Source organism: Ornithinibacillus liuyingii (genome assembly GCF_055550225.1).
Genome location: NZ_JBPWOS010000001.1, coordinates 172315 through 287657, shown reverse-complemented (window position 1 = coordinate 287657; position 115343 = coordinate 172315). Strand labels below are relative to the sequence as shown.

At 36.0% G+C, this 115343-nt stretch carries 115 protein-coding genes, 1 pseudogene and 1 riboswitch (1 of these 117 running past the window's edge); of the genes and pseudogenes, 47 read left to right on the top strand and 69 right to left on the bottom strand.

What is annotated here, in order from left to right; all coding sequences use genetic code 11:
* On the top strand, positions 1 to 355 hold the 3' portion of the coding sequence (locus ACSKT4_RS01470; RefSeq protein ID WP_343221434.1) for an N-acetyltransferase. It extends 125 nt beyond the left edge of the window; 355 of the gene's 480 nt are visible here — the last part of the coding sequence; the start codon falls outside the window, past its left edge; its stop codon occupies positions 353 to 355.
* A gap of 95 nt (positions 356 to 450) precedes the next feature.
* Here ACSKT4_RS01470 and ACSKT4_RS01465 read toward each other — a convergent pair whose 3' ends face one another.
* The 4 genes from ACSKT4_RS01465 to ACSKT4_RS01450 form a co-directional block, all read right to left on the bottom strand.
* Positions 451 to 927 carry an RsfA family transcriptional regulator gene (locus ACSKT4_RS01465; RefSeq protein WP_186868580.1) on the bottom strand — a complete coding sequence of 159 codons (477 nt, stop codon included), beginning with the start codon at positions 925 to 927 and terminating at the stop codon, positions 451 to 453.
* A gap of 93 nt (positions 928 to 1020) precedes the next feature.
* Positions 1021 to 1785, bottom strand: coding sequence for an enoyl-CoA hydratase/isomerase family protein (locus ACSKT4_RS01460; protein WP_211741531.1), 765 nt, complete (start codon positions 1783 to 1785; stop codon positions 1021 to 1023).
* A gap of 84 nt (positions 1786 to 1869) precedes the next feature.
* Entirely contained in the window at positions 1870 to 2043 is a 174-nt protein-coding gene (gene rpmF, locus ACSKT4_RS01455) for a 50S ribosomal protein L32 (RefSeq protein WP_186868578.1), read from the bottom strand.
* Between the two features lie 48 nt (positions 2044 to 2091).
* Complete coding sequence (locus ACSKT4_RS01450; protein ID WP_186868577.1) at positions 2092 to 2616, bottom strand: YceD family protein; 525 nt, start codon at positions 2614 to 2616, stop codon at positions 2092 to 2094.
* Between the two features lie 170 nt (positions 2617 to 2786).
* On the opposite strand from ACSKT4_RS01450, the gene ACSKT4_RS01445 reads away from it, so the two are divergent.
* Positions 2787 to 4004 (top strand): nucleotidyltransferase, encoded by a 1218-nt coding sequence (locus ACSKT4_RS01445; protein ID WP_186868576.1) that lies wholly within the window; start codon positions 2787 to 2789, stop codon positions 4002 to 4004.
* A 60-nt stretch (positions 4005 to 4064) separates the two neighbouring features.
* Here the strand turns inward: ACSKT4_RS01445 and ACSKT4_RS01440 are convergent, their stop codons facing one another.
* Complete coding sequence (locus ACSKT4_RS01440; protein ID WP_186868575.1) at positions 4065 to 5087, bottom strand: SepM family pheromone-processing serine protease; 1023 nt, start codon at positions 5085 to 5087, stop codon at positions 4065 to 4067.
* 232 nt (positions 5088 to 5319) lie between these two features.
* Between ACSKT4_RS01440 and ylbJ the strand changes: the two genes are divergently transcribed.
* Positions 5320 to 6528 carry a sporulation integral membrane protein YlbJ gene (gene ylbJ / locus ACSKT4_RS01435; protein WP_465822701.1) on the top strand — a complete coding sequence of 403 codons (1209 nt, stop codon included), beginning with the start codon at positions 5320 to 5322 and terminating at the stop codon, positions 6526 to 6528.
* Between the two features lie 494 nt (positions 6529 to 7022).
* Here ylbJ and coaD read toward each other — a convergent pair whose 3' ends face one another.
* The 8 genes from coaD to ACSKT4_RS01395 form a co-directional block, all read right to left on the bottom strand.
* On the bottom strand, positions 7023 to 7505 hold the full coding sequence (coaD, locus tag ACSKT4_RS01430) for a pantetheine-phosphate adenylyltransferase (protein ID WP_186868573.1): 483 nt from the start codon (positions 7503 to 7505) through the stop codon (positions 7023 to 7025).
* Positions 7506 to 7522: 17 nt separating this feature from the next.
* Positions 7523 to 8077, bottom strand: coding sequence for a 16S rRNA (guanine(966)-N(2))-methyltransferase RsmD (gene rsmD / locus ACSKT4_RS01425; RefSeq protein WP_186868572.1), 555 nt, complete (start codon positions 8075 to 8077; stop codon positions 7523 to 7525).
* Between the two features lie 106 nt (positions 8078 to 8183).
* Entirely contained in the window at positions 8184 to 8318 is a 135-nt protein-coding gene (locus ACSKT4_RS01420; RefSeq protein ID WP_255488070.1) for a hypothetical protein, read from the bottom strand.
* Positions 8319 to 8426: 108 nt separating this feature from the next.
* Entirely contained in the window at positions 8427 to 8702 is a 276-nt protein-coding gene (locus tag ACSKT4_RS01415; RefSeq protein WP_186868571.1) for a YlbG family protein, read from the bottom strand.
* Positions 8703 to 8776: 74 nt separating this feature from the next.
* The gene (locus ACSKT4_RS01410) at positions 8777 to 9217 is read right to left on the bottom strand and encodes a YlbF/YmcA family competence regulator (RefSeq protein ID WP_186868570.1); all 441 of its coding nucleotides are present in this window, start codon (positions 9215 to 9217) and stop codon (positions 8777 to 8779) included.
* Positions 9218 to 9273: 56 nt separating this feature from the next.
* Positions 9274 to 9507 carry a YlbE-like family protein gene (locus ACSKT4_RS01405; RefSeq protein ID WP_211741534.1) on the bottom strand — a complete coding sequence of 78 codons (234 nt, stop codon included), beginning with the start codon at positions 9505 to 9507 and terminating at the stop codon, positions 9274 to 9276.
* Between the two features lie 8 nt (positions 9508 to 9515).
* Positions 9516 to 9914: a YlbD family protein gene (gene ylbD / locus ACSKT4_RS01400; protein ID WP_186868568.1), complete on the bottom strand. Its 399-nt coding sequence runs from the start codon at positions 9912 to 9914 to the stop codon at positions 9516 to 9518.
* Between the two features lie 249 nt (positions 9915 to 10163).
* Positions 10164 to 11237, bottom strand: coding sequence for a CAP domain-containing protein (locus tag ACSKT4_RS01395; protein WP_186868567.1), 1074 nt, complete (start codon positions 11235 to 11237; stop codon positions 10164 to 10166).
* A 261-nt stretch (positions 11238 to 11498) separates the two neighbouring features.
* On the opposite strand from ACSKT4_RS01395, the gene ACSKT4_RS01390 reads away from it, so the two are divergent.
* The gene (locus ACSKT4_RS01390; protein WP_186868566.1) at positions 11499 to 11867 is read left to right on the top strand and encodes a YugN family protein; all 369 of its coding nucleotides are present in this window, start codon (positions 11499 to 11501) and stop codon (positions 11865 to 11867) included.
* A 152-nt stretch (positions 11868 to 12019) separates the two neighbouring features.
* A complete protein-coding gene (ytvI, locus tag ACSKT4_RS01385) occupies positions 12020 to 13063 on the top strand; it encodes a sporulation integral membrane protein YtvI (protein ID WP_186868565.1) in 1044 nt (347 codons plus the stop codon).
* Between the two features lie 72 nt (positions 13064 to 13135).
* On the opposite strand, the gene ACSKT4_RS01380 is transcribed toward ytvI, so the two are convergent.
* From ACSKT4_RS01380 to coxB, 6 genes are all read right to left on the bottom strand, one after another.
* Positions 13136 to 13591, bottom strand: coding sequence for a DUF420 domain-containing protein (locus ACSKT4_RS01380; protein WP_186868564.1), 456 nt, complete (start codon positions 13589 to 13591; stop codon positions 13136 to 13138).
* Positions 13592 to 13647: 56 nt separating this feature from the next.
* Positions 13648 to 14562, bottom strand: coding sequence for a cytochrome c oxidase assembly factor CtaG (ctaG, locus tag ACSKT4_RS01375; RefSeq protein WP_186868563.1), 915 nt, complete (start codon positions 14560 to 14562; stop codon positions 13648 to 13650).
* A gap of 198 nt (positions 14563 to 14760) precedes the next feature.
* The gene (gene ctaF, locus ACSKT4_RS01370) at positions 14761 to 15075 is read right to left on the bottom strand and encodes a cytochrome c oxidase subunit IVB (protein WP_186868562.1); all 315 of its coding nucleotides are present in this window, start codon (positions 15073 to 15075) and stop codon (positions 14761 to 14763) included.
* 3 nt (positions 15076 to 15078) lie between these two features.
* A complete protein-coding gene (locus ACSKT4_RS01365; RefSeq protein WP_186868561.1) occupies positions 15079 to 15702 on the bottom strand; it encodes a cytochrome (ubi)quinol oxidase subunit III in 624 nt (207 codons plus the stop codon).
* A gap of 1 nt (position 15703) precedes the next feature.
* Entirely contained in the window at positions 15704 to 17554 is a 1851-nt protein-coding gene (gene ctaD, locus ACSKT4_RS01360; RefSeq protein WP_186868560.1) for a cytochrome c oxidase subunit I, read from the bottom strand.
* A 44-nt stretch (positions 17555 to 17598) separates the two neighbouring features.
* A complete protein-coding gene (gene coxB / locus ACSKT4_RS01355) occupies positions 17599 to 18651 on the bottom strand; it encodes a cytochrome c oxidase subunit II (protein ID WP_186868559.1) in 1053 nt (350 codons plus the stop codon).
* Positions 18652 to 19485: 834 nt separating this feature from the next.
* On the opposite strand from coxB, the gene ACSKT4_RS01350 reads away from it, so the two are divergent.
* A complete protein-coding gene (locus ACSKT4_RS01350; protein WP_186868558.1) occupies positions 19486 to 20439 on the top strand; it encodes a COX15/CtaA family protein in 954 nt (317 codons plus the stop codon).
* 137 nt (positions 20440 to 20576) lie between these two features.
* Here the strand turns inward: ACSKT4_RS01350 and pyc are convergent, their stop codons facing one another.
* From pyc to ACSKT4_RS01335, 3 genes are all read right to left on the bottom strand, one after another.
* Entirely contained in the window at positions 20577 to 24017 is a 3441-nt protein-coding gene (gene pyc, locus ACSKT4_RS01345) for a pyruvate carboxylase (protein ID WP_186868557.1), read from the bottom strand.
* Positions 24005 to 25186 carry a putative lipid II flippase FtsW gene (ftsW, locus tag ACSKT4_RS01340; protein ID WP_211741541.1) on the bottom strand — a complete coding sequence of 394 codons (1182 nt, stop codon included), beginning with the start codon at positions 25184 to 25186 and terminating at the stop codon, positions 24005 to 24007. The genes pyc and ftsW overlap by 13 nt, the downstream gene beginning before the upstream one ends.
* 206 nt (positions 25187 to 25392) lie before the next feature.
* Entirely contained in the window at positions 25393 to 25674 is a 282-nt protein-coding gene (locus ACSKT4_RS01335; RefSeq protein WP_186868555.1) for an Fpa/YlaN family protein, read from the bottom strand.
* 233 nt (positions 25675 to 25907) lie between these two features.
* Between ACSKT4_RS01335 and ACSKT4_RS01330 the strand changes: the two genes are divergently transcribed.
* Entirely contained in the window at positions 25908 to 26390 is a 483-nt protein-coding gene (locus ACSKT4_RS01330) for a hypothetical protein (RefSeq protein WP_186868554.1), read from the top strand.
* 143 nt (positions 26391 to 26533) lie between these two features.
* On the top strand, positions 26534 to 27148 hold the full coding sequence (locus tag ACSKT4_RS01325) for a YhcN/YlaJ family sporulation lipoprotein (RefSeq protein WP_186868553.1): 615 nt from the start codon (positions 26534 to 26536) through the stop codon (positions 27146 to 27148).
* A gap of 34 nt (positions 27149 to 27182) precedes the next feature.
* Here the strand turns inward: ACSKT4_RS01325 and ACSKT4_RS01320 are convergent, their stop codons facing one another.
* Complete coding sequence (locus tag ACSKT4_RS01320) at positions 27183 to 27431, bottom strand: hypothetical protein (RefSeq protein WP_186868552.1); 249 nt, start codon at positions 27429 to 27431, stop codon at positions 27183 to 27185.
* Positions 27432 to 27543: 112 nt separating this feature from the next.
* Here ACSKT4_RS01320 and ACSKT4_RS01315 point away from each other — a divergent pair, with 112 nt between their 5' ends.
* Positions 27544 to 27747: a DUF2197 domain-containing protein gene (locus ACSKT4_RS01315; protein ID WP_186868551.1), complete on the top strand. Its 204-nt coding sequence runs from the start codon at positions 27544 to 27546 to the stop codon at positions 27745 to 27747.
* 189 nt (positions 27748 to 27936) lie between these two features.
* Here ACSKT4_RS01315 and ACSKT4_RS01310 read toward each other — a convergent pair whose 3' ends face one another.
* On the bottom strand, positions 27937 to 28248 hold the full coding sequence (locus ACSKT4_RS01310; protein ID WP_186868550.1) for a YlaH-like family protein: 312 nt from the start codon (positions 28246 to 28248) through the stop codon (positions 27937 to 27939).
* Between the two features lie 264 nt (positions 28249 to 28512).
* Here ACSKT4_RS01310 and ACSKT4_RS01305 point away from each other — a divergent pair, with 264 nt between their 5' ends.
* Positions 28513 to 28695 carry a DUF5325 family protein gene (locus tag ACSKT4_RS01305; protein ID WP_186868549.1) on the top strand — a complete coding sequence of 61 codons (183 nt, stop codon included), beginning with the start codon at positions 28513 to 28515 and terminating at the stop codon, positions 28693 to 28695.
* A 1-nt stretch (position 28696) separates the two neighbouring features.
* Here the strand turns inward: ACSKT4_RS01305 and ACSKT4_RS01300 are convergent, their stop codons facing one another.
* Positions 28697 to 29506, bottom strand: coding sequence for an inositol monophosphatase family protein (locus tag ACSKT4_RS01300; RefSeq protein ID WP_186868548.1), 810 nt, complete (start codon positions 29504 to 29506; stop codon positions 28697 to 28699).
* A 228-nt stretch (positions 29507 to 29734) separates the two neighbouring features.
* On the bottom strand, positions 29735 to 29926 hold the full coding sequence (locus tag ACSKT4_RS01295) for a hypothetical protein (protein ID WP_186868547.1): 192 nt from the start codon (positions 29924 to 29926) through the stop codon (positions 29735 to 29737).
* Positions 29927 to 30143: 217 nt separating this feature from the next.
* On the opposite strand from ACSKT4_RS01295, the gene ACSKT4_RS01290 reads away from it, so the two are divergent.
* Complete coding sequence (locus ACSKT4_RS01290) at positions 30144 to 30758, top strand: YktB family protein (protein ID WP_186868546.1); 615 nt, start codon at positions 30144 to 30146, stop codon at positions 30756 to 30758.
* Positions 30759 to 30802: 44 nt separating this feature from the next.
* On the opposite strand, the gene ACSKT4_RS01285 is transcribed toward ACSKT4_RS01290, so the two are convergent.
* From ACSKT4_RS01285 to ACSKT4_RS01270, 4 genes are all read right to left on the bottom strand, one after another.
* Complete coding sequence (locus ACSKT4_RS01285) at positions 30803 to 31072, bottom strand: UPF0223 family protein (RefSeq protein WP_186868545.1); 270 nt, start codon at positions 31070 to 31072, stop codon at positions 30803 to 30805.
* Positions 31073 to 31086: 14 nt separating this feature from the next.
* Entirely contained in the window at positions 31087 to 32046 is a 960-nt protein-coding gene (locus ACSKT4_RS01280; protein ID WP_465822693.1) for an NAD(P)H-dependent flavin oxidoreductase, read from the bottom strand.
* Between the two features lie 129 nt (positions 32047 to 32175).
* Positions 32176 to 32280, bottom strand: coding sequence for a GapA-binding peptide SR1P (locus ACSKT4_RS01275; RefSeq protein WP_211741546.1), 105 nt, complete (start codon positions 32278 to 32280; stop codon positions 32176 to 32178).
* 133 nt (positions 32281 to 32413) lie between these two features.
* Complete coding sequence (locus ACSKT4_RS01270; protein WP_465822690.1) at positions 32414 to 33313, bottom strand: polysaccharide deacetylase family protein; 900 nt, start codon at positions 33311 to 33313, stop codon at positions 32414 to 32416.
* 153 nt (positions 33314 to 33466) lie between these two features.
* On the opposite strand from ACSKT4_RS01270, the gene ACSKT4_RS01265 reads away from it, so the two are divergent.
* Complete coding sequence (locus tag ACSKT4_RS01265; protein ID WP_465822689.1) at positions 33467 to 34990, top strand: glycine betaine uptake BCCT transporter; 1524 nt, start codon at positions 33467 to 33469, stop codon at positions 34988 to 34990.
* A 142-nt stretch (positions 34991 to 35132) separates the two neighbouring features.
* On the opposite strand, the gene lpdA is transcribed toward ACSKT4_RS01265, so the two are convergent.
* The 5 genes from lpdA to ACSKT4_RS01240 form a co-directional block, all read right to left on the bottom strand.
* The gene (gene lpdA, locus ACSKT4_RS01260; RefSeq protein ID WP_186868540.1) at positions 35133 to 36539 is read right to left on the bottom strand and encodes a dihydrolipoyl dehydrogenase; all 1407 of its coding nucleotides are present in this window, start codon (positions 36537 to 36539) and stop codon (positions 35133 to 35135) included.
* A 5-nt stretch (positions 36540 to 36544) separates the two neighbouring features.
* The gene (locus tag ACSKT4_RS01255; protein WP_186868539.1) at positions 36545 to 37828 is read right to left on the bottom strand and encodes a dihydrolipoamide acetyltransferase family protein; all 1284 of its coding nucleotides are present in this window, start codon (positions 37826 to 37828) and stop codon (positions 36545 to 36547) included.
* A 21-nt stretch (positions 37829 to 37849) separates the two neighbouring features.
* Positions 37850 to 38827: an alpha-ketoacid dehydrogenase subunit beta gene (locus ACSKT4_RS01250; protein WP_186868538.1), complete on the bottom strand. Its 978-nt coding sequence runs from the start codon at positions 38825 to 38827 to the stop codon at positions 37850 to 37852.
* Positions 38828 to 38830: 3 nt separating this feature from the next.
* A complete protein-coding gene (gene pdhA, locus ACSKT4_RS01245; protein WP_186868815.1) occupies positions 38831 to 39874 on the bottom strand; it encodes a pyruvate dehydrogenase (acetyl-transferring) E1 component subunit alpha in 1044 nt (347 codons plus the stop codon).
* 414 nt (positions 39875 to 40288) lie between these two features.
* Positions 40289 to 40945 carry a YkyA family protein gene (locus ACSKT4_RS01240; protein ID WP_343221435.1) on the bottom strand — a complete coding sequence of 219 codons (657 nt, stop codon included), beginning with the start codon at positions 40943 to 40945 and terminating at the stop codon, positions 40289 to 40291.
* Between the two features lie 212 nt (positions 40946 to 41157).
* Between ACSKT4_RS01240 and def the strand changes: the two genes are divergently transcribed.
* The 3 genes from def (at position 41158) to rnjA (ending at position 44241) form a co-directional block, all read left to right on the top strand.
* Complete coding sequence (def, locus tag ACSKT4_RS01235; protein WP_186868537.1) at positions 41158 to 41709, top strand: peptide deformylase; 552 nt, start codon at positions 41158 to 41160, stop codon at positions 41707 to 41709.
* Between the two features lie 651 nt (positions 41710 to 42360).
* Positions 42361 to 42570: a DNA-dependent RNA polymerase subunit epsilon gene (locus ACSKT4_RS01230; RefSeq protein ID WP_186868536.1), complete on the top strand. Its 210-nt coding sequence runs from the start codon at positions 42361 to 42363 to the stop codon at positions 42568 to 42570.
* 3 nt (positions 42571 to 42573) lie between these two features.
* On the top strand, positions 42574 to 44241 hold the full coding sequence (gene rnjA, locus ACSKT4_RS01225) for a ribonuclease J1 (protein ID WP_186868535.1): 1668 nt from the start codon (positions 42574 to 42576) through the stop codon (positions 44239 to 44241).
* 83 nt (positions 44242 to 44324) lie between these two features.
* Here rnjA and ACSKT4_RS01220 read toward each other — a convergent pair whose 3' ends face one another.
* From ACSKT4_RS01220 to fadH, 8 genes are all read right to left on the bottom strand, one after another.
* On the bottom strand, positions 44325 to 44993 hold the full coding sequence (locus ACSKT4_RS01220) for a potassium channel family protein (protein WP_186868534.1): 669 nt from the start codon (positions 44991 to 44993) through the stop codon (positions 44325 to 44327).
* Positions 44994 to 45090: 97 nt separating this feature from the next.
* Positions 45091 to 46932 (bottom strand): ABC transporter ATP-binding protein, encoded by a 1842-nt coding sequence (locus ACSKT4_RS01215; RefSeq protein ID WP_211741548.1) that lies wholly within the window; start codon positions 46930 to 46932, stop codon positions 45091 to 45093.
* Positions 46933 to 46944: 12 nt separating this feature from the next.
* Complete coding sequence (locus ACSKT4_RS01210; RefSeq protein WP_186868532.1) at positions 46945 to 48693, bottom strand: ABC transporter ATP-binding protein; 1749 nt, start codon at positions 48691 to 48693, stop codon at positions 46945 to 46947.
* A gap of 165 nt (positions 48694 to 48858) precedes the next feature.
* Positions 48859 to 49101 (bottom strand): YkuS family protein, encoded by a 243-nt coding sequence (locus ACSKT4_RS01205; protein WP_211741550.1) that lies wholly within the window; start codon positions 49099 to 49101, stop codon positions 48859 to 48861.
* Between the two features lie 68 nt (positions 49102 to 49169).
* Complete coding sequence (locus ACSKT4_RS01200) at positions 49170 to 50300, bottom strand: N-acetyldiaminopimelate deacetylase (RefSeq protein WP_465822684.1); 1131 nt, start codon at positions 50298 to 50300, stop codon at positions 49170 to 49172.
* Positions 50301 to 50316: 16 nt separating this feature from the next.
* Positions 50317 to 51033, bottom strand: coding sequence for a 2,3,4,5-tetrahydropyridine-2,6-dicarboxylate N-acetyltransferase (gene dapD / locus ACSKT4_RS01195; protein ID WP_186868529.1), 717 nt, complete (start codon positions 51031 to 51033; stop codon positions 50317 to 50319).
* A 108-nt stretch (positions 51034 to 51141) separates the two neighbouring features.
* Entirely contained in the window at positions 51142 to 51597 is a 456-nt protein-coding gene (cbpB, locus tag ACSKT4_RS01190) for a cyclic-di-AMP-binding protein CbpB (RefSeq protein ID WP_186868528.1), read from the bottom strand.
* 468 nt (positions 51598 to 52065) lie between these two features.
* Positions 52066 to 52833: a 2,4-dienoyl-CoA reductase gene (fadH, locus tag ACSKT4_RS01185; RefSeq protein WP_186868527.1), complete on the bottom strand. Its 768-nt coding sequence runs from the start codon at positions 52831 to 52833 to the stop codon at positions 52066 to 52068.
* A gap of 151 nt (positions 52834 to 52984) precedes the next feature.
* On the opposite strand from fadH, the gene ACSKT4_RS01180 reads away from it, so the two are divergent.
* The 4 genes from ACSKT4_RS01180 to ACSKT4_RS01165 all read left to right on the top strand — a co-directional run bounded on the left by ACSKT4_RS01180 (position 52985) and on the right by ACSKT4_RS01165 (position 55556).
* Complete coding sequence (locus ACSKT4_RS01180) at positions 52985 to 53836, top strand: metallophosphoesterase (RefSeq protein ID WP_186868526.1); 852 nt, start codon at positions 52985 to 52987, stop codon at positions 53834 to 53836.
* Between the two features lie 67 nt (positions 53837 to 53903).
* Positions 53904 to 54122 (top strand): hypothetical protein, encoded by a 219-nt coding sequence (locus tag ACSKT4_RS01175; RefSeq protein ID WP_186868525.1) that lies wholly within the window; start codon positions 53904 to 53906, stop codon positions 54120 to 54122.
* Between the two features lie 278 nt (positions 54123 to 54400).
* Positions 54401 to 54985: an SCO family protein gene (locus tag ACSKT4_RS01170; protein ID WP_186868524.1), complete on the top strand. Its 585-nt coding sequence runs from the start codon at positions 54401 to 54403 to the stop codon at positions 54983 to 54985.
* A gap of 100 nt (positions 54986 to 55085) precedes the next feature.
* A complete protein-coding gene (locus ACSKT4_RS01165; RefSeq protein WP_186868523.1) occupies positions 55086 to 55556 on the top strand; it encodes a YkyB family protein in 471 nt (156 codons plus the stop codon).
* A 355-nt stretch (positions 55557 to 55911) separates the two neighbouring features.
* Here the strand turns inward: ACSKT4_RS01165 and ACSKT4_RS01160 are convergent, their stop codons facing one another.
* Positions 55912 to 56268, bottom strand: coding sequence for a hypothetical protein (locus tag ACSKT4_RS01160; protein ID WP_465822682.1), 357 nt, complete (start codon positions 56266 to 56268; stop codon positions 55912 to 55914).
* A 151-nt stretch (positions 56269 to 56419) separates the two neighbouring features.
* Between ACSKT4_RS01160 and ACSKT4_RS01155 the strand changes: the two genes are divergently transcribed.
* Positions 56420 to 57307: a DMT family transporter gene (locus ACSKT4_RS01155; protein ID WP_211741554.1), complete on the top strand. Its 888-nt coding sequence runs from the start codon at positions 56420 to 56422 to the stop codon at positions 57305 to 57307.
* A 29-nt stretch (positions 57308 to 57336) separates the two neighbouring features.
* Positions 57337 to 58500, top strand: coding sequence for an aminotransferase A (locus tag ACSKT4_RS01150; protein WP_186868520.1), 1164 nt, complete (start codon positions 57337 to 57339; stop codon positions 58498 to 58500).
* A 54-nt stretch (positions 58501 to 58554) separates the two neighbouring features.
* On the opposite strand, the gene ACSKT4_RS01145 is transcribed toward ACSKT4_RS01150, so the two are convergent.
* Complete coding sequence (locus tag ACSKT4_RS01145; RefSeq protein ID WP_186868519.1) at positions 58555 to 58728, bottom strand: aspartyl-phosphate phosphatase Spo0E family protein; 174 nt, start codon at positions 58726 to 58728, stop codon at positions 58555 to 58557.
* Between the two features lie 180 nt (positions 58729 to 58908).
* On the opposite strand from ACSKT4_RS01145, the gene lepB reads away from it, so the two are divergent.
* The 3 genes from lepB (at position 58909) to ACSKT4_RS01130 (ending at position 62085) form a co-directional block, all read left to right on the top strand.
* The gene (gene lepB, locus ACSKT4_RS01140; RefSeq protein ID WP_255488069.1) at positions 58909 to 59433 is read left to right on the top strand and encodes a signal peptidase I; all 525 of its coding nucleotides are present in this window, start codon (positions 58909 to 58911) and stop codon (positions 59431 to 59433) included.
* A gap of 327 nt (positions 59434 to 59760) precedes the next feature.
* Positions 59761 to 60918: a zinc ribbon domain-containing protein gene (locus tag ACSKT4_RS01135; protein WP_465822679.1), complete on the top strand. Its 1158-nt coding sequence runs from the start codon at positions 59761 to 59763 to the stop codon at positions 60916 to 60918.
* 21 nt (positions 60919 to 60939) lie between these two features.
* Positions 60940 to 62085 (top strand): S1C family serine protease, encoded by a 1146-nt coding sequence (locus ACSKT4_RS01130; protein WP_186868517.1) that lies wholly within the window; start codon positions 60940 to 60942, stop codon positions 62083 to 62085.
* Positions 62086 to 62236: 151 nt separating this feature from the next.
* Here the strand turns inward: ACSKT4_RS01130 and ACSKT4_RS01125 are convergent, their stop codons facing one another.
* Together ACSKT4_RS01125 and ACSKT4_RS01120 are read right to left on the bottom strand one after the other, a co-directional pair.
* Positions 62237 to 64183: a sensor domain-containing protein gene (locus ACSKT4_RS01125; RefSeq protein WP_186868516.1), complete on the bottom strand. Its 1947-nt coding sequence runs from the start codon at positions 64181 to 64183 to the stop codon at positions 62237 to 62239.
* 27 nt (positions 64184 to 64210) lie between these two features.
* On the bottom strand, positions 64211 to 65569 hold the full coding sequence (locus ACSKT4_RS01120) for a TrkH family potassium uptake protein (RefSeq protein WP_186868515.1): 1359 nt from the start codon (positions 65567 to 65569) through the stop codon (positions 64211 to 64213).
* A 191-nt stretch (positions 65570 to 65760) separates the two neighbouring features.
* Here ACSKT4_RS01120 and ACSKT4_RS01115 point away from each other — a divergent pair, with 191 nt between their 5' ends.
* From ACSKT4_RS01115 to ACSKT4_RS01105, 3 genes are all read left to right on the top strand, one after another.
* Positions 65761 to 66864, top strand: a complete 1104-nt coding sequence (locus ACSKT4_RS01115; protein ID WP_186868514.1) for a CdaR family transcriptional regulator — start codon at positions 65761 to 65763, stop codon at positions 66862 to 66864.
* Between the two features lie 91 nt (positions 66865 to 66955).
* The gene (glcD, locus tag ACSKT4_RS01110; protein WP_465822675.1) at positions 66956 to 68368 is read left to right on the top strand and encodes a glycolate oxidase subunit GlcD; all 1413 of its coding nucleotides are present in this window, start codon (positions 66956 to 66958) and stop codon (positions 68366 to 68368) included.
* Positions 68368 to 69702, top strand: a complete 1335-nt coding sequence (locus ACSKT4_RS01105) for a (Fe-S)-binding protein (protein WP_465822775.1) — start codon at positions 68368 to 68370, stop codon at positions 69700 to 69702. The genes glcD and ACSKT4_RS01105 overlap by 1 nt, the downstream gene beginning before the upstream one ends.
* Before the next feature lie 35 nt (positions 69703 to 69737).
* Here ACSKT4_RS01105 and ACSKT4_RS01100 read toward each other — a convergent pair whose 3' ends face one another.
* Positions 69738 to 70148 carry a YwpF family protein gene (locus ACSKT4_RS01100; RefSeq protein WP_186868511.1) on the bottom strand — a complete coding sequence of 137 codons (411 nt, stop codon included), beginning with the start codon at positions 70146 to 70148 and terminating at the stop codon, positions 69738 to 69740.
* Positions 70149 to 70560: 412 nt separating this feature from the next.
* On the opposite strand from ACSKT4_RS01100, the gene ACSKT4_RS01095 reads away from it, so the two are divergent.
* The 9 genes and pseudogenes from ACSKT4_RS01095 to ACSKT4_RS01055 all read left to right on the top strand — a co-directional run bounded on the left by ACSKT4_RS01095 (position 70561) and on the right by ACSKT4_RS01055 (position 78241).
* Positions 70561 to 70767 (top strand): DUF1657 domain-containing protein, encoded by a 207-nt coding sequence (locus ACSKT4_RS01095; protein ID WP_010096853.1) that lies wholly within the window; start codon positions 70561 to 70563, stop codon positions 70765 to 70767.
* 58 nt (positions 70768 to 70825) lie between these two features.
* Positions 70826 to 71290: a hypothetical protein gene (locus ACSKT4_RS01090; RefSeq protein ID WP_211741561.1), complete on the top strand. Its 465-nt coding sequence runs from the start codon at positions 70826 to 70828 to the stop codon at positions 71288 to 71290.
* 33 nt (positions 71291 to 71323) lie between these two features.
* Entirely contained in the window at positions 71324 to 71803 is a 480-nt protein-coding gene (gene spoVAC / locus ACSKT4_RS01085; protein ID WP_465822672.1) for a stage V sporulation protein AC, read from the top strand.
* Positions 71804 to 72820 (top strand): stage V sporulation protein AD, encoded by a 1017-nt coding sequence (gene spoVAD, locus ACSKT4_RS01080; RefSeq protein ID WP_465822670.1) that lies wholly within the window; start codon positions 71804 to 71806, stop codon positions 72818 to 72820.
* Positions 72817 to 73167, top strand: coding sequence for a stage V sporulation protein AE (gene spoVAE / locus ACSKT4_RS01075; protein ID WP_186868506.1), 351 nt, complete (start codon positions 72817 to 72819; stop codon positions 73165 to 73167). The genes spoVAD and spoVAE overlap by 4 nt, the downstream gene beginning before the upstream one ends.
* A 25-nt stretch (positions 73168 to 73192) precedes the next feature.
* Positions 73193 to 73396 carry a DUF1657 domain-containing protein gene (locus tag ACSKT4_RS01070; protein WP_186868505.1) on the top strand — a complete coding sequence of 68 codons (204 nt, stop codon included), beginning with the start codon at positions 73193 to 73195 and terminating at the stop codon, positions 73394 to 73396.
* Positions 73397 to 73411: 15 nt separating this feature from the next.
* Positions 73412 to 74269: a DUF421 domain-containing protein gene (locus ACSKT4_RS01065; protein ID WP_186868504.1), complete on the top strand. Its 858-nt coding sequence runs from the start codon at positions 73412 to 73414 to the stop codon at positions 74267 to 74269.
* Between the two features lie 96 nt (positions 74270 to 74365).
* A pseudogene (locus ACSKT4_RS01060) lies at positions 74366 to 75886 on the top strand (spore germination protein).
* Positions 75887 to 75898: 12 nt separating this feature from the next.
* Complete coding sequence (locus ACSKT4_RS01055) at positions 75899 to 78241, top strand: Ger(x)C family spore germination protein (RefSeq protein ID WP_465822667.1); 2343 nt, start codon at positions 75899 to 75901, stop codon at positions 78239 to 78241.
* A 200-nt stretch (positions 78242 to 78441) separates the two neighbouring features.
* Here ACSKT4_RS01055 and ACSKT4_RS01050 read toward each other — a convergent pair whose 3' ends face one another.
* The 7 genes from ACSKT4_RS01050 to ACSKT4_RS01020 all read right to left on the bottom strand — a co-directional run bounded on the left by ACSKT4_RS01050 (position 78442) and on the right by ACSKT4_RS01020 (position 86111).
* Entirely contained in the window at positions 78442 to 79821 is a 1380-nt protein-coding gene (locus ACSKT4_RS01050) for a Glu/Leu/Phe/Val family dehydrogenase (protein WP_465822665.1), read from the bottom strand.
* Between the two features lie 78 nt (positions 79822 to 79899).
* Complete coding sequence (locus ACSKT4_RS01045; RefSeq protein ID WP_186868499.1) at positions 79900 to 81315, bottom strand: hypothetical protein; 1416 nt, start codon at positions 81313 to 81315, stop codon at positions 79900 to 79902.
* A 107-nt stretch (positions 81316 to 81422) separates the two neighbouring features.
* A complete protein-coding gene (locus ACSKT4_RS01040; RefSeq protein ID WP_211741566.1) occupies positions 81423 to 81578 on the bottom strand; it encodes a hypothetical protein in 156 nt (51 codons plus the stop codon).
* Positions 81579 to 81717: 139 nt separating this feature from the next.
* The gene (thiT, locus tag ACSKT4_RS01035; RefSeq protein ID WP_186868497.1) at positions 81718 to 82281 is read right to left on the bottom strand and encodes an energy-coupled thiamine transporter ThiT; all 564 of its coding nucleotides are present in this window, start codon (positions 82279 to 82281) and stop codon (positions 81718 to 81720) included.
* 118 nt (positions 82282 to 82399) lie between these two features.
* Positions 82400 to 82501: riboswitch (TPP riboswitch) on the bottom strand.
* 66 nt (positions 82502 to 82567) lie between these two features.
* The gene (locus tag ACSKT4_RS01030; RefSeq protein ID WP_465822661.1) at positions 82568 to 84355 is read right to left on the bottom strand and encodes a M3 family oligoendopeptidase; all 1788 of its coding nucleotides are present in this window, start codon (positions 84353 to 84355) and stop codon (positions 82568 to 82570) included.
* Between the two features lie 320 nt (positions 84356 to 84675).
* On the bottom strand, positions 84676 to 85860 hold the full coding sequence (locus ACSKT4_RS01025; protein ID WP_246521365.1) for an N-acetylmuramoyl-L-alanine amidase family protein: 1185 nt from the start codon (positions 85858 to 85860) through the stop codon (positions 84676 to 84678).
* The gene (locus ACSKT4_RS01020; protein ID WP_186868495.1) at positions 85842 to 86111 is read right to left on the bottom strand and encodes a phage holin; all 270 of its coding nucleotides are present in this window, start codon (positions 86109 to 86111) and stop codon (positions 85842 to 85844) included. Before ACSKT4_RS01020 ends, ACSKT4_RS01025 begins: the two co-directional genes overlap by 19 nt.
* Positions 86112 to 86377: 266 nt before the next feature.
* On the opposite strand from ACSKT4_RS01020, the gene ACSKT4_RS01015 reads away from it, so the two are divergent.
* On the top strand, positions 86378 to 86911 hold the full coding sequence (locus tag ACSKT4_RS01015) for a YceI family protein (RefSeq protein WP_186868494.1): 534 nt from the start codon (positions 86378 to 86380) through the stop codon (positions 86909 to 86911).
* 44 nt (positions 86912 to 86955) lie between these two features.
* On the opposite strand, the gene ACSKT4_RS01010 is transcribed toward ACSKT4_RS01015, so the two are convergent.
* Both ACSKT4_RS01010 and ACSKT4_RS01005 read right to left on the bottom strand, forming a co-directional pair.
* Entirely contained in the window at positions 86956 to 87813 is an 858-nt protein-coding gene (locus ACSKT4_RS01010) for a VanW family protein (protein WP_343221437.1), read from the bottom strand.
* A 211-nt stretch (positions 87814 to 88024) separates the two neighbouring features.
* A complete protein-coding gene (locus tag ACSKT4_RS01005) occupies positions 88025 to 89236 on the bottom strand; it encodes an NAD(P)/FAD-dependent oxidoreductase (protein ID WP_186870152.1) in 1212 nt (403 codons plus the stop codon).
* A 160-nt stretch (positions 89237 to 89396) separates the two neighbouring features.
* On the opposite strand from ACSKT4_RS01005, the gene ACSKT4_RS01000 reads away from it, so the two are divergent.
* Complete coding sequence (locus ACSKT4_RS01000) at positions 89397 to 89840, top strand: DUF2663 family protein (RefSeq protein ID WP_186870151.1); 444 nt, start codon at positions 89397 to 89399, stop codon at positions 89838 to 89840.
* Between the two features lie 96 nt (positions 89841 to 89936).
* Here the strand turns inward: ACSKT4_RS01000 and ACSKT4_RS00995 are convergent, their stop codons facing one another.
* Positions 89937 to 91145 carry a SpoIID/LytB domain-containing protein gene (locus ACSKT4_RS00995; RefSeq protein ID WP_465822657.1) on the bottom strand — a complete coding sequence of 403 codons (1209 nt, stop codon included), beginning with the start codon at positions 91143 to 91145 and terminating at the stop codon, positions 89937 to 89939.
* Between the two features lie 361 nt (positions 91146 to 91506).
* On the opposite strand from ACSKT4_RS00995, the gene uraA reads away from it, so the two are divergent.
* Entirely contained in the window at positions 91507 to 92757 is a 1251-nt protein-coding gene (gene uraA, locus ACSKT4_RS00990; protein WP_186870149.1) for a uracil permease, read from the top strand.
* A gap of 143 nt (positions 92758 to 92900) precedes the next feature.
* Here the strand turns inward: uraA and ACSKT4_RS00985 are convergent, their stop codons facing one another.
* Complete coding sequence (locus ACSKT4_RS00985) at positions 92901 to 95057, bottom strand: type IA DNA topoisomerase (protein ID WP_465822655.1); 2157 nt, start codon at positions 95055 to 95057, stop codon at positions 92901 to 92903.
* Between the two features lie 194 nt (positions 95058 to 95251).
* Here ACSKT4_RS00985 and ACSKT4_RS00980 point away from each other — a divergent pair, with 194 nt between their 5' ends.
* The gene (locus ACSKT4_RS00980) at positions 95252 to 95737 is read left to right on the top strand and encodes an SRPBCC family protein (protein WP_465822654.1); all 486 of its coding nucleotides are present in this window, start codon (positions 95252 to 95254) and stop codon (positions 95735 to 95737) included.
* Between the two features lie 25 nt (positions 95738 to 95762).
* Here the strand turns inward: ACSKT4_RS00980 and dacB are convergent, their stop codons facing one another.
* On the bottom strand, positions 95763 to 97160 hold the full coding sequence (gene dacB, locus ACSKT4_RS00975; protein ID WP_465822653.1) for a D-alanyl-D-alanine carboxypeptidase/D-alanyl-D-alanine endopeptidase: 1398 nt from the start codon (positions 97158 to 97160) through the stop codon (positions 95763 to 95765).
* A gap of 213 nt (positions 97161 to 97373) precedes the next feature.
* Between dacB and ACSKT4_RS00970 the strand changes: the two genes are divergently transcribed.
* A complete protein-coding gene (locus tag ACSKT4_RS00970; protein WP_465822652.1) occupies positions 97374 to 98645 on the top strand; it encodes a helix-turn-helix domain-containing protein in 1272 nt (423 codons plus the stop codon).
* Between the two features lie 14 nt (positions 98646 to 98659).
* On the top strand, positions 98660 to 98809 hold the full coding sequence (locus tag ACSKT4_RS00965) for a hypothetical protein (RefSeq protein WP_465822651.1): 150 nt from the start codon (positions 98660 to 98662) through the stop codon (positions 98807 to 98809).
* A 63-nt stretch (positions 98810 to 98872) separates the two neighbouring features.
* On the opposite strand, the gene ACSKT4_RS00960 is transcribed toward ACSKT4_RS00965, so the two are convergent.
* The 5 genes from ACSKT4_RS00960 to ACSKT4_RS00940 all read right to left on the bottom strand — a co-directional run bounded on the left by ACSKT4_RS00960 (position 98873) and on the right by ACSKT4_RS00940 (position 105720).
* Positions 98873 to 100480 (bottom strand): YndJ family protein, encoded by a 1608-nt coding sequence (locus ACSKT4_RS00960; RefSeq protein WP_186870144.1) that lies wholly within the window; start codon positions 100478 to 100480, stop codon positions 98873 to 98875.
* On the bottom strand, positions 100467 to 101081 hold the full coding sequence (locus ACSKT4_RS00955; protein WP_186870143.1) for a DUF4166 domain-containing protein: 615 nt from the start codon (positions 101079 to 101081) through the stop codon (positions 100467 to 100469). The genes ACSKT4_RS00960 and ACSKT4_RS00955 overlap by 14 nt, the downstream gene beginning before the upstream one ends.
* 11 nt (positions 101082 to 101092) lie before the next feature.
* Positions 101093 to 102001 carry a DoxX-like family protein gene (locus ACSKT4_RS00950; RefSeq protein ID WP_186870142.1) on the bottom strand — a complete coding sequence of 303 codons (909 nt, stop codon included), beginning with the start codon at positions 101999 to 102001 and terminating at the stop codon, positions 101093 to 101095.
* 84 nt (positions 102002 to 102085) lie between these two features.
* Positions 102086 to 103651, bottom strand: a complete 1566-nt coding sequence (locus ACSKT4_RS00945) for a Vga family ABC-F type ribosomal protection protein (protein WP_186870141.1) — start codon at positions 103649 to 103651, stop codon at positions 102086 to 102088.
* Between the two features lie 344 nt (positions 103652 to 103995).
* Positions 103996 to 105720, bottom strand: a complete 1725-nt coding sequence (locus ACSKT4_RS00940; RefSeq protein WP_246521369.1) for a methyl-accepting chemotaxis protein — start codon at positions 105718 to 105720, stop codon at positions 103996 to 103998.
* Positions 105721 to 106003: 283 nt separating this feature from the next.
* Between ACSKT4_RS00940 and ACSKT4_RS00935 the strand changes: the two genes are divergently transcribed.
* Positions 106004 to 107599, top strand: coding sequence for an amidohydrolase (locus ACSKT4_RS00935; RefSeq protein ID WP_211741575.1), 1596 nt, complete (start codon positions 106004 to 106006; stop codon positions 107597 to 107599).
* A gap of 92 nt (positions 107600 to 107691) precedes the next feature.
* Here ACSKT4_RS00935 and ACSKT4_RS00930 read toward each other — a convergent pair whose 3' ends face one another.
* Complete coding sequence (locus tag ACSKT4_RS00930; protein WP_465822649.1) at positions 107692 to 108003, bottom strand: hypothetical protein; 312 nt, start codon at positions 108001 to 108003, stop codon at positions 107692 to 107694.
* Positions 108004 to 108012: 9 nt separating this feature from the next.
* Positions 108013 to 108378, bottom strand: a complete 366-nt coding sequence (locus tag ACSKT4_RS00925; RefSeq protein WP_186870137.1) for a YuzC family spore coat inner layer protein — start codon at positions 108376 to 108378, stop codon at positions 108013 to 108015.
* A gap of 163 nt (positions 108379 to 108541) precedes the next feature.
* Here ACSKT4_RS00925 and ACSKT4_RS00920 point away from each other — a divergent pair, with 163 nt between their 5' ends.
* The gene (locus ACSKT4_RS00920) at positions 108542 to 109792 is read left to right on the top strand and encodes a DNA polymerase IV (RefSeq protein ID WP_186870164.1); all 1251 of its coding nucleotides are present in this window, start codon (positions 108542 to 108544) and stop codon (positions 109790 to 109792) included.
* Between the two features lie 102 nt (positions 109793 to 109894).
* Here the strand turns inward: ACSKT4_RS00920 and coaW are convergent, their stop codons facing one another.
* Positions 109895 to 110698 (bottom strand): type II pantothenate kinase, encoded by an 804-nt coding sequence (gene coaW, locus ACSKT4_RS00915; RefSeq protein ID WP_465822774.1) that lies wholly within the window; start codon positions 110696 to 110698, stop codon positions 109895 to 109897.
* A 168-nt stretch (positions 110699 to 110866) separates the two neighbouring features.
* Between coaW and ACSKT4_RS00910 the strand changes: the two genes are divergently transcribed.
* Positions 110867 to 112450: a BCCT family transporter gene (locus ACSKT4_RS00910; protein WP_186870136.1), complete on the top strand. Its 1584-nt coding sequence runs from the start codon at positions 110867 to 110869 to the stop codon at positions 112448 to 112450.
* Between the two features lie 64 nt (positions 112451 to 112514).
* Here the strand turns inward: ACSKT4_RS00910 and ACSKT4_RS00905 are convergent, their stop codons facing one another.
* Entirely contained in the window at positions 112515 to 113717 is a 1203-nt protein-coding gene (locus tag ACSKT4_RS00905; RefSeq protein WP_186870135.1) for a S8 family peptidase, read from the bottom strand.
* 214 nt (positions 113718 to 113931) lie between these two features.
* On the opposite strand from ACSKT4_RS00905, the gene ACSKT4_RS00900 reads away from it, so the two are divergent.
* Together ACSKT4_RS00900 and ACSKT4_RS00895 are read left to right on the top strand one after the other, a co-directional pair.
* Positions 113932 to 114747, top strand: coding sequence for an alpha/beta fold hydrolase (locus ACSKT4_RS00900; RefSeq protein WP_186870134.1), 816 nt, complete (start codon positions 113932 to 113934; stop codon positions 114745 to 114747).
* 100 nt (positions 114748 to 114847) lie between these two features.
* Entirely contained in the window at positions 114848 to 115303 is a 456-nt protein-coding gene (locus ACSKT4_RS00895) for an Hsp20/alpha crystallin family protein (RefSeq protein WP_186870133.1), read from the top strand.
* Positions 115304 to 115343 lie beyond the last annotated feature (40 nt).

Genomic DNA, 115343 nt, shown 5'->3' with positions numbered 1-115343 from the left:
AAATAATAGTCAATCACCATTCTATGGAATTTATTTCGGTGATACATTAATAGCAAGGATGAGTTTATATCGAGTCGATAAAAAATATGATAAATACTTTGATCCAGCTCAAGATTATTTAGAGCTATGGAAATTAGAAGTTTTACCACATTACCGTGGTAAGGGCTATGGAAAGAAACTAGTAGAATACGCAAAAGGGTACAACTTACCCATAAAAACTAACCCACGCATCAACTCCCATGGTTTCTGGGAGAAGATGGGTTTTCAAAAGGCAAACTATGAAATGGAGCGAGATTTGGGGCAAAACCCATTACTATGGTTGCCTGAGAGGGTATTCGAACGAGTTGTCCAATAAAATGTAAACTCTTTCATTGTAAATAGAAGAGGCTTATCAATGGAGATAAGCCTCTTTTTCATGTAGGTTTATATATAATGGCGTAAGCGAAATTATTATTTGTCTTTAATCCATTTCCATAGGTTACCCATTTCCTCCCAGGCATTTTCATATCGCTGTAATTGTATTTTTAGTTTTTTATTTTCTTCTTCTAGTTTCTTTAGAAGTTTTTCCTGCTCTTTTTTAGCGATATCCTGATGTTCAGCGAAGTTAGACTTCATTTTTTCAAGTAGCATAATGGCTGACTCTATCGTATCTTTTTCTTGGTCTAGTTTTAAGCCATCTTCCGTCCAAAAGACTTTTCTTCCACCGAGCTTTCTTTCTTCTTTTGCACGTTGTATTTCTTCCTGATATTGTTTACGGATGGTTGCGTTCCATCTGAATCCACACGCAGCAGACGTTCTAGACAACTGCTTCGCCACTTCCTTAAATGCCTCAAGCTGCGTTTTCCCTTCACGAATATAGCGAAGCACTGTATCAGCTAATATAACATCTTCATCTTCAGTCCAGGCATCTTGCCTTGTCGCATTCATAACATCACTCCTTATCTCTTTGCTATCAATGTATGCACAAAATAGGAGTGATAGAATACTCTTTATCATAAATTTCTAAATTATTCTCACGTGCTAGCTTCGGTGCAAAAATGTAGACACAGCATCTTTATGCTCTTTTGACTCCCATAAAGAAGCACAGCGAGAAACTTCCCTCTCCATTCTCTCCTTCAACCCTAGTACACCTATTTCCTCTAGATATTGTTCCTTTAGAATTTTCATTTGTGCCAAGGATTTTGATAAATATGGGTTTAATAGATTGTCCCGATCCTTCCATTCATCATGATTCACCACTCTATGAATCCATCCTTTTTGGACTAAATCCTCTACGTTGTAAACCGTACCTTCGATTATCCACTGGTTGGCAAAACTAGTATGTACTCTTTTAGCCAACAAGACACCACCACCCCAACCAGGGATAATTCCTAACTTTGTTTGGACAAACCCAAACTTTGTTCCTGTTTTGCCAATCCGTATGTCACAGGCAGAAGCCAATTCACAGCCTCCACCTCGGGCTCCACCATTTAAAAGTGCAATGGTTGGCACCTTAAATACTGTCAAACTATATAATACTTCCATCATATTTAATAGACTCTTCTTTGCTTCTTCCGTTGCTAGTTCTCCATGTAAATCATTCAAGTCACCACCAGCACAAAATATCTGTTCACCTGCACCTGTTACGACTAAAAACTTAATTGGGTCTTTCTCAGCTTTTTTGATACAGCTCATAAAACGTTTCGCCATTGCAATCGAAATAGCATTTCGTTTCATCGCACGGTTAATGGTTATGATTCCATATCCTTTATCTGCTATGTATTGATATTGTACGAGTTCATCCATATCGCTTTCTCCTTTCATTGTAAAACTTGTTATCTATAAAAAAACAGACCACATGCAATGTGATCTGTTTTCTAATATCCTGTATTAGCTGTTAACAACTTCTTTTCCATTATAGTGCCCACAAGCTTTACATACACGGTGTGGTCTAGATAATTCTCCACAATTTGAACATTCTACCATGCCAGGCACGTGTAATTTGAAATGAGTACGACGTTGTCTCTTTACTTTTTTAGAAGTTCTTCTTTTAGGTACCGCCATGACTTACACCTCCTTCAAATACGAAAGCAAAAACAATCAATTAACTTCTTATTTTTCTTTCTCGGTATCTTTGAATAATGACTCCAGTTTTTTAAAACGTGGATCAATTTTCACTTCTTTTGGTATTTCGGAAAGTACTTCCCAATCATTTCCTTTTTGAAGTACATCCGCTGAATCTACTTCATCGGAGAATACACGAAAAGGAACCTCCAATAAAATATTTTCCTTTATATACGGCATTAAGTCAAGCACTTCTCCATGAATCGGATGAATTTCTGCGTCATCTTCCTCATTAGAATAAGGTGATGATGAAAAAATCTCTTCTGCTTCTATTTTGAATGGATACGAAACATCAACCAATGTACGAGCACAAGGTAAAATCATTTCACCAATTATCGTGAACTTAAAGAAAAATTGATCACCCTGTCTATTACACGTGCCGTCTACCTGAACAAAACCAATCTTTCGAATATCGTTGTTCATCGTTTCTAATTCCGAAACATCTACTTCACCAGAAAAATGGAAAGGCTTATTAAAAGCATCTTTCTTCAATTGTGCTAATGTAAATTTCATCTTTTTCACCTCAAGGCAACAAGAGTAATTTTAAAAGGAAAATCGACTTTTGTCAATATATTTTCTTTACAGTATAAAAAAATATTCGTATTTGTAGCATTCCCGCAGATGATTTTCTATAATCAACCATAACAGGAAAATATTAATTGTAAAGTTTTGGGGTGCTGAATATGAAAGCATGCGGGTTAATTGTTGAATATAACCCATTTCATAACGGACATAACTATCATCTAGAACAGGCAAAAGCAAAAACAAATGCAGACTGTATGGTAGCTGTTATGAGTGGGGCATTCCTTCAAAGAGGTGAACCAGCCATTATCGACAAATTCCACCGGGCAAAAGCTGCTCTTATGACAGGAATAGATATCGTTGTTGAACTACCATATGTGTACGCTGTACAGAGCAGTGACCTATTTGCAAAGGGTTCAGTGTTAACCTTACAAGCGTTAGGGGTAGATAGTATATGTTTTGGGAGTGAGTCAGGTAATATCGACGCATTCATCAAAGGATATAATGATTATAAAGATAACCAAGTAACCTATCAACGTGAACTAAAACATGGATTACATGCTGGTATGTCATTTCCTGAAGCTAGTAAAAGAGCATACGAATCAACTGGATTAACGCAAGACGGAATAGACTTATCGAAACCAAACAACATCTTAGGTTTTAGCTATGTAAAAACCATCCTTGAGCATAAACTACCGATTCAACCATTGACTATCAAACGGAAAAACAGTGGCTATCATGATACAGAGATAACAAGTTCCATTGCGAGTGCAACAAGCATAAGGAAACAATTGTTTAACCAACAGACACCACTATCCGAATTAAAACACACCATGCCTCCATCGACAATCAACGAACTCGAAAATTACCTAGGCCTGGCAACAACCTTACATAATTGGGAACCTTATTTTCCGTTCCTTCATTATAGAGTATTGACCATGTCAATGGAAGAACTAGCCTTAATTCACGGTATCGAAGAAGGGCTTGAACATCGAATTAAGCAAACCGCTAAGCATGTTACTTCATTTTATGACTGGGTAGCCGCAATTAAAACGAAGCGTTATACATGGACAAGGATACAGCGAATCTTCGTCCATCTTTTAACAAATACGACAAAGTCTGAAATCGATGAGTTAACCGCTCCTAACTTCATTAGCTATATTAGGCTAATCGGTATGACGAAAAAAGGACAGGAATACTTAAACAAACAAAAAAAACAAATGAATGTGCCAATTTATCCCAAATTATCACGGAATCTCCATCCGATGCTTCACATTGAGGAACGAGCTACCAATGCTTATTATAGTATCCTACCTGTTCAAAATAGATATACCTTATGGAAACAAGAACTAAGAGGACCTGTAATAATTCCATCATAAACCTCTAGTACGAAAAAGACAGTCCCAAATCAGTTAGGGGCTGTCTTTTTCGTACGATGTTTATTTTAATTCTTCCTTCAAGTACCTAAGGGCATCATCGAAGGTATCAACCGGAACTATCACCATATCGGTACCAATCTCTTCGGCTTTCTTCTTAGCCACTTCATAATTAGAGTCGCCTCCACGTCCACCTTCATTTGGAGCGAAAAATACATCAACTCCCTCGCGATCAGCAGCTACTACCTTCTTGTCTATTCCACCGATTCTGCCAACATTTCCTTCATAATCTATTTCTCCAGTTCCAGCAATCTGATGACCTTTAGTCAGATCTTCTTCAGTTAATTGGTTATAGATCTCAAGTGAAAACATTAACCCTGCACTTGGTCCACCAATATTACCACTAGAAAATGCAAGAGGAGGGTTAACTTGAACATCACGATCGGTAACTAAAGTGATACCAATCCCAACTTGTTTCGTTTCTTCATCAATTACACCTAACGTAATATCCTTGGATATCTCTTTATCATCACGAATTAATCGAACAGTAATTTGATCTCCAATCTTCTTCTTCTCTATGTAGGATATTAAATCATTGGACTCTTTTATTTCTAAATCATCAATCCCAATGATTCTGTCCCCCATTTGTAAAATACCATCTGCTGCCAATCCAGGAACAACACTTACTACATATACACCATTAAACTCAATCGTTATATCCTTTCCAGCTGCAGTATAAGCAACTACAGTGGAAGCTTCTTGAGAGCTCTCCATCATTTGTAATTGTGCTTGAAAATATTCTTCATCCGTTATTCCCTCAGGACGAACATCATTAATATCTAATATTTGATGGTGCGGGAGGATTTTAGCTAAAGCATATTGTATAGGAGTAGCTTGCCCCCCCCTTACCGTTACTAAATGAAAGTCTCCTTCACTCTCATTGGCATTCTCTACTTGAACAATAGGTTTTAATGCGTCAGCTCCACCAGGTTTTTGAATATAGTACGGTAACTTATATGTAGAAAGAAAAAATGCAACAATTACGGCTAAAATTAGAGAAACTATCTGTTTCTTTGAAAATTTCATTCTTAGACCCCTTTCAAAACCACTCAGGCCTTTATAATACCTTAACTTTGAAAATCTTTTCTTTCGAAAAAAGTGTATGGCATATTCAGGCAATGTACAAGCGTATATTGATATAGATATATGAAACTAACCCTTTTAAGTTTCATTATTCTACGTTTCATTTCAAACTAGTTTTATTTTACTACTATCAAAATAATAAGTACAGTTTAGCAAATTACTAGGAGGCAGTCTTTTGAAGCAATTAGTTAAAACATTTCTGTTTGCCGCTACAACTATTTTCTTTGCATTTACGTTAATTAAATATCCTAATGACGCTCTAGAGGCAAGTATTCGTGGACTTGATATGTGGTGGGAAGTTGTTTTCCCTTCCCTACTGCCTTTTTTTATTACTGCTGAATTATTATTAAGTTTCGGTGTTGTGAAGTTTCTGGGAGTAGTATTTGAACCAATTATGCGCCCATTATTCAATGTTCCGGGTGTTGGTAGTTTTGCCTGGATAATGGGCATGGTTAGTGGTTACCCAACCGGTGCAAAATTATCCGTCCGACTGAAAGAGCAAAAGCAAATTTCACAGATAGAAGCAGAACGTCTTGTTGCGTTCACTAACTCTTCTAGTCCATTATTTATTTTTGGAGCGATATCGATTGGCTTTTTTCATGATGCTAAATTAGGGGTACTATTAGCAGTTTGTCATTATGTGGGGAATGCCTTAACCGGCATCTGTATGCGTTTTTATGGTAGATCTAAAGAGACGTATCAAAAAAAGGAAAACCGTAAAATTTCTCTTAAACGAGCATTCTATGCAATGCATGAAACGAGAATAAAGGACAAGCGCCCAGTAGGTGAGATTATGGGAGATGCTGTAATTAATTCCATTAAGACACTCGTTATGGTTGGAGGATTCATCATCTTGTTTTCGGTGTTAAATAAGATGCTATTTTTGATAGGAATAACGCCATTTATTGCCATCTTCTTTCAATCCGTCCTGCAGTTCTTTTTCATACCTGTAGAATTAGCTCTACCATTTATATCTGGGCTTTTTGAAATAACATTAGGTGCAAACATGATCTCAAAAGAAAATGTTGATCCCTTTTTGGCTAGCGTTATTGTAGTAAGTTTTATATTAGGATTTAACGGCTTCTCTGTGCAAGCTCAGGTTGCAAGTATTATTTCGAAGAGTAATATTAGGTTTTATCCATATTTTTTCGCACGTATTTTACATGGCTTTATAGCTAGTATTCTTGCCATCTTACTTTATAAACCTTTCTATTTAGATAGTATCGAATCAAGTGTAAAAGAAATGCCTGTACTCAATCCAAGCATAGATAGTCAATGGGTACGTATATTAGATCTTCTCCAGGAAATCGGACCATTAATTACCATTGCTGCTTTTGGATTAGCTTTCATTATTATGTTTCGTCGTTTTAGATATTCAAAATAATGAATTGAAGTGTTAGCAAGAGTTCCTTACAAAACTTTTTACGATCATTTTCGCATTTTCACAAACATATATTACCCCAAAGAATACGATGGACTAGCGATTGTAAAAGATTAGAGAGGCTTTAGACAAAACTATTTCTAATATAGGATAAACTGAACTTGAAAGATAGCGCATCAAACCCGCCCTGGAAATATACTTGCGGTTGCTTCCAGTACAGGGGCGACATCTGCTCGAAAAAAACATCGCAGTGTCTACCTTGTACTTTATCACAGCATAAGTGCGACATCTGCTCGAAAAAACCTCGCAGTGTCTACTTTACCGTTGGGCGGCTGGTGAGCCTCCTCAGAGCTAACGCTCCCCTGCGGTCTCACCGATGCCTTTCCTCCCACAGGAGTCTCCGTATATTCCCGGGGCTAATGTAGTAATTGTTCGTTTTTTATTACCTTTGTTTTCATTTTGTCCCGGCCTCTTAACCATCGCTAGTCCTGATTTTCTTACCGCTTATATTTACTTTTAAGTGCTTCTGCTACAACTACTGGTACAAGGTCGGTCACGTCTGCCTTATATTTAGCAACCTCTTTTACAATACTGGAGCTTAAGAATGAATATTGATTATTGGTCATCATAAATAGTGTTTCTATTCTTGAATCTAACTTCCGATTCATTGATGTAATTTGCATTTCATATTCAAAGTCACTTACAGCCCTCAAACCTCTAAGTATGACTTGTGCATTCTTCTCCTCCGCATATTCTATTAATAAGCCATCACTTGCATCCACTTTTACATTAGGCATATGCTTCGTCGATTCTCTAATTAATTCCATTCTTTCTTCCACTGTAAACAACGGAGATTTGGATCGATTATTAAATACAGCAACAATTACTTCATCAAATATTTTAGAACCTCTTTCAATAATATCTAAATGCCCTAATGTAATGGGATCAAAACTCCCTGGACAAATTGCTAATTTTGTCATGCCAGCACCCCTCTAAGCTAAATTTTTTGATAGATGGTAACTCCAATAGTTCCGCCATAGTGAGTTTGTTTTTTAACCGTTAGACTGGAGTATGTATCTGGTAATTGATCGTGAATATCATGTTCACAGTAAATAATACCATCACTATTTAATAACTGTTCTGATTCAATCATTTCTAATATTTTTTCGTAACTTACTTTAGTATAAGGAGGATCAAGGAATATTAAATCGAACTTCAGCCTTCTTTTTGCAGATGCTGATAAGGCACGGAATGCATCTGCACGAAATACTTCTACTTGATCATCAAGTTTTAACATGGAGACATTCTCTTTAATAGTCTGAATGGCTTTGGGATGATTATCGACGAAAATACATGAGTCCATTCCGCGACTTAACGCCTCAATCCCTAACGAACCACTCCCAGCAAATAAATCCAGTGCCTTTCCACCTTGGAAAAATGGGCCAAGCATTTGAAACACCGCTTCTTTTACCTTATCCGTAGTAGGTCTAGTATTTTTACCTGGAACTGCCTTCAATTGTCTTCCTTTATGTATTCCTGCTATTACTCGCATCACATTCACCTCTGTTACTCACTCGTTACAATCCTACCACAAAGGAAAACGATAATAAAACAGAAAAAAACTATTACAAAAAATAAGATTAACATGTATATATTTTTTACCATTGAACATAATAGCTTAATGGAACAGCTAATGCGTAGCTTGGTTGTTTCAAAACACGGAGAAGACTTACACTTCCCCATAAGTTCTCCTCCGGTTTCTCCTCTCCCTTTGCCTTTTTGTTTTCTGGCAAGAAAACAAAGGGACCTGCAGGATTTATTTCTGCAGGTTTTTTTAATTTATTCTCAAAACCCTATCATTATAGAAACCAAAAACCTTCGTGAGGTTAATCACGAAGGTTCTATATTCCCATTTTATAATCGTATTGTTTTGCTTTATCTGGTTTAGCGTTTTCATATTCTGTACGAATAAATGGCTTATATGAGCGATCTACCCGTGATACAAAAGGGTATTTTAATAATTTCTTCTCAATTTCTTCTAGATTAGATTGATCCACGTACATTACTGCATACTTTAGCTTTTTTGATGTATAAAGAACATTTCCCAATCGTTTGATTTGTTTCATATTTTTGGCATGTTGATACCAAACAATAATCCCCTGTCTATTTGTTCTCATGAAAAATCCTCACAATTTCAGGTAGTTTTGAAATAGTTTATCAGAATATAGCTTTTGTTTCAACAATATAACGATTAAGACGCCTTACATCCACAGCCTCCGCCGCTGCCACAACCACATCCACTGTCCGTTAGTGCGGCCCCATCTCTTGGAACCTTTATTTGTTCACTAACACTGAATGCAATATACTGACTAATCTCATCTAATAAACTTTGAAAATTTCTCTCAGCAATTTTATATGCTGCTACTTTATCATTTAAGTCCATAGCACGTTTTTTAGTGCGGACAAGTTTCATAATTTCAGAGTAATCTGGATGATATCTACCAAATCTCTGGACGTCTTCATATTGATCCTTAACAGCAGTAAACTCCTTAATAAGCTGTTGGGCTTCGGAATCATTTACTAAAGCATGTTTAGCTTCTGCATATGCTTCATAAACCTCAGAGTCCAAAACCATCCTCCCTAGCATTTCAGAGCGGTCTAAAATATCGACATATTCTAAGGTAGCTATCATATTAAATTCACCTCCACCAATAGTTTATCACTTTTATGGTGAAAATGTAAAAACAATTAATCTTTCATCATTTCCGCAAATTGTAATAGCATACCCACCATTTGAACATTTTGGTTGACCTTTTCCAGCTTTTGAGAGAAGGTTTTACCATAAAATCGTTTCGCTTCAATTTCTATTTCAGCTATTTTATTCGGATCTCTCGATAGAAATCGATACCATTCTGGGTTGTAACGGATAAAATGAACTAAATCAGGTCTAGTTAGTAAATAGTCATGTAATGTTTTATTCATCGTAATCACTAATCCCTAAACCAACCAAAAGGATTATGTTCCTGTGGTTTTGGTCCTTTTTTAGATCCTTGATATTGATCAATCAACTCTTGAATGGTAGCAATTGTTCCACTTAACTGGGATACCTGCTTTTGTACTTTATCGATATCCATCTTCTCAGCATATTTTAATAGCTGACTAAATAGTTCAGCCTTACTCTCGGTTCCATTCTTATCACTATTAACTTTATTTGATGATTCATCTCTAAACTTATCCCAATATTCATCCTCTTCACCTAGTAGAATCCATTTTTCATAGTATTCTTGCCATGACCTTCCAGTTCTTCTAATTTCCTTCCTCAGCTTCGGATGTTGATTAATAAATTCTCGGAAGCGTTGGACAGTTGGATTTAAATTATTCGTACTCAAATCATCTCACCCCTTTAGCTTTACACTTAGGCAACAATCGACATACTATAATTTATGCTTTAACCATTGTTCTGTGCATTTCACCTAATACAAGGAACTGAAAATAGAATTTTAACCATTCTTCTCACATGCAACCTCTCCCCCATTCCATCAAGGGATATAGAAAAACCCGAACGATTTCGCATTATCATGGTAGAATTACGAATAATAGTTCGGGTCATTAATGAAATGTTCTTTTATATGCTACTACTAGTTAAAAGGTTTCGTTAAATAGTTTTGTGTATAATATAGCCTATACACACCTACTCCTAAATGGGTGTATTCATCATTCAAAAGAGCGTCCCGGTGACCTTCACTATTTAACCAACCTTCAACCGCTGCAGGAGCATCGACATATTGGGCGGCAATATTTTCACCTGCTGCAGTGTAATAGACATCTCTTCCTTCTAATCTTTCTTTTAAGCCATTCCCATTTTGACTATAATGGGAGAAGTAATTATTTTCTGCCATATCCTTACTATGTAAGAAGGCAACCTCGCTAACCCTATCCTCCCATTCTAACGCATTCTTTTTAAAGTTGTGTCGGATCACATTCGTAATATCAAAAATTTGTTGTTCCATTCCACGCTCAACTTCTTCCCATTTAGCATCCGTCAGATTAGGAAGATTAGGTATTTTTCCTCTATAGCGTAATCCATATGGTCGTTGTATAAGTAGTACGTCACCAGTCATAATGCGGACAGAAGAAAGCTGATCAGAAAAGGTATCAAAATATACTTGTAAAAAGAGATCATCTGATAGCTTTACTAAGGGACGCATTTGAACATCTTCGTCGTCTAACAAAAATGTATAAGAAGTTATTCCTTTTTTATACGTCACTTCATTTTTAAATTCTAACTCTTGATGAACACTTTCATAACTGTCACCAATTGCTAATGGTGAAATGGAAATATCACCGCCAGTAGCATAAATCGTATGAATTTCCTCCCCTATAACACCGAATTGAATATATTGTGTTTCATTATTCGTATACACCCACCAAGTATATCCATAAGAACTTAGATCCTTGCGCTTCGGTTCCCCTAACGCTTGAATTAACTCATCCGTACTCCTTCCAATCCAATGAAATAGTTCCCCCTCATATTTCCCTTTGGCAATTATATTATTGGGAACCGACTTCTCCTTTACATTCTCCTTCTTCACGATTAATGTATGATTAAGACTATCAATTGCTTCACGTGATTCTATTTGATTCTTTTCTAAAATAAAAAATGTAATAATGACTATCATAATTAAGCCTACAACGCCTTTTATCCATCGCATTTCGTCTAGCTCCCTCTACTAAATAGTATAGTAAACTATATGTTTTACTATATTAAAACATGCTATAAAATTATTAAATACTATATACGAAATTAATTCATTTGTAGTTAAAAACAGAAATATACGAACATTGGATTAGTCAAATCGTTACAATTATATGACAGTTCTAATTTCTCGAAGATGAAAAACCCCATTTTCATTGCAACTTCATTGAAATAATACTATTATTAAGGTAGTGAGCAAAAATGTGAGGTGTAGAAAATGAAATTAGAAAATGTTGGAATTGAAGATACTATAATGGAAATAAAACCATTAGATAGGATCATGGGAAATAATGCCTTTATCCGTGCTGGACAGTGGGATTATGAACGAGTTACATATGATTATAAAATCGGTTCCAATGAGAAAAACATTACATATTATATCCGTGTTCAAGGTTACGCAATTGAAGGTGATGTTGACCGTGGTGATGCCGTCATTAAGTTATTAAGTCCATTACTTGGTAAGCATTATTATCCACATGGCGTGGAATATGGTGAAGAAGAAAACTTCCCAGAAAATCTGGTAGAAAGAGCAACCAAGATTCTGCAAAAAGTTAGTGAAGAGCTTAAAGAACTTAACGTTGAGTAATGAACAAATTGGGCAACTACTCTCACGGCGGGAGTAGTTGGTTTTTTTGTCTATCTGTTTCACGAGTTATTCCTATCCAGATGGATGATTTCGTGCTATATTTTTTATAGGTACATTATAGAATTTTCCAACACCCGAAAGGAGATACCCTTTTGTTTCGAAAAATCATCTTATTCATCATCATATTGTTATTATTAGTGGTTGGATATTTCGTATTGTCTATCTCTATTCCTTTAATTATTGCACTAATAACAGCACTTTCATTAAACCCTGTAGTGAATTTCATTCAAAACCGAACGAGAATTAACAGGAAATTTTCGGTACTAATTGTATTTCTATTGTTTCTTGTGGTAGTTGGATTTGCAGGAGGCTTTATTGTCACAAAAGCTGTAGGTCAAGCAATTAACTTTGTAGAAGACGTCCCATCCCATATCAATAAGATTAACCAAGTATATGGAGAATGGCAAAATCGAATAACTGAATATGGTAATGATTTGCCTTCTGAGTTTGTTGAATCTGTAACAGATAGTTTTGATACATATGTTACACAGCTAAACACAACACTTAGAGAAAAGGTAACCATCAATAAAATTGCTAGTATCTTCGCTCAGGTTCCGCAATATATTGTAAGTATTCTAGTATATCTGATAGCCTTGTTCCTCTTTATGCTAGAACTACCAATATTAAAAGATAAAACATTTAATTTATTTACAAAAGAAACTGCTGAAAAAGTTTCCTTTATGAACAATCGAATTAAAAATGTTATTGTTGGCTTCTTTAAAGCTCAATTTTTAGTTAGTTTAATTATCTTTGCGGTTTCGCTAATTGGATTATTTATTATCGCTCCAGAAGTTGCTTTGATAATGGCGCTTATCATATGGCTAGTTGATTTAGTTCCGATTATTGGTTCAATCATTATTCTTGGACCATGGGCTATCATTATGTTTATGGCTGGAGATATACAAATGGGAGTAGAACTGTCCATTCTTGCTATCATTCTGCTTGCCATAAGGAGAACGGTTGAACCTAAAGTGATGGGAAAACATATGGGATTGTCACCACTCGCAACACTAATTTCGATGTTCCTAGGATTAAAGATATTTGGTATATTAGGATTTATCATTGGGCCATTAATCCTAATCATTTACATTTCAGCTAGGGAAGCTGGAATCCTGAAGCTTAACATTAAATTTTAAATCATAAAAAATAACGCATTTGCTTGAAAAAAGCAAATGCGTTATTTTTATACCATCTAATTAAAAAGTTTATTAAGTGCCAAATATTGCCTTTAATAAGCTTGTTGTATGTCCACCATGATAAAGAACATATAATAAGAAGTATACGACAATACCAGTACTCGCAGATCCGAACCAGATAATGGAAGTAATCGGACCAATTTTTCTGTGCTTTCCGATTTTACGCTTGAATGCTAAGTATAGCGTTACAAGCCCAAAAACCGCACCTGTTGTAGCTAATGTTATATGGAAAACTAAAAATATCGTGTAGTAGATTTTCAATTCATCTGGACCACCGAAACTCGTGTTTCCAATAAAAACAGTTCGAGACATATAAATAATAAAGAACAATAACGCACTGATTGCCGCTGCAATCATCGTCTTCTTATGTGCTTTAGGTCGATTCGTCGCAATCAAACGCCATCCAATTGCAACTAATACTGCACTTAGAAATATAAAGAAAGTACTTATAGTAGGTAAAATTTCCATAATCTTATCCCTCTCCTAAATCAGAAAGAAGTGAAATGCTTCTCCCCTTCCATTATTTATTCTGTTGTATTAGCAACCGTATTCGGTAATGGGTCTACCTTTAAGGTTTCCGGGCTAAACCAAGCATAAAATACTTTAGCTAAAATGACACCATAAATAATTTCTTGCATTATTTTCATAATAATACCACCAAGCTGCTGATCTTCTAACGTAGACATCGATGAGAACATTTCTGGCCCAGTGATTTGAGAAGTAGTAGTTAGTCCACTTAGAACGTCACCTGGTACACATAGTGCCATAGCTTGAATCCAAGCACCACTCGAACTATATGCTGCATATAACGGTACATCTGCGAAAATAATCAATATACAGGCTGGTGTTATCAATACACTATTACCAAATATATAGAAAATCTTCCCTAACGGATGTTTAATTTGCCATTCTTTAATAGGCGACATAATTGGGAACCATACTAAAAATCCAAATATTAAAAGCAAAATATGGAATGAAGTATGTATAGCCGGTGAAGATTTCGTCATATCAAAAATAGCTGGCAAATGGTAAATAGAAAATAACGTATTAAACAATAAAATTGAAATTAACGGAAACGTAAGTACTTTCATCACAGGTTTAATAACTGGTTTAAAAAGCACACCCTTCCAAATCCAAGCCGGGATCCCCTTTATCATAAGAATTGGAAATACAATTAAATAAATTGCCATTTGCATCATATGAGCTGTAAGGGTAATATGACTTAACAAGTCTATTGGAGATCCCTTAACAATATAAAGTAATACTAGTCCGATATAGAAAAAAATCTTTTGTTTCGTTGTTGGCCCTTCAACGGAGCCATACTTATGGCGCAGTGGCCCAGTAATCAAGTAATATGTAATTCCTAAAGCCAAAACAAATAAAAAGAAATATGGACTCCATAAAGCACGAAATCCAAAAAGTTGTAAATTAACCAACATATCATTCACTCCATAGTTATCCTATTATCTAAGTTCCATTATAACCTATAAATATACGGTAAACACTGGTAAACTGTGACAACTTTTTAAAGACTAGTTAGATACTAGAAGAACAATTATGAATATCCTCATTGCATTCTTCATTTCATATCCAAAAAATTAGGACCAGGGAAAACAATTCCCTGATCCTTATTTAGATTACCACCATATTACTAAGCTAAGTGCAGCTACGGTTAATACTGCCGCCCATACTCCACCGTAAATCATAATAGCGACCATATCATGCCCTTTATCCTTCATATGCATAAAGTAGTAGAATTGGAATGCTACTTGTACTACAGCAAGAATTAGTAATAATGGAATCGCGAGCATCTTACTCATTATGCCTGAACCAACAATGACAAAAGCAATAATAGTAAAGATTATCATTGTAGCAAAGGTAATCAGCTGCTTTTTCATTTCCTCTTTATTTTGTTGTTTGTGAAATTCATTGGTTTTGGTGTTATTTGCCATCAGTTACCCCACCTTCCCCATTAGGTATACCACTGTAAAGATGAATACCCATACAACGTCAATAAAGTGCCAATATAAACTAAATGTATTGAATTTTGGTGCATTGTAAAGATTTAATCCACGCTTTGCGTTTCGAATCATAAGAGCAGCTAACCAACAAAGACCAAAAAGTACGTGTCCACCGTGGAAGCCTACTAATGTATAGAACGCAGATCCAAAAGCAGAAGAACGGAATGTAAATTCGTACTCATGAATATAGTGATAGAACTCGTAAATCTCACATGCAAGGAAAGCTAGACCAAGTAAACCGGTAATTCCAAGCCAAAGCTGCATTTTTGCGAAATTATTATTCTTCATATGATACATGGCATATACACTAGTTAAAGAACTAGTTAATAATAGCATGGTCATAAAGAATACTAATTCGAGTCCAAATAAATCCTCAGAACTAGGTCCACCAGCAGTCGAATTCTTCAATGCAAGGTATGTTCCGAAAAGGCTAGCAAATAATACTGTTTCTCCGCCAAGGAAAAACCATAATCCTAAAAACTTATTTTTCCCTTCAAGTGTTGCTTTTTCGGGATGATGTGGCATTGTTTCTGGATTTAAGGTATGATCATTAGCCATATTATTCAGCCTCCTTTTCGAGATCTTCTTTATGGATATGATATCCAAGGTCATCTTTCAGCGAGCGAAGTAGCATACATAATAATGCTAGCCCCATGCCACCGAAAAGCAATACATAAGCAAAAGTAGATTGATTATGGTAAATAAACCCGAATCCTGCAATAAAGAAACCTAATGACATAATAAACGGTAGAATAGATCCATTTGGCATATGGATATCTCCTACAGGTTCTGCAGGTGTCATTTTACCATTACCTTCCATCTTCTCAATCCATAATGCATCAAGTCCACGAACAAGTGGAAGTTGTTTAAAGTTATAATGTGGTGGCGGTGAAGCAACTGCCCACTCTAATGTACGTCCATCCCATGGATCTTGCGGTGCAGGCTTTTCTTTAAACCAAGAATAAAATGCATTGAATAAGAATACTAGTACACCGAATGTCATAAAGAAGGCACCGACTGTACTAATAGCGTTACCTACATCCAACCCTTGATCTTTTAAGAATACCCAATAGCGACGAGGCATACCCATTAGCCCAAGGAAATGTTGGATAAAGAATGTTAAATGGAATCCAATAAAGAATGTCCAGAATGCAAGCTTACCTAATTTCTCATTAAGAATTCTTCTAAACATTAATGGCCACCAGTAATGTAGTGCTGCAAGAATTCCAAATACTACCCCACCAACAATTACATAATGGAAGTGGGCTACAACGAAGTAAGAATCATGGTATTGATAATCCGCAACAGAAGTTGCTACCATAACCCCTGTCATTCCACCTAGTGTAAAGGAAGGAATGAATCCTAATGACCAAAGCATTGCACTATTGATTGTAATATTTCCACCCCAGAGGGTTAGTAACCAGTTGAAAATCTTAATACCAGTTGGAACAGCGATTGCCATCGTAGCGATAGCGAAAATAGAATTCGCAACTGGACCCATACCTACTGTAAACATATGGTGAGCCCATACCATAAAGCCTAAGAACGCAATAAGGATTGTCGCAAATACCATTGCTGTATATCCAAATAGACGCTTTTTAGAGAATGTCGCAAAAATTTCACTAAAAATACCGAACGCTGGCAAGATTAGAATATAAACTTCTGGGTGTCCAAAGATCCAGAATAGATGTTGCCAAATGATGCTGTTACCACCAAGTGCTACATCAAAGAATGCTGAATCAAACATACGGTCGAACATTAGTAAGAATAAACCAACTGTTAAGGCTGGAAATGCAAATAATATTAATACGCTGATTACGAATGTTGTCCATGTGAATAATGGCATACGCATATATGTCATACCAGGTGCACGCATATTAACAATCGTTACGAGGAAGTTAATTCCCCCCATTAACGTACCAGCACCCGATATCTGTAGACCTAGAATATAATAATCTACACCATGTCCTGGTGAGGACGTTGATAGTGGTGTATATGCTGTCCAACCAGCATCTGGTGCACCAGTTAACCAGCTGACATTTAGCATAATTCCACCAAACAAGAATAACCAAAAACCTAATGAATTAAGAAATGGAAACGCAACATCACGAGCACCAATTTGTAACGGCATGACGGCGTTCATTAATCCTAACAATATTGGCATGGCCGCAAAGAAAATCATCGTTGTTCCATGCATTGTAATCATTTCATTATATAAACCAGCAGATATAAAATCGTTCTCTGGTTTCATTAGTTGAATACGAATAATTAAAGCTTCTAATCCACCGAGTAGGAAAAAGAAACCCCCACCATAAAGATATAGTTTACCTATTTTTTTATGGTCAACAGTCGTTAAATAATCCCATAATACGGCAGCGAAGCTTGTTTTCTGAGCAGTTGCTGAACTCACAAAATAAACCTCCCTTTTCAATCATACAAACCTTAAATCAAAAGTTAGTTACCCGCACTCTCCGGCGTAATTTCTGAAGGACGTAACTGTAATAGATACTCTGCAATTAATGCAGCATCCTCTTCACTAACTGATGGGTACATACCAGTCATTTTATTTCCTGGTTTCATTTCTTCTGGATTTACAATCCACTGAATGATATTTTCTTTTGTCATATCTGCTGTACCTGCTAGTTTTGTACGGTCTCCAAAATTGGTTAAGTTAGGACCGACTGCTACAGGTGAAGATCCAATTGCGTGACATGCAATACAGTTGTTCTCTTCAAATAATGCTCTACCATCAACTGCTGTTTGTGTTTCTGGTTCTGTTTCTGGATCAAAGTTTTGCATATCAGCGACCCATTGGTCAAACTCTTCTTGACTTACTACGACAACCTTGAAGTCCATAAGTGAGTGTGAAGGTCCACAAAGCTCCGCACATTTACCCCAATACACACCTTCTTCATAAGCCTGAAGATAAAATGTGTTTTCATTTTCTGGGTTAACATCAAGCTTACCAGAAAGTGCAGGAACCCATAATGAATGGATAACATCGGAAGATAACATGTTAAAGTAAACTTTTTCACCTACAGGAATATATACATCCTGACTTGTTTGGATATCTAGTCCATCATAATCAAAATGCCACCAATATTGGTTACCGGTAACGTTAACATTTAATGAATCACTAGCATCCGCTTCATCAGCTAAATCAAACGTATAGATTACTGTTGGCACCGCAATTACGATTAAAAGTAAAATCGGAATAACAGTCCAGATTGTTTCTAATGTTTGGTTTCCTTCAACTTGCTTTGGAATAACATCTTCTTGACCTTTTTTCTTACGGAATTTAATAAGCGCTACTGTAAATATAACCATTACAATTACTAGAACAACAGTCATGATAACAGTAGGTAGAATAATTAGATCTAGAGATTTTTCCGCGCCGTAGCCTTTAGGGTTTAACGCTGTCAAGTTCTCCCTACCACAGGCTGATAGAAATAATGCTACTAAACCCAATAGGGATAATACTTTGAATCTTCCCATCCAACCTTTCATGTATTAATACCTCTCTTTCAAATTTTCCTTCCTTATATAGAAAATAGTAAGGATGATAATTAGTAATGGGAAACCTTAATTATATATGTACCTATTCCCCATTCGTTATCGATACATTCCTTTTTAATACAATTTAAGAAGACAGTATTTAATATTCCTAACAAAGCTAAAAATATTGTATTTAAAAGGAAAGTAACTAAGGCAAGTACCAATTCATTCTTTTTCAGTAAATCCATCAAAATTTACTATCACTTTTTACTCCCGTATGTACAATAGCATCGCCCAATTTTTGAGGAAGTTGTCTCATTTGAACGCACCCTGTATATCCCCCCTTTAACCCCCAAAATAAAAGGGACATATAAAAGAAGCATACTCATCCTAACATTGTTCATATTCCCATAAAGTATGCTATCTATTAATGCTCATTGTATCACGGTTCCATCTTACAATCCATTTGCCTCTAGGATAACACTGTCATAATTCGCACGAACTTCTGACAATTATGTGAATTTTATATTGTAAACAAATAAAAGGCTAAAACGCCTTCAAAAATTCAGCCACCTATGTAATTGCTTTCGTCAGAAGTTTAACTACTAATTTACAGTATATCCCCTATATTATTTCTAGCAGACAATGAAAAACTTTGCAAGGGTTTTTTCTTATTTCAATCTGTTCGATATTTAAATCCATCTATTGTTTAACAATTCTGTGTCAATTGTCTTTATATTGCATAAAAGATTTGCTTTATACGCGAAAAAAAGATTATCATGGAGAGTGGTATAATAATATTGTCGTAATACATAACAACAAAGTAGAAGTGAGGATATTGATAGTATGATAAAATTATTAAAATGGCTCTCGGTTCTAGCGGTCATCGGAATGACGTTTGTCCTTATCGGAGGGGCACTAGTGACTAAAACCGAGTCAGGTGATGGGTGTGGTGATAGTTGGCCACTATGTAAAGGAGAATTAATTCCATCTGAAATCGATATGGAATTAATTATTGAATTGAGTCATCGTTTAGTATCTGGTTCTGTTGGTATTATCGTTCTTATCCTAGCTTATCTGTCTTGGAAGCATATTGGAAATATTAGGGAAGTGAAGTTTCTATCTATTTCCTCTGTTTTCTTTTTAGTTTTGCAAGGATTAATCGGTGCCGCCGCTGTAATGTGGGGACAATCTGACTTCGTTTTAGCAGCACATTTTGGAATTTCACTTATTTCCTTTGCAACCATTTTCTTATTAATGTTACTTATTTTTGAAATTGATAAGAAATTTGATGCTGATTCACTTTACATAAAAAAGAAGCACCGTGTTGAAATCTATGCTCTAACCATATTTACCTTACTCGTTGTTTATACAGGCGCACTCGTAAGACATGTAAACGCAAACTTAGTTTGTGGGGATTGGCCGTTCTGTAAAAATACAGCACCATTCGATTTCTCAAGCTTTACATTTGAACAATGGATTCAAATGGGACATCGTTTGTTTGCTGGATTATTATTTATTTGGACACTAAGTCTATTTATTCGCATTCTAAAAGATTATCCAAAAAGTAACATTATGAAGTGGGGTTGGACAGCAACCTTTACATTGATACTTCTACAAGTTATATTTGGTGCTCTCATTATCTTTACGTTATTAAATTTAGGTGTCGCGTTAATGCATGCACTAGTTATTACATGTTATTTCGGAATGCTAAGCTATTTCTGTCTCTTATCAACAAGAAGTGCTGTAATGGCTCGTAAAAACGCTATTCCAGAAGAGGCTCTTTCTAACATAAAATAAAAAAGTAACATCCTATACATCATTCAACATAAACGAAGTAAAACCCCCGTATCCTTCTATCAAGATACGGGGGTTTTAAGGTAAGTTAACATTATTAACCCAATTACATCAGCACGCACTTTAAAAGCTGATAAATTCTATTCCAATTCAATTAATAAATCATTCACTTCAATTGTGTCACCATTCTGTACATGGATAGCTTTTACTACACCGGTAAACGGAGCTTGAACCGTTGTTTCCATCTTCATCGCTTCCGTAATAACTAGCTCATCGCCCTTTTCTACCTCTTGCCCTTTTTCACACACTACTTTAAGCACTGTTCCAGGCATCGTTGCTCCAATATGTTTACCATTCGTTTTATCTGCCTTCTGTCTTAACATAACATTCGTTTGGACACTCTTATCCCGGATATTAACTTGGCGAGCCTGGCCATTCAATTCAAAGTAAACTACTCTTGTACCATCTTCTCTAGGTTCAGAAATAGATACTAATTTAACAATCAGTGTTTTTCCTTGCTCGATCTCTACTTCAACTACTTCACCAATCTTCATCCCATAGAAGAATGTTGGTGAATCTAATACAGATACGTCCCCATATGATTCATAGAATTGGTGATAATCCATAAATACTTTCGGATATAAAGCATATGAAATCATATCAAAACTAGTTACTTGACGGTCTAATGTATTAAATAAGGTTTCCTTCAAGTGGTCAAAATTTACTGGATCTAATAATTGTCCAGGTCTTTCTGTAATCGGCTTTTTTCCTTTTAAAATGATTCGCTGTAATTCTTTTGGAAATCCTCGATATGGCTGACCAATATAGCCACTAGCAAATTCTACGACTGAATCTGGAAAATCAATGGTTTCTCCCTTTTCGTATACATCATCTTCACTTAAATTGTTTTGTACCATGAATAGTGCCATATCCCCTACTACTTTTGATGAAGGGGTTACTTTTACTACATCACCAAACATATCATTCACACGACGATACATAGATTTTACTTCATCCCAGCGATCTCCTAAGCCTACAGCTTTTGCTTGCTGTCGTAAGTTAGAATATTGCCCACCAGGCATTTCATGTTGATATATTTCAGTATGCGGAGCATTCATACCACTCTCAAATTCTTGGTAATACTGCCGTACAGATTCCCAATAATGGCCTAGTTTCTCATAGTTTTCGATATCCACTTTCGGCTGTCGTTCTTTACCTTCTAACGCATGATATAATGTTTGCGCACTTGGTTGTGAGGTTAGCCCTGCCATCGGTCCATTAGCAACATCAACAGCGTCTACTCCAGCATCAATCGCTCTAGCATACATATAAACTCCATTTCCACTTGTGTCATGGGTATGAAGATGGATTGGAATATCAACTGTTTCTTTTAGCTCTGTTACTAAACGATACGCAGCTTCCGGTTTAAGTAATCCAGCCATATCTTTAATTCCTAAAATATGCGCACCTGATTGTTCGAGCTCTTTAGCTAATTTCTTATAATAAGCTAAATCATATTTGGTACGGTTTGGATCCAGAATGTCCCCTGTATAACACATAGCAACCTCGGCAATCTTATCATTATCCCGAACTGCTTGGATAGCAGGTCTCATACCATCTACCCAGTTTAAACTATCAAAAATACGGAAAACATCTATTCCGCCATTTGCACTTTTTTCAACAAATTCCTGAATTAAGTTATCTGGATAATTTTTATATCCTACTGCATTACTTGCGCGTAGAAGCATTTGAAGTAATACGTTTGGCATTTTTTCTCGCAGCTTTAACAATCTTTCCCAAGGGTCTTCCTTAAGGAATCGATACGCAACATCAAAAGTTGCTCCTCCCCACATCTCCACAGAGAATAGGTTAGGTAAAAGTTTAGAAGTTGGCTCAGCTATTTTAACCAGATCCTTCGTACGAACTCGAGTCGCTAGTAACGATTGATGAGCATCTCTAAACGTCGTATCGGTTAATTGTACTACCTTCTGCTCTTTTAACCACTGCGCAAGCCCGTCTGGTCCTCTTTCATCAAGAATTTGCTTCGTTCCATGCGCATAATCAAGATGTTCAACATTTGGAACGATTGGTGTATCAAAGTTCGGTTTTTCTTTTTTAGTAATGCCTTCAAATCCATTAACCGTTGTTTCCCCGATAAAGGTTAACATTTTTGTTCCACGGTCTTTTCGCTTAGGGAAAACAAATAATTCCGGCGTTTCATCTATAAAAGTCGTATTGTATTCACCAGTCATAAATTGATTGTGTAACATGACATTTTCTAAAAATGGAATATTCGTCTTAATACCTCGAATACGAAACTCTTTAAGATTACGCACCATTTTTAAAACAGCTTGTTCGAAAGTTAATGCCCAAGTAGACACCTTTACAAGCAATGAATCATAATGTGGGGTAATTTCTGCACCTTGGAATCCATTTCCAGCATCTAAACGAACACCGAATCCACCACCAGTCCGATAAGCCATGATTTTCCCTGTATCTGGCATAAAATTATTTAATGGATCTTCTGTTGTTACACGGGATTGAATAGCATAACCCTGAGTTGTAATCGATTCTTGTTCAGGAATTCCGATTGATGGTTCATGGATATGTTGACCATCCGCAATTTTGATTTGAGTTTGTACGATATCAACCCCAGTAATTAATTCTGTAATCGTATGCTCTACTTGAACGCGTGGATTTACCTCAATAAAATAAAAGTCATTTTCCTTCACTAAAAATTCAACCGTACCTGCGTTTACGTAGTTCACATTTTTCATTAGTTGAACAGCTGCAGAACAGATTCTCTCCCGTAATTCATCTGTTAATGATATACTTGGCGCAACCTCTACTACCTTTTGGTGTCTACGTTGAATGGAGCAATCACGTTCATATAGATGAACAATATTTCCAAATTCATCCCCGATAATTTGAACTTCTATATGCTTCGGTTGTTCTATTAATTTCTCAACATATACTTCTTCACTACCAAAAGCTGCTTTTGCTTCCGATTTAGCTCTTTCATAGCTTTCACGAACATTATTGGCACTTCGTACAATCCGCATGCCACGTCCACCACCACCTAGAGCTGCTTTAATGATGATAGGATAGCCATGCTCCTGACCAAAAGCTTCTACTTCCTCTAGCGACGTAACAGGACCATCACTACCTGGAATTACTGGAAGACCAGCTTTTTGTGCTTGTGTTCTTGCTCTTACTTTATCCCCAAACATATGTAAGTGTTCACTTTTAGGACCTATAAAGATTATACCTTCCTGCTCACAGCGTTTAGCAAATTCTATATTTTCCGATAGGAATCCATAACCAGGATGAATTGCATCTACCCCAACACGTTTGGCAATAGCTATAATTCCTTCAATATCCAAATAAGCATCAATAGGTTTTTTGCCTTCCCCTACCAAATAAGACTCATCTGCCTTATAGCGATGATAGGATCCTAAATCTTCTTTTGAATAAATAGCAACTGTTCGAATGTTTAACTCTGTGCATGCCCTAAACACACGGATTGCGATTTCCCCACGATTGGCAACGAGTACTTTTTTAATTTTATTTAACTTGACCATCTTGTTCCTCCTTTAATAAATGGATTATTTGGTATATCTTGTTTCATTGCAGGAACTGGTTCACGTTCCTGTTTTTTCACATTCATCGCAATATTATTTAATACTCCCATGGATACTAATAATATGAGTAATGAAGATCCACCGTAGCTAACAAATGGTAACGTAACACCCGTTATCGGTAAAATACCACTTGCCGATCCCAAGTTAATAAATGTTTGTATACCTACCATAGAAGAAATACCTAGCGCTAGTAACGCTCCAAAACTATCCTTACATTTACGTGAAATAAATATTCCCCGTAATACAATGATCGCTAGAGCACCAATAACAATGATGACACCTAGAAAACCCAACTCTTCAGCAATTACAGCCATAATGAAGTCCGTATGTGGACCAAATAAGTACCCTAGCTTTTGTACCCCTTGTCCAAGACCTTCTCCTGTTACCCCTCCAACACCAATGGCTACATACGATTGGATTAATTGATAGCCATCAAGATGTGGTGACTCAAATGGTGCATAGGCCCCCGTAAAACGACTAATCCTTTCATCAGTTACCATATTAGGAACGGCGATTGCTAATAATAATAACCCTATTGCAACTAATATAAATAAATGTTTAAAACGGATACCTGAACTAAATATGACGGTACACGCTATTAAAAAGATAATGGCAGCTGTTCCAATATCAGGCTGAGCTACAATTAATGCTAGAATAAACCCTGTTAAAATTAAAGGTGGTAATACCCCTCGATTGAAATTATTGATATATGCCTGTTTCTTTGAATATACGGAAGCTAGATACATGATGATACCAAGCTTAGCAAATTCAGAAGGTTGTAAATTAATCGGCCCGATATTTATCCAGGATTTTGCGTTACCCGCAGAATACCCAAAAAACCTTACCGCTAACAACAGTAGTATGACCCCTAAAACGATTAATTTGATTAATTTTTGATACTTTTTATAGGGAAAAAAGGTCGCAAATAGAAATCCAAATAATCCTATTGCAAACCATTGTAATTGCCTCAGTAAATAATGATTGCTTTCATAGCCCTCCACTATTGCTAGCACCATGCTCGCACTATAAATCATCACAACACCAAATCCACTTAATATTAATGGTGTTATAAGAAGTGTAAAATCAAATTCTTTTAATTTTGTTAACATCGTTTCTCTCTCCAATTGTGATAACTGAATATAATTAGCTATCCGTGCAAGTCTATTGGTAATTATTCAGTTTTCAATGAATTAGGTCTATTCGTCAAGTGGTAAATGTCTTGTCAAGTCCCACTGACTTAAACAAAAAAACCTTGCCATTTCATATGCAGGCAAAGTTTTTACCAAAAAATCTTTCCACACGAAATGCCTAAGTGTTACACAGATTTTTGGGCCGCTTCATGAAGAATGTTTAAACGCCTCTCCAAATTCTCAAGAAGTGCTTTTCCTTCATCTTCATTAATTAAATTTAATCGAACAGCAAAATCAATCTCCCGTGAGAGACCATACATTTGCGTGTCTAAAACCTCTTCATATAATGGACATTGCGGCATCGTTAAATTATCAATTTGTACCTCAATAAGCCGCAATATTTTATCAGCATCAGCCTTTAGAAGGGCATAGGCTTTTTCACGATGATCTATCGTTACCTCTGGCATCAATATATCCCCTCCACCAACAAACCTTATCAGGATAATAAGCTTGTTTTCTTCTTTGTACATATACATTTACTCTAATATTATATTATCCTTTACTACTATAAAATGCAATCTTTTCCTTCAATGAAATACTAGGAAAAATTGAGGTTAGAATATAATGCTTAGCGATTTCATTTATTGTAGTTGTCTGCTATTCTTAATAGGTACAGATATTATCGGAAAGGTGGAAAAACATGATTGTCCCTATTATTGGTAATGTTACCTACCAAATTACAATGGATCCTACCGTATGGATATTTGATGATCGCAAAATTATTTTAGAAGAAGCATTCTCCAATCATGAAGAAAAAGATGAACGAAATGACGTTCAAGAAGCACAAGAGAGATGGGAAAGAGCAGTAGGATTCCAATCGAAACCTCCTGTTAATAGAAGTTTAGCTAAGCACGAACGGGAGAATATATTAAAATATTCCTATGTAATGCCAATTGAAGACTTTTTAAATCATGCTGAAATTAAAGCTGATGCAAAAGAAGCACTACTTGTAACAGAAAGTAAAGAAATAATAATTTCGATATCTGATTTATACAACAGTTACTTACTGTTTGCATTGGATGGAAAACCGTTAACTGAAAATGGCCCTGTGCATTTATTATTCAAAGACGGATCTAATAAGGACAATCCAATTAAAGGTATTACCAAAATTATTGTAAGTTAATGAACTATGATTAGGATCTTAAAAGGCAGGCAGACCGCTGTTTCTATTAGGATCCTTTTTTCTATTGTATAATTTGGCATCTAATACTCCAAAATAACGGTATAGTTATTCCCTGTATCCACAATTTTTAGGAGGAGTTTTAGATGTATATTCGTTTAAGCTTAATAGCATTATGTTTCCTTTTTCTTTTAGGATGCGGACAGAATGATGAGGACCGGGCTCTACCTAGTGAAAGAGAAGACCCAAATGACAGAATAATTAATGTAAAAAATTCTGCGCCTCGAGAAGAGTACGATTTTTCGAATGAGCAAATTGCAGATCACTTAGCCCATGTGGCAAGCGATGTTCCTGAAGTTGACGACGCTGTAGCCATCGTTGTTGGCCCCTATGCTGTTGTCGGGATAGATGTTGATAAAGAATTAGATATGTCAAGAGTTGGTACCATTAAATATTCTGTAATTGAAGCACTTCAGCATGATCCATATGGTCGTACAGCTGTAGTAGTAGCAGATGCCGATATTACAGAAAGAATCCGCAGAATGAATGACAAAATTGCGCAAGGGTATCCCGTACAAGGGATTGTAGATGAAGTAGCTGCTATTGTTGGTAGATATATGCCTGATTTCCCGACGCCAGAGCACCGACCAGAAGAACCTAATCAAAACCAACAAATTATAAATGATGATGAAGAAAGACAAAAAATGGATGACATAGTGGATGAACAGTCTAATAATCACAAAGAAAAGCGTGAAGAATAAAGAATGAGGTATCCAGTTCTGGATACCTCATTTCTTATTCCGTCGCTTTTATGTTGTTATAATATTGAACACCAAACTGGGATCCCTCGGATACCATTTTAGCATTTTCAAGTTGATCTAGTTCCAATTCATCTACCTCATCTGGCTTACCCGCCTTAAAGAAGGTCAAGTCTTCACTAATTTCGCTGTCGTTTGAAGAAGGATGTTTTTTAAATTTATTAGCACCTATTAGATATCCTGCAATTCCTGCACCAATAGTAGATACGATATAACGTTTTTTCATGTCAACCATCCTTTCTACCTTTTCTCTTAATGTACCTCTTCTTAATAGAAAATAAACATATTTTTGATTCGTTATGTTATAGTGGTAATATAGTCCAATTTGAGGTGGTTATGTGCAAGTAAAATGTGTATTATGTGATGTCGTTGAGAATATAGAGGATTTTTCGCTTCAAGCTAAAAGACTAAGAAATAAAAAAACGTATATGTACCTATGCGATAACTGTAACGAACGTATAAAAGAAAGAACATTAGAACGCCTTGCAACAAACAAATTCCGTTTATACGAAGAAAAGAAAAAAGAAGATGAGTTAATATAGGTATCCGATAAAACAAACAAAATTCCCATATCACTTACTGTGTACGGGAATTTTGTTTTTTACATTATTAATTGGATAATAAAATTAAATCCGTTCAACTTTTCCGTATTATAGCTACAGGTAGCGTGACTAATACCTAATACCCACGTTATTTGACAAGAACATAAATGTCCTCCCAGAATCCTACTTTTATGCTTTTTTCGCTTGTCTCTGTAAATACATGCGAATACGATAGATGGCAAGTACTACACAAATTACAACTAAACTCTCAGTCATTGGTAATGGTTGTGCGCCAAGAGTTGCTGGCATAATAATAAATAAAATATTTAGGATGAAGATTCCTATGGCTAACAAAATATAGACTATAACTGATTTTAAGATAGGTAGTTTTTTTGCAAAACCTAGTTTATATGCAATTGCAGCTAGAATTAAATTTGCAACGTATAGTATATTAAATACTTGATCTACACCGTATTGTTCCATGACATAATTATAAACCATTCAAATCCCCCATTATGTATATTCACCACTATCATACTAAATAAAAAATAAACTTGCTAGTGTTAGCTAAGTACGTAATTTATCGTGCGATACCACTTACGTAACAACAACTATTCATTATAACAGTTTTTTGAATAAATCCTCAGTTCCTTTATGTATAAGAAAAAGACTCCTTGTCTGATATAGGAAAGACAGATATTTAACCTTTCCTATCACTCAAAAAAGACTTATACTAGATATTGTACAATAGAGGGAGTGTCTTACATGAAAAAAATAAATATACCAGCATTATTACTAGCATTAGTTGTTGTATCGATGTTTATCGGAGTAGGATTGGCAATTGCCATGCGTAACATTTGGTTGATTGTATTATTTATTGTGTTAGGGTTTGCTATTATGGGATTTGGGATAGCAAACAAAAAGAAAAAAAGCGGCTCACAGGCGTGAGTCACTTTCTTCCTTTTGCAATAAAATCTTTAATGATACGGTTATGAACATCCGGATGACCGACAAAGACAGCGTTTCTTCCTACCATATTAATCGGATCCCCATCAATATTCGTTGTTACACCACCAACTTCATTTACAATTATCATTCCAGCAGCAATATCCCATGGTGATAAGCCCATTGTTAAATAACCTTCTAATATTCCTTCTGCAACATAAGCAAATTCTAAGGCTGCAGAGCCATATGTTCTCGTCCCACGTGCAGTTTTCACCAATTGCTGCATTACTTTTTCATCAACTAATCGGTTCTCACAAAGCCATAAATGATTTAATCCAATAACAGACTCTTCTAGAATCATTCCTTCTTTGAGTGGCGAAAGCTTTTTCTCACCCTTAAATGCTCCTTCCCCCCGTAAAGCAGTGTATAATTCATCCTCCATCACGTTATAAATAAGACCAATTTCCCCTACGCCATCCTGATAAATCCCAACCGATATGGCAAAGTTTCGTTTTTGCTGAACAAAATTCATTGTTCCATCAATAGGATCGATAATCCAAACCGTCCCATCTAGAGAATCAATCTCATCTCCAAACCCTTCCTCGGAAAGTAATAAATGATCTGGAAATGTTGTTTTAATTTTTTCTACAAAGAACTTCTCCGTGTTTTTATCCATCGTAGTTACTAAATCATTTGGATTTGATTTTGTACCAATTTCTAAAGGGTCATCTATTGTATTCCGTATTATATTTCCGGCTTCCAATACCCATTCCTTAGCATAATGAAATATCTCTTCACGTATTAAATTATCCATATGTATAGCCTCCAATATGTCTACTCCTATTTATAGTATCAGAATTTTAAAAGCTAGTCATACTTGAGGGCTTTTTCATTAACCTTTCTAGAATAAACCTATAATTACTTATTCAATAACTAATCGATAAGTATCTCTTCGCTCAAGTGAGTAATTGTTTACAGTCAATCTGCCAAAAAACACTCAAGGAAGTAGAAGCTGTGCGCTTCTTCCCTTGAGTAAAGGAGGTTATTTATCTAAGAGCTCTAATAGATTTTCGCGTAACTGCTTTAGTCTTTCTTTCGATTTTATAATCTGAACTTTATCATTTTCTTGTAAAGCATCATAAAGCGTTAATAATTCATAATCAATCTCCATTTTAATAATAGGAATCTTTTCCTTCTCTTCCAATCTTCTAACTTCTTCTAATATATATTTCAACAGCCTACACATCCCTTCAATCGAATTCCTAGGTAAATAACCTGTGTTGTCCAAGTTTTCGTGAACAATCTGTTTGTTTCTTTATATATATGACTTTTGGTTCAATTCGTTCATATTTATAACTGTCCAAATCGTACTATAACGATTTAATCACTTGACTAGTTTATATTCAGTTGTTCATAATAATAACTATAAATAAATAGGAAAGGTGTTTTTCATGAGTATTAAAGGATTTGTCAAAAGTGATTTTGACACATTTCATATAGATGGATTAGATGCAAGAATGGAAGCAATACAAACTCGGATCCAACCAAAGTTCAAGGAAATTGGACAGGAGTTGGTAGAATATCTTTCTACTCAATTAGGAAATGAAGTTTATCTCCATATTGCAAAGCATGCTAGAAGAACAGTAAACCCGCCAAAGGATACTTGGTTAGCCATTTCTCATAATAATAGAGGGTATAAAAAACATCCGCATTTCCAGGTTGGATTATTTGATGATCATTTGTTTATTTGGATGGCTTGCATTTATGAATTAGAAAATAAGAGTGAAATCGCCAAAGCTTACTTAGCTAATTTTGATCAAATAAAGCAATTATCTGGAGACTTTGTTATTTCGTTAGATCATATGAAAAAAGATTCTTTATCTATTCAAGAGCTAGAAGCTAAACATGTAGAACGATTCCGTGATGTAAAAAAAGCTGAATTTCTTATTGGGAAACATCTTTCTTCTAGCAATCCTGTTGTATCTAATGGAGAAGAATTAGTTCAGTTTATTAAGGACACCTATGAACAGTTAATTCCATTTTACCGAATGGCACTTCAATCATAATAGCAAAAGGGAAATTCCACATACTTTTGGAACTTCCCTTTTTTTCATCTCATTTTAATTAGTCCACTCTCACTATCTCTTGCCATTTTAACGACTTGGTAACAAGAATAACCAGAGTCTTTTTCAAACTCTTGAAAGTATCGTTTTTCTTCACTTTTTGCCGGTACAATATGCTTAAACTTTCGATAGCCAGCAAGCAAAATATCCCGGTCGATCCCTTTTTCATAAGCTCTCTCTATTAATGAAAAAAATTGGACAACATCAATTATTTCTTCTTTTGACCAACTTGTATCAAAAGGGTATGTGTAATTCATCCTTTTCCTTCACCTCATTCCTTCCACTTCTTGCGTATTCCTTCCGCTTCAGCAATCATTCTTTCGATTAGTTCTCTTACAGAAGGTATATCATCTATTCCAGCTACCCCCTGTCCTGCCCAACCAAACCCGTTATCTGTTTCGCCTTTATAAATATAATTCCTATTCGCTACTCCACTTATGTAATCTTTTAACCCATCATATCCAACTTCTTTTTCTTCTAATTCCAATATTTTATCTGTCCAGGAATTTTTTAAAACCCGAGCTGGAGTCCCTAACGAACGTTTAATTACAACAGTCGAATTTTCATCTGCTTCTATTATTGCCTGTTTGTACACTGGATGAGCATGAATACATTCTTTCGTTGCAATAAATCGTGTCCCCATCTCTATACCTTCTGCACCTAATGCAAGACTAGCCATCAATCCCCTTCCATCTATAATACCACCGGAAGCGATGACTGGTATGGATACATTATCAGCTACATCCGGTGTTAATACAAAAGTACTCGTATCCGCTCTCCCTAGGTGACCACCACCTTCATGTCCTACAACAATAACAGCGTCTGCTCCCAGTTGCTCTGCTTTCTGTGCTTGTCTTTTCGCAGCTACTAAGACTAATGTCTTGATGGGATGTTCCTTCACCATGTCTAAAACACCTTTTGGATTACCACCTGTCACTGAAACAACCGGAACTTTCTCCTCGATAGCCACCTGCACCATGTCTTCATATGGTCGATTATGTTGCCCGATAGCAAAGTTTACACCAAAGGGTTTATCGGTAAGTTCTTTCACTCGTATAATTTCACTTCTTAATTCTTCAGGTCCAGGCAAACTCATAGCAGTAATTTGTCCTAGTGCACCAGCATTGGAAACAGCAGCAGCTAAATCTGCGTATGCTAAATATGCAAGCCCACCTTGGATAATTGGATATTCTATATGGAATAATTCTGTAATTCTAGTAGACCATTTCATCCTATTCCCTCCATTCCATAGTTCTTTATCCATCTTACCATGCTTTTTAAGTAATATAAAAAAAGTTGCATGGCTATGCAACTTGAAAGAGGATGGTATTACGCTGTTTTTAATTATCTAAAGCATTCATTACTTCGATTTACATTTTGGGCAAGTGCCATACAATATTGCCACCTTTTCATTTTCATAATGCTCAATAGTAACCTGGCATTGTTGACAAACGATTGTACCCATTTAAAACCAGCTCCCCTTTTGTATAACACTTTATTCTATAGTATGCACCAATTAGATTACAAATTACATTTAGTATAACACAATCAACAAAAAAAGTACCAGCGATAATTTTCACTGGTAACATTTCCTACGTTCACTCTATCGTCTCGATTAAATCAGGGTCAACAATCTCATATCCCTGTTCTCTAAGTCCTTCGACAATATCCCTTAACGCCTCATTCGTCCATTCGCGATCATGCATTAAAAGGTTAGCTCCTGGCTTTAGTAAAGAGTATGGAACATCTACCTCTGGCCCTTCCCCTGTTACCATAGCTTCTACTAGCTTGTCCTTATTCATATAAGGAGTAAAGTAATCATAGCCATAAGACCAGTTCATTAAAATCATTTTTTCTTCTTTCGCTATTTTTTTCGAGTCTTCTGTATTGATACCATGAGGTGCACGGAAAAATTTAGGTCTTTCTCCAATAATCTCTTCAATCTTATCATTCAAGAGAACTATTTCCTCACGTTGTTTTTCAGGATCATGTACTATGCTTTCAAGATTGACATGGGAATACGTGTGATTCCCTATGGTAAAGCCCATATTGTGAATTTCCTTTAATACTTCTGCTTCTTGAGGTGTGTCTATAAAATGTCCATTGACAAAAAATATCGCACCAGCATCTAATTCCTGTAACGTTTTTGCCATTTGTAAGGCATACTTCTCAGGAGCATCATCAATGGTAAGTAACACAACTTTCTCATTGGTTCCATCTTCTATTGGGACAACGGACCAATCTTCAGAAACACGATATTGTGGTTTAATTTCTTCTGTATTTTCCTCGTACTCTTGATTAGATTCCTCTTCCTTAACCTTAGTTATACCGTTAGATGCCTCTTCCTCTTCCATTCCACTTACTTGATTTTCAGACTTTTGATTGGTTTGTCCTACTAAATCATCTGACTTGCTTCCTTCAATTTGTTCGAGCCCGGGGCTACAGGCAGATAAAAATAAAATAACTAGTGTTGAAAAAACGAAAACTGCTAATCTCATGTAACACCCTCCTGATGATTTACTCCTAATATACTCAGTTTAATCGATGAAAAAAAAGAAGACAACCTCTTTATTTTTGCGAAAGTTCTCCTAATAGTTGGGGATAGTAATATAGACACTACGAATTAAAGAATCAGATAGGAATGATTTAATATGAATAAGGTAACGAAAGTTTTTTATATTTCAGTAATCATTAGTCTGTTATTCATTATTTGGGGCATCATTCCGGATAGTGTATTACCCAATGGAAACCTAGAAGCAGTTACTTCAACCATTCAAACGTATATTGTGGACAAATTTGGTTGGTTTTATTTAATCAGTGCATCATGTTTTCTCTTATTTTGCCTATTTCTTATATTCTCTAAATATGGTGGAATTAAATTAGGTAGACCAAACGATAAGCCGGAATACTCCTATTTGACATGGTTTGCCATGTTGTTTAGTGCAGGAATGGGGATTGGATTAGTCTTTTGGGGGGCGGCAGAACCATTGTCACATTTTCATAATCCACCCTATGGCGATTCCATGACGAGTGATGCAGCAAAAGCCGCTATTCAATATAGCCTTTTTCATTGGGGATTCCATCCTTGGGCTATATATGCCACTATAGCACTTGCTTTAGCATATTTTAAGTTCAGAAAACATTCAACAGGATTAGTTAGTGATATATTAGTTCCCTTGTTTGGTTTAAAAGGAAAAGAAGTATGGGGAAGTATAATAGACTTTATTGTGGTATTTGCTACTGTATTTGGTGTTGCAACCTCCCTTGGATTTGGTGCGATACAAATTAGTGGTGGGTTATCATTTGTCTTCGGAATCGACCAAACTTTCTTGTTTCAAATGCTGATTATCTTAATTGTGACAATTTTGTATATGCTCTCTGTATCTGCTGGTTTGAATAAAGGAATGAAATATTTGTCTAACTCTAATATTGTCCTTGCAGTAGCTTTAATGATATTCCTGTTATTTTTAGGACCTACCACGTTTATGTTAAATTACTTTACTACATCCATCGGGAATTACATTCAAAATTTGCCAAGTATGAGCCTACGTATGACACCTTTTAACGAAGATAATACTTCATGGATCAAAGACTGGACTATTTTTTACTGGGCATGGTGGATTGCTTGGGCACCATTTGTCGGGACATTTATCGCTAGAGTGTCAAGAGGAAGAACCATTCGGGAATTTATACTTGGTGTTTTACTTGTCCCTACTATTTTTAGCGCGCTTTGGTTTACCGTTTTCGGTGGTTCGGCAATACATTTAGAATTCTTTGAAGGACTAGATATTTTTCATTATGTAGGTGAACTTGGTGAAGAAACTGTCCTGTTTGCCGTACTTGAACATTTCCCATTATCCACCATCATGTCACTTTTAGCTATCTTGTTAATTGGTACCTTCTTTATTACATCAGCAGATTCAGCGACATTTGTATTAGGGATGCAAACAACTGGAGGAAGACTAGATCCACCCAATTCTGTTAAGCTGATTTGGGGAATTATACAGTCTGGTGCTGCCGCGGTATTATTATGGCAAGGTGGGTTAAGTGCACTGCAAACTGCTTCTATCATTGCTGCCTTCCCATTTAGTATTATATTACTTTTAATTGTAGTTTCACTGATAAAGTCTTTTAGACAAGAAATAAAAGAAATCGAAATGAGAAGAAAAGGTTAATTCACTATTATGCCATAAATTGCCTAAGTATCTGATTAGGTTAATTAGCCTTATCCTTTTGTATGAATAAACGAAGATTATCGTTCAATAAAAAGAGTGATGTCGGTTCGTCAAGAACCAAACATCACTCTTTACTTTAAAATTAAAGCATATGAATAGGTGTTCCGAGTGCAACTTCAGCTGCTTCCATCGTAATCTCACCAAGTGTTGGGTGAGCATGAATAGTTAATGCAATATCTTCAGCAGTCATCCCTGCTTCTACAGCTAATCCAATTTCAGAAATCATATCACTTGCATTAGGGCCAGCGATTTGACCACCTAGAACTAGACCATCTTCTTTACGTGTAACTAATTTCAAGAAGCCATCTGTATTATTTAATGATAATGCACGACCATTAGCACCGAATGGGAATTTAGCTACTTTTACATTGTAGCCTTGTTCCTTCGCTTCTGCTTCCGTTAACCCTACTGATGCAAGCTCAGGCTCAACAAATGCTACGGCAGGCATACCGATATAGTCAATCTCAGATTTTTCACCGCTGATTGCTTCAGCAGCAACTTTACCTTCATAAGAAGCTTTATGAGCAAGTGGCGCTCCAGGAACAATATCCCCAATTGCATAAATGTTTTCTACATTTGTACGACATTGCTTATCTACTTTTACTAGACCTCTTTCGTCTAATTCAATACCAACTTGTTCAAGACCAATTTCACTAGTGTTTGGACGACGACCAACAGTAACTAGTACATAATCAGCTTCAACAACTTCCTCTTTTCCGCCAACTTCGTATGTTACTTTCACGCCATCTTTTGTTTCTTCAACACCTTTAGCCATTGCTTCTGTAACAATTGTTGCACCTTTATTTTTAAGACGTTTCTTAACAAGAGCAGTCATTTGTTTTTCAAATCCGCTCAGAATATCTTTTGCACCTTCAAGGAAGACAACTTCTGTTCCGAAATTTGCATAAGCGGATCCAAGCTCACTGCCGACATATCCTGCACCAATTACTACCATTTTCTTCGGTACTTCTTTAAGATTTAATGCACCTGTTGAATCAAGTACACGTTCTGAGAATTTGAATGTCGGAATTTCAATAGGTGATGAACCTGTTGCAATAATACAGTTTTTGAATGTATATGTTTGAGATGTTTTTTCATCCATTACTTTAACTGTATTTTTATCTACAAAGTAAACTTCGCCTTTAATGATATCAACTTTATTACCTTTTAATAAACCTTCTACACCAGATGTAAGCTTATTAACTACAGATGCTTTCCACTCTTGTACCTTCGCAAAATCAAATGTAACATTTTCAGATTTAATACCTAAATCTTCATTACCTTTTGCATGAACAACAGAATGACCAGCTTCAATTAGTGCTTTTGAAGGAATACAACCAACATTTAGACATACGCCACCAAGAGCGCCTTTATCTACGATTGTAACTTTTTGACCTAATTGTGCAGCACGAATTGCAGCAACATATCCCCCAGGACCAGCTCCGACAACTAGAGTGTCTAATTCAATTGGAAAATCTCCTACTACCATAATCCTTACGCCTCCATCATGATTAATTGTGGATCATTTAATAATCGCTTGATTTGATTTAAGGCCATTTGAGCAGTTGCACCATCAACAATACGGTGGTCAAAGCTCAAGGAAACTGCAAGTACTGGAGCAATTACTACTTCTCCGTCACGAACAATTGGTTTCTCAGCAATTCGGCCAATACCTAGAATAGCTGCTTCTGGATAGTTGATAACTGGAGTAAACCATTGACCACCAGCAGAACCAATGTTAGAAATAGTACTTGAAGCGCCTTTCATCTCATCTGGTGCTAGTTTACCACTTCTAGCTTTTTCTGCCAATTCATTAATTTCAGCAGAAATGGCGAAAATAGATTTACGATCAGCATTTTTAACTACAGGAACTAATAATCCTTTATCTGTATCTGCAGCGATTCCAACATTGTAGTAATGTTTTTGAACAATTTCTTCTGTAGCATCATCGATAGATGCGTTTAAAATAGGATATTGTTTTAAAGCTGAAACTAGAGCTTTTACTACGTATGGTAAGTACGTAAGCTTAATGCCTTGATCAATTGCTGCTTGTTTAAATTTCTTACGATGTGCAACTAGTTCTGTAACATCTACTTCGTCCATTAACGTTACGTGAGGTGCTTTCGTCTTCGAATTAACCATCGCTTTCGCAATTGCTTTACGAATTGGACTCATTTTCTCACGAGTTTCTGGGAAGTCACCTTCTAGTACAGGTGCTTTAGCAGATTTTTCTTCAGCTGGTGCTGTTTCTGTAGCAGTAGCTTCCGTACCTTGAGCTTGAGATGTGCCACCTGTTAAGAAATTATCAATATCTTCTTTTGTAATACGGCCATTATTTCCAGAGCCTGTTACTTGTTTGATATTAACGTTGTTTTCACGAGCATATTTACGTACAGAAGGCATCGCAATTACACGCTTTGTTTCATCTACAACAGTTTCTGCTTGCGCGTTATTTGGAGAAACTTCCATTTTTGGTGATTCTGTTTTCGCTTCTTCAACAACAGCTTCAGCTGGTTCTTCACTTCCAGCATCTTCATAGCCTTCTGCATCAAAGGAAATAAGTGTATCACCTACGATAGCTACTTCTCCTTCTTGTACAAAAATCTTTGTTACCGTACCTTCTACTGGAGAAGGGATTTCTACTACAGCTTTATCGTTTTGTACTTCACAAAGAATGTCATCTTCTTTAACTTCGTCGCCTTCTTTTACCATCCATGAAACAATCTCACCTTCGTGGATTCCTTCACCAATATCCGGTAATTTAAATTCAAAAGCCATTTAAATAGCCTCCTTTTACTTTTAGAAATTCACTACTGTGTTTACTTTTTCAATGATGTCGTTGTAATTTGGTAACCAAACTTCTTCTGCTTCTGAGAATGGGTATACCGTATCAGGTGCAGTAACACGCAATACTGGAGCTTCTAAATGTAAAATTGCTCTTTCTTGAATCTCAGCAACAACATTTGCAGCAATACCAGCTTGACGCTGAGCTTCTTGAACCACAACTACACGATTGGTTTTCTTAACTGATTCTAATATAGTATCTATGTCAATTGGAGAAACCGTACGTAAGTCGATTACTTCAACATCAATTCCATTCTTCTCAAGCTCTTCTGCAGCTTTTAGAGAAGCATGTACCATTGCACCGTAAGTTACAATTGTTACGTCTTTTCCTTCACGTTTTACATCTGCTTTTCCAAGCTCTATTGTATATTCACCTTCAGGAACTTCACCACGGAAAGAGCGGTATAATTTCATGTGTTCTAGGTAGATTACAGGATCATTATCACGAATAGCTGAAATTAATAGTCCTTTTGCATCGTATGGAGTAGATGGAATAACTACTTTCAAACCAGGTTGTTGTGCCATTAATCCTTCTAATGAATCAGCATGTAATTCTGGAGTGTGTACTCCACCACCAAATGGTGAACGAACAGTAATAGGTGCAGTATGAGTACCACCAGAACGATAACGCATACGTGCCATTTGACCACTAATAGAATCAATTACTTCATACACAAAGCCGAAGAATTGAATTTCCGGTACTGGGCGATATCCTTGCAATGCTAGACCAATTGCAAGACCACCAATTCCAGATTCAGCTAATGGCGTATCAAATACACGATCTTCCCCGAATTCTTTTTGAAGGCCTTCTGTAGCACGGAATACCCCACCATTTTGGCCGACATCTTCACCAAACACTAACACGTTTTCATCATTTTTCAATTCTACGCGTAGTGCATCAGTGATTGCTTGAATCATTGTCATTTGTGCCATTTTTTACTTCGACTCCTTTGCTTTATACTCTTCCATTTGTTCTACTAAATTATTTGGAAGTTTCTCGAACATATTAGAAATAAAATCAGTAACTTTTTGTTTAGGATATTGGTCAGCTTTTTTAATAGCTTCTTTAATATCTTCTTTTGCTTGTTCAATTACTTGATTTTCCTCTTCCTCAGACCATAATTTCTTACCTTCCAGGAATTTACGGAAGCGTACTAATGGATCTTTTTTCTCCCATTCAGAATCAAGATCTGCAGAACGGTAACGTGTTGGATCATCGCCAGCCATTGTATGAGGACCATAGCGGTATGTCATTGTTTCAATTAACATTGGGCCTTCTCCAGCAATTGCACGTTCACGAGCATGTTTTGTCGCTGCATATACAGCAAGAACGTCCATACCATCTACTTGAATACCTTCAATACCAGCTGCAATAGCCTTTTGTGCTAATGTTTTAGCAGCAGTTTGTTTATCTCTAGGTACAGAAATGGCAAAACCATTGTTTTGTACAATAAAGATATTATTAGCTCCATATGCTCCAGCGAAGTTCATACCCTCGTAGAAGTCACCTTGTGATGTACCACCATCACCAGTATAAGTAATTGCTACAGCTTTTTTACCTCTCATTTTAAGACCTAAACCAACACCAGCAGCTTGCACATATTGAGCACCAATGATGATTTGTGGAGGTAATGCATGAACTCCCTCAGGCATTTGGTTTCCATGGAAGTGTCCTTTAGAGAATAAGAACGCTTGATATAGTGGTAAGCCATGCCAAATCAACTGAGGCACATCACGATACCCTGGTAAAATAAAGTCATCTTTTTCTAGTGCAAAATGACTACCTAATTGTGAAGCTTCTTGACCTGCAGTAGGAGCATAGAAGCCTAAACGTCCTTGACGGTTAAGCGCGATCGAACGTTGGTCTAAAATACGAGTATAAACCATTCTTCTCATAAGCTCTTTTAATTCATCATCTGATAAATCCGGCATGTCATCCTTATTGACAATTTTCCCATCTTCATTAAGAATCTGGAACATTTCGAACTGACTTTCAACACTCTCTAAAACGTGTTTCAAAATAGTTCACCTCTTCCTTTCATGTATCCTTATAAATTTATCTTTACTATCCTTCCCAAAAACTTGGAAAACCTGTACCTATTTGCTCATATTTATGCCTACATGCAAATCGGTTGTAATCATAAGTGGAGAAACAGCCAAAACTGTTACATAAATTCCGCAAAAAATACTGGTACAATTTTTAATACATGTAAAGTTTAGCGTATATAATCCCTTTAGGTCAACTACTTTGTTTTATATTTTCACATCTTCATTAAGACAGTTTCTTGGACACTGCCCTAATCTGTTATAGTTACAATTTAATTCTGTTACATTTTGAAACAAAAAAGAGCCTCCCTAATATGCTAGGGAAGCTCTCTTACAAGTTAGGCTTCGTTAATCAATATATTTCACATTAATCTCAGCTACTTCATAGAAGTTCTTTTTTAATTCATTATATTCAGAAGTATAGTCATTAAAAAGGCTATTCGCTTCAATTACTTCTTGATACTTTAAATTAACCTTCTCAACTTGTTCTTGCAACGCTTCTTGCTCTAAATCCTCACGTTGTAGCATCTCATATAATTGCTTTTCAAGCTCTAAGGACTCATTATATGTCTTGTTTAGAATATCATAAGCATCAAAACGATTAATCATGGTGTCATACATCGTTAACGCCTTCTCTTTAACTTCCTCATCCTTTATTTCGCCAATCAACTCTTTAGACTGTTCGAATTCTGCGCGAGAAGCATCTAGGCTTTCTTTCTCCAAGCTTATTCTTTCGTCTCTCTTCTCAATGGACTCAAGCGCTCTTTCCGCGAATTCTTTTATTTGATCTAGTTCTTCAATTCCTAGCTCAATGATTTGTTTATATAATTCTTGTTCTTCCTGCTCTAGCTTCGTAATTTCATCTTGTTGCTCCTGAAAACCCTCTTCTAATTTAACTGCCTCTTCCAAATGATTATATATTTGCGTTTCCGGACTATTTCCACACCCAGCTAATAGGAAAACCATACCTAACATAATAACTAGTATTAAGTGATTATATCTCACGTTTTCTTATCCCCCTCAAAAACTTCTCGTATAATAACTACTCTGTGTCGAACTGTTAAATAGTATATCATAAATTATCATTAAAGCATTTATTAATTATTACTTGTCTTCTATAAGTAAAAATATGCCTTCTAAACTAATTATATGATAAACTATTTAATTGACTATAATATGATAAATATAGGACCATTATAGAGTTGGAGTGAATCAAAATGCTAACTATGAATGATATTGTACGTGAGGGGCACCCTTCATTAAGGGAAGTTGCAAATGAAGTACCACTTCCACCTTCCGAGGAAGAAGTTTCCTTACTAAAAGAAATGCTTGAGTTTTTACAAAATAGTCAAGATGAAAAAATCTGTGCACGATATAATTTGAGACCTGGTGTAGGGCTTGCAGCACCACAATTAGGAATTAACAAAAGGATGATGGCTGTGCATTTCGAGGATGGTAATGGCGATCAATATAGCTACGGTTTATTTAACCCTAAAATTGTAAGTCATTCTGTTGAGAAGGCTTATTTAACGGTGGGAGAAGGATGCCTATCTGTTGACCGTAATGTAGAAGGTTTTGTTCCACGTTATGCACGTATTACCGTTACTGCAACAGATATAAATGGTAATCAAGTAAAGCTTCGTTTGAAGGATTATGCTGCAATTGTATTCCAGCACGAAATTGATCATTTGAATGGTATTATGTTCTACGATCATATTGATAAAGAAAATCCTTTTGCAATTCCTGAAAATTCGAAAGCTATCGATTAGTTATGAAGGGTCGACCACAAGGTCAGACCCTTTTTTTATACAATGCATAGAAAACGGTATTCTCGAGAAACATAAGGTTAAGAAACTGGACCTTGGTACCTAACTAACGTTTAAATAGCTTTCTTAATAAAATGTTTTTTAAAGTAAATCGTTGATTTTTATTTCAATATTTTCAAATCCATACTATACTATAAATAAGAGGGATTGGACGGTAGAAAATTATATTTGCTTTTCTTTAATCTTTTGAAAGGAGTGTATGTCCTTATGTTACGTCGCCTAAAAGAAAAGCTAAAGAAGCGTTGGAAAGATTTTTTAGGCCGAGGACGTGTACCATCAACTTTTAGAGAATAAAGAAAAAAAGGCAGGGTATAAATGATAGCCAATCTACCGATAATGATAAATCTAACATAGTCATTCACCTGTCTTTTTGTTAAGTTACATGGTGTGAACGGATTATAAAGATGCGGAATATAGTTAGGATGTACGATAGACTCTAAGTCAATCGTTATATTAAAATGAATGGATTAAACGGACCGATTCTAATCGGAAATAATTACATAATGAGCTTAAGCTAATTAGTAATAACGGATATCTTCTTTACATTTTTTGAATGGTAAATATAAAGTTATAGAGAGAGACAGGAGAGATAGTATGATTTTTAAAGTAATATACCAAGAATCTAGACAAGAAATACCAGTACGAGAACGTTCTAAAAGCCTTTATGTTGAAGCAGATTCTGAAAAGGAAGTAAGACAAAAATTAAGCAATCGCAACTACAATATCGAATTCATCCACCCACTAGATGAAGCACATTTAGCATATGAAAAACAATCCGAAGATTTTAAAGTGGAGAATGTTTAAAAAATGAAATTCGTAAAAAATGATCAGGCAGCAGTATTTGCACTAGGTGGACTTGGTGAAATAGGAAAAAATACGTACGGAGTACAATTTCAAGATGAAATAATTCTAATTGATGCTGGGATTAAATTCCCTGAAGATGAGTTACTTGGTATTGATTATGTTATTCCTGACTACACCTATTTAGTGCAAAATCAAGATAAAATAAAAGGCTTAATTGTAACACATGGTCATGAAGATCATATTGGTGGAATTCCTTATTTACTGCGTGAAATTAACATTCCTATATACGCAGGTAAGCTGGCGATTGGCTTAATTCGAAATAAATTAGAAGAACATGGATTATTAAGAAATGCAAAATTACATACCATTCAAGAAGATGATATCATTAAATTCCGTAAAACATCTGTTAGCTTTTTCCGTACCACACACAGTATTCCCGATGCATATGGTATAGTCGTAAAGACACCACCAGGCAACATCGTTCATACCGGTGACTTTAAGTTTGATTTCACACCAGTTGGGGAACCTGCAAACTTAGCAAAAATGGCAGAAATAGGAAAAGAAGGTGTACTTTGTCTTCTTTCAGATAGTACGAATAGTGAAGTTCCAGGCTTTACTTTGTCTGAAAAAGTAGTTGGAGCAAATATTAGCGATATATTCAGTCGTGTAACTGGAAGAATTATTTTCGCTACCTTTGCCTCAAATATTTACCGTCTTCAACAGATGGTAGAAGCTGCTGTTCGCTATAATCGAAAAGTTGCTGTATTTGGGCGTAGTATGGAATCTGCTATTAAGTTAGGTCAAGAGCTTGGCTATATTCAAGCTCCAAAAGATACATTTATCGAAGCAAACGAGATTAATCGTCTCCCAGCAAATGAAGTAACCATTCTTTGTACCGGATCTCAAGGCGAGCCGATGGCAGCATTATCTCGAATTGCAAATGGGACACATAGACAAATTCAAATAATCCCTGGTGACACAGTAGTATTTTCTTCTTCGCCAATCCCTGGAAATACATTAAGTGTTAGCAAGACCATCAATATGTTGTACCGTGCCGGTGCAGAGGTTATTCATGGTAAATTAAATGATATTCACACTTCTGGACACGGAAGCCAAGAAGAACAAAAGCTAATGTTACGCTTAATGCAGCCGAAGTACTTTATGCCGATTCACGGTGAATACCGTATGTTAGTGGAGCACACTAAATTAGCTGAAATGTGTGGCGTAAATCTAGAAAATTCCTTCGTTATGGATAATGGTGATGTGCTAGCTTTAAGTAAAGATACTGCACAAGTATCCGGAAAGATTCCTTCTGGTTCTGTATATGTAGACGGAAGCGGTATTGGTGACATAGGTAATATTGTCTTACGTGATCGCCGTATTCTATCGGAAGAAGGATTAGTTATTGTAGTCGTAAGTATTAACATGAAGGAGTTCAAGATTGCTGCAGGACCTGATATCATTTCTCGTGGTTTTGTTTATATGCGTGAATCAGAGGACATGATTAATCAAGCTCAAAAGCTTGTTTCTGCACACTTGAATAAAGTAATGGAGAGAAAAACGACACAATGGTCTGAAATTAAAAACGAAATTACAGATACAATTGCTCCATTCCTATATGAGAAAACGAAACGCCGTCCAATGATCTTACCGATTATTATGGAAGTTTAAAAAAGTCTTCTAAGGGGTATGACTCCTTAGAAGACTTTCTTTTTTATGTAATATGAACAAACTCCATTCCATTAAAACGAAAATTAATCATCTATCACTAGCTGCCTTTCAAATCTAGCAATGTCTTTATCTGCACCTACTACAACTAATATATCGTTTTCTGTCAGTATATCGTCTGGAGTTGGCGATACGTTTATATCTCTCCCCTGCTTAATCGCAACAACTGTACACCCGAATTTTGCACGTATATCGAGTTCAATAATAGACTTACCTGTCATTTTCTTGCCTGCTTTTACCTCGACAATACTGTGGTCATCTGAAAGTTCTAGATAATCAACAATATTATTGGAAATAATACTATGAGCTATTCTTCGGCCCATGTCTCTTTCCGGGTGTACTACTTGATGGGCTCCAATTTTATGTAGTATTTTGGCATGGTAATCATTTTGAGCTTTTACTGTAATTCGCTGTACACCTAATTCGACTAATACTACGGTTGTCAAAATACTAGCTTGGATGTTATCACCAATAGCAACAATAACATGGTCAATGTTTTTAATACCTAATTCTTTCAATGTCGTTTCATCGGTTGAGTCAGCTATCACTGCGTGAGAAGCAATATGCTTAAATTGATTCACTTTTTCCTCATCACGATCTATAGCTAATACTTCCATTCCCTCACGGCTTAATTCCTGACAAATACTCCCCCCGAATCTTCCTAAACCAATAACTGCAAATTCCTTTTTTCTCATTAGAGTTCCTCCATCAATATCCTTCTATCAATTATACTTTAACAATTGTAAGAAAAAGAAGCAATTTCCTTATCGAAAATTGCTTCGTGTTCCTGTTTTACATTGCATCGAGCATTTGAAATTGTGAGCGTACTAAATGATAATACTCTCCTTTTTGCGCCATTAATTCATCATGGTTTCCATTCTCTAGAATCTTTCCATGCTCTAATACATAAATATTATCTGCTTCTCTAATAGTTGATAATCTATGAGCAATAATTATCGCTGTTCTACCATGCAATAATGTTCGTAGTGCAGCTTGTATTTTTAACTCTGTTTCCGTATCGATGCTTGCTGTTGCCTCATCTAAAATAATGATACTAGGATTAGCTAAAAGTGCACGAGCAAATGATAATAACTGTCTTTCTCCGGCAGAAAGAATATTCCCTCGCTCTTCCACTTCTGTTTCGTAGCCTTTTGCCAGACGTTTAATAAAATCATCTGCCCCGACTACTTTAGCAGCTTCCAATACCTCCTCATCGCTTGCATCCGGTCGGCCGAAACGAATATTCTCCATAATCGTTCCCGAGAAAATAAAAGTATCTTGTAAAACTACACTAATATGTTTACGCAAGCTCTTTAATGACACATCTCGTAAGTTATGACCATCAATCTTCACTTGCCCTTTTGTCGGATCATAGAATCTACTAATTAAATTAGCAATAGTTGATTTACCACTTCCCGTATGTCCTACTAACGCAATTGTCTGACCTGCCTTCATTTCTAAAGATACTTCATGTAGTGCAATCCGGTCATTATTATAGGAGAATTGAACTTTCTCAAATTCAATATGCCCTTTCATTTCAGTAAATTCATAAGGGTTATCCGCTTCATCAACATTCGGCTTTTCATCTAAATACTCGAAAATCCGTTCAGATGAAGCCATGGCTACAAGCAACTGATTATACATCTGACCTAATCGAGAAATAGGATCCCAGAACATACCTAGATAGAAGGCAAAGGCTATAAAGGTACCAACTGCTATACCACCTGCATCGGGTCCTAAAATAATTAAATGCGCACCATAGGCAATTAGTATTACTGTTCCTATGGCATTACTCATTTCTACAAACGGACGGAACATAGCACTTTTTCTCGTTGCATCAATCCATGCAGAATAAGTGTCCGTATTTAACCCATCAAAGAACTCAGTGTTTTCCTTTTCCTGTGTAAACGACTGTGTGATACGAATACCCTGAATGCTTTCATTCAAATGTGAATTCATACGTGATTGTTGAATACGAACTTCCTGCCACGTACGTCGAATCTTTCTTCTTAATACTGTTGTAATATAAAACATTAACGGCAAAATAACCATCACTGCAACTGCTAATTTAGGACTTAAGGTAAATAGAATGGTAACAATACCAAGTAATGTAACAATATCCATTAATAAATTGATGATACCGTTTGAAAATAACTCTTGTAAGGAATTGGTATCATTCATAATACGAACTAGGATAGAGCCTGCAGATCTTTTATCAAAGAAATTATTAGATAAGCTCTGTACATGGGTGAATAAATGCTGTCTTAAATCATATATGACATTTTGCCCTAGCAAATTCACCCATTTAATTCTTAAATAGTTCGCAATATAGCTTAGAAGGTACAATATCCCTATAATAATAACGAGATTGATTAACAGTTTCGTATCTTTATTCGCGATTGCTATATCAAACGCAGCCTTACTAATTAAGATAGGGATTGCTAAGCGAATAGCCGTGGATACAATCATAGCGATAATGGCACCTAGTAAATATGTTTTCGTGTATGGTTTTAAATATACAAGTAAACGCCATATCTGCTTCCAGTTAAAGGGCTTTTCTATCGCTTGATCTATCGTATAATAAAATCGTTTTAAATGTCTTTTGTCAGGAATACTCTCTTTTTTACTTGCCATCTTAATCCCCCCTTAGTTCACAGCATTCATAATCGTATCATGGTCTTGATATTGGATATCATAAATTCGCCTGTAGGCACCATTTTGTTTTAATAACTCCTCATGGCTACCTCTTTCCACAATCTCACCATTATCTAATACAATAATTTCATCCGCATGTTTTAAGGAGGAAATTCGGTGAGCAATGATAAAGGAAGTACGCCCCTTCATTACTTCCTTTAATGCTTGTTGGATACGGAATTCTGTTTCCATATCTACAGCGGATGTGGCATCATCAAGAACGAGAATACTCGGATCCACACATATGGCACGCGCTATCGCAATACGCTGTCTTTGACCACCGGATAATCCCATACCTCTTTCACCAAGTAACGTGTCATACCCTTTTGGCATTTCCATAATAAACTCATGTGCTTGTGCACGCTTTGCTGCATCTATTATCTGTTCATCCGTTGCATCTGGATTACCATACGCAATATTTTCACGAATGGTAGTAGAGAATAAAAACGATTCCTGTAGCACAAATCCAATATGTCTTCTCAACGTCTTCAAATCATAGTCTTGAACAGGTCTGCCATCGACCAATACCTCACCACTCTCAGGTTCATAGAAACGAGTAATTAATTGCGTAATACTTGTTTTACCTGATCCTGTACCTCCGATTAACCCAATTGTCTTACCTGGAGGCGCATCAAAGTTAATATTCTTAAGTGCAGAATCATCATCTTTTGTATAGGTCAAGGTTACATTTTTAAATGTCACATGACCTTTAATTGATTCTTTAATGGCATTTTCTTTGACTACAATATCTTCGTTCTCTTCTAATATCTCACGAAGTCTTTCCCCTGATGCTTTCGCTTGTGAAAACATGTTAATAACGTAACCAACATTCATTAATGGTCCCATGATATACCAAACTAAGCTAAAGAATGCTAGTAACTCACCAGGATTCAAACTACCATTAATAACTAAATATCCACCAAATCCAAGTAGTGCAACAGCACACACATTCCCAATAAACTCCATTAGTGGGAAGTACTTTGCCCAAAGCTCCGATGTTTTAATGTAATTTTGACGGTAGTCTGCATTACTTGTGGAAAACCTGCCAATTTCGAAATCTTCTCGTGATAATGATTTGACTGTTTGCACACCGCTTATATTCTCTTGTACCCTTGTGTTTAGTCTCCCAAAGGATTTTCTTATTCCTCTAAATGCCACGTGTGCAAGCTTTTCAAACCGCATCGCTACTAAAATGAGGAAAGGCATTGCTGCCATTGTGACTAATGTTAATGACACGGAGTAATAAAACATTACACTTAAACTAATAGCGATAAGTAAAATTATTCTTATCAACTCGGAAAATCCAAAGGATAAGAAAAAGCGAAAACCTTCTACGTCTGCCGTTAGACGTGACATAATATCTCCTGTTTTAGCGTTATCGTAATATTTAAATGATAGGACTTGAAGCTTCTTGTACAATGCATCACGTAACTCATAGACTGTACTTACACCAAAACGGTCCCCTAAAAACTGGTGATAAAATGTTGCAATGCCCTTAATAAGCATTAGAACAATAAACACTGTAGCAATATAAGGTACTAACTCATATTTTTCTTTTGCTACAACTTCATCAATTGTTAACTGTAAAATGATAGGATACACAACTGTAATAACCGTTACAAAAAACAAGAAGAATAATGATCCAAAGAAGTAGTTTTTATAAGGCCAATAAAATTGTTTAAGCTTTTTAAATGTATCCATCCATTCCCCTCCCCCTGAAGTTATTTTCTTTTATTCACGTAATTACTAATATAACGGTTTCCGAAATAAATTACCACCTCTTTTTCATAATTTATTAAAAAATTTTTTATAATGAAAAAGACATAAAAAAAGAGGCCAAACGTGACGAGCCTCTTTTTGATATTACTAGCTTAATTTTTCGTTTACCATTTGAGCAATTTCTTCAGCGTTCTGTCCACTCGCATTAATTACTGGTCCTGCTATACTTGTATCCGCCATACCCATGACGTCTTTGTCAAGTCCAGAGATTACACAGCAATCACAATGCGCTGTATCAGCCTCTGATTTTAATTCAATTACTTCATGACCCATTGCCATTAATGCTTCCTTAACATCAGTAAGGGATTCTTCTACCCCGATTCTAGCCATCTTCTTCACTCCTCTAAGTATGCAATTTACAACTTTAGTTTTACCGAAAGTGAAGAAGATATTCTATATTAATATTCCTTTGACGATATGGTTTTAAGCATTTGGCTTACTATTTTTACACCAACCCCGAGAGCCTCTTCCTTTGGAGACAGTTTCGCATTATGTAATCCGTAGGGTGAGTCGACACCGAGCCAGAACATAAAGCCTGGAATTTCCTTTAACATAAAACCAAAATCTTCCCCAGTCATTGCTTTCTTAGCGCCTAAATAGGTAAATTCAGATTGCTCCACTACAGCTTTGAATAACTGGACATAGTCTGAATCATTATATACTTGATAGTAATTGGATCCATAGTCTAATTTTATTTCACAATCATGACTAATCTCAAACCCTTGTGCCATTTTCTCTAACTTTTGCTTTATTCTTGTCATCGCTTCAGGATTTAATGTTCGGATTGTCCCTTCTAGCCCAGCTGTTTCAGCAATGGCATTTTGCACATGTCCACTCGACATCTTTCCAATTGTTACAACTGCACTATCTTGAGGATCCATTGATCGAGAAACAACATGTTGTACTTGAGAGATAAAGCTCCCTGCAGCTACAGCCATATCCTTCGTTAAATGCGGAAAGGCAGCATGCCCACCTTTTCCAATAAAATCAATATATAATTCACTTGTATTAGCAAATAATAACCCCGGCTTACTAGCAATAGTTCCAACGGAATATTCAGGTGCAACATGAAGTGCAAAAATACAATCTGGCTTCCATCTTTGAAATTCCTCTGATTGCATCATAGGAAATGCTCCACCTGGACCCTCTTCCGCTGGTTGGAACACAAAGACGACATCGTCTTGAATAGGATGCTCTATAACATATTTCAGGGCTCCTAACGCAATCGTCATATGAAAGTCATGGCCACATGCATGCATCTTCCCTTCATGTGTAGAGGCAAACGCAGATCCAGTAAGTTCTTCAATCGGAAGTCCGTCTATATCTGCCCGGTATCCTATTTTTTTCTTTGGATTTAAACCCGACACCTTCACGAGTATACCTGTTTTCCATGTTTGTATCTCTACGCGATCTGTTGCTATATCATGAATAAACCGTAATAAATATTCTTGGGTTTTCCATTCCTGAAACCCTAATTCCGGAATTCGATGTAAATCTCTCCGTATTTCCTTCAGTTCCGCAAGCTCCATAGGTTTTCTCCTTGCTCTAATTATCTAGATTACGAAGTTCTTGCATAATCTCCGTTTTAGCCTTTGTTCCTTCATCAATTTCTTTTAATACTTTAGCAGGTGTTCCGGCAACTAATGTATTCGGCGCAACATCTTTAGTAACCACTGCCCCGGCAGCAACAACAGCACCTTCACCAATTGTCACACCTTCTAATACAACAACGTTAGCACCAATAACAACATCATCTTCCACTATTACTGGTTTTGCAGAAGGCGGTTCAATCACACCAGCCAACACGGTCCCGGCTCCAATATGACAATTCTTTCCTACCGTCGCTCTACCACCTAACACCGCATTCATATCAATCATCGTACCGTCACCAATTACTGCTCCAATATTAATCATGGCACCCATCATGATAACAACACCGTCTCCAATTTCTACTTGATCACGTATAATAGCACCTGGTTCGATGCGAGCATTAATATTTTTTAAGTCTAATAATGGAATTGCCGAATTACGACGATCATTCTCTATTACAAAGTCAGTAATGGCATTATTATGTTCGTTTAAAAATGCCGAAACCTCATCCCACTCACCAAATAGTACCCCACTTCTTTGCTCTACAAAGGCTTGAATAGTACCATAGGATAGTGCATTCAAGTTATCACCTTTTATATAAACCTTTACAGGTGTACTTTTTTTACTATTTGAAATAAAATTAATAATTTCTTTGGCATCTAACATTTTCATGGTCAGCCACCTCCTAATTTTTCTAATTTTCACTTTAACAAACTGTTATCATTTGAGCAAATATTAAATTTAAAAAAAGTTCCTTTGCAGTTTTGCAAAGGAACCGTATTAACGACCTTGTTTGTTTTTTCCAGAATAAATATCTTTTCGTATTTCTTTCAAAATAGCTCTTCTTGTTAGTATGCCATCAAAATATCCTTCTCCATCCACAACACAAACAAACGGATAATCAATCAATGCCTTCAGCCCATCAACTAATGTATCCTCTTTTAACACCCTAGGAACGTCTGTTACCATGACATCTTTAACTTGCAAATCTGATAATCGATCAATTTCAAAGCGTTCTAGTCCTAATATTTCATTTAATATCTTTGTCTTACCAATTGTACCTTCCAGTTTGTATGTGGAGTCCAATACTGGGACTGCAGAATATCCAGATTTGACTAAGACTAAGAGAGCATGCTCCAATGGATTATTCACTTGCACATGAGCCACTTTTTCAGAAGGTATCATCATATCTGCAATCGTTAATGCTGTTAATTCTTGATCTTGCAACAAACTCATTGTACCCACTCCTTAAAAAACTATAGTGCAATTTCAATTGCGAAGGGGCTTTCATTTCTTATCCTACTCTAATGTAATCATCACCTACATTAATTGTAACATACTATAAGTTGTTTTAGCATGTACAACAAATCTTACTTCACAAAAATATAACGCTAAAAGCATTAACAACGTACCACTTTGAAAAATACTATGAAGCGAATGGCTCTTACGATAACAATGTCCGAAAACAAGTCAAATACTATCATAAAAAAGATATGATAATGTACTTAAATTCAGAGGAATGATAGAAGGGGCTTGAGAACCCCGGAAGCGAAAACGTAATAGTGGTTCCCTAATCCCATGACGACAGGGTAAGCACTCCAGTGTATAGTAAAACAGATCCTGTCTTCTTATTGAAAATACACCTATTTCTCCGGGGGCACTTCTGATATTCTGTCGTTTACTAATTTATCCTTCATCACTTTATTAAAAAGGAAATTTATTTAACCACTGTCCACCATCCATGGTCACGACCTCACCATTTATATACGATGCCTTTTCTGACAATAGGAATAATGCTAATTCAGCAATTTCTTCAGGCCTACCTAATCGTTTTAACGGCACAGATTCCAACGTACGCTTTGCAGCTTCTTCGGATAAGAACAACTTTTCAGCTCCACCAGTTCGCTCTATTGGTCCTGGAGCAATAGCGTTTACTCGAATCCCATATTTTGTTCCCCATTCAACTGCCAATGTTCTTGTCATATTTAGCACACCTGCTTTAGCTGCTGAGGAATGGATTACACCCGCTCCGGCATTCCATGCATAAGTTGCTACCATATTAAGAATGGAACCGTTTATTTTATTTTCTATCCAGTACTTTCCTACCTCACGACTACAATAGAACGTCCCATTTAAGACAATATCTATTACCGCATTCCAACCATTTATAGACAGTTCTTCTGCCGGAACGATAAAATTACCAGCAGCATTATTTACTAAATAATCAACTCTTCCAAAATGAAGTACTGTATCCCTTACCATTCGTTCTACATCTTCTGGGCTCCGAACATCCATTGGAACAACTAGAAGTTCCCCTTTTGCAGTTTCTGTTAATTCTTCCCGAACGATATCAAGCTTCTCTTTCGTTCTACCTGTTAGGACAACATTTAACCCCTCGTCTGCAAACTTTTTTGCCATGTACTTTCCCATACCACTTGAGCTACCCGTTACGATTACCGTTTTCGTATTCAATTTTTTACTCCCCCTTACTTAATTCTTTATCTCTATAGTATTTCCATTTATCAAAAAAGTCAAAATACCATTTTTTGTATTATCATGTCATACGTATTTTTGGAATAGGTATGTTATAATTTAAAAACATTATGTTCACGAAGGTGAAAGTATGAATAGAAGATCTTTTATAAAAAAACTATTAGCTGGTTCCCTTGCATTTTTTGGCATTAGTGGAGGTACATATTATTACGCAAGAAATGTTGAACCGGCATTGCTTACCGTACATAAAGAAACCATCCAATCCAAGAAAATACCGTCCTCATTTGATGGATTTAAAATCATTCAATTTTCCGATACGCATATTGGATTTCATTATACGCTTGATCAATTTCAAGAGCTAGTTAAGAAAATAAACGCTTTAGAACCCGATTTAATTGTTTTTACCGGTGATCTAGTAGATAAACCGAATCAATATAATTGGAATCCAAGACTTACTAATCTATTAAGTTCATTACATGCACCAAAGGGTAAGTTCTGGATATACGGCAATCACGATCATGGTGGCTACGGAACAGAAATTGTAAAAGAAGTCATGGGACAAGCCAATTTTCAATTATTAAAAAATAGTCACCATACCATCGAACAACAGGTTGACCGAATCCTTATCGCTGGAATCGATGATGTTATGCTTGGACAGCCAAATCTTTCTAAAACATTAGAAAATACCAACCCTGATTTATTTACGATCCTTCTAGCCCACGAGCCTGATATTGCAGATAAATCAATGGAATTCCCTGTCGATGTTCAACTATCAGGTCATAGTCATGGCGGACAGGTTAGACTACCTTTTGTTGGTCATCTTTATACACCGTTATACGCGGAGAAATATGTAGAAGGAAAATATAGATTTGAATCTAGTAATCTCGACTTATATGTAAGTAGAGGCATTGGTACAACACGACTACCTTACCGGTTCCTTTGCAAACCAGAGATCACGTTGTTTACTTTAAAAACACAATAACCAGGCTCTTTCATACGGACAAATGCATATATTGTTATTAGTCCATTGATGAAAGGGAGCGTTATAGATGACTACTCCATCTCTAGATTTTGAGTACTATACTGTAAATAATACAAACCAACTAGATGAACGATTTTTCCCAATTGTTCCATTTCTAACCGGTTTAGTAATTGGACCATTATTATATCAAGCATTCAATCCATATTACAGCTATCCATATCCTCTACCATACCCAGTACCCGTTCCTTATTATAATAGTTATGGGTATGGTACAAGTTATTATTAGCTTCAATAAGTTATAATCTATAATAGATGGATTAGGCTTACTGATGACCTAAACCACACTTGGTGGCTAGAATTCAAACAGTGCTATGATAAACTGGATATAAACTAATGAGACCATAAGAAGTCCTACATCCAGTATAGGGCAGCAAGAATTCTAGCTACTCAACCCTATAGTTTATGCATCCTCTTGCTAGCTGTAACAGTTTATTCATAGTTTTCTTCACCTTTCCATGTTAGAATAAATGAAGATTGAATTTACATACAGTGGAGGATAATTACATGTTTAAAAAAATTCCCTTGTTCGTGCTATTTGGTTCCATTCTCTTGTTAGCTGCATGTGGCGGCAAACCTGAAGGTGATTTCTCTATAGACGTAAAGGACTTTACCTACACAAACCAAGATGGTGAACAAGTAAGTAAAAATGATTTTGAAGGTAAAATCTGGATTGCCGATTTCATTTATACAACCTGCTTAACCGAATGCCCTCAAATGACCTATAACAAGCAAAGAATTGAAAAGGCTTTAAAAGAAGAAGGTATTGAGGAAGTTGAATTTGTTTCCTTCAGTATAGATCCTGAAGTTGATACACCTGAAGTACTAAAAGAATATGGAGAAGTCCGGGGAATTGATTTCGCAAATGGTAATTGGACGTTTTTAACCGGTTATGATTATGATACGATTAGGGAATTTGCGGTTTCCTCTTTTAAGACAATTGCTGAGGATATGAATGATGGTACATATGCACATGGTGTATCATTAACTATTGTAAACCCTGAAGGAAAAGCTATTAAGCAATATAATGGAATGTATTTAACAGAAGAAGAAATTGAAGAAGTTGTTGAATTCATTGATAGCATGTTATAAGAAGCCGAGACCCGGCTTCTTCATTTATTAATTGAAAGTGGACAAGCTTTGCGATACTATAAAAAGAAATACAAGAGGAAGATGGAAAGGAGGTTTGTCGATGCCAAATAGTGAAACGGTTTCTTTGCGTGATTTGGCCAGAGCTATTTATACGGTTAATCGTCATGCCAAAACTGCTCCCGAACCACAACATCTATACTTCATTAAGAAAGAAACCATTAAACAATTATTAAAGGAAAAACGGGCAAAAAAAATCGGGTTGCATTTCTCCGATCATCCCAAACTTAGTAACCAGCATTCAACCCTCTTAGTTAAGGTGGATGACTATTACTTTCATATCCCTCCAACGAAGGAAGACTTCCAGGAACTTAAACATTTAGGATCACTCGATCAAAATTATCGAAATCCCCAAACAAAAATGTCATTATCACAAGCAAAGAAAATAATCTATCAATATATTGACTATAAACCAGTCAATCATAAGCAAAAAAGAAGACAATACAATTCCTCTTACTTTACGCCGTCTTCTTTAGGTAAAATGGAATGGCCACCTAAGAAAAACTTTCGATGAGTTTATAATATCCTAGATTAAATAAACAGAGCAATCCTCATAGTGAGAACTATGAGGATTTTTGGTTTCGTTGGATTTAGCATAACTTTTAGAAAATATGATTTGATAATAGAATTTATTAATTTATTCTTTACGAGCAGGCCAAACTAAATTTCGCGCGGCTTTACTTACCTTTCGCGCGACAAAAACTACATTTCGCGAGTCCTTGCCACTCCCGCGCGATTTCTGCCTCCTGACGCGCGATTTCTCTTCTTCCCCGCAACTTCTGCCTCCCTGTCGCACTATTGCTTTACTTTCCGTACGACATCCTCCACCGCACGCGCGAATATAGTGCTCCCTATGTAACACGTCTCTTCTATACTTTCTTCCTCCTCTGTTTCATTCCCTTAAATACATGCATCACACATAACACAAGACCGAATATCGCTAATACTTGTAAGGAGATTTTAAACAATTCATAAGTTAACATTTCTATATCGCCTATAAATAACACCACTATAAAGAAAATGACGATAAATGCTAGACCGCTTAGTATGTAATTTAATAGCCTTTCAGATTTTAATGATATGAGAATTAGAGCAATTGGTCGTATAATAAAATAACAACCTAGAATTCCCAAAAAAATGAACAGCGTAAAAAAAGCCTCTTCTGATATTCCAAAAGATTGTAATTGTGATATATTGATCCAATTTATTCCCCAGATATATTCCATCAACATCTACCATTCACCTCTGCACCTTCTATTATTATCCATTCTAAACGAACTATGAGAAAACTATACTCCCCTTCTCTTATTTAGCTTATTTTTCACTAATTTTGCTATAATTGATATAGTAATGAATCATGTAGAGGTGGTATGATGGTTGAATAAAGCAGTTATATGGATAATAGTAGGTGCAGCATTATGGGGGACCATTGGTTGGTTTGTAAAGAATTTATATATGTACGGTTTTACACCAATGGAAGTTGTCACACTTCGAGTAACATCAACTGCTATTCTTTTAGTAAGTTATGTATTATATCATTCTCCTAAAGCATTAAAACTACATTCTTTTTCAGATGTAAAATACTTCATCGGTACAGGGATTTTTAGTATTATATTTTTTAATTACTGTATGTTCATGGCCATTGATTTATCTACCATTCCAATTGCAACAGCTTTACTTTATACGGCTCCTGCCTTTGTTACCATCTTATCTTTTTTCTTATTCAAGGAAACTTTCACAAGTCGAAAAGTACTCTCCCTGATGGGCACTATAGCTGGAACAAGCTTCGTAGTTGGACTGTTACCTAGCAATTTAAGTGCCATCCCATATCAAAGTATTCTATTTGGAGTTGGCTCTGGTATTGGATATGCTTTATATAGTATTTTTAGCAAATACGCGTTAACCAAATATACTAGTCTAAGCATAACAGCCTTTACATTTATTATTGCTACCGTTACATTATTACCGTTCTTTCCCTATAGTGAAAAGCTAACAATATTAACGGAACCGGCGGTGCTTTTTTATGCGTTTGGACTAGGACTTTTTCCAACGGCTATTGCGTATATTGTCTATACACACGGCTTGAAAAAAACCGAAGCATCTAAGGCATCTATTCTATCAACCATTGAGCCGGTAGTTGCAACTTTTATCGGCATTTTAGTATTTCATGAATCGTTTACATTTGTACAGATGTTAGGTATGGCGCTTATTATAAGTTCGGTTATTCTCATGCAAACCAACCCAAGAAAATCTTTACAAACTTAACTAATCATCAAACAACCTGGAGGAAGACCATGGAGCATTTATTAAATCAACAAGTTAAAACAATAGAAATATCTGGAATACGAAAGTTCTTTAACATGGTAACAGATGTTGAGGATGTTGTGTCACTTACGATTGGGCAACCAGACTTCTATACCCCCGAACATATAAAGGAAGCTTCTATTAAAGCAGTAAAAACTAATAAAACGACCTACACGAGTAACGCTGGCATTATCGAATTAAGAAGGGCAATAGCACATTATTATGAAACGAATTATCATGTTAGCTTCCATCCCGAAGATGAAATCATCGTTACTACGGGAGCATCCCAAGGGATAGATATTGTGCTTCGAACTATTTTAAATCCGGGTGACGAGGTAATACTCCCTGCTCCCATCTATCCTGGTTATGAGCCATTGATTACACTGGCAGGAGCGAAAACGGTTCATGTTGATACTTCTAACCACCAATTTAAAATGACGAAGGAGCTATTAAAGCAAGCTATAACAGATAACACAAAATGTATTGTTCTCCCCTATCCATCTAATCCTACTGGAGTCTCTTTAACTCATTCAGAATTAAAAGAGCTCGTAGACGTATTAAAAGACAAGAATATATTTATACTAGCTGATGAGATATATAGTGAATTAGTTTATGATTTTGACCATACATCAATTGCGAGCTTTCAAGAAGTTGCAAATCGTACAATAGTCATTAACGGCGTTTCCAAATCTCATTCGATGACTGGATTTAGGATAGGTTATGTCCTTGCACCGAGATGGCTTACCGCACATCTATTAAAAGTTCATCAATACAATGTTGCTTGCGCCTCTTCTATCAGTCAATACGCAGCCTTGGAGGCCTTAACACACGGAATTGATGATCCTCCAAAAATGAAAGAGGTTTATGTAAAAAGAAGAGATTATGTATATGATCGTTTTTCTAATATGGGGATTTCTGCTAACAAACCGAACGGAGCTTTCTATTTATTTCCGAATATTTCAAAGCCTGGTATGTCCTCCTTGGAATTAGGGGTAGACATAGTTAGAAAAGGGAAAGTAGCATTAGTACCAGGGGGAAGTTTTTCAGAGTATGGAGAGCAGTATATGAGGTTATCTTACGCATATGATTTCACCACTTTAGAAAAAGGCCTCAATCGTCTTGAGGAGTATTTCTATCGATATATTAAAGGCTAAGTTTAGATGGGATATTCATCACTTAGGATATCCCTCCTATTAGCCACTTTATCCTTATCTGGTCATATTCTTTTCATTTTTCACTTTTTCATAGATATTTAATAATCGATCTAGCTCTTGACTAAGTGCTATGGATTCTAAACTTGTTATTCCTTGCGTTAAGGCAACAGAACTCATTTTATTACGTAATTTTTCTATTTCTTTTAGGAGCTTGTCTGTTTCACACAAAATTAACAAAACCTCCTTTTCTATTTCTATTAATTTAGCATAAATAGGCTTTTTTTAACAATGAAATACCAACTCTTTTTTAAGTATCAAAAATTTACACTGATTTACCTTTATTCTTGCTATAATAAATATAGCTGAAATACATAATAGAACTTTTTTTAGTTGAAAGGAATGTCTTCTTTGACCGAAGTAAAACAAAAAAATGAATGGAAAGAATGGGGCAAAGCAATATTAATTGCCGTTGTTCTAGCCTTCTTATTACGCACATTTGTATTCGCAACTTCCATCGTAGAAGGTGATAGCATGGACCCTACGCTTCAAGATGGAGAGCGTGTTATATTTAATAAATTTGTTTATTTGATTAACGAACCAAATCGTGGAGACATTGTAATTATTCATCGTCCTGAGAAGAATTACGTAAAAAGAATTATAGGGTTACCTGGTGAAACAATTGAGATTAAGGACCATAAATTATACATCAATAATAAGCTTCATAATCAAACGTTTCTAACAGAGGATGCTAAGAATCACACGGGTAATTATGGTCCGATTACAGTACCAAAAGGAAGATATTTTGTTATGGGGGATAACAGGTCCATCAGCAAAGATTCAAGAAATGGGCTTGGATTTATCATGGAAGATGAAATTATCGGTAGATCTGAGTTTATCTTTTATCCCTTTAATGAAATAGCGAAAACACGTTAAACCATAATTATGAAATATGGAAGGTTGTCTTTTTAGTACATGGGCTAAAAAGACAACCTATTTTTTGTTTATTATTTCTCGTTATCTAATATACAGCTTCCAATAAAGTACAATAAAATTACAAAACATAATATACCAAAGTATGTTTCAAACATAGTGAAGCACCTCCTAGAATTTATTATATGTATTATTTCACTATTATAAAAATACACTAGCCTTTTATATCATACCACATATGCCCCCTAATTAAAGAGAAATGTGATAAGATATATGTAAAAATAATGACGAAGTTAATCGAAATAAAAGAGAAAGCAGGTGAATATTTTGTTGCATTGCCCAAAATGTGGCTCCATCGTAAAAGAAGAGGAATTATACTGTGTAAGCTGTGGTGTAGAATTACCTAATGATATTCACTTACGTTCTATAAATAATAAGAAATTCAATAAAATATGGTTTATACCAATCATAACCATCTTCATCACGTTATTAGCCAATAATCTTTTTTATAATTTTCTACAAAATCAATCCTCACAAGCAATAAAGCATTACGAGCTTGGAGCGAAGAGTCTTGAAGCAGGAGACTATGAAGCAGCAAACATGTATTTTACACTTGCCTTGAAAGAAAAGCCAAATTTTAATCAAGGTGAAGTTGCATTAGAGTTTATTCAAAAAACATCCGATATTACCTCTTTATTAGAGGAAGCTAATCAGGAATTAGAGAATAATGAATTTCAAACTGCACTTACTTTAATTAGTCAAGCAGAATCATCTTTAACAAACTTCAATGGAATAGCAACCACTGATCTAGTAGATGAGATAGTATCTTTTCGTGATCATGTTAAAATCGAACAACTGAAAAGCATATTGAATCAAAATCCATCTGTTGATGAGTTGAAGGTATTACTTTGGGAAGCAGATGCGATAAAAAACAATGAAGCAACGGAAATCACTGACACTATCCGGAACCAAATCGTTGAATTCATCTTCACAGAAGCCAGTAAACAACTAAGCGAAAATCAGTTCAGTGATGCTTTATTTATAGTGGATGACGGGCTAAAGTATGCCCCAAATTCAGAAAAGCTCCAAAGTCTTAAAACAACAATAGAGAAAGAGAAGGTTTCATTTGAGGTTACACAACAGCAGCGTATTCAACAGGCAATCGATACAGCTGAAGAGGAACGAGAAATGAACGAAACAGATGCTATTGAATTAACATCAATTAAACTGGAAAATGATGACCATGGGAACTTAGTAGTTAAAGGTGAAGTAACGAGTGTGGCAACCATTCCAATTAGTTCCATTCAAGTTGAATATTCCCTACTGACGAAGGATACAGAATTTCTCTCGAATAGTGTTTACGTTTATCCAGATACTCTATATCCTAATGAAAATGGAAAATTTGAATTTACCCATTATGATATAGGCAAGGATGTTAAGAAATTCGATGTCAAGGTATCCAAAATCACCTGGTATACAAATTATTAAATACTCTATTGGAGTGAAACTATGTTACAAAATAAAAGAAAATTCCCGATAATCATTACGACTATTATAATCGTTATTGGTATTGCTACGTCAATTTATCTTTATATATCTTGGCAATCAGAGCCATTAGTAATAAATAATCCTGCCATTAGTAAAGTGCAAACTGACAATGAAACGGTTGACTTAAAGACGATTATTCACGAGGCAGAGAAAAACGTCGTCCAAATTGAAGCTAAGAATGATTCCCAAACCCTAACCGGTTCAGGATTTCTTTATAATGAAAAAGGCGATATCATAACAAATGCACACGTTATTAAACAGGCAGATACAATATATGTCCGAACTGCCAATGCCCGTGTCTACCCTGCTGCTGTCATTGGAATCGGTGAAGAAACCGATATAGCGGTTATACGTGTACCTCAGCTAGCAGGGGAAAAAGGTCTCTCTATAGAGAAAGATCAATTAGCTGAACTTGGTGATGAAGTAATCGCGTTAGGAAGCCCTCATGGATTTCAAAATACCGTTACACTTGGCATTATCTCAGGTAGTGAACGTAACTTCTATGTAGAAGGTTACGATTATAAAAATGCCTATCAAATCTCTGCTCCAATCACACATGGTAATAGTGGCGGTCCCTTAATTAATCGCAACAGTGGCAAAGTGATTGGAATAAATTCTGTTGGAACTGAAGACGGAACCATTGGCTTTAGTATACCTATTGTTGATGTCATTCAAGAGATTGAAGGCTGGTCAAAGGAAGCTCAAAATAGTGAATTGACCTATACAAGTACAGAGGATTTACTTAATTCGATTGATCCCGAGCAAATGAAGCAGGATGCGGAATATGTGATGGAGTACTTTATCGATAGTATTACGATTCGCGATTATGTCGCTGCATATTCACTACTCGGTGATTCCATTCAATCTACGACCTCTTACGCTAGTTTTCGTGAAGATTATATCCAAATAGTAGATGTTAACTATACCCACCAGTCGACTTCTATTTTGGATAGCAATCATGCATCTGTTCTAGTAGATGTTACATTAACCCAAAATAAACCAAACGAAGAGGAACAGTTAGAAGAACAAATCCAATATGAATTTACCATCGGGTATGAAAATGACCAGTTGAAGATTATAGGAATTGACTATCAAGAACAAGATTAATCATAAGAAAAAACAGCACAATCACTCCTCTTCTAACGATTGTGTGTGTGTTAGTTTTTTCTTATGATCCAGCTTTCGGAATGTATTTTTTTACTTTCCTATCTATCAAGAAGGAAGACCACGGAGCTCCGAGGTCTTCCTTCTATCTTAATCACCCTAGAAACGGTGTTAGTTTTTTTGGTGGTAGAGGCCTACTAAAGAGATATCCTTGCATTTCATCACATCTTTCACTTGTCAGAAAATCCAATTGTTCCCTCGTTTCAACCCCTTCAGCAATCACCTTCATATTCAAGGAGTGGGACATATGGATAATCGATTTTACAATTGCTTGATTTTCCTTCTTTTGTTCATCTAAAAACATTTTATCTATTTTTAATTTTGTAATTGGAAAAACACTCAAATACTTAAAAGATGAGTAACCAGTTCCAAAATCATCTATTGAAACGAGAACACCTAGCTTTCTAAGTGCATGTAACGTCTCTAATATTTCTTCTTCATTGGACATGGCCATTCTCTCTGTTATTTCTAGTTCTAAATACGAAGGCTCCAGGCCCGTTTCATCTAAAATATCGTTAATCTTCTCAACTAAATTACGTTGGTAAAACTGTTTAGCAGATAAATTAACACTTACTGTGATTGGCTTATATCCCTTGTCTTGCCATTCTTTGTTCTGACGACATGCTTCCGATAATACCCAATCCCCAATATCAATAATTAATCCTGTCTTCTCAGCCAATGGTATAAACTCACTCGGACTTATAAATCCCTTCTCCGGATGGTTCCATCTGATAAGCGCCTCTAGACCAACAACTTCATTCGTTAGTAGATTTATTTGGGGTTGGTAATGCAATTCAAACTGTCCTTCTTTTAAGGCCCGTCTCAGTTCTGCCTCCATCGTTAACATTAATTTAAAATTCTCTGAGATAGTAGAATCAAATATATTGTAATAATTCCGATGTCGTTCCTTAATTACATACATAGCAGAGTCTGCATGTTTAATTAAATCAGAAGCTGTTAACCCGTTATCCGGAAAGATGCTAATCCCAATACTGACAGTAGTATATATTTCATAATCATCTATCGTGATCGGTTTTTCAAATTCAGCAATTAGCTTTTCAGCAAAATCAATTGCATCTTCTTTCTCTGTATGCCGTTGAAGAAGTAAGAATTCATCCCCCCCCATTCTAGCAAGAAACGTATCCAATTGCTGGAATAATTTCAACCGATTCGCACAAGCCTGCAAAAGCTTATCGCCAAACGAATAACCTAAAGTATCATTAATTTCTTTAAAATAATCCAAATCTAAGAAGAAAACTGCGACTTTTTCTTCTTGTTGTTCGGCTTGTATAATAGCATCTTTTAACACTTTATTAAAAAAATTTCGATTAGGTAAATCGGTTAACTCATCATAATAAGCCATATACTCAATTTTATTTTCTGCTTCAATTCGTTCCGTTATATCTTTCACACTAGCAGCACGTATAATCTTACCATTCTTATAATAAGGGTATTCGACCATTTCAATATAAAATAATGTTCCATCCTTGCGTACACCTTTTAATTCAAGTACACCATTAATAGTAACCAAATCAGTCTCGATAAGCTTTCGATAGCTCTTTGCATCGATTAATTGATCCATCGTTTTCCGTTTCAATTCTTCTATTTGATACCCAAACATCGTAGCAAACGTGTCATCACAATCTATAATAGCTCTTTTCCCGTATAAAACGATCCCCTCTACGGAGTTATTCGAGATTTGATTAATATAGCGTTTAATTTCATCTGCTCGATTCCTGATGGACAATTCATCAAGAATCAAACAATAGAGATTTTCGTTTACTTGAAGTGATTTAACTTCTAATAATTTTCCCTTTTCTGTTTTCATTTCCATTAACAAGTGAGATTGAGAAGCATCCAACAATAATCTAAAATCAATGTAATCTTCGATAGAATTACTAATTATTTGTTCTGCATTCAATAAGGTATATGCCTTTAGATTACCTTCAATAATCATTCCATCCTTGCTTACAAACACAATTGCCTCTTTAAAAAAAGATAATATTTGGCTATTTAATGGCATGGTAAGCTGCTCACTCATTTGATTTCTCCTCACTTGTCTCTGAATTTAACCGATACTAATTCTTTCCTTTGGATAGTGATAATCCCCTGATCGCTTTGTTTTCTTAAACATGAACAAGAAGGTAAGAATCCCTACTCTACCAATAAACATTAATGTCATTAAAATAATTTTAGTAGTGGTTGATAGCTCTGATGTGATACCCATGGAGAGCCCTACTGTTCCAAAAGCAGACGTTACTTCAAATAAAATTTGCGTGATGGTAAAAGGTTCATATGTAGTAATGAATAATACAGAGATAAATACCATAAAGATTGCCATTAGTGTAACCGTTACAGCTTTCATTAAATCTTCTTCATGTATTTCTCTTCTAAATATCCGTATACTACTTCCACCCCGTGCATACGTAATAATAAAAATAACTGCTAAAGCAAAAGTAGTCGTTCTAATTCCCCCGCCGGCACTACTCGGTGACGCCCCAATAAACATTAAAAACGACATAAACAAATGATTCGATTCCGAAAGCTCACTAACATCCATTGTAGAAAGTCCACCACTTCTAGTCGTAACAGACTGGAACAACGAATAGAATAACGACTCATGCCAGCTTTTTCCAACAAAATAATGCTGTACGTCTAATAAAAAGATACCTATAGTCCCAACAAATATTAAAATTGCAAAAGTCAACGTCGTTAACTTTGTAAATAAACTGAAATGGGTTAACATGCGATTACGGGAAAATAAGAAATTCTTCACTTCAATTAATACAGGAAATCCGATAGCGCCAAAAATAATTAATAAAATGTTTAGAAACTGTACAAAGTAGTCATGCTGAAATGGTATTAGAGACTCCCCAGTAATATCAAATCCACCATTGGTAACTGCGCTAATTGTTCCAAAGAAACCATGTAAATAAGCTTCTCCAGGAGAAGAGAAATATTTTAAGAAATATGTACCTAACACTAAAAATGCAATAAACTCAACTGTAAGTAATACTAGAATAATTTGTTTAATTAAACGAACCATGCCCTCAAAATTGGTTTGATTCTGGTCTGTCATAATTAATTGACGTTCCTTTAAGCCGATCTTCTTCCCTAACAATAGCCAAATAAATGTACCTATGGCCATAACACCTACCGCACCAAGTTGAAGAATAAACGCCAAAAGAAATATACCTGTTGTGCTTAACGTGTCTGCTACCGTAATCGTACTTAATCCGGTTACACTTAATGCACTAACTGCGGTAAATACGACATCAATAAAATCTACCTCTACCCCGTCTTTATAAGCAATTGGTAAACTCATTAATATAGTAGAAAATATTGCAGCTATTATGTAAAAGAATAAAATAATACGTACTGGTGAAAGTGTGTTAATCCACCTAGAAAATGATTTTGGTAAAAACATGTATTTACAGACTCCTTAGACCACTTTTATTCAGAGTGTTCTTTCGTTTTAATTATAGCACGATTCTAAAAATTTTCCTCTACTTTCGACAATTCGCTTGTTTCCCTATAAAATATTAGTACAACATCCAAAAATTATAACGAAAAAAAGACCATTTGGAAAGACTTGTTCATACGCTTGGAGGAGTGTAAATGGAATTAACCCCTACCTTAGGACAAAAAATAATAAACGAAACAAAGAAATTAATCAATGAAAATATTATTATTGTCAATAATCAAGCCATCATTATAGCAAGTACCGACTGCTCTAGAATAGGTGATTTCCACGAAGGCGCCCTTCAAACAATTAAAAACAACACGACTACAATATTAACAGAGGACCATCTACAGAGCATGAAAGGAATACGTCCCGGTGTTAATTTACCGATAACTATCGAGAATCATGTCATTGGTGTTATCGGCATTACTGGTAATCCAAAAGAAATTATTCCTCTTGCATCACTCATGAAGAAAATGACAGAGCTATTAATACGGGAGAATATTTATGTTCAAGAACTTGAATGGCACGCTCGGGCTATGGAAGCCTATTTCTTTGAGTGGGTGCAAATGGAGCAACCATCTGAAGAATTCCTTAAAAGAGGTAAACTACTTGATATTCATCTCTCCCCTCCTTTAAGGTGCTCAATCATAGAAATCGATTTCTCCAAGCATAAGGATGTCATAAATGAAATTCTAGACCTCCTTTTGTTAAAACTGCCGTGTGTAGCGATTCGCTGGGGACATAATCGTATCGTACTATTAACTGAAGAAGATAAATTCGAATTGGACACGTTGAAAATACAGTTTGAAACATTCCAGAGCTACATAATAAACAAGTTACGTATACCGTTTTCAATTGGTATTGGATCAAAATCAAACTCTTTCTTCATTAAAGACTCTTATCAAAAAGCAACAAAAGCCCTATCTCTTACAAACGCTAATACCATTACAGCGTATGATGAATTATTATTAGAGACTTGCTTGGATGAAGTTAGTCATAATGTTCGAATCGACTTTATTAACAAAGTACTGTCCCCATTAGATAAAGAAGAGGCTTTACTCAATACATTAAAAGTATTTCTAAAGAATAATTTAAATTTAAAGGCAACTGCTTCGGAGCTGCATATCCATATTAATACATTACATTACCGCTTAAGTCGAATTGAGCAGTTGACAGGACTGAATCCCAAAAACACCTATACCATTGCTGTTTTCTATATAGCTTTTTCCTTCTTGGATGAAAACCCAAAAAAATAAGCTTATAATTAAATTTTTTTGTATATTTCACCATATTAAATCATAGGCATTTATTTTAGAATAAAATAAAAAACATTTAGGAGAATAGCCTATGTTTACGGAAGAACTGAAACAAAGATTCATCACCATAGTCGGGGAGAAAAACTTCCAGGATTCAAGAACTAGTTTACTTACCTATTCCTATGATGCTACACCAGGATTTCAATCCTTTCCCGATGCAATACTATCTCCACGAAATACAGAAGAAGTTTCCAACATTGTAAAGCTTTGTAACGAGCATAACATCCCCATTACTCCAAGGGGATCTGGCACGAACCTAAGTGCTGGTACGACCCCTTTACACGGGGGAATTGTCATCCTAATGAAGCATTTCGATAAAATACTAGAAATAGATGAAGAAAATTTAACCGTAAGGACTCAGCCAGGAGTTATTACCAAAACCCTCATTGAAGCGGTGGAATCGAAGGGGTTCTTCTATCCACCTGATCCTAGTTCTATGAAAATATCTCAAATCGGAGGTAACATTAATGAAAACTCTGGTGGATTACGTGGTCTTAAATACGGTGTAACACGTGATTATGTGATGGGACTAGAGATTGTATTACCAAATGGAGAAATTATTCGCACTGGAGGAAAATTAGCAAAAGATGTAGCTGGATATGATCTTACTAGCTTATTTGTTGGCTCTGAAGGCACATTAGGAATCGTTACGGAAGCAACCTTAAAACTCATCCCTAAACCAGAAACGAAAAAAACAATGCTAGCACTTTATCAAGATCTAGATGCTGCTGCACGTTCTGTATCTGCCATTATTGCTAATCGAATAATCCCTGCTACACTAGAGTTTTTAGATCAACCAACACTAAAAGCTGTAGAAGATTTTGCTCAAATCGGCTTACCCACGAATGTCAAGGCGGTTTTATTAATTGAACAAGATGGTTCAGAACGTGAAGTTGATCAGGATATGGAAAATATAACCAAAATATGTCGAAACAATAAAGCTGTAGAAGTAAAATTAGCCTCTTCATCTGAAGAAGCAGCAGCCTTAACAACTGCAAGAAGATCAGCGCTATCTGCACTCGCTCGTTTAAGACCAACTACCATTTTAGAAGATGCTACTGTTCCTCGATCCGAAATTGCGAAGATGGTAAGCGCCATCCAACAAATTGCCAAGCGTTACGATGTTAACATATGTACTTTCGGACATGCTGGTGATGGAAATCTACACCCTACTTGCTTAACAGATATTCGCAATGAAGAGGAAATGAAACGTGTGGAAAAAGCATTTGAAGAAATCTTTGTCAAGGCAATTGAATTAGGAGGAACTATCACAGGTGAACATGGTGTTGGTGCAATGAAACTACCTTATTTGCATTTAAAAGTTGGAGAAGCAGGGATAGAGGTTATGCGTAATATCAAGGAAGCAATAGACCCTAACGATATTATGAACCCGGGAAAAATTTTTGCTAAATCCGACAGAAAAAGAGTGGTGGTTCATAAATGATAAAAACGAAAGAAAAAGAACGAATTGCTCTCGAATTTAAAGAAAAAATGGATTATGAAGAGCTGTTAAACTGCATGCGATGTGGGTTTTGCCTTCCAAGTTGTCCAACCTATATCGAATCAGGAATGGATGAAGCACATTCTCCTAGAGGACGAATTGCCATGATGAAAGCTGTTGTTGATGGGGATATCGAGCCAAATGATGATGTTAAGCGTTCTTTAGATTTATGTTTAGGGTGTAGAGCCTGTGAACCGGTCTGTCCATCAGGAGTAAAATATGGACATCTACTCGAGCAATCTAGAGATATTATTTATCAAAATAATAAACAATCGTTACCTGTAAAGGCTGTACGAAGTATGGTATTTCACAACTTATTTCCGAAACAAAATCGAATAATCAATGCCACCAGTTTACTAGGCTTCTATCAAAGGTCAGGATTGCAGAAAATAGCTAGAAAAAGTGGTATTATGAATTTTTTCCCAGATACATTAAAATCAATGGAAAAAGTACTTCCAACTGTACCAAAGAAAAAACAATTGAAGAGTAGACCAACACATCTATTTCCACTACAAAATCAAAAGAAGAAAGTTGCATTCTTCTCAGGTTGCTTAATGGATACTATATTTATGTCTACAAATGACGCAACAATGAAACTTCTACGGTATGCCGGATGCGAAATCGTAATTCCTAATACACAAAATTGCTGTGGCGCCTTACATGGTCACAGTGGTGAACGAAATAAAGCGAAGGAATTAGCGAAGAAAAATATACTAGCCTTTGAAAAAGCTCAAGTCGATTACATCATTACTAATGCCGGGGGGTGCGGTGCATTCCTTGTGGATTATGACTATTTACTAAAAGATGATCCGGAATGGAAAGAGCGAGCAACTGAATTCTCATCAAAAATTAAAGATATAACTAGTGTCCTTCTTGAATTAGACTTTCATAAAGAGCGATTAAGCCTACCGGATCAAATTGTAACTTATCAAGATTCCTGTCATTTAAAAAATGGTCAAAAAACCTTTATGGAACCTAGAAAATTATTACAATCTATTCAGGGTGTCACATATGTAGAAATGGAGGACGCAAGTAGATGTTGTGGTTCTGCTGGTATTTATAATATTGTTGAATCTGAGATGTCTATGCGAATATTAGATTCTAAAATGGAACAAACGAAAAAAACAAACGCAAAAACAGTTGTAACAGCGAATCCTGGCTGTCTACTCCAAATGAACTTAGGAATAGAACGTGAAGGTCTTACTAGATCCATCCGTGCAGTCCACATTGTAGACTTATTATTAGAGGCATATGAAACAAGTAATCATACACAATAATGTATTAGGCTAGGCTACATACTGTCTAGCCTCTTCTATATCAGCTTTTTAAACTTCTCTAATAATTCTTCACCTTGGTAACCTTGCTCAATAAGCTCACCTAACATTTCTTCAATTTTACTTTTTCGTTTATCAACAATAGTACCAGTAAAAATGACATTAATATGCTCACCTATATTGTTTATACTATCAATGGAGGTAATGAATGTTGCAGGAGCATTGCTCACTTTTGAAATTTTCACTTCGATCATAACTTGGTCACGAGTATTTTGCATATTTTCAAACCAGGCAACATATTTCTTATTGATTAGTGCCTCGATAAGCCACGTGTTTTTATCATCTTCTCTATTTATGACTAAACCATCGATTAATTCAACTTCTGTTTTTACGATATCCTCGTTATTACTTTCAACAATTTGTAACTGTTTTAGTAGGAACGTCTTCATCGTGTCCCCTCCCTTCTATCCTTCTATATAAATTCAGTGTACCAAATTTTTTTCAAATTGATAACTATTTCTAAACACGTCTACTATCAAAAAATAGGAATTGTTGCTTATCTCCCTGTTAATCTCTATTCACCTTATCGAGCATGAATTGGATTGATGAAGATACTTTGTCAATATCAGTCCCAGATAGCTCTCCTACCTATAAAGAGGAACTGGAAAACAGTAATGATGAAATCAAGGACATCATGCTCCAGGTGTACTAAAACATGTTACCAGATTTTTACGTGGTTAAATTAAACTAAATATACAAAGACTATGGGTGTTCCAATGAGGAGCACCTTTTTTAAATACACTATTTCAACTCACTGTCACGATAATGGTAATGAGCTTCTACTTGAGGAGGAAACTTCATATGACTGTAGGAAGTCAAATTAAACAAGCTGTTGCAGGATTAAAGAGTGTGCAAGCAAGCTTTGAACAGTTTGCTTTACAAACTGAAAATAAGCAAGCAAAACAATTATACGAGCAAGCTGCACAACAAACCCAAAGCATTTTAAACTCTGTAGAGCCTCGTGTACAACAGATTGAGCAGGAAGAGCCTCAATATAAGGGTTTTTAATTAGTGGGGAGTAATATCCTCCCCACTATCCATTTAATATAGAAACAGGTGAAAAAAGATGCTTAAAAAGCCATTTTTAATAGTAGTTGGGATAATATTCATTGTTACTTTAGCAGGTTGTAACCCTGAAAACAACACCCAACGTAATTCAGATCATCCTATCAATGTTACAGAAATATCAGCTAAAAATACGTACGACCAATCTAAATCCAATAAAGCCAAGAAAATCCTCTCCAAAAAAGAAAACATAACAAGGGTCTTAGCTGCCAACACAGATAAAATACTTATAATAGCGATTGAAATACCTCATCATGAACGGTTTGGCTTACAAAAGGTTAATAAAGAATTATCAAAAGAGATGGATGAAGAATTTAAGGACATTAAGGTTGAACTAGTAACCGACAAAAAAATTGTAATTGAATTAGAAAAAATTGAAGAGAGATTACAAAATCACGACATAACGAAAAAAGAACTTGAGAAAGAGCTTAAACATATAAGTAAGCTTCTAAAGGAGCAGACCTAAAATTAATAAGCATAATAGAAAGAAGGGATACAAATGCCAGATAAAAAGAAAAAGAACTTACCACCTCAGGCACAAACGTATCAGGCATTTCAGGATAAACGAGAAGTTAAACGTCCAGTTTTAAAAAATTGCGTCAAAGCTTTTCTAGTAGGTGGATTGATATGTTTTATCGGCCAGTTAATTACGACATTTTACATCTATTATTTTGACTTTACGGAACAAACAGCTGGGAACCCGACAGTCGCAACATTAATCTTTATCACCATGCTGTTAACTGGTTTTGGCGTATATGACCGGATTGGACAGTTTGCAGGTGCTGGTTCTGCCGTTCCAGTAACAGGCTTCGGCAATGCTGTCATATCTGCTGCTATTGAACATCGTACTGAAGGATTTGTTTTAGGTGTAGGTGGGAATATGTTCAAGCTTGCTGGTTCGGTTATTTTATTTGGTGTATTCTCTGCTTTTATCGTGGCTTTGATTAAAACGATTTTGACTACATGGGGTGGATTCTAAATGTTATCTGGACATAGCACCTGGTTATTCGAGAATAATCCTGTCATTATTTCTACTGGTACTGTAGGTGGTCCGTTTGAAGCAAACGGCAAAATCCCTGATGCCTTTCATATTCTCTATGATGATATATGGTTGGAACAAGATTCCTTCGAGAAAGCGCAGCAAATGATGATGGAAGAAGCATGCCAATACGCTATTAAGAATAGTCCAATTGAAAAAGAACAAGTCTCTTTCTTTATAAGTGGCGATTTAATCAATCAAATTACACCATCCAGTTTTGCAGCTAAGACATTAGGTTCACCTTATTTTGGATTGTTTAGTGCATGTGCAACATCAATGGAAAGCTTAGCCTTAGCAGCATTCATCATTAATGCTAACGGTGCTGAATACATTATAAGCGGTACTTCAAGTCATAATGCAGCAGCCGAAAAACAATTCCGTTATCCTACCGAGTACGGAGGTCAAAAACCCCCTACAGCTCAATGGACGGTTACCGGTGCTGGTTGTGCATTAGTTGCAAAATCAGGACAAGGACCACGTATTACATCTGCTACTATCGGTAAAATAATCGATATGGGAATGACTGACCCTTTTAACATGGGTGGTGCTATGGCTCCAGCTGCTGTAGATACGATTCTAACCCATTTAAGAGAACGTAATGTCGATGCTTCCTATTATGATTTAATTATTACTGGGGACCTCGCCCATATCGGTAGGGAGGTTGCATTAGACTTACTGCATAAAAATGACATCAACATACCTGATGAAAAGTTTGTTGATTGTGGACTTACAGTATATCGTGAAGATCAACCAGTATTAGCTGGTGGCAGTGGACCGGCATGCTCTGCCGTGGTAACCTATGGACATTTCTTAGAGCTTATGAAAAAGGGAGAACTGGATAGAATATTAGTCGTTGCAACCGGTTCCCTCCACTCCCCCCTTAGTGTTAATCAAAAAGATTCTATACCTTGCATCGCCCACGCAGTATCTATCGAAATAGGAAGTGATAAGTCATGATATTCTTTTGGGCATTTGTAGTTGGAGGATTAATTTGTGTAATTGGTCAAATTCTATTTGATGTATTCAAGCTCTCACCAGGACATACATTAAGTATCCTGGTTGTAGCTGGGGCAATATTAGATGGATTAGGACTATATGAACCTTTAATTGATTTTGCAGGGGCAGGTGTAACCGTACCAATCACAAGCTTTGGTAATTCATTAGTACATGGTGCCATGCAAGAAGCAGAAAAACATGGAATTATTGGTGTTATTACTGGGATGTTTGAAGTGACCAGTTCCGGGATATCAGCAGCGATTATCTTTGGTTTCATCGGTGCGCTAATCTTTAAGCCGAAAGGATAATCTCATAAAGGAGGAAACAGAAACCATGACAGTAGGCTCACAAGTGAAGACCTGCTACGCTTCTATCAAAAATATTGAAGCAACATTAGGAGTACTTGCTTCACAAACAAATGAAGCTAATGCAAGAAATGTATATAGGGAAACAGAAACACTCATACGTGAAATTAAGCAGGATTTAGAGAAACAAGTATTAATGCTAGCTAGAGAAGAACCCCAATATAATCAATAGGAAGGAAAGTAAACGATGGCAGATTGGATTCAAATCGCTCTTAGATCGATAACATTACTCACTATATTGTTCCTTTTCACTAAATGGTTAGGTACGAAACAACTGTCCCAATTAAATATTTTTGAATATATAAGTGGAGTAGTATTAGGAGGAATTGTTGCCATCCATGTCAGTACATTAGATAGCCCTTTCTATTACGCGTTAATTTCCATGTTTGTGTGGTTTATTATTCCATACGCTGTCGAGTATTTCGCATTAAAGAGTAAAGTATTTCGCAATTTTGCTCAAGGTAAAAGTACTGTCTTGATTCAGAACGGAAAAATAATGGAGGACAATTTAAAGAAGGAACATTTTTCAACGGATGATTTATTAGAAAGCCTTCGCGATAAAAACATTTTTAAAGTAGCAGATGTAGAATTTGCCGTATTAGAACCAACTGGAAAGTTAAGTGTACTACCGAAGACAGAAAATCGCCCATTAACCGCCAAGGACATTGGACTAAAAGTAGCACCTGATCGAGAACCACAAACGGTTATTATGGATGGAAGGCCACTTCTAGAACCGTTAGCTAACCTCTCCTTAAATCCTAAATGGTTAGAAACGGAACTAGAAAAAATGAATATTAGCATGGAAAATGTATATCTTGGTCAAGTTGATAGTGATGGTCAATTAACGGTCGATCTTTACGATGATAAACTTACCGTACCAAGTCCAACACAAAAACCACTTTTACTTGCCACAATGAAGAAGTGTCAAGCTGATTTAGAACTATTTGCCCTTTCAACAAACAATCAAGAGACAAAGCAGTTGTATCAACGCAATAGCGAAAAAATGCAAAAAGCGATTGACCTTGTATCTACCTATCTAAAATAGAACCCTAATCCAAAAGGGTTTTATTTTTATGTATTACATATTTTTAACTAGGTGTGGAATCGTATTAATAAACATTATGTTGGAGTTGTAAATAGAATGGTAAAGAAAACATTTAGACGTTCCACTAGAAGTAGACAGAAATTGACCGACACTGACTCAATAAGTAACATCAAGAACTCCATAATAAACCCGAACCTAGAAAAAACCATTGAGCAGTTTAAGACTTTATATTCGTATCCAACAAACAAAGATGTGGTAGTACGCAATCTACATATACCAGGACTAAATAAGGATGTTGGAATAGTATACATTAATACTATAACGAATACTACAGATATCGAAGCATCTATCTTAAGCCCCCTTCTTCAGAACCAGGATTCAACGAAGGGAATTAACGAAATTATTACTTCTCCATCTGTCAGTACATTAATAAGAATGACCGAAATAATATCAGGAATAAACAATGGGAATGTAGCTTTATTTATAGAAGGAGAAAGTCAAGCATACCTCTATAATGTGTCTAACTTTGAAGGAAGAGCTATAGAAAAAGCAGAAAATGAAAATGTCGTTAAAGGACCAAAAGAAGCATTTAATGAAAAGGCAAGTACGAATATCTCCTTAATTCGTAAAAGAATTAAAAGCGAAAACCTACTAGTAGAATCTGTAGTTATATCTGAGCGCTAAAAAAATAATGTATTTATGGTTTATCAAAAGGATTTGGTAAATGAAAAATTACTACAAAATGTTCGTGATCGCCTCCAATCATTGGATGTTAATGCTATACAGAATCTAAGCTTATTAGAACAATATATTGAAGAACGAAAATACTCTATTTTTCCAACGTTATTATACACAGAACGACCTGATCGAGCCACATCCTTCTTAGAGGATGGTTATATTGTTTTATTAATGGATAATTCTCCAGATTGTCTGGTACTCCCAGCAACATTCTGGTCGTTTTATCACATATCAGAGGAGCATTATCTGCGGTTTGCTTATGGGAATTTCACTAGGGTACTCCGTATTTTGGCACTTTTTATAACTCTATTTACTTCTTCTTTATATGTAGCAGTTGTTACCTATCATGCAGAAATGATTCCTCCTGACTTATTACTGGCCATCGCTGCTACAAGAGAAAGGGTTCCTTTTCCAGTAGGAATTGAGGTTTTTATCATGGAGTTGGCTTTTGAACTAATTCGAGAAGCTGGTTTAAGAGTCCCTAGCCCAATAGGACCAACAATTGGAATTGTTGGGGCATTAATCTTAGGACAAGCAGCAGTTGAAGCCAATATTGTAAGCCCAATCGTTGTCATCATTGTTGCACTTGGGGGCTTAAGCTCCTTCGCGATAGGTGACATTAGTATGAACTTTGCAATAAGGATATCACGATTTCTTTTATTGTTAGCAGCAAGTTTCTTAGGGCTTTACGGTTTAACTGCTTTCTTTACATTGGGATTATTTTATATGGTTTCTATAAAGTCATTTGGTGTTCCCTACTTATCCCCTTTAACGCCTAAATATAAGTCATCCGGTGACACGATTTTAAGAAAAATACTTCAAAATGAACTATTACGGCCTGGTTATGTGAAATCTAAAGACATAAAAAAGAAAGCTTAGAGGGATTAATAAATGGTCCAAATAAAAGAAAGAATCGGTATAAGAGAGTATATAGCTATTGTATTAATTATGACAAGCACTAAACTAACTGATAATACTCCCGTTTTATTATTTGAGCCTTTATACAACGCAGGATGGATGGCACCGGTAATAAATAGTATTTTATCTATTATTCCTATCTATTTGCTTATACGTGTTATGGGAAATTATCAAGAGAAGAATTTACTAGAAATCTCTGACCGATTATTTGGGAAATTTTTAAGTACATTTTTATTATTGGTTTTTTTATTAATAGCATTTAGTACCTTAGTAGTTGACACAGCGATTTATACAGATATCATTGGAACGATGTATTTTATTAGAACTCCCACAATAGTTATCTATGGAATTTTATTAACCGTTAGCGCATACGGAGCGAAAAGAGGATTAGAACAAATTGCTTCTGTTTCGTGGTTAGTACTTCCTTATTTACAGGTTACTTTACTTTTCGCTTTAATCCTCACCATTTGGGATGGAAATATTTCATTTATTTTCCCTATTTTTGGACAGAGTAGCTGGGAAGTAGTAAAGGAGAGTGCTCTAAGACAATCTATATTAGCTGATTTTCTATATTTATTTATACTTTATCCCTATTTAAAGAGTAAGAAGGATTTCTCAAAAGGAACATGGTTAGCACTATTTTTTACAACGCTAAACTTAACAGTGTCTCTTGTATGTTTTTTACTTTTTTTTGATTATAATACCGTAATGCAATTGAATTATCCCTATCATGAAGTTATTCGAACTATTTCTTTAGGCTTTCTTACCAATATGGAGACATTCTTTCTTCCTTTTTGGCTTATCGCATCATTTGTTAGGTTTTCCATTTATTTATATATTGTAGCGTTCTTGTTCGGACACATCTTTAAAATAAAACACTATGAGTATGTTACCCCATCGCTGGCAACTGTTATTGTATTTCTTGGCCTAATACCAGAAAGTCCTTCTTTCACCTTGTTCAATTATAAAGATTTTATATTCATTCTTACATCACCGGTGTTTTTCATCTTCCCTATCCTACTGTATGTTGTTGCAATGCTAAAGGGGGAATTTAAAAGTGCAAAAAACAAAAGGTCGGTTAATATCGTTTTACTACTCGCTATTCTTCTATTCTTAACTGGCTGTTGGGACCAAAGAGGAGTTGAAGAATACGCTTTTGTAATTGCTCTAGGAATAGACAAAGTAGACAATCAAAAGGATAAAGTAAGAATTACCTATTTAATTGCCAATCCAGAAACAGGTTCAGCAGCCTCTAGTGCAAGTTCCCAGGAACCACCTAGGGAGATAATTTCCTTTGAGGCTAACAGCCTAATTACAGCAAAAAGCCTTGCAAATATAGTAATAGCCAAGGAAATCACCTATGATCTTGTTAGGATGTTATTCGTGTCAGAAGAACTAGCAAGAGATAAGGAATTCGTAAAGTGGATATATGATGCGGCTAAGTCTATGGATATAAGACGTGACGTACAATTCCTAGTAACAAAAGAAGAAACCTCACAATTTATACAATCAAATAAACCATTATTAGAAACTAGACCACATGATTATTACGAAAAGATTTTTAATGTGGGAGAAATATTTGGAACAACACCACCTTCGGAATTGAATACTTTTTTTCGAATTACAGAAGCCGACGCAGACTTATTTTTAGGTATGTATGGAACAACCGAGAAGGTTCAAGAACATAAATTAAATCAAGAACCTGATCAAATCAAAGCAGGTGAGTTTCACTATACGGGAGAAACTAATACAACTCAAATTGCTGGTTCTGCCGTTTTCAAGGAAGGCCGCATGATTGATTCTTTAACTATAGAAGAGACTAAATTAACCTATTTACTTAACCCAACTTTAGAAACAGGGTATTTTCTTTTTACCTTCCCAGATCCATTTGACGAGGACTATCGAGTTGATGCACAAATTGAATTGGACAATCCAATAAAAATAGACATGAACCTTAAAAGGGATACACCTAAAATTGATGTAACGGTTCCGATATCACTTGAAGTATTATCCAATCATAGTATGACCGATTACTCAAAAGATCCAACGAAGCAGGATAGACTAGAATCATCCATAAAAGAGGATTTAACAAATAAAATTAAAGAGCTTATCAAAAAGACCCAGGAAGAATTTAAATCAGAGCCCTTTAACTGGTCTTTAATCGCTAGAAAAGAGTTTCCGACTATTCCAGAATGGGAGAAATTTGATTGGATGAAAACGTACCCCGATATGGATATTAATGTTTCTGTCCAATTGAATTTAGAGAAATTCGGGAGACAAAATGAACTGCCGAGAATAGAAGAAATGAGGGATTAAATGAAGCTAGTAATTTGGCTATTGATGATAATCATGTTCGTTTACACGATAGGATTTTCTATTACTCTTTGGAAAGGCAAAAGTAAAATAGGTTCCATTACAACCTTTTTGCTAGCACTTGCTATCGTGATCCTCCCCTTTTTCACTATTCTAAGGTAAGCATATTATTGATGAGGAGGCTTATTATGCCTCCTCAACTATTAGTAAAGCTTCCCCTGTCTATACATAATCATAGAAAGCTTCATTACTGCATGGATATAGCAATTTCGCCTTAGCGGATAGGGGTCTGCGAAGAATTGTGGTAATACAGTATCAAAGGTTTCTTTCATTTTTTCATATAGTTTTTGGTATACTTCTTCCTCTTGATAAAACTGGGTCTCCCTGCCTTGTAACCACTCTAAGTAAGATACAATTACTCCCCCAGCATTAGCCAATATATCTGGTATGATGACGACTCCCTTTGCACTTAAATATTCATCCGCTTCTGTTGAAACTGGTGCATTAGCACCTTCTACAATAATTCTTGCCTTTATATCCTTCTTATTCTCCCCATGAACTTGATTTTCAAGTGCAGCTAGGAATACTACATCTGTATCTATTGTCAATACCGCTTCTCGATTTAGAATTTCTGCTTTTATACCTGCCAACTTTACCATCTCATCTGTTTTCGGAAGGTCACCATTATTTGCGTAACTATACTTTACTAAACTAGGTATATTTAGTCCTTCCGAATTGTATAAGGTGACATTACGATCACTTACCGCCACTACTTTATTATTTAAATGATTACATTGAAAAGCTGCTAATGCGACTACAGATCCAACATTCCCAAACCCTTGGACAGCGACCGAAAGTAATTTATCTTTTAAAGCTAAAACAGTTTTAGCAAATGGATTATCCCGCTCCGCTAACCAACTTTCTTGAAGGTTGAGAAAATCATGCATTAAATAACGAAACGTATAGTAAACACCTTTACCAGTAGCTTCTCTTCTTCCTAAGGATCCCCCATTTTCTACACTTTTACCTGTAAAACTACCTCGATACGATTCCCCTGGTCGAATGCTTTTATATTCCCCCATCATCCAGTCCATTTCCCGTTCTCCTGTTCCAACATCTGGAGCTGGTATATCTTTATCTGGGCCTAAACTATCAATGAAATACTGTACATACTTTTTACATATAACATATAGATCCTTTTCGCTAAATTCTCTAGGATTAATGACGACTCCGCCCTTAGCTCCGCCAAATGGAACTTGGTGTAAGGCGTTTTTCAATGTCATAAGAGCAGCAAGGTTCACTACCTCATCTTCATTGACCGATTCGTGAAAACGAATTCCTCCCTTATATGGACCTAATATGTTGTTATGTTGTACTCGGTATGCAGGGATTCGCACAACCTGCCCATTCTCCAGAGCAATTCTTAAAAACGATTTATTGACATGATTTGGTGTAGATAGGATTGCTAACAAGGACGTAAATGCCTTTTTTCTACGCTCCCCACTTAATTCTGGTAAAAAGGATTTGTCATCTACTAAAGCTTGTAATGAACTTTTTACAATATCGACTGTTTGATTTCCCACATTAATACCTCCAACTGATTTATCTAACAATAAAATTGTAACAAAATCAACGGAAGATACCAATTAAGTTATCGAAATTTACAGAATAAAAACAGCTGCCATAACCATTACTAGTAAGCCTATGATTACTGGCAGGAAGTTTTTCCGTACCAGATCCATAACGGAGACCCCACAAAATCCTGCAATTGCAATTAAGGATGACCACGCTACGATCGTCCCTCCACCGGTCCAAATGGCTCCTAATTGGCCGATAGCAGCTAGCGTTCCTGCATCCATCCCACTCGTTTCAAGTGATGCTGCAAGTGCACCAGTAAGTGGTAAGCCTGAGAATCCAGATCCATCCAAACCAGTAATAATCCCTATTACTAGAACACTGATCGCTGCTAGTAATGCACTTTGGGGAAGAAATTCTTGTGTGGATTCTACTAATCCAAATAATAATGATGGGCCTTCCTCGACTCCAAGAATACTCCCCGAGAAATCAGTACTGCCTAGAAAGAAAAACCCCGCAATTGGAATAACCGGTCCCATTGCTTTAAACGCAAACACAAACCCATCCGTAATATGGTTCGAAATATAATCCAATGCATGATGCCTACCAAAGGCAACTGTAGATAATAATAGTAAGATAACCGCAACCCCACCAACAAAGGCTGCCCCATCTCCTCCAACTAATCCACCACTTCCGGTAAAAAGCTTGTTATACATCATATAAACTACAACGACTAAGAGAGCTAGGGGAACAAATACGGCAAAGATTTTACTCCATCTGGTGAGATTATTCGTTTTTGCTTCATTTTTTGTACTTTCAGCTGTGTTTAATGTTGTTAATTCATTTTTATTTAAAGGGTCGTCTTTAGAGCGAATAGATTTTCGATTTATTACATATGCAAGGAGAATTGCCACACCTCCTGCTATTAAAGATAGGACAAGTGCTTTATCAGCAACCAGCCCTGGATTAATTCCTGCTGCTGTCGCAGAGAGGCTTGGAGCTACCTGGACAATATAGTCAGACGATAAAGCCATACCTTGACCAGCAAGTGCAATAGCAACAGCTGCTACAATGGCTGGTAATCCTGACCGGACAGCAGCTGGTACTAGTAAAGCACAAATTAATGGTACAGCAGGTGTTGGCCAGAAGAATAAAGAAATGATATAGGTCGTTGCCACTAATACAAAAAATGACACATGACCATTAACCATTACCTTCTGTACTGGCTGAATCATTCGAACATCAGCACCTAAATCTTTTAAAGAATTGAGTAAGGCGAGCATAAAAGTAATGATGAGGAATATACTAAATAATTCTTGTGCCGCGATTAAATTGGCATTAAATATTGCTGTAAATCCATCAACAATACTTCCTTTATAAACCCAAGCTATAATAAATGTCCCAAGTAATGTTGGAAGTACAACTCCTTTTCGGAAAATCATCGTTATAATGATTAAGAGCGTAAATATACCATATAACCAATGGACTAAAGTAAGCTCCATGTACATCTTCCTTTCTTACCGTAGTGCTATAGCCTATGTTAGTTTAACAATAGCGGTGAAAAGAAGATCTCATGGATAAGATTACTTTGTCCTTAAAATTCTTATAGTTAGAAACTAACGGCAGACATGTGCTTCGCTTTATTTCCCTTCAGAACACATAACTTGCATAGTAGTTCTCCTCCATCATGATGCCCATCAAGGAAACCGTTCTCACAATAAATCTCTATTCCACAACGATTACAAATTCCAACTAATTCCTTCACTGGAACACCCCCATTTTAATATATAGAGCCAGATGGTTTACTATGTTTCAAAACAAAACCAAAAAACGACAAAATGTAGAAAAAAATAAAGGTAACCTCTAATATGAGATTACCTAGTTGTGAGCAGATTGTTCAATTTTTATGCAGATCGTAATAATCGCTTAGGTTGTTTAATAAACAAGAAGAAGACTACAATTGCAGATAATATAAATGATGGTAACATATAAGATCCATTATAAATTAGAGAAAATAACCATACCGGTTGACCTTCTGGTGCTGTATCACCCCAAAAAACGATTCCTGCATAAAAATGGGCCAGAAAACGTAATCCAGAGCCTATCAATACCCCTAAGGTAATATACACTAATCTTATTGCAATTTTACCTTCCTTAAGTGACTTTTGAATTGGCTTAGCGAAGATTCCTGCTACTCCTAAAACAGTAAAGGCAAATCCATATTCAATAAATGCTTGATATAAGTTAAGTATATATGCACCGAATGCTAATTGGAGCACTCCCCATATAAAACCAGCTAACAGACCTCCCTTTAGCCCCCATCGAAATGCAACGATAAAAATAGGAATCATTGCAAATGAAATAGAACCTCCATTAGGCATCTTAAAAGTTGGCAGTAGATCTAGTATTAATGCTAGTGCTGCAAATACAGCAACCTCAACCATAAACAATGTGCGTTTAGAACTCACTTTATTTCCTCCCCTAAATGTATTAAAAAATCAATATTCTTCGATTTTTAAACACAAAAAAAGCAATGCCAAGGGGAAGCTTCCTGATGGGGGAATTCCGCTCACATTGCTAATAATTCCATCAAAAAAGCCACCATCCCTACGCTAGTACTAACTAACAGGTTCAAAGGGTCTGAACATATTGTTCACTCTCAGCCAATCGGCTCCCCCTGTGGACTAAAAATCATTCGCTTTTTTTGCTATTGATATTGTAGCCTAGTTTTCTCTTTTTAGCAAATGTTCTTCCTTACAGTGAAACAAACTCTTCTACATCTTTCACACAAAGTGCAATAGCATCCTCCCAGAAATCTGGTTTTGTAAGGTCTACATTTAAATGCTTCATTGCTAAATCTTCTACATTCATACGTCCAGTATCACGTAATAATGCTATATAATCATCTTCAAAACTCTTATCACTTTTAGTAGCATGAGCATAGATCCCTAGACTAAATAAATAACCAAATGTATACGGGAAGTTGTAAAAAGGTGTTCCTGTAATATGGAAGTGTAATTTGGATGACCAGAAATTCGGATCATATTCGCTTAACGCTTCACAATATGCTTCTTTTTGCGCTTCTATCATTAATTCATTTAATCTATTAACGGAGACCATTCCTTGTTTACGTTCTTCATAGAATCTAGTTTCAAATAAGAATCTAGCATGGATATTCATAAAGAAAGCAATACTGCGCTGTAATTTATCTTCCAGTAACTCTAACCTTTCTTGCTTATCTTTTGCACTTTTCACTGTAGCATCTGCTACAATCATTTCTGCAAAAGTGGAAGCCGTCTCCGCTACATTCATAGCATACCTTTGATTCATACCATGAATATCATTCATGACATGTTGGTGATACGCATGGCCAAGCTCGTGTGCAAGAGTTGAGATATTGGATGTAGTACCTGAATATGTCATAAACACTCGTGTTTGTTGACTATCTGGGAAGCTAGTGCAGAATCCACCAGGACGTTTACCGGCACGGTCCTCCGCCTCAATCCAGCGTTTCTCAAATGTCATCTTTGCAAAATCTGCCATTTTAGGACTAAACTTATTAAAGTTCTCCATAATAAAATTCGCAGCTTTTGTATATGGTACTTTCTTTACCGTTTTCGCTATAGGGGCACTAATATCATATATACTTAGTTTATCTTTACCGAGAAGCTCGGCCTTTTTATTTAAATACTTTACAAAATGTTTTTTATTTCTTGAAATGGCATTCCACATAACATCTAACGTTTCACGCTTCATCCGATTTATTTTAAGCGGTTCTTTCAAGACATCTTCCCAACCACGATGTTTATATGTTTGTAATCGAAATCCAGCTAAATGATTAAGTGTTTGTGCAAATAAATCTGCATTGTCTTCCCAAGCTTTACTAATCTGCTCAAATACATACTTTCGAAATTCTGGGTCTGAGCTGCTTAATTTATTGGCAGCTTGCCCAACAGAATAGAATTTCGTTTCTCCATTTTCTTCAATTTGTACTGACATTTTGCCTACGATAACTTCATACATTTGTCCCCAAGCATTATAACCATCAACCGCTAAATCATTAATTAGCACTTCTTGTTCCTTTGGAAGCATCTCTTTTGCTTGTGATCTTGTTTCATCAAGTACAAAAGCTACCTCTTGTAATGATGTATGCTGTAGTAGTTCTCCCCATTCCGAGTCCGGAATAGATGCAAGTTTTTGATTTAACGTAGTATGTATCGTTCCCATCTTCGCGCCTAAATCACTTCGTTTGGCGACCAGTAGGTTAGCGTTAGTATCCTTCACATTCTGTGCACTTAAACAACTAATAAATGCAAAGGACTCTCGAAGCTTTTTCATCGTTTTTTCCAGTTTTGCTACTATATTAGCTAACTCATCAGTTATTCCCTGACCTTCCGGATTAAATGCTTGAACAATTGTCGTTAACTCTTTCATTTCATCTTCTACTGTCTTTAGGTAGGATTGAAACTCCTGTGACTCACTTCCACCTGGAAAGATTACATCCAGATCCCATGTTTTCTCGTATTCTCTTACTTTTTGCATCAAACCTCTCCTTTATAAAAAATTTCAACTAATTAATATATTAACAATAAGTTCATCATTTTTCACTAGAAATATTTTGGAAACCGAAATATTTTATAATAGAAATAAATTGTATGAAATAAAAACCTAATAATTTTGTAAAGGATATCCTGCTCCAGAAATATTATGGTGAATCATACTAGATTTGGTAATCATTATTCGCAAATAGTTTACGAGGTTCTCCCCACCCCTTACCTGAACACCAATTCCAGATATATTTCCAGAGCCGATTATAATACTTCCTTTTGAGATGACTATTTCTCCTGATAAAGCATTATTTATTATCGATTGGAAATGGTGGCACCAGTATTTGGGTGTGCATAAATTTGCACTCTTCCAAAATCCCTTGTTTCAATAATATATACATGAGCTTGTGTGCTTCCTAGTATTTCATACGTTAAACCACCGAATTTCTCGGGATTTAAAAATCCAACCTCATTCCCTTTTACTGGGGATACCTCTAATGGATAGACTCGCCAGGAATTTATACTTGATGGTAAGTGCAGGTGCTTATGGGTGGAGGTATTTGTGTTATTATCTAGCTGTAAATATATTCTAGTTCGTCCGTTGGTTGGCTTTATACTGGCACCTGTACTTGGATGACCGTATATCTTTACTTTTCCAAAATCATTTGTTTCAATCGTGTAAACATGTTCTTGTGGTATATCTAAAATTTTATAGGTTAGTCCACCGAATTTTGCAGGATTTAAAAATCCTACCTCATTCCCTTTTACAGGAGCAGCATTTAATGGGTATACTCGCCAAGAATTTTCTGAAGCTGGAAGGTGAATATAATTGCCAATTCTCTCTCTTGATTTATCGGTCGTACCAGGTCCTAGTGAATTATTTTTCTCAGTAGGAGGAGAGAAAATGGGAGTAGTAACATGATCTATCTCGTCTTTAGGCTTTCTATACGTAAATCCTACATATTGACAGAAAGCCCTAACAACTGCTTCAGCATAAGCTAAATGATTATTCCGTAGTTGTTCAATATCATCTCCTGGTGAATCCGCAAATCCATATTCAATAATATTAGTAATAACTATCCCAGTCTCTCGAATGATAAAGTAATAATCTTTACTTGTGTTACCTGGCAATGTTCTCGTGAAAACACGCCGAATATTTTGCCCTTCTCTCTTTAATTCCTGTGCGATTTGCTCGGCCATTTCCTTCCCATCATAAATCGAATGAATGACCTCAGCACCATCTCCTCCCCCCGCATTTATATGATTAGAGTGACAATATTTTACTCCACTATTTCGAACAATCCTTGTTCTTTCATCAGGATCCAATGTTTTATCAATGGTTCTTGTAATCGCCACAGGTACACCCAATTCCTTATAGCGATTATATTGATATAAAGAAATTTTCAATGTTAGATCTTTTTCCTTCCAATAGCGATTAGTCCCTCCACCTGGATCGACTCCCCCATGTCCTGGGTCAATAATTAAGATCGGTTTTGCCATTTAAATTTCCTCTCCTTTGCGTTGATCAATCCTTTTTCTCGTAATACATCCCTCTGCTGTAGCCCTTTCTTTGTTATATAATTATTTTTAAACCATGTATTTAGTGCAGTAATTGTAGTAAAAAGTGAAGAAATAACAAGCTCTAATGTCTCACTATCAATTGGAAGAGGCGACTTGCCAAAAATAACAAGAAGCTGATTAATTAATGCAACAAACAATAATACAGTTCGAATTACTGTGCCTTTATCCATTCGTTCATACCTCCCTTCGTTAGCTTACTTTATTATTTTCATCTGTCCGTTAATTCGTCACGGCGATTAACGTTACTAATGTATTTCTACTTCTAAAATCGAAGGAGTTTGAAAAAAGGAGGCAAAAGGAAGATTTTTTTACATAAATTTATCTTTAATTAATAATATTTTAATTAAAGTATATTGACTTTGAATATTTATACAGCTATAATAAGTTACGTAAAGTAAGTAATGGATTAAATATTATTATCGGAGGGGAAATAAACATGACAAAAGCAGTGTGGAATGTTGACAAAAGCCATAGTACATTAGAATTTTCAGTTAAGCACATGATGATTTCAAAAGTAAAAGGAGCTTTTACCGACTTTGAGGCCACAGTAGAAGCAGACCCTACAGATTTAACCGATGCTAAAATCGAATTTACAGTAAATTTGAATAGTATTGATACACGTAATGAAGATCGAGACAATCATCTTCGCTCCAATGATTTCTTTGATATTGAAAATCATCCTAAGATGACATTTGTTGCTACAGATATTAAGAAAAAATCGGATGATGAATATAATGTCACAGGTGACCTATCCATACGTGGTGTTACGAAGACAGTAACCTTTGAGGTTGAAATGGAAGGAGTTCATAAGGATCCATGGGGAAATGAAGTAGCGGGATTCAGTGGATCTACAAAAATAAACCGAAAAGATTTTGGTTTAGTTTGGAATGCCGCCCTAGAAACTGGTGGAGTTCTTGTAGGAGAAGAAGTTAAAATTAATATTGAGATTGAAGCACACAAACAAGCTTAATTAAATTAAGGGATTGTCTCTCCAATAATCGGAGGACAGTCCCTTTAATTAATTTTAACCTCTTCCGATGAAAAGATTCGAATTACCATTTTACCATCTATAGCTTTTGCCCGTATTAATATTGGGTGACTATACTCATTTTTAAATATAAAATCCGGCCCCCACCAACTTACGGTTGCATCTTTTCCTGGTGGAACATATGGAACCTTCCGACTATGGGAATACCTTTCTACAATTCGGATACCTTCTAGATTTACAGCATTAAATAAAGTGGACGATACTTGACAGATCCCTCCACCAATGTCTTCCGATAATTCTCCTCTAACAATTACCGGTGCACGTTTGTAACCTTTTTCTACAGTACGCTTACCAACCACCTTGTTAAATGAAAACTCTTCGCCAGGAAATACAACAGTATTATTTATTGCTTCAGCTGCTAAATAAATATTGTGTGAACGTTCTTTGTTACTTTTTCGATAATACGTTATATAATTTCCAATTTCTTTAGAACGAATATCGGATAATAATTCACTATCCACCTTTGGATAAATCTTTCGTTTCGGTACCTTCATTTCAAACGATACATCGCTATAGAAGAATTGATAAAAAAAACGAATAAATCCTTCCCGATCTAGCGTATACCCATGTTTCTCTGGAACAATAGTCCAAGAATCATCTAATGAAGCATTAATTGGAGGTACATAAACCTGTTCTTCCAAACGATCCATTAAGGCATATAATTTATCCGTATTCATAAATATGGAATCAATGTAACGATAGGTGAAATCATCACGAATAATTTTCTCTTTCACATCTATATCGGAAATAATTAGATTATTGGCTGAGATACTATCGGTAAGAACCATAATAAAGACAACCCCTAATAAAAGAACTCTTTTCACCGTGTCACCTCCTATTTCCTATTATTCGATATACTTGCTATTTCATGTATAAAAAACCACCCTACTGTCTAATAGTAAGGTGGATGCGTTTATCTAAAGTCTCGATTATCTTCCATTTTTCGACTAGTAACGATATAGCCAATCATTGTTGCAATGCCAACCACTAACCATTTTCCTATTTTTCGCATGCCACACACCTCTTTTTAAAGAATTAGAACGGACGAAATTTTCCTTTTTTCAATAATAACTTTGGTCCACCAAGTAAAAATAAATATCGATCATCCACAACTTTTTTCATTGTTGCAGCCGATTTACCATATAATTTTGTCCCATTTAGTATGGACCCAACGGCATCTGTTACACCTAAACTTGCAACGGTCCCTTTATCACTAAATACAAATTCCTCCAAAGGCTCGTGATACATTAAAGCTCTGATATTTTGAGCACAAGTTGTTGCATGCTGCATGGCAGCTTGTGCTGTAGGCGGATACGGGCGATTTTCTGCTTTATTCATTACCCAAGCACAATCTCCAAGAATAAAAATGTTATCATATCCTGGTGCACGCAAATCGCCATTTACAGTTACTTTCCCTTTCGTTAGTTCAAAGCCAGACTTATCTAAGATGGAATTTCCTTTTACACCACCAGTCCATACAATGGTTCCAGCTTTAATCAGTTCGTTATTTTCGCCTACAATAAATCCTTCTGCAGTACATTCGTTAATTTTGGTTCCTTCTATTATTTCCGCACCACGTTCTTGTAATGACTTTTTAGCATACGCTACTAAATCATGATCAAATCCCGGTAAGATAGTAGGTGCCGCTTCCACATTGATTATTTTTACTTTACCCCGATCAATGTCATATTTTTTACAAAGCTTAGGGATCTTCTCCACAAGCTCCCCTACAAATTCTATTCCAGTATACCCGCCTCCACCTACTAATATCGCAAGACTAGCTTCATCCATCGTCGGATCACTATGGTATCTTGCAAATTGATATTCAATATGCTCTCGAATTAATTGACAGGATTCAAAATTCTCAATAAAGAAGGCATGTTTGTCCATCCCATTTATGCCAAATGTGTTAGATTCATATCCTAATGCGACAACTAAATAGTCATAGGTTAGTTCACTATTTTCCATCAGGACTCTTTGATTGCCCTTATCTATTTCCACTACCGTATCATAAATTAACCGAACTCGATTTGGACTAATAATATCACGAATCATGATACGCACTTGATTAGGATTGATGGTACCCGCTGCCAGTTCATGCAGCCAAGTGGTTTGATAATGATAATTATGTTTATTAACTAATACAATCTCTGCTTCTTCAGGAGATAAATTCTTTAGTAACTTCTTTGTTGTCATCATTCCCGCATATCCTGCACCTAGGACTACAATTCTTGGTTTCGCTTGCATATGTATTCACCCTTTTCTTTAATTTAGCTATGTTCTATCCAATAAGACATACATAGTATTATGTATAAAGTGCCAATTATATCCATAGCTTTACTAACTTCATAAAAGATGGTTATTTTTTGTTAGACTAGCATATATATGGGATAGGGGGGATAGGTACATGCCACTTGAAACATTTCATGATCTTTCTGCTGATACCATAAATTTGCTTAAAGAAGCGATTAAGAAGAAGAAAAAGAAGAATCGTTATGAAACTTTACGAAACACCTCTCTTATAGGTGCTCTTATACTTTTATTGTTCCTATTTATGATGCTCTACCTTTCAGACTTTACCTATGTCGCTGATCCTTTTAGAACATTTGCTAGTATTCTCTCCAATCCATTTTACTTATTCATGATTGGATTACTATCGATATCATTGGCTTATTATAACTTCTATCAAAAAAAGTTAAAAAAAGAGAAAGAAAAATTAAATAAAGTACGTTCTGAAGTAATTGATCACCTGAACGATTCTAAAAACTTAAACCTACAAGATAAATGTGCTGCTATTAAAGAAATGATGAAAAGAGAATATGATATTAATCTTTATGTCAAAAATAAATAATCGATTATGTTAACATTGGTAAAATACTTAAATTAGCTATGTTAATACACTACTAATATATTTTTATATTTCCATTAATCATTCAACTAACCAGACTCAAGAACCGATTTTCAATTCCGCTGAAGAAATATCCAAAATGGTCGTTCCCGGGTAATAGAACTCGATAATTTCTCGATACGTTTTTCCTTGTTCTCCCATGAAATGAGCCCCCCATTGGCTCATTCCAACACCATGGCCAAATCCTCTACCTTTCATTGTATAGGCGGACTTATGTTGCTCAAGGGAATCAATCAAATAGCTCTTAAACACAGTTCCTCCTATCATAGGACGAATTTGATTAAGATTAACATCTTTTAAACTCATCTGTTCAAACAAGATTAATCCTTCAAGCAATTGCCGCATGAAGATTAAACTAATCGATCCAGTAACGCTTCTACCAGAAGCAAGTTTATCACCATTTAGTTCAAACTGATCAATCTCTAGGATTTTTATCTTACCAGGATAACCATTACGGTTTAGCCAGCTTTTGAGGGAATTAGAAATTTCTGCATCTTTTTCAACCGTTGTATCCCACCATGCTGGATTCGAAAAATCGATTGCGTCATAAGCAATTTGCGTTTTGTGTATTGTAAACTCCCATGGATGGGTAGGATCGTATGGATCATCCTTAATTGGAAAATAGCGCATAGAATCGCCACCCCATACGTTAGCATTGTTTTCTGTTTTCCCACCATTACTAGCAGAATAAAACGTTTCGATTAATCGATTATCATAAGTAACAACCTCTCCTTCTGTCTCTTCAACAGCCTGTGTTGTACTCGTATCCCATTCGTAGCCACCATATACTTGATAACGAATTGTATCGTCAATTACTTGTCCCATTTTCGAAACAGCATAGGTTCTAGCAGCTAAGGATTGCGCCTTTAGCGTTTCAAGTCCCCAAGATGAAAATACTTCAAACGGGACAACCCCTTTTAAGTAATCTTCTAATGGTAATTGATTAACTGGACGGATATTCTTTTTATCCTCAATTAAAAACTCCATTGCACCAAGATACGGTCTATCATTAATATATACAATATGATTCATATCATAGGTCTGTGGAACGAGGATAAATCCCCCTCCTATCTTTTGCTCTTTTTCCCCTTTTTGTTTTAAAAATAACTCCCCCTTCCTAGACTGTAGTGTATAGTTCACCCCTTCTTGTAGTTTTAATGTAGGATCTAACGTAAAAAAGTCCCCTTCTACTTTAATGATTAGTTCATCAGTATTCCCTATATAGTTTACAAGCTTCACCGTCACCATATGTTCCGCACTAATTTTAACAGGAACAATTAAACAAAATACAATTATGAATAAAAAGGTAAAGTGTCTCATATGGATATTTTTTCAACTAGGAGAAGAAATATACATATGAAAAATAGATTGACTATCCGTAAATTATTGTGTAATATCTAGTTAAGTTCATACGGTTACCTTTAATTCAGTCCTGTGAGACTGGCAAGGTGTAAAGACAGTTTAGCTGTCTTTCATAATAGTAGAAATGGTATACCCATTTCTATATTCTTATGCATAAAAGCACCTTAGCCTAATCCGGCCAAGGTGCTTTTCTTTTTATCTCTTACCTGGTAACTGTAGAGCTAATGAAACAAGGGAGAGATTCTATATGGCAAAATTCGATGAAATTCAAGTTGATCAACGGCTACCTTTCTTTCAAAGTCTACCGTTAAGCTTTCAGCATTTATTCGCTATGTTTGGATCGACTGTATTAGTACCAATCCTTTTCGAGGTTAATCCTGCTACTATTCTACTAATGAATGGTATAGGAACATTGTTATACATTTTTATCACAAAAGGAAAAATTCCAGCATATTTAGGTTCGAGCTTTGCATTTTTAGCTCCTGTCGGGATTGTAATTAGCCAATTCGGTTATGGGTATGCACTTGGTGGGTTCTTAGCTGTTGGAATCATCCTAACCTTAGTAGGTTTACTTGTAAAGGTCGCAGGTACCAAATGGATTGATGTTTTATTTCCACCAGCAGCTATGGGAGCAATAGTATCCGTTATTGGACTAGAATTAGTACCAGTTGCAGCAGCAGATGCTGGATTAATTGGGGAGAACCTAAATCCGACAACGATTATTGTTTCTTTATTAACTTTAGGAATTACAGTAATTGGTTGGGTAACTTTCCGAGGTTTCTTTAAGATTATTCCGATACTAATTGGATTTATAGCTGGATACATTATTGCTTTCTTCTTTGGATTGGTTGATCTAGAACCAGTAAAAAACGCTCCTTGGATTGCGATGCCAGAGTTTTATACGATGCAATTTGATTGGTCTGCCATATTAATTATTATACCTGCAGCGCTTGTATTAATTCCGGAACATATTGGGCATTTATTCGTAACATCTAATATTGTTCAGAAAGATTTAGCTAAAAATCCTGGTCTGGATCGCTCATTCATCGGAAATGGTGTATCTACGATTTTATCCAGTTTTGTAGGCTCTACTCCAAACACAACATACGGGGAAAACATTGGTGTACTAGCAATTACTAGAGTGTATTCAACTTGGATAATTGGCGGAGCAGCAGTAATTGCTATCTTACTTTCCTTTGTAGGAAAATTAGCTGCACTTATCTCCTCTATTCCAGGGGCTGTTCTTGGTGGAATTTCTCTACTATTATTCGGTATTATTGCCGCAAGTGGGATTCGAATGTTAGTAGAAGCAAAAGTAGATTATAGTAAATCCCAAAACTTAATTCTAACTTGTGTAATTTTAGTTATCGGTATTAGTGGTGCCACGATTCAAATCGGTCAAGTCGGACTTTCCGGAATGGGATTGGCTACTATAGTTGGAATTCTATTAAGCATACTATTTAAGTTATTTGACATGCTAAAATTATCTAATGAATAAGAGATACGTAAGAGGTAGAAATACTTCCTCATAATAAAATAAAGAGGTTAGGACTTAAGTAAAAATGTTATAAGGAAGAATCCGAACCAGTATAGGTGGTTCAAATTCTTCCTTATTATTAGCCCTTATGTCCTCAACACTTTTTACTTTTCAAACTCCATTTTCCAAGCGTAATAATCTTCGTCTGGATTTTTTTCATAGCTCAAATAAGCATTAAATTTCTTCCCCTTTTTACTCGTTAATCCTTTAACATAAGCTTTTTTATTCTTTAGGATATTTTTTACCATTGTCTTGGTAGGTTTTTTTCTTAATGCCTGTAAGTATTTATCGTTTTTCCATATGACAAACTTACATCCTTTTTTCCAATTACTACACCCAAAGCCTTTCCTACCTTCGATAATGTTGCCGCCGCAATTCGGGCAAATTCCAAGTATATCATGACTAGGTTTAGCTGCATTGCTTTTCACCTCATGAATGGTGACTTCTTGATCTGCCTTAATTATTTCAACTGATTCTGTCGTAAATTTATAAATCGTTTCAAGGAAAGCTTTTTTAGGAACAATGCCCTTTTGAATGTCAGAAAGTGTCTTTTCTAGTCTTCCCGTAAATTCAAGGTCAAACAATGACTTTACTGGTAGCGTTTCTACCAATTTCCTCCCAAGATCTGTACTGATAAGATTTTTACCTTGTGTGGAAATATAGCCTACATCTTTTAGTTTTTTTATCGTTTCTGCTCTTGTAGCAGGGGTACCTATGCTAAAACCGGTTAAAATACTACCAACTATTTCTTCGTCGTCCTCATCATAACCTTTACCACAAGTTTCCATCACACGTAGAAGCGTTTTTTCTGTATGAGGCTTAGGTGGTTTCGTAACATGAGTTGTCAAATCGGATTCAGCTACCTCCACCCATTCACCTTTCTCAACAAATGGTAGCAGCTTATCTTTCGAATTAATGTTCTCTACCTTTTTCCAGCCCTCTTCAAGCTGAACTTTCCCTTTAGATTCAAAGATCCCGTTTAACTCGACATCCTTAATCTTCGTAATTAACCTCGTTTCTTCGTACACTGCAATAGGCATAAACTGCATAATAAAACGATTCTTAATAGCAGTATATATAATTTGTTCATCTGCTGTTAACCGCTTTGGTTTCATATATGTCGGAATTATCGCGCTATGGCTTTCCACCTTGGCATTATTAAACACCCGTTTTGTTTTCATAAATTTAATTTCATCTTTATAAGGCAGCTCTTCTGCTAGTGTTTTGAGAACTCTAGCAGTTTTACCGACTAAACTTTCCTCTAATGCTGTACTAGATGTTCTCGGATACGTAATAAATTTCTTCTCATACAAGGACTGAGCAACTTTTAATACTTTATCTGAAGTCCATCCCTTATATTTACTCGTAATATATCCTTGCAAGTTAGACAGATTAAATAGAAAAGGTGGAAATTCTTTTTTCTTTTCTACCTTTTTGTGAGTAATAACCGCTTCTTTTTGTTGGATTTGTTGATTTACAATTTCAAGTGCTTCCTTTTGCTTAAACTTCTCTCCTGATTCCTCTACATATGTACCCTCGTACAATTCATTATTATTCGTTTTAAATGTTGCTACTAATTTAAAATAATCTTCAGGGACAAAGTTCTCTATTTCTTTATCACGATCATAAATAATCTTTAAGGTAGGTAGTAAGACACGACCTATATTAAGTGCCTTTCCTCTTCCTTTTTGATATTTCAGCGTTGCAACAGAGGTTAAATTAATTCCAATCAACCAATCTGCCCATTGTCTACTAACTCCTGCATCTTGTAGAGGACGTAATTCATCATTTGGTTGTAGTGATTCAAGGCCACGTAAGACCTCATCCTTCGTCCATTCATTTAGTAATAATCGGGATACAGGCTTATTTAATCGAGCTCGGTAAATAATACTATCTCCAATCAATTGCCCTTCTCGATCAAAATCACATGCGGATATAATTTCCACTACATCTGTTCTTTTCATCAATTGATGAATGATAGCTAATTGCTTCTTTGCCCCTTGATCTGCCCATTGTCTATTTTTTGGATTGCTCTTTATTTTGTACTCAAACTTAGTCGGGATAAACGGGAAATGTTCCATTTTCCATCTAGCCATTTTACTGTCATAGTCTTTGGCATCATAGAGCTGTAATAAATGACCAAAAGCCCAAGTAATAATATAATCATTACCTTCATAGTAGCCGTCTCTCTTACCTTTAATCCCTAGAGCATCGGCTATATTCTTTGCTACGGAGGGTTTTTCAGCGAGAATTAATTTCAAACTTACACCTACTTTCATTATTGAAGCATATGGGAAGGGAATCTAATAAATATTAGGAGGATAAAAGATGGGTGAATCTATTATACTAATAAATAGAGGAAATGTTAACAGAGAAAATAGAACATCGAACACTCACTTTTTTGCAAATAAAGGGTATACTTGTAGAAAATAGTTTAAGGAAAGGAGTAATTAATATGTTAGCTACTATTGAGAAACAATCCAATGAATTATTGGTAACATTTCAGCGCCACTTAAAACAATCAAAGATGGATGTATGGGAAATGCTTACCAACAATGAACGGTTAGCTCTTTGGTTTGATGAGTTACGAGTTATTAAGCTGGGAAAAGGTGGATATTTGCACTTTGATTTGGGGGATGGAACATTTCAACGAATAGATATAATCGACTTCGAGGAGTATGAGATACTAGAATTTACTTGGGATGATAATTTCGTTCGGTTTGAACTGTTAGAAGAGCCTAATGGGTGTAATTTAGTACTAATTGAAAGAATTACAGAAATTACAGAGCATACTGCGAAAGACATTGCTGGATGGCATGTATGTTTAAATGTTATCCAATCAATCTTAGACAATGAACTAATTAATGCTCGAAAAGAACAATGGGAATATTGGTATGAAAAGTACACTAAAGCTCTAAATTCTCTAAATTCCTACTTATAAATGGAAGTAAAGAAAAGCAAAACAATCAAGAAGAGCGAATTGTTTTGCTTTTTTCCATGATAATAAATTCTACTAAACGGTCAATAATTTGTGGCCCATCTTCTTCATCAAGAAGATTATTCAGCATAATAGAGAAAATCAATTCTTCCCCTTCACGAGTCGTCAAATAGCCTGATAGGGTACTGACCCCCATAATTGTTCCTGTTTTTGCAACAACTGGTAACCCATACATTCTATCATGTAATGTCCCACCTATCATTCGGTCACCATCACCTGCAACCGGCAGAGATCGGTAGAAACTAGTAAACCAGTTTGTACCCTGTATGCGGAATAACAAATCAGTTATGACATTGGCCGGGATTAACGTAACGTGTGAAATTCCAGATCCATCTCGAATTACTAGTTTACTTGTATCTATTCCTATATCAACTAAATAGTTATTTAACACTTCTAAACCACTTTCCCAACTGCCCTCTCCTCTTTTTACCTTTCCTAATTCCTTAATGATAATCTCACCATGCCCGTTATTACTAAGCTTCATAAAAGGTATAGCTAATTCGCTTAAGCGAATAGAATTCCTAACAAAAAGTAGCCTAGCGTCTTTCGATGTCTCACCCCGTGTTAACAGTCCAGTATAACTTATCCCTACCTGTTTCAATGAGCGGGAAAAGATTTCTAAAGCATACTTTGAAGGTTCCCAAACGGAGACCCATTTATTTATGGTTGCAGAATATTTAGGGATAGTCCCTTCCAATACAACATTATTATTCCCGTGTTCACGTGTAACCGTAATATCAGCCTCTTCCTCACTGCCAATCTCTACGGTAACTACCTTGTTTATTATAGTTATGTATTTCGTGTATGGATTCAATACAATCTCTGGTCTATCTCCTTCATTATCCCCTGGTATTATCGTCAGCATTACCGTACCTGAATCATAATCCTCATTTGGTGAAACAGTTAGGGCTGATACTTGGGCACCATAGTATTGATGTTCATCATTCCAATTTAGATCCTGAGATAATCGAACTCCATCATACCATGTATCGTCACCAATGATATTGCCGTTTATTTCTTTAATCCCATATCCTGGTAATACCTTAGCTAATTTATCAAAATCAGCTTGTAACAAAGTTGGATCCCCTTTACCTTTAATATACAAATTACCCTCTAATCTCCCTCCAACCATTTCACCGTCCACCCATAATTCGGTTGGAAAAACATAGTTCTCACCTAACACCTCTAATCCTGCTGCACAAGTAAATAGTTTCATATTCGATGCTGGGTGCAATCGAGTATTACCCATATGCTCATATAATAATTGTCCAGTTTCTCTCGAACGAATACTGACCCCTACTAACGCTCCCTCTAGTTTTGGTTCAAGTTTTATTAATTCTTCCAATCTAGTCCATTTCATGTCCATTTCTCTACCCCTTTTATCATTTTCATTAAGACTTCTTAATTTAAATTCAATTCACTCTACCTATATTTAAATAGCAAAATTTAGGAAAAGTTTCCTAAAAAACTGCGAAACTAACTCGTTTTTTATATATTTTCATATTTTGTTGAATATTGTCATTATTATATAGTATTTTATCTCTTTTTTGATTATAATGAAAGCCGTGGAGGTGAAAAAATGGGAATTAATTTGGGAAAGTCAATTAAAATCAATCGATTACGAGCAAATATGACACAAGCAGATTTAGCGAATGGAATCATTTCTGTATCCTATTTATCTAAAATAGAGAATGGTACGGCTGAGCCAACAAATGAAATAATGCAGCTATTAGGAGAAAAACTGAATCTTTATCAGGCCGATTTAGAGGACCAAATTACAAATCAAACTATTATTAGATGGTTTCTATATTTACTCCGCTCTCATAAAGAAGAAGCGATCAGACTATATGATCAAATCAACTTTGCTTTACCTAATGGAATCGATAAACAACTGCTTTCATTAATAGATATCCATAAGCTCAGCTATTATGTTCTAGTTAATAATTTGGAAGCAGCAGGACAACTTCTCATCTCCCTTCATAAAAGCTCCAAGAAATTCAATGACATAGAAAAATACTATTATTATAAATATGCAGGAAACTACTACTATAAGCAGCTTGCTTATAAAAAATCTCTTGCATTCTATCAAAAAGCCGAAAACCAGCTTAATCCTGAGCTGTTCCATCAAGATGAAGAAACCCATAATCTATATTACTTAATTGCCCTAGCTGCTAGTAAAAATAGGCAGACCCATTTATGTTTACTGTATTCCAAGAAAGCATTAAGTTTTTACCAGAAAAATTATCAATTAAAGGAATGTGCAGAATGTCATATTTTATTGGGGATTTCCTATCAAAGAATTAGGGAATTAGAAAACGCAAAAGCAAGTTATAGTTCTGCTATCAACATTGCTAATAAGATTGACGACAAAGAGTTATTAAAGCTTTCCTACCAAAATATTGGATCTTTGTTTTCTGATTGGAAAAAACCTTTAGAAGCAATTACTAATTACCTAGAAAGTTATGAACTCCGTAAAGAAGACCCTATTAATATTAAAATTGTACCAATATCTAGTTTAATGAAAGAGTACTTTGATTTAAATGATCTTCATAACACTAAAATTTGGCTTGAGCTAGGGTTAGATTTAACAAAATCATTGAGTCCTCTTAAGTCTGTCTATGTTTATGAATTTACAGCATATAAGTATTTAATTAGTGGGCTAGATAGCTCTTTCGAAAATCTAGTCAATAACGAAATCATTCCTTTTTTAGAGGAAAAAGAATTATTGTATGAAAAAGTATTTTATCTAAAGCTTCTTGCAAAATACTATAAAGATAATAGAAAATACAAGCTATCTTCCAGTACTTATGAAGAAGCATTAAATATATTTTCTAAAATTACTTGTACTTGAAAGGGGGTGAAATTATGAAAAAGATGATTAATACATTCCTACTATTATCATTTTTGTTTCTTTCCGGAACCCTTATGGCTATTGGCTTCTCTGCAGTAATAGATTCAAATGTAACATACGCAAATGAGGAAGAACCAATACCTCCATGGGCTACAAAACCATAAATTTAAAAAAGATGTGTATATTTCCTTGCCTTTAAAGAGATAAAATTTGGAAGGATATACTCTCTATACTAGATTTCCTTTTTTCTTTATATCATACTTAATTCTTAGGAAAGGCAAGGAAAATATCCACATTTGATGTAAAGCTTGCAAGCACCCATTATCTAACTGTTTCATGTCAAATTGCTCTTCTAAAGGTAACTTCATATTGCTCTTTCCAATGGTCAAGTAGATACCAGCATCTGAGTACTTAGACAACCTTTTACTTGTTAAACAAAGCCCACTCCCCTGCTGTTGGAGAGCCAAAATCCCTGTCATAGTAGTTCTTGGTAATGGTAACGCTATATTCATATATCGCACACCTGATGTTTCATGCTCCGAGTACAAAGCAACAAAAACGGTTTCATTATTTATCTTACGAATCCACGCTCGAACATTCTCTCGACCATCCTTCGAATCCTCTACATCGATAATTCGTCCAGTCATTTCTATTTGCTTTTTACTTAATGGTAAGTTAATTTGTTTCATGAGCCGACTTATCAACTTATATATAGCTGCAAACGGTAGGAACCATCTACTCCATTTTACTTCAGCATACAGTTCATAGTCATTGGTATTTTCATAGAAATCTTGTATATTATTGGCCATACTATCACTTTCCACTGTAAAAAACTTTTCCATCCTGTCTACCAATCCGTTATGAACATAGTCGCCTCTTTTATCTTCTAAGATTTTTTCACCGATAATACATTTTCCTTTAATTTGACTTACCGGGAATAACGTTTTCGTTACTCTTGAATTTGGTATATCTATTGACCAGCCGATTAACCCAATAAAAGCAAAAAGTACCGCGTTGATTAGCCCATGGGATTCTATCATACGATCAATCCCAAGGGAATATAGACCAGTTAAATTCCCAAATGCATAGATAAATGAAAACAAAATGGATATGCCCAATGATCCAAAGGAAAGATTAATCAATACTCGTTGGATATTGCTGCTAATGGGAGCTTTTATACTAAAGTAAATACTAATATAGATGCCAACAATGTATAAAATAACCGATAATACTTCTATGAAAACCGAAAAGGTTATTCCAAATGCAACTATCCAAGGAGAGATAATAATCATCATCCCGGCCAAAATAAACAACCTATTCCTATTAATCATTCTACCAAGTAACCCCAGGAAAACAGGGAACAAAAATGCCGAATAATGAAAGTGAATACTCGTTAACCAAGTAATCATTGGCGAAAATCCCACATCCAGCTTTACTTGATACGCAAAAAACCAAGCACCACCGATAGCTAAATAGATAAACCCTATATCAATTAAAAATTCCTCAAAGTAAATAAATCCTCTACTTACAAAGCGTATTATCCCGCCAATAGCAAGTAAGCAAGTAAATAATAGATAAATAGTAGAAAGCAGAAAAATAAGGGTTTGATTATGAACAAAGTATAATAAGAAGACGGCAATAGAAGACATAAGAACTGAATATGGTAGAAATCTACCAAACACTTTATTAAAATCCTCGCGAAGCAAGTACAGTATCGACGGTACAAAAATTAGTTGCGCTACCGTTAATAAAGTTAAATACCAGCCTGAACTTTGTGATAACAGGATTATCAATAATAATAGTATATTTATAAGTAACAGATCACGTATCCTCATCTTCCTTAAACACTCCCTCATAGGAGAAAACTCGTCCTATAATTGGATTTTTCACTTTAACATCAATTGTATACAATGCCTTTTCATCACAATATCCTTCCCGTACAGTAGCTTTCCCTTGTAGCATTTTTGGCAACTGAATTTCTAGTTTCCCTATTATTAGCCGTTGTTTGTTGGATTGAATTAATAATCCACCATCAGCTTCGACATGAAATATCAGGTCCGAATACAACCTTGGTGGTTCTCCTAAATAGTCATTAATAATAGGTAGTTTAGAGTCTAATTTCATCAAGGCATTAAAGTACCGATAGTGATTTTCAAATTGAAATATTCTTTCCCAATGAATTTGTTCTTCTCCATTTGTTCCTATCCTTGGCGAGTTTTTTATTAAAAACGGTATATTTTCTCCTGATTCCGGGATAAGAAGCTTCCATCTTACACCGAATCGAAAAAGTGGATAAAGCCATTTAGGACCCCCTTTTACCGTTTTCATTATCCCTTTCCCCCGAAAAACTCGTTTCCCCATCGATAGATAACGATATTGCAGCATGGGATGTAATTTTTCAAATTGATCTTCTAGCACTTTTTCATATATAGACATCCTAACTTCCCCTAACGTTTTCGATTACAATTTCGTGCAGTTGGAACATCCTTACTAATTACTATCCCAATAATGGATAAAACAAATAAAGCTAGATTAAATGTTAATGGGTTAAAGGGTTGAACTAAATATTCCACATTCGAAACGATCGCAGCTAGCATCAATACGGGAAAAAGAATAGCTTGAATGTAGAATAACCTTCTCTTATAAGGATAGAAAATCCATATGATGCCTATAAGAACTTCTATAACACCTACAGTTAATACGATTAACTCCCCCTGCTTCATGGTTAAAGGAAGTGTATTCGTTACCATCATCATTTCCTCTGGATGCATAGCAACTAGCTTCGGGACAATTCCATGGTATAACCAAATAAACATAAAAAAGATAGATAGCATGACATGACTAAAGAAACGTATAAATTGTGAAGCAGGAGTCTCTTCTTTCTCCATCCATCGTTTTAACACATCAAAACTAAGTGCTGTCGCCCAGCCCATTAAAGGACGAAAAAGAAAGTGATCGATAAACCTACCAACTTTTCCAAAACTAGGTTCATAGTTATATTGCGTTAAAAATTGTAAAGATTGATTTTGCTGATTTGGTATGTACTTCCAATAACCTCTCCCCTCTTTTATTATCGATATTTTCTGATTGGTGCCAAAATGAAGCGAAGAGGTCCGAGAACCATCCTCTGCATGAAAGCTTCCAACACTTTTTCCCCAGCCTTGCACAGAAATTCCAAAGCCTATATTCGTCTTGTATAAGAACTCCTGTGGTTTTCCTTCTTCTTTTGGCATATATGTAATTTCAGAGAACCGTAAATCCCATTGCTGATGTAATCCTGGATCCTGTGTCGCTTTCCAGACCTTATCCATTCCCGCCTCGATAGTTGTCTCTACATATATCGGCTTACTCCTCACGTCTACCTCCCCCTTTTAAGTCCTTCTTTTGGTTCAGTTTACCATAAAGAAAGAGTTGTAGGAAAACTCCCTACAACTCCCTCTCTATTTGCTCAGTCTTTTCTTTTCGTTTAATAGCTCTTGAAATTCCCTTTCTAATTCTGGATCAGGATTAATACTTAGCCTACTTAAGACATCTGTTAGCTTCGTTTCAATAATCATCAAATCTTGTTCCTTTTCATCCAATGTCTTCGGTTGATAATTGATATACGAATTGTAATTCCCCTCGAATAACTTCATTTCTTGATTTTCAATCGCTATAATTTTATCCGCAACTTTTTCAATAAATCGCCTATCGTGGGATACAAAGATGATGGTACCTCTATATTCCCTTAATAAAGATTCCAATGCCTCTACAGCTGTAATATCTAAGAAATTAGTTGGTTCGTCTAGAACTATTGTATTTATATCACTTAGAAAAATTTTGGCAAAGGCAACCTTTACTCGCTCTCCTCCACTTAAAACTTTTACTTGCTTATAAACATCATCTCGAAAGAAATGTAATCTCGCCAAAACTGTTCGAATGAGCGTTTCATCCTGTGATGAGGTGGTCGTAATGTTTTTTAAAATCGTTTCTTCCACATTTAGGATATCTAAGTTTTGACTAAAGTAACCCACTCTTACCGATGGAGATATTTCTATTCCATTTTCCTTGGATAGTAATTTTTTGATGAATGTTGTTTTACCAACACCATTACTTCCTATAACCGCTACTTTATCACCTGCATGAAGTTGAAAGGATGTTTGGCTCCATAGTAACCTAGTTCCTACCTTTCCTTCCAATTCCTCTACACGAACAATGGCCTTCTTTCCAAGCATTTCCTCATGAATAATATCCATATTTAATGGCGGATCCTCTTTTACTTTTTCTACCTTTTCAAGCTTTTCTATTCGCGTTTTAATGGCATTAGCAGTTTTCTCTAGCTTCTTCTGTTTTTTAGCATAATATGGACTACTTCCCATTTGATTTGCATCTGAATCGTTTTTCTTTTTAGGATTTTTCGTAGCACGGGCTGCTTTTTTCTTTTTTAATTCTAAGGCAGACTCCAGTTGTCTCTTCCTTGTTATATATTGTATATACTCTTCTTGTTGTTGTTGGATTTTTAGCTCTTTTTGCTCACGATAGGCTGTATAATTCCCGGGGTAGACCGTAACTTTACAGTGCTCAACCTCCCAAATCGTCGTACAAAGAGCATCTAAGAAAGCCCTATCGTGTGAAACAATCACAATTGCCCCTGTCCACCGTTTCAATTGATGCTCTAATTTTTCAATATGCTCTTTATCTAAGTTAGTAGTTGGTTCATCTGCGAATAATATTTGTGGTTTCTTTGCGATTGCCTTATTAATATATTGCTGCGTTATCTCTCCACCACTCTTCGTTGTATTGGTATGCTTCAATTGTGGTAATAATTCCAAGCTTGCTTCCGATTGAATAGTACCCTGATAGTCTAACTCGCGACCTGTCAAAATATTGACTAAGGATGTTTTACCACTGCCATTCTTTCCGACTACACCAATACAGTCACCATGTTGTATTTGCAGATGTTGAACATTTAAAAATTCTTTCCCATTCACTTCATAAATAATATCCTGAGCTTCTAATAACAGCATGTTTTCACCTCTTTTTTAACTAAAAAAAGCCCCAATTCACAATTGAATAGGAAGCTTTTCAGGCTAAAAACCATGCTAAATAAACGATTATTACCGTTATCCGTGTTTACTAAAGCAGAGCTAATCCTATTCAATGCGTGAATAAATTGCATGCTAAAAAGTGGGCTTTTTCCCAATCTTTTAAACGTACAACTATCCAATTCACGATTTTTAAAATAGGATTAATTTAACATCTGCCCAAGTAACACCCTTTCCGCTTTTCTTACTAATACTATAAATGAATGCTTTTTTCCTGTCAATGGAGAAAAAGATGACCCGTTTGTTATGGATCACCTTTTTCTAGTCTAAACTTTAAATTGTCCTACAAGTGTGTTTAGTTCTTCCGCTAATTTAGCTAAATCCTCTGAGCTTTTTGCCATTTCTTCCATTGAACTGCTCGTTTGTTGCGAAGAAGCAGACGTTTGTTCAATACCAGCGGCTGATTCCTCAGATATAGCTGCAATTTCTTCTATTGAAGTATTCATTTCATGTGTTGTATCAGATATTTCATTCAGGTTTTGTTTAACAACTTTAATGCTTTCTACCATTTCTACTATTGCCTGATTAATATCATCAAAGGTTTCTTTTGTAAAGATAACTTGTTTTGTTCCTTGTTGTACTTCTTCATATCCGCTCTCTAATGACTCGGTTACGGAACGTGTTTCCAACTGAACCTTTTTCACAATGTCAGTAATATCCGTTACTGATGTGGATACTTGTTCAGATAATCTTCTTACTTCGTCTGCTACTACTGCAAATCCTTTTCCATGCTCGCCTGCTCGCGCCGCTTCTATTGCTGCATTAAGTGCTAGTAGATTGGTTTGATCGGCGATATCACGGATGACAGAAACGAGCTGACTAATCGTCTTCGAACTATCATCTAATCCACGTACTTTTGTAACAGCTACCTTCATGATATTGTCGATACGATTCATTTGCTCACCTGAAGCCTGCATCAACTCATTACCTTGGTTAGCTAAATCTAACACAAATTCAGAAGAATTCTCTATCTTAGTTCCATTCTCGTTAGCTTCTTGAACTCTTCGTGAGAATTGCTGCATCGTATAGGTTAAATTACTTGCACCATCTGCCTGTTTTTCCGAACCTGCAGCCAATTCTTGCATTGTTGTGGCTACTTGTTCTGATCCAGCTCTTACTTCGCTCGCTGACAGCTTCAGCTCCTTGCTTTGCGTAGTGACCGAATTGGAAACAAGGGAAACTTGTCTTATCACTTCTTTTAAATAGGCGCTCATTCTCCCAATAGAAGATGCTAGTTGTCCTATTTCATCCCTACCATCATAATCAACTTCTGGTACGGTTAAGTCTCCTTCTGCTATTTGATTACTCACTTCAACAACTTTTTTGAGATTGCGGGAAATAGCTTGACTAATGAATACAATCAACAGAACTCCAATAACAATCGTCACCGCTAAGATAATTAATTGGGTTACGAATGTTTTCTTTTGGCTTTCCATTGCACTACTAATCGCTTGTTGTCGATCCGCATCTAACATACTGACTAATTCATCTAATAAGCTGACCGTCTCATCTCTGATTTCATTTGTCTGACTAAGGAATGATTCTGCCACATCCATATTTCCATTCTGAATTGCTGAAACAATATAATTGGTAAACATACGGTACATTTCTTGATTCATGGAAGTGACTTCTTGATAAATCTCTTCTTGTTCTTTTGACTTTAAATTAACGCGAACTTTGCTTGCAAATTGATTATACATTACTTGGTTCTCTTTAAACGATTCTACCAAATCAGGATTTTGTTCTTGATAATAAGAAACGATATAAATGCTCATATTGCGTGTTAATGATCCCATTTCGGAAATGCTCATCGCTAAATCACTTTTTGCTTCTAATTCTTCTATATTTTTTCCTATCCCAATAATAGAGTTTGAAACAAGAGCCGAAGAACCGATAAACAGTAATATAACAATAGCTAGTGTCAAGCCATACTTCCAACCAATTCTTATATCACGGTGTCTTATTCTTCTCAGTCGAAGTTTCTTTAGCATTTCTTTTCCTCCCATATTTTATAGATCAATTAGTAAACAACTCTTCTTTCAAAATCGTTAACTAGTTATGTATAAAATACTATCCCCTACTTTTTATAATAAGCTATGATTCGACAATTTACAACAATTCTCAAATATGGCTATTTACATAAAAATAGCCACTATTTCAATGGTTTAACATAATTGACTTCCGATATAGCAGTTAGTATGATGTTCTTAATATTTATATTGTTCAAACTTGGCATTTTCTATATACTTATCAGTCATTTTTAGGGGGACGATTATGAGAAAAATATTTATTAATGGGAACTTTTATACATTAGATCCAATTAAACCTGTTGTACAAGCCGTAGTTGTAGAGAACGGAAGATTTATTGCTATGGGATCTGAAGCAGACATATTACTTCAATGGAACAATCATACGTGTGAAGTTATTGACCTTGCTGGGAAGACGGTAACACCGGGGTTAGTGGATAGTCATCTCCATTTGTCACTTATCGCTGAACAATTTATGCACTTAGACCTTACTGGTATTACCTCTAAAACAGAAATGTTGGAAAAAATTCAAGAGAAGGCTAACACGTTAAGACCTAATGAATGGTTACTTGGTGGTGGTTGGGATGAAAATCTATTTATGGATGGATCCATTCCTACCCTTGAAGAGCTGGATTATGTTGCTCCCCATAACCCACTCTTTTTAACTAGAATTTGTACACATGCAGCTGTCGCTAATAGTAAAGCTTTTGAATTAAGTAACTATCACCCTCATATGTCTATACCAGAAGGTGGTAGTATTGTCTTAGACGAATCCTCTCGAAAACCGACTGGATTAATCCTTGAATCCGCTTCGGAAATATTTAAGCAGCACATCCCGCAAAAATCTTACGCGGAACTAATCCAGGCGATGAGGAAGGCTATTCAATTTGCTATTCAAAAAGGATTAACTAGTGTTCATACAAATGACCCACTCTTTCTCGGTGGCTTACAGCAAACATATACAATTTATGATACCTTATTAAATCAAGAGGGGCTTGGACTTCGGACGAACCTTTTAATTAATCATGAATTTCTTGATGATTTGAAGACCTCTGGTATGTATACTGGTTATGGAAATGAAACACTGCAAATTGGTGCAGTTAAAATATTTGCTGATGGGGCCTTCGGACGAAGAACAGCACTACTATCTGAACCCTACCATGATGCTCCAGGTCATTATGGAGAGGCAATGCTTGACCAAGAAGCTCTAACAGATATTGTTAGGAGGTCGCGTGAATTATCGATGCCTATTGCCGTACATACGATTGGTGATCAAGCATTAGTAAATGTTCTAGATGTCTTAGATCAATTTCCTACCGTTAGTCATCGCGACAGACTTATTCACGTACAAGTACTAAATCAAGAATTAATTAATCGTTTAATACATCCAAGCCGCATTGCTGATATTCAGCCTAGATTTGTAGCTAGTGACTTTCCTTGGGTTATAGAAAGACTTGGTACGAGCCGTTCCGAAACATCCTATGCATGGAAGACATTGATGGATTATGGTGTTATTTGTGCTGGTGGGTCAGACTCTCCAGTTGAACCAGTTGACCCATTACTCGGTATTCACGCTGCCGTTACGCGAAAATTACCAGGTGAAACGCATGATGGATGGAATCCTAAAGAAAAGCTATCTATGATTGATGGCTTTCGGTTATTTACCGAATTTACAGCTTATGCAACAAGTGAGGAAATATTAAAAGGAACTATTTCTAGAGGAAAACTTGCGGACATGACTGTTCTTTCTAATAATCCGTTCGAAATGGAAAATCCTGATGAATTATTAAAAACAGAAATTGAAATGACGATTATTGGTGGAGAAATCAAATACGAAAAATAACTTCGGTTTTAATAGATGAGGCTAATGACATAACAAAAGGTTTAACCACAGACCTAAACGTATCATCACTAGCTAGGAAATATACAGAACCTCTAGACGGTCCAGATGCTTAGAGGACATTGTGGGGAAGTTTCAAACAAATGTCTGTCGCGCGAGTTCTTCTTATTGCCGCGCGATTTTCCTTCTAGGTCGCGTGAGGTTTCACCTTTCTCGCGCGAAACTTGCTTCAGCCGCGCGGGCACTTCTTTTTCGCGCGACTTTTTCTCCATTTCGCGCGGGCATCCTTGTTTTTCGCGCGAGATTCCTTCTAGGTCGCGCGAGGTTGCATCGTACTTGTATGCTTTGAAAGCAAATATATTTCCTGTGCAGGGATATGCATGGGCTGCATCTGTCTCAGGCCTCATTTATTAATTTTATTCATTCCATCTCAATGCTACGGTTAATCTACAGCACTTTGTATCATTAACCCTGGATACAAAATCTAATCGCAAACCGTCTGGATTCACTTGAATATCTACATCCGCTGTTATTCCAATACTTTGGATTAACCGCCTAACTTCCTCTACATTGGATTCTTGCGCGGCAGTCATAACCTGCTCATCAAACTCCTTTGATGATGCAAAGCGATCCAAAACCATACTTACTTCTTTCATTAATTTTTTTGTTTCATTTGCAGAATCATATAATAAACCAGGGTCCACTTCAGGAAACTGGCGATAATAATTCCTAAATAGATAAGAATGTGGTAGATAATAATAAACTGGATACCAATAATACAAGCTCTCCCCTCCTCAATTCCCATATAACACTATATGCTTAAGAAGAAAATAAGGAAATTGTCTAGCCCCATGTTTGGATTATGAATTTTTTTCCATTGATAATCTATTTCCAGCACCATATAATAAGAACAAACGTTCCTATTGGTGGTGAAATGTAATGCAAATAGATTATTCTACTTTTCCACGTCACAATGTACTATGTATTGATATGCGATCGTTCTATGCTAGTGTGGAAGCTGTTAAATTAAAGCTTGACCCAATGACCACAATGCTTGCTGTTGTTGGGGATCCAAATAGATCCGGAAGTATTGTACTTGCCGCTTCACCTGCTCTCAAAGCAAAATACGGAATTAGCAATGTGAGTCGTTTCTTTGAATTACCGAATGACCCTGCTATTCATATTGTTCCAGCACATATGGCTGATTATCTTCAAGTTTCGGTGGAAATCACTAGGCTAATTAACCAATACGCTCCAAAGGAGGCCATCCATCAATACTCTGTCGATGAGGTATGGGTAACACTTGATGGATTAGAGAAGCTATTTGGGAATCCATGGGAGATTGCCAATCAAATTAAACAAGACATTCTCGATAGTTTTGGCATTACGTGTTCCATTGGAATTGGCGATAATAAATTTTTAGCAAAGGTTGTCATGGATTTACACGCTAAAAAAGTTGGCATAGTAGAATGCCGGTATGAGGATGTAGAGGAAAAGCTTTGGCCACATCCTGTGGAAAAAATATGGGGAATTGGGAGTAGAATGAAGCGCAATCTCAATCGTATGGGGATTGTCACCCTTGGACAGCTTGCAAAATTTGACTTGAATCGTATTAAAAAGCGGTTTGGTGTAATGGGAGAACAGCTTTATTGGCATGCGTGGGGGATTGATTTAAGTCCAGTATTTGGGGATTTTGTTAAGCACGAGCAAAAAGGCTTTGGTCACGGGATTGCTCTTTTACGAGATTATACGAAGGATGAAGTTGCGGTTTGTATTTTAGATCTTTGTGAAGAGGTTTGTCGTAGAACCAGAACGGCTGGCAAAGTCGGTAAAACTATTCATCTTGGAATAGCCTATTCCAAGGAAACCGGCGGTGGTTTCTCACGCTCTAAGTCTATCCCCATTCCGACTAATATCACGATGGATATGTACCATATTTGTATGCTGCTTTTCAAGGAATTTTATGACGGTCATAGTACAATTCGCCATGTTTATGTCACGTTAGATAACTTATATGATAAAGCCGAAACACAACTAGATTTATTTGAGAATCGCTCCAAAAAAAATGATATTGGCTATGTCATGGATGCTATTCGTGAAAAATATGGTACAACTGCCATCCTCCGAGCTAGTAGCTTTACCGATGCTGGAGTTACATTAGACCGTAGTAAAAAAATTGGTGGCCATTACGCTTAACAGGAAAACTAACGCATTTGCTCTTTCCCAAGCAAATGCGTTAGTTTTTTTCTTATGCCTGACGAGATGCATCCCTATCTACGAAGTGAACCATCTTTAGCTTTATTCGTTTTCTAGCAATGCACCAATTGCTCCAGTATGAGTACCTTTATCTAGAAAAACTGGCTCATAGGACATCATGTCACGAAATTGCACAAAAACTTCCTTCAATGCAGGATTATTCGTAACTGTACCACCTACAAATACAATTTGTTTAATTTGTTTTGCTGTCGCAACTTGAGTTGCTAATAATAAAATGGTCTCCCCTATCATTCGTATTACACTCGCAAGATGATCATGTTCTGTAGCATCTTTATTTAAATGTGCTTTCCCTAAATTGGCAGCTGTTAAGTCCCTATATATAGGAGGCTCTTCGGGGGCATAAATATCTCGTACTAGCAAATCACTTTTTCGAGAATCACCATTTCTAGCCATCGTTGTGAAGGTTTGAAAATCATTTTTCCGGGTAATTAGATAACCTAAACCCATCAAAGTACCACCACCGATACCACTACCTAGAACACGTTCAAATGAGTTATGAGTAACATGAAAAATGGAGGTTCCTGTCCCAATGTTAACTAAAATGTATTCCTCATGATTAATAGCCTTTTCTTTTAACAGATAAGAAGCACCTCTCGTAACTGCTTGAAACTCATTAACCAATTGGCAGTTAAAAGAGGGCAATTTTGTAAAGGAGTTCGCTTTACCACCTGTTACAAACAGACTCGCATTAGGAGACAAGATTGACAACCACTCCAACACTGCATCTATATCCAGACTAGAAAAGGTTTTAGTATGTATTTTTCCATGGTCATAATAAGCAAGCTTGACTAGTGACCCTCCAGCATCTATACCAATTTTATTCACCAACTTGTATTCTCCTCCTTGTCCTAAATTACCTTCAATTTACACGAACGAGTGCAAAAAGAAAAGCCAAAGATTGGCAGGCAGGTTGTCCATATTTATAGCCATAATTCAAAATTAGAATTTAGAACAAATTAATGAAATAGAAAGCAATTAGGAAGGAATGTCTATATGAACAAAAAACTTATTGACTGGCCTACTTTTATTGGAGCACTAATTATTTTGCTAAGTGTTTCACTACCATTAATTACCTTTCCAGAAGCCGGGGCAAATGTCATTAATATCATCAATAACTATATTACTGGAAAATTTGGTGTCCTCTTTCTAGCCCTAGGTCTATTCACTTTAATCTTTATGTTATATATTGCCTTCAGTAAGTATGGGAAAATAAAATTAGGAAAACGAGGAACAGAAAAAGAGTTTGGATCTTTTTCATGGGCAGCAATGCTCTTTTCTGCTGGAATAGGCTCTAGTATTTTATACTGGGGAATGATTGAATGGGCTTATTATTATCAGGGTCCGCCCTTTGGTATAGAGCCAATGACAAAGGAAGCGATAGAATTAGCCGCGACCTATGGAATTTTCCACTGGGGTCCGATTGCTTGGGCAATCTATACACTCCCGGCCCTACCAATTGCTTATTTCTATTATGTGAGGAAAAATCCAGTACTAAAAATAAGTTCGGCCACAAAGCCTGTTATCGGCAAGCTCGCAGATGGTCCAGTAGGAGTGCTAATTGATATTCTCTTCATCTTCGGACTATTAGGTGGTGCAGGAACAACTCTCGCTCTAGGAGCACCAATGATTGCAGAAGGTGTTAGCCATATTACAGGTATTCCGGTTACCCTCTTCTCACAGGCGGGTATCATGGTCCTATGCACATTAATTTTTGCAATAAGTGCCTACTCTGGATTAAATAAAGGAATAAAAATATTAAGTGATATTAATCTATGGCTTGCCATTTTCATTCTAGTGTTTATCTTCGTTTTTGGTCCTACCGTATTTATAAGTGAATCCACCTTTACCAGCTTAGGTGTTCTTATGGACAATTTCTTTCATATGGCAACTTGGTTAGAACCGTTAGCAGCATTTGAAGCATATCCTGAGACAAGGTTTCCCGAGACATGGACTGTATTTTACTGGGCATGGTGGGTTGTTTACGCTCCATTTGTAGGATTATTTGTAGCAAGAATTTCTTATGGGAGAACGATTAAAGAGATGATATTAGGAACGCTAATTTATGGAACACTGGGCTGTATTATGTTCTTTGGAATCCTAGGGAACTTCGGATTATACTTACAATTATCTGGTTCTTTTGATGTTATCGGTCATATGAATACGTTTGGGGCACCAGCAACAATTATTGCTATTTTAAATCAATTACCTATTTCGGGATTCATTGTACTAATGTTTACCATATTAGCGATTATCTTTCTATCCACTACCTTCGACTCTGCTTCCTATATATTAGCTGCAGTAGTACAAAAGCATGTACCCGGCGGGGAAGCATTGCGATGGAATCGTTTATTTTGGGCTTTTACATTATTAATCCTTCCTCTTGTACTCATGTTCATCGGCGATTTAGAAGCACTACAGACCGCTAGTATTGTAGCGGGTTTTCCCGTCATGTTTATTATGCTTTTACTTGCCATATCCTTTGTAAAAGCTTGCGGAAGTGATTTACGAGCATCAAAGGAATATCGTTCTCCTACAATTTATATAGATCGTAGAACCATTCAGAAAAAGGATAAATAAAAAGTAGAGGAAGAAACGTGGACTTCCTCTACATTCTATTTTTCACCTTTAAAACTTAATTCAATTAATAACGAACGGAAGCATTCACATCGATTAGTCCATAACGTACATCTCTTCCAACACCATTCATATAAACGGCTGTATTCTGAATAGCAGCTCGGACTTGCGTGTTATTTCTTCCTTGACCAGTAAGTAATGCTGCTTGACCAGCAACATGTGGCGCTGCCATGGAAGTACCTGACATATAGACATAGCGATTACCTGGATAAGTAGAGGCAATATCAACACCCGGAGCCATTACATCTACCCAGGTTCCCCAGTTTGAAAAGTTTGCCTTAACATTTCTAGAATCAACTGCACCAACAGCTATTACATTAGAATAGGAAGCTGGTTCAAATGTCGTGCTAACACCATCATTTCCAGCAGCAGCGACCAGAACAGCACCGTTATTCCAGGCATAATTCACGGCATTTTGTAAGGTTTGAGTATGACAGTCACATCCAAGAGAAAGGTTAATCACCTCTGCCCCAGCATCTGTTGCATAAATAATACCATCAGCAATATTAGCTAACGTTCCATTTCCTCTAGCATCCAGTACACGAACAGCTAATATTTTTGTATTAGGTGCCATACCTGCTATTCCTATCCCATTGTTCGTCCCCGCTGCAGCAATACCAGCTACATGAGTGCCATGACCATTTTGATCACTCGGGTTCCAATCATTTTGCACAAAATCATACCCTCGAATAACTTTCCCAGCTAAATCAGGATGATTATAATCTACACCAGTATCTAGTACAGCTATCTCTTGATTGGAGCTTCCCCGAGCAACATCCCATGCTAAATGCGCATTGGTGTTAAATAAGCCATACTGGTAAATAGGGCTAAAATACGGATCATCTGGTGTCCAGGTCGCTGATAGAATGTAGTTCGGCTCTGCATACTCAACATCTGGATGATCACTTAAAGCCTTTACTACAGCCTCTACACTCTCTACCTCCAGTACGGAGAAAGGCGATTTTACTGCATTCACATCTGCTTTCACTTTAGCATTCACCGTTTCTAGCACACTGATTTTCTGATTTTCCGTAACATGCTCTTTAAACTTTACAATTACCTCATCTTTCACATACTCCCCACTAGAGGAAACTTGAGTGCTATTCGTAACCTTCTCTAAATTCCCATCATCCGCTGCTGCACTTCCCACCATAGGAAATAGTAAAACAAGCACCGCAATAACAATACTACCTAACCAAGATTTTCTCATGAAACTCCTCCTCTCAAATGTACGATAAAGTATACTTCGAGAATATAAGTTTCATTATGAGTACTCCTTACTAAAAAAGTTGGGAAACAGAAGGAAATTTAGATTCTAAGTTGCAGGTCTATATGACTAAAAAATAATAAAACATGCATAAAAGTTTTTCACCAAATTGCCCATACTAAAAGTAGACTCAAGATGGTGGTGAAGTTAATTACAAATGGAATATAAAAAGGATTTTATCAAACTTCTAGACACGACCATTTATTGTGAATCTGTTATTCACAATAAACCAACTATCGTACTCATTCATGGGTTTGTGGCTTCGTCTTATACATTTAATCGTTTAAAACCACTACTCGCACAAAATTACTCGGTAATTACATTAGATTTACCCGGATTTGGTAAAAGTGAAAAATCTACTACGTTTACATATTCATTTAAAAACTATGCCAGTCTTGTGCTTCAATGTTTAGATTATTTTCAGATTAAAGAAGCACATATTGCTGGTCATTCAATGGGTGGACAAATTGCGTTATACACTGCAAAAATGGATCCCAGTCGCGTGAAGAAGCTTATTTTAATAGGGAGCTCTGGGTACTTGCCTCGAGCGAAAAGTTACCTAATCTATAGCTCCTATCTCCCTTTCTCTCATGTTATCGCAAGGCGAAAGATTAATTCACAAAGTGTAGTACGAAATTTAAAGAATGTCTTCTATAATCATTCCTTAATTACGGCTGACCAAATAGAGGAATATGGTAGACCGCTTCAAGATAAGAATTTCCCTAAATCATTAATTAGATTATTACGTCATCGCGAGGGAGATTTATGTACGGAACAGTTAAAAAAAATACAGACTCCTACACTACTTCTCTGGGGAAAAGAAGATAGGGTCGTACCACTAACGATAGGTAAAAAACTCACCCAAGATCTACCGAACGCTAAGTTGATCGTTTATGAAAAGGCAGGGCATTTAATTACCGAAGAAAAACCACAACAACTTTATGAGCAGATTATTTCTTTTACAGAGGAGTGAATGCAAATAGAAACAGTATTTCCCCTATAATAGCCCACTACCTTTATTTAAAATTGCATAATCTGATAGTAGAAAATTTTAAAAGTATGGGGGGATGTCTATGGCATCGAAAAGGAAATTACCAAGCCACTTCGATATTGATATGACCCCATTACACGATTTTATGAGAAACCTAGATTCCTTCTTTAATCATTCCTTTAAACAAATGAATGAACACTTTCACTTTAATCCATTCTGGTTAGATGTAAAGGAACATAATACCCACTTCACCATTGAAGCGGATCTTAAAGGCTACAATAAAGACCAAATACAGATCGAAGTGGCAGGTAACCGAATTCGAATAGCTGTACAGGATTATCATATGATGGATCAAAAAGATACGAAAAAACAGTACAGGGAAACCCAACAACGTTATTCTAAGAAAGAACGCGTTATATCATTACCATTTGACATACCGAAAAAGGACATCAAGGCTTCCTTTAATAAGGATAGGTTGAACATAACCATTCCCAAACCAAAAACGGATCATAGGTTTATCGAAATTGAAGATTCATAATCATTACTTGGATTCGGCACATAGATATAGTCGAGTCCTT

Bases quoted from the DNA above. Each gene is read 5' to 3' on its own strand.
- rpmF (WP_186868578.1), bottom strand. From the start codon at position 2,043: ATGGCGGTACCTAAAAGAAGAACTTCTAAAAAAGTAAAGAGACAACGT.
- ctaG (WP_186868563.1), bottom strand. From the start codon at position 14,562: ATGTTGGTTAATTTACAACTTTTTGGATTTCGTGCTTTATGGAGTCCA.
- uraA (WP_186870149.1), top strand. From the start codon at position 91,507: ATGGCAAAATTCGATGAAATTCAAGTTGATCAACGGCTACCTTTCTTT.
- ACSKT4_RS01335 (WP_186868555.1), bottom strand. From the start codon at position 25,674: ATGCCAGAGGTAACGATAGATCATCGTGAAAAAGCCTATGCCCTTCTA.
- ctaF (WP_186868562.1), bottom strand. From the start codon at position 15,075: ATGGCAAATAACACCAAAACCAATGAATTTCACAAACAACAAAATAAA.
- ACSKT4_RS00935 (WP_211741575.1), top strand. From the start codon at position 106,004: ATGAGAAAAATATTTATTAATGGGAACTTTTATACATTAGATCCAATT.
- ACSKT4_RS00965 (WP_465822651.1), top strand. From the start codon at position 98,660: ATGAAAAAGATGATTAATACATTCCTACTATTATCATTTTTGTTTCTT.
- pyc (WP_186868557.1), bottom strand. From the start codon at position 24,017: ATGGTCAAGTTAAATAAAATTAAAAAAGTACTCGTTGCCAATCGTGGG.
- ACSKT4_RS01070 (WP_186868505.1), top strand. From the start codon at position 73,193: ATGACAGTAGGCTCACAAGTGAAGACCTGCTACGCTTCTATCAAAAAT.
- ACSKT4_RS01440 (WP_186868575.1), bottom strand. From the start codon at position 5,087: ATGAAATTTTCAAAGAAACAGATAGTTTCTCTAATTTTAGCCGTAATT.
- coaD (WP_186868573.1), bottom strand. From the start codon at position 7,505: ATGACAAAATTAGCAATTTGTCCAGGGAGTTTTGATCCCATTACATTA.
- ACSKT4_RS01215 (WP_211741548.1), bottom strand. From the start codon at position 46,932: ATGGCAAGTAAAAAAGAGAGTATTCCTGACAAAAGACATTTAAAACGA.
- lpdA (WP_186868540.1), bottom strand. From the start codon at position 36,539: ATGGTAGTAGGAGATTTTCCAATTGAATTAGACACTCTAGTTGTCGGA.
- def (WP_186868537.1), top strand. From the start codon at position 41,158: ATGCTAACTATGAATGATATTGTACGTGAGGGGCACCCTTCATTAAGG.
- ACSKT4_RS01055 (WP_465822667.1), top strand. From the start codon at position 75,899: ATGGTCCAAATAAAAGAAAGAATCGGTATAAGAGAGTATATAGCTATT.
- rnjA (WP_186868535.1), top strand. From the start codon at position 42,574: ATGAAATTCGTAAAAAATGATCAGGCAGCAGTATTTGCACTAGGTGGA.
- ACSKT4_RS01320 (WP_186868552.1), bottom strand. From the start codon at position 27,431: ATGAAAAAACGTTATATCGTATCTACTATTGGTGCAGGAATTGCAGGA.
- ACSKT4_RS01025 (WP_246521365.1), bottom strand. From the start codon at position 85,860: ATGGCAAAACCGATCTTAATTATTGACCCAGGACATGGGGGAGTCGAT.
- ACSKT4_RS00940 (WP_246521369.1), bottom strand. From the start codon at position 105,720: ATGCTAAAGAAACTTCGACTGAGAAGAATAAGACACCGTGATATAAGA.
- ACSKT4_RS01325 (WP_186868553.1), top strand. From the start codon at position 26,534: ATGTATATTCGTTTAAGCTTAATAGCATTATGTTTCCTTTTTCTTTTA.
- coxB (WP_186868559.1), bottom strand. From the start codon at position 18,651: ATGAAAGGTTGGATGGGAAGATTCAAAGTATTATCCCTATTGGGTTTA.
- ACSKT4_RS00930 (WP_465822649.1), bottom strand. From the start codon at position 108,003: ATGAGGCCTGAGACAGATGCAGCCCATGCATATCCCTGCACAGGAAAT.
- ACSKT4_RS01005 (WP_186870152.1), bottom strand. From the start codon at position 89,236: ATGCAAGCGAAACCAAGAATTGTAGTCCTAGGTGCAGGATATGCGGGA.
- ACSKT4_RS01210 (WP_186868532.1), bottom strand. From the start codon at position 48,693: ATGGATACATTTAAAAAGCTTAAACAATTTTATTGGCCTTATAAAAAC.
- ACSKT4_RS01395 (WP_186868567.1), bottom strand. From the start codon at position 11,237: ATGCGATGGATAAAAGGCGTTGTAGGCTTAATTATGATAGTCATTATT.
- ACSKT4_RS01310 (WP_186868550.1), bottom strand. From the start codon at position 28,248: ATGGTTTATAATTATGTCATGGAACAATACGGTGTAGATCAAGTATTT.
- ACSKT4_RS01220 (WP_186868534.1), bottom strand. From the start codon at position 44,993: ATGAGAAAAAAGGAATTTGCAGTTATTGGTTTAGGAAGATTCGGGGGG.
- ACSKT4_RS01130 (WP_186868517.1), top strand. From the start codon at position 60,940: ATGTTACAAAATAAAAGAAAATTCCCGATAATCATTACGACTATTATA.
- ACSKT4_RS01305 (WP_186868549.1), top strand. From the start codon at position 28,513: ATGAAAAAAATAAATATACCAGCATTATTACTAGCATTAGTTGTTGTA.
- ACSKT4_RS01275 (WP_211741546.1), bottom strand. From the start codon at position 32,280: ATGGGTACAATCGTTTGTCAACAATGCCAGGTTACTATTGAGCATTAT.
- dapD (WP_186868529.1), bottom strand. From the start codon at position 51,033: ATGAAAATGTTAGATGCCAAAGAAATTATTAATTTTATTTCAAATAGT.
- ACSKT4_RS01000 (WP_186870151.1), top strand. From the start codon at position 89,397: ATGCCACTTGAAACATTTCATGATCTTTCTGCTGATACCATAAATTTG.
- ACSKT4_RS01200 (WP_465822684.1), bottom strand. From the start codon at position 50,300: ATGGAGCTTGCGGAACTGAAGGAAATACGGAGAGATTTACATCGAATT.
- ACSKT4_RS01350 (WP_186868558.1), top strand. From the start codon at position 19,486: ATGATAAAATTATTAAAATGGCTCTCGGTTCTAGCGGTCATCGGAATG.
- ACSKT4_RS01030 (WP_465822661.1), bottom strand. From the start codon at position 84,355: ATGCAAAAAGTAAGAGAATACGAGAAAACATGGGATCTGGATGTAATC.
- ACSKT4_RS01465 (WP_186868580.1), bottom strand. From the start codon at position 927: ATGAATGCGACAAGGCAAGATGCCTGGACTGAAGATGAAGATGTTATA.
- pdhA (WP_186868815.1), bottom strand. From the start codon at position 39,874: ATGTTCCAGATTCTTAATGAAGATGGGAAAATTGTCAATAAGGATGAC.
- ACSKT4_RS00970 (WP_465822652.1), top strand. From the start codon at position 97,374: ATGGGAATTAATTTGGGAAAGTCAATTAAAATCAATCGATTACGAGCA.
- glcD (WP_465822675.1), top strand. From the start codon at position 66,956: ATGTTTACGGAAGAACTGAAACAAAGATTCATCACCATAGTCGGGGAG.
- ACSKT4_RS01290 (WP_186868546.1), top strand. From the start codon at position 30,144: ATGAGTATTAAAGGATTTGTCAAAAGTGATTTTGACACATTTCATATA.
- ACSKT4_RS01405 (WP_211741534.1), bottom strand. From the start codon at position 9,507: ATGAATAAAACATTACATGACTATTTACTAACTAGACCTGATTTAGTT.
- ACSKT4_RS00995 (WP_465822657.1), bottom strand. From the start codon at position 91,145: ATGGTGACGGTGAAGCTTGTAAACTATATAGGGAATACTGATGAACTA.
- ACSKT4_RS01365 (WP_186868561.1), bottom strand. From the start codon at position 15,702: ATGGCTAATGATCATACCTTAAATCCAGAAACAATGCCACATCATCCC.
- ACSKT4_RS01415 (WP_186868571.1), bottom strand. From the start codon at position 8,702: ATGAGAACAAATAGACAGGGGATTATTGTTTGGTATCAACATGCCAAA.
- ACSKT4_RS01015 (WP_186868494.1), top strand. From the start codon at position 86,378: ATGACAAAAGCAGTGTGGAATGTTGACAAAAGCCATAGTACATTAGAA.
- ACSKT4_RS01265 (WP_465822689.1), top strand. From the start codon at position 33,467: ATGAATAAGGTAACGAAAGTTTTTTATATTTCAGTAATCATTAGTCTG.
- ACSKT4_RS00900 (WP_186870134.1), top strand. From the start codon at position 113,932: ATGGAATATAAAAAGGATTTTATCAAACTTCTAGACACGACCATTTAT.
- ACSKT4_RS01095 (WP_010096853.1), top strand. From the start codon at position 70,561: ATGACTGTAGGAAGTCAAATTAAACAAGCTGTTGCAGGATTAAAGAGT.
- ACSKT4_RS01065 (WP_186868504.1), top strand. From the start codon at position 73,412: ATGGCAGATTGGATTCAAATCGCTCTTAGATCGATAACATTACTCACT.
- ACSKT4_RS00905 (WP_186870135.1), bottom strand. From the start codon at position 113,717: ATGAGAAAATCTTGGTTAGGTAGTATTGTTATTGCGGTGCTTGTTTTA.
- ACSKT4_RS01450 (WP_186868577.1), bottom strand. From the start codon at position 2,616: ATGAAATTTACATTAGCACAATTGAAGAAAGATGCTTTTAATAAGCCT.
- ACSKT4_RS01045 (WP_186868499.1), bottom strand. From the start codon at position 81,315: ATGGAGCTTACTTTAGTCCATTGGTTATATGGTATATTTACGCTCTTA.
- ACSKT4_RS01100 (WP_186868511.1), bottom strand. From the start codon at position 70,148: ATGAAGACGTTCCTACTAAAACAGTTACAAATTGTTGAAAGTAATAAC.
- ACSKT4_RS00895 (WP_186870133.1), top strand. From the start codon at position 114,848: ATGGCATCGAAAAGGAAATTACCAAGCCACTTCGATATTGATATGACC.
- spoVAC (WP_465822672.1), top strand. From the start codon at position 71,324: ATGCCAGATAAAAAGAAAAAGAACTTACCACCTCAGGCACAAACGTAT.
- ACSKT4_RS01115 (WP_186868514.1), top strand. From the start codon at position 65,761: ATGGAATTAACCCCTACCTTAGGACAAAAAATAATAAACGAAACAAAG.
- ACSKT4_RS01280 (WP_465822693.1), bottom strand. From the start codon at position 32,046: ATGAAATGGTCTACTAGAATTACAGAATTATTCCATATAGAATATCCA.
- ACSKT4_RS01250 (WP_186868538.1), bottom strand. From the start codon at position 38,827: ATGGCACAAATGACAATGATTCAAGCAATCACTGATGCACTACGCGTA.
- rsmD (WP_186868572.1), bottom strand. From the start codon at position 8,077: ATGCGAGTAATAGCAGGAATACATAAAGGAAGACAATTGAAGGCAGTT.
- ACSKT4_RS01175 (WP_186868525.1), top strand. From the start codon at position 53,904: ATGACTACTCCATCTCTAGATTTTGAGTACTATACTGTAAATAATACA.
- ACSKT4_RS01230 (WP_186868536.1), top strand. From the start codon at position 42,361: ATGATTTTTAAAGTAATATACCAAGAATCTAGACAAGAAATACCAGTA.
- ACSKT4_RS01300 (WP_186868548.1), bottom strand. From the start codon at position 29,506: ATGGATAATTTAATACGTGAAGAGATATTTCATTATGCTAAGGAATGG.
- ACSKT4_RS01160 (WP_465822682.1), bottom strand. From the start codon at position 56,268: ATGGAATATATCTGGGGAATAAATTGGATCAATATATCACAATTACAA.
- ACSKT4_RS01460 (WP_211741531.1), bottom strand. From the start codon at position 1,785: ATGGATGAACTCGTACAATATCAATACATAGCAGATAAAGGATATGGA.
- ACSKT4_RS01255 (WP_186868539.1), bottom strand. From the start codon at position 37,828: ATGGCTTTTGAATTTAAATTACCGGATATTGGTGAAGGAATCCACGAA.
- spoVAD (WP_465822670.1), top strand. From the start codon at position 71,804: ATGTTATCTGGACATAGCACCTGGTTATTCGAGAATAATCCTGTCATT.
- ACSKT4_RS01205 (WP_211741550.1), bottom strand. From the start codon at position 49,101: ATGGCTAGAATCGGGGTAGAAGAATCCCTTACTGATGTTAAGGAAGCA.
- ACSKT4_RS01120 (WP_186868515.1), bottom strand. From the start codon at position 65,569: ATGTTTTTACCAAAATCATTTTCTAGGTGGATTAACACACTTTCACCA.
- ACSKT4_RS01390 (WP_186868566.1), top strand. From the start codon at position 11,499: ATGAAATTAGAAAATGTTGGAATTGAAGATACTATAATGGAAATAAAA.
- ACSKT4_RS00960 (WP_186870144.1), bottom strand. From the start codon at position 100,480: ATGAGGATACGTGATCTGTTACTTATAAATATACTATTATTATTGATA.
- ACSKT4_RS01445 (WP_186868576.1), top strand. From the start codon at position 2,787: ATGAAAGCATGCGGGTTAATTGTTGAATATAACCCATTTCATAACGGA.
- ACSKT4_RS01285 (WP_186868545.1), bottom strand. From the start codon at position 31,072: ATGAATTACACATACCCTTTTGATACAAGTTGGTCAAAAGAAGAAATA.
- ACSKT4_RS00910 (WP_186870136.1), top strand. From the start codon at position 110,867: ATGAACAAAAAACTTATTGACTGGCCTACTTTTATTGGAGCACTAATT.
- ACSKT4_RS01090 (WP_211741561.1), top strand. From the start codon at position 70,826: ATGCTTAAAAAGCCATTTTTAATAGTAGTTGGGATAATATTCATTGTT.
- spoVAE (WP_186868506.1), top strand. From the start codon at position 72,817: ATGATATTCTTTTGGGCATTTGTAGTTGGAGGATTAATTTGTGTAATT.
- ACSKT4_RS00945 (WP_186870141.1), bottom strand. From the start codon at position 103,651: ATGCTGTTATTAGAAGCTCAGGATATTATTTATGAAGTGAATGGGAAA.
- ACSKT4_RS01170 (WP_186868524.1), top strand. From the start codon at position 54,401: ATGTTTAAAAAAATTCCCTTGTTCGTGCTATTTGGTTCCATTCTCTTG.
- ACSKT4_RS01270 (WP_465822690.1), bottom strand. From the start codon at position 33,313: ATGAGATTAGCAGTTTTCGTTTTTTCAACACTAGTTATTTTATTTTTA.
- cbpB (WP_186868528.1), bottom strand. From the start codon at position 51,597: ATGAGTTTGTTGCAAGATCAAGAATTAACAGCATTAACGATTGCAGAT.
- ACSKT4_RS01330 (WP_186868554.1), top strand. From the start codon at position 25,908: ATGATTGTCCCTATTATTGGTAATGTTACCTACCAAATTACAATGGAT.
- ACSKT4_RS00980 (WP_465822654.1), top strand. From the start codon at position 95,252: ATGTTAGCTACTATTGAGAAACAATCCAATGAATTATTGGTAACATTT.
- ACSKT4_RS01020 (WP_186868495.1), bottom strand. From the start codon at position 86,111: ATGGATAAAGGCACAGTAATTCGAACTGTATTATTGTTTGTTGCATTA.
- ftsW (WP_211741541.1), bottom strand. From the start codon at position 25,186: ATGTTAACAAAATTAAAAGAATTTGATTTTACACTTCTTATAACACCA.
- ACSKT4_RS01180 (WP_186868526.1), top strand. From the start codon at position 52,985: ATGAATAGAAGATCTTTTATAAAAAAACTATTAGCTGGTTCCCTTGCA.
- ACSKT4_RS01380 (WP_186868564.1), bottom strand. From the start codon at position 13,591: ATGGAAATTTTACCTACTATAAGTACTTTCTTTATATTTCTAAGTGCA.
- ACSKT4_RS01410 (WP_186868570.1), bottom strand. From the start codon at position 9,217: ATGATAGCTACCTTAGAATATGTCGATATTTTAGACCGCTCTGAAATG.
- ACSKT4_RS00955 (WP_186870143.1), bottom strand. From the start codon at position 101,081: ATGTCTATATATGAAAAAGTGCTAGAAGATCAATTTGAAAAATTACAT.
- ACSKT4_RS01125 (WP_186868516.1), bottom strand. From the start codon at position 64,183: ATGAGTGAGCAGCTTACCATGCCATTAAATAGCCAAATATTATCTTTT.
- ACSKT4_RS01150 (WP_186868520.1), top strand. From the start codon at position 57,337: ATGGAGCATTTATTAAATCAACAAGTTAAAACAATAGAAATATCTGGA.
- ACSKT4_RS01165 (WP_186868523.1), top strand. From the start codon at position 55,086: ATGCCAAATAGTGAAACGGTTTCTTTGCGTGATTTGGCCAGAGCTATT.
- dacB (WP_465822653.1), bottom strand. From the start codon at position 97,160: ATGGACATGAAATGGACTAGATTGGAAGAATTAATAAAACTTGAACCA.